An 89385-nucleotide genomic window follows, 5' to 3' on the forward strand; every position below is an offset into this window, starting at 1 on the left:
TGTGACGCGTATCACCTCTCCGTGATCCGGTGGGCCCCGCCTCCGGCCGGGCGCGGGCCCCCCCCCGGGGCGGCGGGCCCCGGGGCCGGCCCCGGGGCCGGCCCTGCGGCGGCCGGCCCCGTCGCGAGGTGGGAGGCCGAGGCGGCCGAGGCGGCCGAGGCGGCCGTCCGGGAGGGGCCCGTCACGGCCGCGTCAGCTGGGCCGGGTGAGCGCCCAGGCCGCCGGGTGCAGGGTCCACGTACGGCGGCGGACCGGGCCCGCCACGGCCGCGTCGGCGCGGTAGCGGAAGTCGGGGCCCGACACCGTCACCGTCTTGGCCCGGGCCCGCACCACCGCGGCCGGGCCCGCCCCCGCGAGGCCGCCGGCCGTGCGGACCACGACCTCCGCGAGCCCGCCGTCGTCCCGCGTGCCCACCGAGACCTCCGCCACAGGGCGGTCCACGTCCACCAGCACCACCCCGTCTGCCTCCACCCGCAGCCGGCGCGGCGCCGGGCCCCCGCCGCCCACCGGGCGGACCAGCGACCGCACCAGCGACCGGTACGCGCTCCACACCGACGGCTCGGACCCCGGCCCCCCGGCCGAGCCGGAGCCGCCCCCGGGCCCCGCGCCGGACGCGCCCGCCCGCAGCGGCGGGATCCGCAGCGCGCCCAGCACCACCCCGTCGCTGTCGTCGACCAGCAGATCGCACATGCGCACCGAACCGTCGAGCACCGCCCGCGCCGCCGTGACGGCCGACTGGGGCACGCCGAGCGACCGGGCCAGCCCCAGCGAGGTCGCCTGGCCCACCGGGATCAGCGACACGGCCCCTCCGGCCAGCGCCCGCTCGCGGTGCAGCAGCCCGACGGCACGCACCAGCGCCCGGTCGTCACCCACGATCACCGGCTGCCGATGACCCCGGCGGGCGAGGGCCCGCGCAAATTCCTCCTGCGAATCCGGGAGGCAGATTTTCGCCGCCGCTCCCGCTGACAACACATCTTTCGCGATCCGCACGGACTCGCCGTCAAGACGGCGGGCGACCGGGTCGACGAGCACCAGCAGGCCGCCTACCGGCGCGCCCGCATGGCTCATGGTGGGCTCTGGAGCCGACACCTCGGTCCTTCCTCGGGTAGCATCTTTGTGCAAGAGGCCCTTGCGCTATTGCGCCAGGGCCTTCGTCTATTCCGGGGTACCGGTCCGACGGCTCAGCCTGCGGTGTACATCGTCGTACGCCCCCTGACCTTGGACATGCCCCATCCGGAAGAGGTGTACGCCTGTGCCCGCTCTTGTGCTGCTCGGAGCTCAGTGGGGTGACGAGGGCAAGGGAAAGGCCACCGACCTGCTCGGTGGATCCGTTGACTATGTAGTGCGCTACCAGGGTGGCAACAATGCCGGCCACACGGTCGTCGTGGGCGACCAGAAGTACGCACTGCACCTTCTCCCCTCCGGCATCCTCTCCCCCGGATGCACCCCTGTCATCGGCAACGGCGTCGTCGTCGACCCGGCCGTCCTGCTCTCCGAGCTGCGCGGCCTGAACGAGCGCGGCATCGATACCTCCAAACTGCTGATCAGCGGCAACGCGCACCTGATCACGCCGTACAACGTAACCCTCGACAAGGTCGGCGAGCGCTTCCTCGGCAAGCGCAAGATCGGTACGACCGGCCGCGGCATCGGGCCGACGTACGCGGACAAGATCAACCGCGTCGGCATCCGCGTCCAGGACCTGTACGACGAGTCCATCCTCACCCAGAAGGTCGAGGCGGCGCTGGAGGGCAAGAACCAGCTCCTCGCGAAGCTGTACAACCGCCGCGCGATCGAGGCGGAGGCCATCGTCGAGGAGATGCTCCAGTACGCGGAGCAGATCAAGGGCTACGTCGCCGACACCACCCTGATCCTCAACAACGCGCTCGACGAGAACAAGGTCGTGCTCTTCGAGGGCGGCCAGGGCACCCTGCTCGACGTCGACCACGGCACGTACCCCTTCGTGACCTCCTCGAACCCGACCGCCGGCGGCGCCTGCACCGGCACCGGCGTGGGCCCGACGAAGATCAGCCGCGTCATCGGCATCCTCAAGGCCTACACGACCCGCGTCGGCGCCGGCCCGTTCCCGACCGAGCTGTTCGACAAGGACGGCGAGGACCTGCGCCGCATCGGCGGCGAGCGCGGTGTGACCACCGGCCGCGACCGTCGCTGCGGCTGGTTCGACGCGCCGATCGCGCGCTACGCCACCCGCGTGAACGGCCTGACGGACTTCTTCCTCACCAAGCTGGACGTGCTGACCGGCTGGGAGCAGATCCCGGTGTGCGTCGCGTACGAGATCGACGGCAAGCGCGTCGAGGAGCTCCCGTACTCGCAGACCGACTTCCACCACGCGAAGCCGATCTACGAATACCTCCCCGGCTGGTCCGAGGACATCACCAAGGCCAAGACCTTCGAGGACCTCCCGGCGAACGCCCGGGCGTACGTCAAGGCCCTGGAGGAGATGTCGGGCGCCCCGATCTCCGCGATCGGCGTCGGCCCCGGCCGGACCGAGACGATCGAGATCAACTCGTTCCTCTAGCCGCCCCGGGCCCACGGGCCCACCGGCCGACCGGCCCACCCGGAGGGGCGGGACGCGCACCACGCGTCCCGCCCCTCCGTCGTGCCCGGGCACCGGTCCGGCCGGGGAACTCGCCGGGGTGCGGGCGGCCGCCCGCAGCCGGCCGGGCTCTACCAGGCCAGTTGTGAGATCTCCTCCGCGACCACCGCGCACGCGTCCGCCGCCGGGTCGATCAGCGGAAAGTGACCGACGCCGTCCAGCAGCGTCAGCCCGACCAGCTCACCCGCGCGCGCCGCCGCGGCCACGTACGACTCCGCCACCCGCTCCGGGACCACGATGTCGTCCCGGCCCTGGACCACCGCCGTGGCGATCCCCGTCGGCAGCAGCGCCGAGGGGTCCGCGTACGGCAGCCGCTCCTCGAAGTGGTCCTTGCCGCCCAGGAGCTGGCCGGAAGCACCCCCGCACACCCCGAGCTCCTGCGCCAGCGCGAAGTCCGCGATGGGAGCCAGCGCCACCACGCCGCGCAGCACCGGCGCGGAAGGCAGCCTCCACGGCGACCCCGCCGGCAGGACGTGCCGGGCCGCGGCCCACAGCGCGAGGTGGCCGCCGGCCGAGTGGCCGGTGACGACCGTACGGCGGACGTCGGCGTCCGGCAGGGCGGCCGCGGCGAGCGCCGGGAGGGCGTCCAGCGCGGCGGCGACGTCGTCGAAGGTCTCGGGCCAGCGCCCCGCGACGGGGCCGTCCGCGTCCTGGTGCGGTACCGGACTGCCGCGCCGGTACTCGACGTTGGCCACGGCGAAGCCGCGCCGGGCCAGGAAGTCGGCGAAGGGGGTGACGTGCTGCCGGTCGTACGGGGCCCGCCAGGCGCCGCCGTGCAAGAGCACCACCAGCGGGACCGGGCCGCGGGCCGCGCCGCGCGGGGCGTAGAAGTCGACGACCTGGTCGGGGTGGTCCCCGTACGCGGCGGTCGTGTCCGGCACGACGGGCGGGTGGGCGAAGGCCGAGGCGGCCTCGGCGGCGTCCCGTTCCACAGCGGCGGGGTCCGTCATCGGCTCAACCTCTCGGTAACGCGTGGGGCAGCGGGGGCAGGTGTTCCGGTGTTCCGGCAGAGCGGGACCGTATCAGTCTGGAACGGCGCGTTCCGTGCGGGGGCGGGGACGTACGACGGCGGGCGGAGCCGTAGCCCCGCCCGCCGCGTGAGGTGACGTTTCGCTACCGGGTCACCCGAAAATGTGACCCAGGGTGCGCGCGGCACGCTCGACGTCGGCGAATCCGACGTAGAGCGGGGTGAAGCCGAAGCGCAGGAGGTCGGGACCGCGGAAGTCCCCGATGACGTCGCGGGAGATGAGCTCCGCCATGATCGCGCGGGCGTTCTCGGCGCGCAGGGACACCTGGCTGCCGCGGTGGGCGTGCCGGACCGGGGTGACCGACTCGACGCACCCGTTCGGGACGTACGCCGCCACGCATTCGAGGAAGAAGTCGCTCAGCGCGAGGGACTTGGCCCGCACCGCCTCGACGGAGACCCCGTCCCAGACGTCGAGCGCCGACTCCAGGGCCAGCATGGACAGGATGTCCGGGGTACCGACCCGACCGCGCCGCGCGCCGGCGGCCGGGGTGTACCCCGGGGTCATGGCGAAGGGGTCGGCGTGCCCGGTCCAGCCGGGGAGCGGGGAGTCGAAGGCGGCCTGGTGGCGTTCGGCGATGTAGAGGTACGCGGGGGAACCGGGGCCCCCGTTCAGGTATTTGTACGTACAGCCGACCGCCAGGTCCACGGCGTTCTCGTCGAGGCCGACGGGCAGGGCGCCCGCGGAGTGGCACAGGTCCCAGACGACGACGGCCCCGGCGGCACGGGCCGCCGCGGTCAGTGCGGCCAGGTCGTGGAGCCGTCCGGTGCGGTAGTCGACGTGGTTGAGGAGGACGACGGCGGTGTCCGCGTCCATCGCCTCCGCCGCGTGCGTGGGGTCCACCGGGGTGACCGTGAGGCCGGTCATCCGGGCCGCCGAGGCGGCGATGTAGCCGTCGGTGGGGAAGGTGGCGGCGTCGACCAGCAGGGTGGTGCGGCCGGGGACGGCGAGGCGGGCCGCCCCGACGAGGGCCTTGAAGAGGTTGACGCTGGTGGAGTCGCCGACCACCACCTGGCCGGGGCCCGCACCGATGAGCGGGGCGAGCTTGTCGCCGATCCGTTCGGGCGCGGTCCACCAGTCGGAGTCGTCCCAGGAGCGGATGAGGAGCTCGCCCCACTGCCGCCGGGCGACGTCCGCCAACGTCCCCGGCACCGCGGACGGCAGGGCTCCGAGGGAGTTGCCGTCCAGGTACACGAGGCCGTCGGGGAGGGTGAAGCGGTCCCGGAGCTTGCCGAGCTCGTCGGCGGTGTCCAGGAGCGCGGCGCGGGCCGCCAGGTCCCCCGGGAGGGGGGCCGGAGCGGGTGCGGTGGGTGCGGGGGCGCTACGGGCGGGGGCCTTCGCGGGCGCCGGCCCGGACACGGTCGGCTCAGACACGGTCGGCTCGGACACGGTCGGCTCAGACACGGTCGGCTCAGACACGGTCGGCTCAGACATAGCTGCGCGCCGTCCAGAGTTCCGGGAAGACGTTCTTCGTCGCGCGCTTCTCCAGCCAGGTCACCCCGGCGGAGCCGCCCGTGCCGGTCTTCGCGCCCATCGCGCGGCGGGTCGCCACCAGGTGGTCGTTGCGCCAGCGCCAGACCAGTTCGGCGACGTCCGTCATGACCTCGCCGAGGCGGTGCAGGTCGGGGTGGGCGTCGGGGTCGGCGTACAGGGCCGTCCAGACGGCCTCGACCTCGGCCGAGGGCTCGTAGCGCTGCGAGAGGTCGCGGTCCAGGACGGCGGACGGGACCGGGAGGCCGCGGCGGGCCAGGAGGCGCAGGACCTCGTCGTACAGGCTGGGCTCGTGCAGGGCCTTCTCCAGCTCCGCGTGGACGCGCGGGGCGCCGCGGTGCGGGACCAGCATGGAGGCGGACTTGTCGCCGAGCAGGAACTCCATCCGGCGGTACATCGCCGACTGGAAACCGGAGCCCTCGCCGAGGGCGGAGCGGTAGGCGTTGAACTGCCCGGGGGTGAGCTGGGCGAGCGGACGCCAGGAGGCGTTGAGCGCCTCCAGCTCGCGGAGGGATCGTTTCAGCGCGTCCATCGCGACCGGCAGCCGGTCCTCGCGGACGGCCTTCGCGGCGGTCTCCCACTCGTGGACGATGACCGTGAACCACAGCTCCATGACCTGGGTGGTGACCAGGAAGACCATCTCGCCGGGGTCGTCCGAGCGGAGGTGCTGGAGGTGGGTGAGGACGTCCGCCTGGACGTAGTCCTCGTACGGGGTGGTGCCGTCGAAGTCGAGGTTCGGGGTGTCCGAACCGGCTCCGGAGGCATCAAGGGTTTTCGACATCGCTGTCTCCTCGACACGTGCTTCCGGGTAGCGGTCCGCTCCTTCCGTTGGGTGAGTGGAGCCCCGGTCCCCTGCCCGCATCATAGGACGCGTCCGTGGCGGCGCTCCAGCGGGGAGTGACGCAGGTCACATGAACGTGCCCGCGCCACCCGCTGTCACCGCTGCCGGACGTCGCCGGACGTCGCCGGACGTCGCCGGACGTCGCCGGATGTCGCCGGCCTTCGCCGGCTTCGCCTGTCTGCGCCGGCGCGCTGTCGGACGCTCAGGCGCCCAGCGCGTCCGCCGCCGTCGGGGAGGAGTCGCGCAGGAAGGTCGAGCAGCGCTCGTACTCCTCCTTCTCGCCGATCGCCTCGGCCGCGCGGGACAGGGCGCCCAGGGCGCGCAGGAAGCCGCGGTTCGGCTCGTGCTCCCACGGGACCGGGCCGTGGCCCTTCCAGCCGGCGCGGCGCAGGGCGTCGAGGCCGCGGTGGTAGCCGGTACGGGCGTAGGCGTACGACTCGACGGTGTTGCCCGCGGCGAACGCCTCGTCGGCGAGGACCGCCCAGGCGAGCGAGGAGGTGGGGTGCGCGGCCGCCACCTCGACGGCGGGGGTCCCGGCGGCGATGGCCTCGCGGCCGGGCTCGTCGGGGAGGTGGGTGGGGGCGGGGCCCCCGAGGAGGTTCTGGTGAATGGACATGCGCACAGTCTGGCGGACCGCGTACGGGGACGTACCGCCGACCGGGTCGGTCAGCGGGGCGCGCGGGGGGCCGGGCGGCGGCGGGCGCCCGCGGCGACCAGCGTGGCCACCGCACGGCGGGGGGCGCGGGCGGTCACCAGCGCCTCGCCGACCAGGACGGCGTCCGCGCCCTCGGCGGCGTACGCGGCCACGTCCCGGGCGTCGCGGATCCCCGACTCGGCGACCCGCACGACGTCGTCGGGGATCGCGGCGGCGAGCTTCGCGAAGGTCCGGCGGTCCACCTCCAGGGTGTGCGGGTCACGGGCGTTGACCACGGTCAGGCGGGCCCCGGCGGCGACCGCGCGGGCCACCTCCTCCTCGGTGCGGACCTCGACCAGCGGGGTCAGCCCGATGTCCTCGGCGAGCCGGACCAGCACGGCCAGGTCGTTCCGGGGCAGCGCCGCCACGATCAGCAGCACGAGGTCGGCCTGGTGGGCGCGGGCCTCCCACAACTGGTACGGGGTGACGACGAAGTCCTTGCGCAGGACCGGTACGCGGACCCGCGCGCGGACCGCGTCGAGGTCGGCCAGGCAGCCGCGGAAACGTCGCTCCTCGGTGAGGACGCTGACCATCGCCGCGCCGCCCGCCTCGTACTCGGCGGCCAGCGCGGCCGGGTCGGGGACGCCGGCGAGCGGTCCCGCGGACGGGCTGGCGCGCTTGATCTCGGCGATGACCTGGACGCCTGCGGGCCGCCGCAGGGCGGCCACCGCGTCGATGGGCGGCGGGCCGACGGCGGCCAGGCTCTTCAGGTCGCCGAGCGGCACGCGCAGTTGACGTACGGTCAGGTCGGCGCGGACTCCCTCGATGATGGCCGCGAGCGCCCGATGCGCGCTGCCGTGGGCGCCCGTGGCGCCCCGGCTGCCGGAGCTGCCGCTTCCGGCCGAGCTGCCGTTTACGGCCGAGGCGGCCGTGGCGGCCGAGCCGGCCGTGGCGGCCGTGCCACCGGGACCGCGCGCACCGCCCGCGCCGCCGTTGCCGCCCGCGCCCCGCGCGCTCATCGCACCGGCCCGCGTCGAGGGCACCGCTCCTGCCGAGGGCCGCGCTCCCGGGTCGTGCTCAAGGAAAGTCGTCCTCCCGCGTTCCGTGCACGGCAGGGCGATCGGCCGACGTGTCACGTACCGCGATCCTCGGCCTTCCGCTCCCCGCGGACAACGCCCGAACCCCCCGTATGTCACCTTCGCGGTGGTCCCGCCACCGCGGAGGCGGCGCACCGGGCCGTCCCCCCCCGGCGGACGCCCCCGGCCCCCGGGGGGGGTGGTGGCCGGACACCACCCCCCGGCCCGAGCCAGGTGGCCGGAACACCTCCCCCGCCACCGGGCCGCCGGTGGACGGTGGGACCGCAGCAGACTCAGCCAAGGGGGGGCAAAGTCGTGACCACCGTCATGAACACCATCGTCCGGAAGGAAGGAACCGCCGCGGGGGCGCAGGGGGGCCGCGCCGGCGCGGGCCGCACCGGGCGCGACGCGCGCGACGCGCTCGACGCGGTGACCGAGGACCTGTGCACCACGGTGTTCGCCTCGCTCCGCCGCCGCGACCAGCGGGAGAAGGGCCTCCAGTACGTACGGGGCCTGCTCACCACCAGCGGACGCAAGTCCATCCGCGGCATCGCCGCGCAGGTCGGGGGGCCCGCCGCGGAGCAGAGCCTGCACCACTTCATCTCCAGCTCCACCTGGGACTGGGAGCCCATCCGCACGGCGCTGATCCACCGGCTCGCGGCCGACGGCCCGCTCGCGGCCTGGGTCGCCCAGCCGATGGCCATCCCCAAGGGCGGCGAGCACTCGGTGGGTGCGGGTCACCGCTTCGACCCGCACCAGGGGCAGATGTTCCGCGGACAGCAGGCCTTCGGCACCTGGTTCACCTCGCCCGGGGTGGCCACCCCCGTCGGCTGGCGGCTGTTCCTGCCCGACGCCGAGGGCCCCGCGGGGGTACGGGCCAACACCGCCCGGCCCACCGGCGCCGAGGACGCGCCCGCGCACCCCGTCCCGTACGAGGAGTGCGCCGCCCTCGGCGTCATCGAGACCGTCCGCGGCAGCGGCCTGCCCGTCCGCCCCGTGGTCCTCGACATCCGGGACATCGGCACCCGGCTGACCATGAACCGTTTCGCCGAGGCCCGCGTGCCCGTCATCGCCCGGATCAGCCCGGCCGCCAGGCTCCTGGTCACCGACCCCTCGCTGCCCGGCTACGGCTCCGGCGCCCTCGGTGCCGTGGACCTCCTCCAGTCCGTCAAGAGCCTGCGGATGCCCGTCGAATGGCCCGACCCGGCCGGTTCTCCGGCGCACCGCAGCACGCTGGCCGCGGCGGTCCGCGTGATGATGCCGGACCCGTCGCCAGCCCGCCGCCGGCAGCTGCTGCTCATCGGCGAGTGGACCGATCCGCGCAGGCTGCCGTCCCAGCTGTGGATCACCGACCTGACCCGGCCGCCGGTGGGACCACTGCTGCGGATGACCAAGCAGGCCCGCCGCGTCGCGCACTGCGTCCAGAACTCCGGCCGGGAGGTGGGCCTGCGCGACTACGCCGGCCGCTCCCTCCACGGCTGGCACCGCCACGTCACCCTGGCCTCCGTCGCCCACGCCGCCCACGCGCTGGCCGGGCAGGGGCGGCAGCAGCCGTACCCGGTGCGGCCGCTGCGCTGACCGGCCCGCCCCGGCGGTGTCCGTACGCCCGGGACCGTATGCCGGGACCCGCTGCGCCGCGGTCCGGCCCGCGTCCTACGCCGTGCCCGTCCGCTGCCGGTCCGCCTCCGTACGCCGGTCGTGCAGCACCCCGCGGGCCTTGCGCAGCCGCAGCGCCATCTGGATCTCCAGGGCGCGGTCCGGCTTCTGCCACAGGGGGCCGAGCAGTTCGGCGATGCGGTCCAGGCGGCGGGAGACGGTGTTGGCGTGGACGTGCAGGGCCTCGGCGGCGCGGGTGGGGCTGCCGCCCGCGTCGAAGTACGCCTCCAGGGTGCGGGTCAGCTCCGTGAGGCGGATCGCGTCGTACGCGAGGACCGGCCCGACGGTCGACTCGATGAACGCGTCCACGTCGTGGTCGGTGGACAACAGCATTCCGAGGAAGCCGAGTTCGCTGAGCGAGGCGGTGCCCCCGGCACCGTCCAGCGCGGTCAGGGCGTCCAGGCAGCGCACGGCCTCCGCGTACACCCGGGCCACCTCGCCCGCGCCCGCCGACGGCCCGGCCGCCCCGGTGGACACCGGGTGCCCGAGCATCGGCGACAGCTCGGCCGAGACCTGCCGGGCGGCGGCCGAGGCGTCGGAGCCGGGCAGCACCAGCACGATGCAGCCGCGGCGCACCCCCTTGAGGCCGTTCATCCGGTACGCGTACGAGGACGCCCAGGCCACGGCCTTGCCCAGCTCCCCGCCCTCGGGCCGGGCCACCACGACCACGTGGGGCTGCTCCAGTTCCACGCCCAGGCGCCGCGTGCGCTCCAGCAGGTGCCGGTCGGAGCGGTCGGACCGGTCGGCGCGGCCGGTCCGGTCCAGCAGGTCCTGGAGGAGCTCCTCGTGGACCGGGCCCTCGGCGGCCGCCGTACCGCGCTGGATCAGGACCAGCGCGGCCACCGTCTGCGCGGCCATCTGCAGCAGCCGTACGTCCTCGGCCGTGAGCGGAGCCGAGGCGTGCAGCACCAGGACCCCGAGGTCCTCGGCGCCGGCGAGCACCGGGGCCAGCCACACGTCACCGGGCAGTTCCACCGGGCGCCGGTCGGTGTGCACCACCAGCGCCGCCTTGGCCACGGCCTCCTCGTCGAGGGCCGCGGGCAGCGGCCCGGTGGAGACCAGCGGGCGGCCACCGGGGTCGCGTACCTGCAGGACGCCGTCGAGCGCGTCCGCGGTGGCCCGGGCCAGCGTCGACAGGCCCGCCCCGTCCAGGACCAGCCCGGCCAGCCGGGCGTGGCACTCCCACAGGTAACGCACCCGGGTCAGCGCGGTGTTGGTGCGGGACCCGAACCGCTCCAGCTCGGCGATCTCCGCACGGGCCCGCTCCAGCCGCCCGGCCCGGTCGGCGGCGACGGCCGCCAGGTCCGCGAGGGACAGCAGCAGCCCGGTCTCGTCCGGGGTGAAACGGCGCACGGTGCGGGCGGCCCCGTACAGGGCGCCCAGGGTCGCGTCCCCGGCCCGCAGCGGTACCGCGACCACCGCGCGCAGCCCCTCGGCCCGGACCGCCGCGTCGACGGCGGGCCCGCGCGGGACGGCCGCGTCGGCCGGGTAGTCGGCGGTCCACACCGGGGCGCGCCGGACCTGCGCCATCCCGCCCAGACCGGTCCGGGCGCCCAGGTCCAGGCCGGCGCTGAGCGCGGTGGTCCCGCCCTCGGAGATCCGTACGTACGCCGTGCCGTCCGGGCGGTCCAGGGACACCCAGGCCACGTCGAGCCCGAGCAGCCGGCTCGCCCGGCGGACGACGACCCGCAGCAGGGCGTCGAGGTCGTACGGGACGGTGAGGTCGTGCGCGGTGTCCGCCAACGCGGTGTGCGCCGCCTCCCGCTGACGGCCGGGCTCCCGCTGCGCGCCGCCGGTGCCCGCGCCGCCGCCGGTGCCCGCGCCGCCGCCGGTGCCCGCGCCGCCGCCGGTGCCCGTGCCGCCGCCGGTCCGTACCGCACGCGCCAGCTCCAGCGCCCGGGTCAGACCGGCGAGTTCCGCCCCGTTCGCGCCCGACCTGCGGGCCTCGTCCAGCAGCGCGTCGAACCGGGCCTGCGGGGCGTCCCGCGCGAGCAGTTCCAGCACGGCCAGCGGCCCGCCGCCCCCCGGCCCGACAGCGGCGCCTATGTCCCGATCCATCTCTGTCTCCCCCCGGCTGACCAGTGCTTTCAGGCCAGATGACCCCGAACCTAGGTTCCGGGTGGCGAGGGGTCAAGCGGATCCTGCGCGGCCGCGCGGCGACCCCCGGCGGCCGCGGGACGGCCGCGGGACGGCCGCGGGGTGGTCCCGCAACCGCCGCGGCCGCCAGGAGTGTCGCCGGGTCACCTTCTCGCCGTCCGGGGGCGGCCGCGAGGCTGGCCCCGGTACGGGACGAGGGGCGCGAGACGCCACGGGGGTAGGGAGCGTCATGACAGGCACCGGGGAGTACGGGCGTTCACCGGCGCACGGTCGTCCGTCGTGGGACCCGACCGGCGGTCGTCCTTCGTGGGACCCGACCGGCGGTCGTCCTTCGTGGGACCCGACCGGCGGTCGCGCGTCGTGGGACCCGATCGGCGGTCGCGCGTCGTGGGAGGCCGTCGACGGCCCGTCACCGGACCCGGCCGCCGCGCCCGGGGGGCCGGACGCGGCCGTGACGGGCAGGCCCGGCACCTTCACGCTGCGCGGCCGTACGTGGGACCTGCTGCCCGGCGTGCCCGCGCCGCCGCACTCCCGCTCCACCGACGTGGCGATGCGGATGCTCGGCTTCGGCGACCCCCTGACGGCCCCGCGCTCCGGCTCGTTCCTGGAGATCGGCAGTGGTACGGGCGTCATCGCCGTCTCCGCGGCCCTCGCCGGATGCGACCGCGTCGTCGGTACGGACACCAGCCCGCGGGCCGTGCGCAACACCGCCCTCAATGCCGCCCGGCACGGGGTGGCGGGCCTGGTGCGTGCCGTCGAGGGGGACTTCTTCTCCGGGCTCGGCGCCGACGAGCGGTTCTCCACCGTGTACTGGCACTCCGTCTCCGTGCCGGGGCCGGCCGGCTATCGGCAGGCCCACGGCCACACCGCCGACCCGGGGTACGCCGCGCACCGCCGCTACCTGACCGAGGCGCCCCGGTGGACCGCGCCCGGCGGGGTGGCGCTGCTGCACTTCAGCGACCGCGGGGACGTGCCGGGGCTGTGGAACCTCGCCGAATCGTGCGGCCGGGACCTGCGGGTGCTGCGCAGCCGCCGGGTCCGGGACGGCGTCGGGATGGTGGAGCACCTGCTGTTCGAGATCACCGTGGCCGCGGCGCCGGTTCCGCGCCGGGACGCGGCTCCGCGTACGGCCGCCCTGCCGCGGCCCTGAGCCGGGAGGCGGCCAGCACACGGGCCCGCGACCACACGGCGGCCCGCCGCCGCTCGTCGCGGGCCGCCGCCCCGGCATCCCCGGCCGCGGCCACGGGGCCCCGGGCCAGGGCCGGTTCGCGGGGCGCGTCCGGGCCCGCGCCGCCCATCGTCTCGCCGCGCAGCACCGCGTCCCGTACGACGGCGGCCGGGGCGGCGCCGGACAGCGCCACACCGGTGCCCCGGCCGACGAGGCCCGGTACGACGGCGGCCGCCGTCGCCGGGTCGAACCCCGTCCGCAGCAGCCGGTGCGGGCGGGCGCCCGCCGCGACCAGGGCGGACCAGCGCGGGTCGTCGCACCGCAGGTCGGCGCGGCGTACAGCAGCCGGGCCGTGTCGGCGGCGGCCCCCGGCGGTCCGGTGAGCCGCGGCCCCGACACGAAGGCGATCCGGGCCAGGTCCAGGACCGCCCGGTGCGCCCGGCCGAGACCGGTCAGCCGGCCTCCCGTACGGCCTCGTACGCCGCGGCCCCGAACACCGGCCCGCAGCAGACCCCCAGGCCCTCCCCGAGGCAGCGCACGACCGCGGCCAAGCCGTCCGGGGTGGCCCGTACGCCCATCAGGACGTTGGGCCGCCCGACGCGGCGCATCAGCCCTCAGGCGGCCGCCACCTGCGCGTCGGCGCCCCGGTGCCAGGGCGCGAGCGGCACCGCGACCAGCCCGTCCGCCCCGCGGCCGGCGGCGTACCGGCCCTGCGTCCGGACAGGCCGCCCGGCCGGTGCCGTCCAGCCAGGCGTGCACATCCTCGGCCGCGAGGCGGTCCAGGACGCCGCCGCCCGGCACCGGGCCGGGGTCTCCCACCGCGCTCAGCCAGCCGGGACGACGGTGAACGGCTCTTGCCGCGGGTTCCGTTGCCCACCACCGGGGCCGGGGAGGGCGCCGCCCGGCGACCCGCCGTGCGGTGCGGCCACCACGGTGCCGGACCGGTCGACGGGGGGAGTGCGCAGGTCCGGATGGTGCGACGGGCCGGGCCGGCCGGCACTCCGGGGCGGGCGAGTCCGCGACCTCTCCCGGTAACCCGCGGTAAGCGCGGACCTGACGGACCATCGGACGCGCCTTTGACGGTACCCCGTACGGAAAAGCACCCTTCCGGCGACGATGCCGCACGCGGCCCCACTGCCCCTCCGCGGAACGGAGCCCCCGCATGACCCCTCCCTCCCCCACCGAGCTGTGCCTGGTCGGAGCGGGCTCCCGCGGCCTCCGGGTCCTGGTGCGGCTGCTCGCCCGGGAGCACGGCCCCGCGCGCCGCCGCTCCCTCGTCGTCCACGTGGTCGACCCGGCCGTCCCCGGCGGGGACCCGGTCCGGCCCGCCGTGCGGTCCGGCAGCGCACCGCGTACGGCCGCCGCCGCCTCGCAGATCACCGTCTACGCGGAAGCGGAAGCGGAAGCGGGCCCGGAGGCGGAGCCCGGTGCCTGCGCGGACACCGCCGCGGCACCCGGCGGCCGGGCCGGGTGCGGTCCGAGCCTTTACGCGTGGGCCCGGTCCCTGGCCGCCTCGGCCGAAGAGGGCGAGCACGACGCGTGGACGCTCGACGAGGCCCGCCGCCTCGGCCCCGGCACCCGCCCCACGGCCGCCCTGCACGGCGCGTACCTGCGCGACGCGTTCGAGCGGCTGATGCGGGACGCCCCCGCCCACGTCACGGTCGAGGTGCACCGCGCCCGCGCCGTGGCGGTCACCGGGGGCCCCGGCCCGTCCGGCGGCCCCCGGAGCGTCCGCCTCGACGACGGGACCCGTCTCGACGGGCTCGACGGGGTCGTCCTGGCCCTCGGCCCGTCAGGCGCCGAAGCCGCGGCGGGCGGCCTCGATGTGGCCGAGGTACCGATGGGTCCAGTCGCACATCCTGTGGACGGTCTCGCGCAGGGCGCGGCCCGGCTCGGTGAGGGTGTACTCGACCCGCGGCGGCACGGTGGGGTGGACCTTGCGCACCGCCAGACCGTTGCGCTCCAGCATGCGCAGGTTCTGGGTGAGCATCTTGTGGCTGATGCCCTCGATCTCGTCCCGCACCTCGCTGAAGCGCAGTGTCCGCTCGCCCAGCACGTCGATGATCAGGAACGCCCATTTGTTGGCGACGTCCGAGAAGATCTCCCGCGCCAGCGAGTCCGCGCGCGTCAGGTCCGCGTCGTCCGGCGAGCCGCTGAACTGCTTGGTCACCACGAGGTTCCCCCGTCACCGAAAAGTGCGTTCTTCCATGTCAGCGGGCACTCTCCTACGGTTCCCGAGTAACCACAAGTGACCACGACAGTGATCACGACGGCGACCACGACGGTCACCACGACAGTGATCACGACGAGGAGGCGGGCAGCATGGCCATCACCCTGGTGAACCCCGAGGGACTGCCGGAGATCGGCGCCTACCGGCAGGTGTCGGTCGCGACCGGCTCCAGGCTGGTCTTCATCGCCGGGCAGGTCGCCTGGGACGCCCGCGGGGCGACGGTCGGCGAGGGCGACCTCGCCGCCCAGGTCGAGCAGTGCTACCTCAACATCGGTACCGCCCTGGCCGGCGTCGGCGGCTCCTTCGACGACGTGGCGAAGCTGACCCTCCACGTAGTCGACTGGACCCCCGACAAGATGCCCCTCGTCCTGGAGGGGATCGCGCGCGCGGGCGCGAAGCTCGGCGGCACCCCGGTGCCTCCGGGCACGCTGCTCGGCGTAGCGGCGCTGGACGTCCCCGAGCACCTGGTGGAGGTCGAGGCCACCGCGGTCCTCGACTGAGCCCCGGGCCGGTACGGGCGGTGCTCCGGCCCTCAGGCCCTCAGGCGCACTGGGCGCCCGCCGGGCCCATCAGCACGGCCCGGCGCAGGGCTCGTACGGCCGCCGCGGGCCCGCGGTCGTGGTCCGAGTCGAGCGCGGCCGCCAGGGAGTGCAGGTGGCGCAGGGACCCGACCCGCCGGCCGGACCGGCGCAGGGCCGCCCGGTACGGCTCGTCCGGCGCCTCGCGGCCACTGTGCCGGGCGAGCAGCGCGGAGAGCTCGGTGTGCAGCTCGCGGTGGCGCCCCAGGGCCAGACCGGCCTCCACCCACTGCCCGAGGACGGCGAGCCGGGACTCCTCCAGGGCCGCGATGCGGGCGCCGAGCCAGCCGCCCGCCTCGATCCCCGCGAAGGCCGGGCCGGTCCACAGGTCCAGCGCGCCGCGCAGCCGGCGGACCGCGGTCTCGAAGTCGCCCCGGGCCATGGCCCGGTAGCCGGCGCCCGCGCCGCGCTCGAACTCGTCGAGGTCGCAGCGGCCGCCGCCGGTGTCGAGAAGATACCCGCCGGGCACCGACGGAAGGACGCCGTCGGCGGTCCGCACCGCGCGGGGCCCGGCGTTCAGGGCGGCGGCCAGCCCGTCGCGCAGGACGCGCACCGCGGAGTGCGCGACGGCCCGGGCGTGTTCGGGCGGCACCCGGCCGGCCAGCTCGTCGGCCAGTACCGACACGGGAACCACCTGGTTGGCGTGGGCGGCGAGGACGGCGAGCACGTGCCGGGCCGCCGGAGTGGGTGCCACGACGAGCACCCCGTTCTCGCTGACGCGGAGCCCTCCGAGTACGTCGATGTCCACAGTTCTCTCCCCCAGAGCAGACCGGACGCGGCGGCGTTGGCGACGCCGTGCCAGTGAAAAATAATACCGGGGAGGATTTTTTGGCAACCTATGCCTGTCCGAGTTCTCCCGAACCGCCCCGAACGGCCTTCCCTCCCGCCCCGAATCCTCACCGGAGTGACCCCGGCCCGTCCCCCAACCGCCCCCGTCCGGGACCGGCGGACGAGGTGTCCGGCCGAGCCGTGCGGCCCCGGACACGCGGCCTCCGGGCACGCGGAAGCCCCGGACGGGACACCCCCTCGCGCGGGGCCCCCTCGTCCGGGGCTTCCGCCCGGCCCTCAGGCGCGGGCGCGGGCGGCCGGGCCGGCCGCCGCCGGTCCGTCAGGCTCCGGCGACGGCTCCGGCACCGGCCTCCGCGATCACCCGCGGGCCGGGTTCCCCTCCCCCCGTCGCGAGGACGGGAACTCCCGAGGCGCAGCCGTACGTACAGGGGTGCGTGCCCTGCGGGCCGTAGAGCGCCCGTGCCCCCCGGCCCGGCGCCGTGTCCAGCCGGATCGCCAGCGACGGCACCACGACGTTGGGCATCACGTGCGTGTAGAGCGCCGACACCTGCTCGTCCAGGTCCAGGTCCAGCATCTGCGACATCATGTTGAGACCCGCGTAGGACCCGACGATCAGCTGCGACGGCACGACCGGGTCGACCGTCGGCATCAGCTCGCCACGGGCCTTCGCCTCGGTCATCAGGGACACGTGCAGCTCGATCCACGCCGCGTACGGCGACGCCCGGTCCAGGCTCAGCGTGGTCTGGTCGAGGGTGAGCCGCGCGCTGGCCCGCATCAGCGAGTCGTGCCGCAGCCGGTGCGAGAAGATCATGCCGATGTCGACGAACTCCTGCACCTTGTACTCCTGGGGCGCCGCGTTCGGGGCGGACGCCACCTGCGCGTCGATCACCGCCTGCGCGAGGTGCTCCTTGGAGTCGAAGTGGAAGTAGAGCGCGCCCTTGGTCACCCGGGCGATGTTGACGATGTCGGAGAGCTTCGCCGCCTCGTACCCGCGCTCCTCGAACACCACCGCGGCCGCCTCGAGGATCGCCTGTCGGGTACGCACCGCGCGATCCTGCTTGACCTGGGGTCGTTCTGTCCTCATGTGCCGAGCCCTCTCCTGCCCCCGTCGGTCATGCCGCTGCGCTCGGAGTTCCCCCGGCAGCCAGCGGGTGAACCGTCCTCACCCACCCTCCCCAGCACCCGGTATCTTTTCATGCCCCCGGGTACGTTCCTGTCCGTGCAGTTTCACACCATCACGAAGCCGCCGTCCACAGGCATCGTGACTCCTGTGACGAACGACGCCCTGTCACTGCACAACCAGGCGGCCGCCTCGGCGATCTCGGCGGGCTCCGCCGTCCGCGGCTGGGGCGTACCGGCGTGCAGCTGGGCCTCGATCCCGGGCACCGCCGCGAACCACTCCTCGACCACCTCGGTCCGCGTGGTGCCCGGCGCCACCGCGTTGACCCGGATGCCCCGGGCCGCGTACTCGGCCGCCGCCGCCTTGGTGAGGCCGATGACCGCGTGCTTGGCCGCGACGTACGGCGCCGCCACCGGCGTGGCCAGCAGGCCCCCGACGCTGCTGTTGTTGACGATCGACCCGCCGCCGGCCTCCAGCATCGCGGCGATCTCCGGGCGCAGGAAGTTCCACACCCCGTCCACGTTGACCCGCATGATCCGCTCGTACAGCTCGTCGTCCATCTCGTGCAGCGGCGTCCGTCCGGCCCCCCAACCGGCGTTGTTGAACGCGCAGTCGAGCCGGCCGAAGGACTCGACCGCCAGGGCGACGGCCGCCTCGGCGTCGGCGCGCACGGTCACGTCCGCCACCGCGTAGCGCGCCCGCGCGCCCTGCTCCGTCAGCTCCGCGACGAGGTCCCGCAGCAGTTCCTCGCGCCGGGCGACGAGCACGACGCTCGCGCCCTCCCGCGCGAAGACCCGGGCGGCGGCGGCGCCGATGCCGCTGCTCGCCCCGGTGATCAGCGCGACCTTCCCCTCCAGCAGCCCCTGCCGCCGGCCGTGTTCCCGCCCCAGCCCCTGCATGCCGCGTCCCTTCGTCCGTACGTCCTCGACCCGTGCGCTGCGCCCGTGCCCTGTTCCCGTGCTTCCCGTGCTTCCCGTCGCGGTCGCCGACCGCGCGCGCCGGCCGCCGTTCCCGTCGCGCGCCGCATCACGGCGCTCGCGCACCGCGCACCGCGCACCGCGCGGCGCCCGGTTCAGGCCCGACCCGCGGCGCCCACGGCATCCACCACGACGCCCGCCGGGCCGACCGTGCCGGCCGCGCCCGCGGCCTCGGCGGCCTCCGCGTCCACCGTCCGCAGCAGCCGCTCGTCGATCGCGCCGAGCGAACCGACCAGGTGGCGCACGCCCGCCTCGCGCATCTGCCGCCCCTGGAAGCCGTGGGCGAAGGGGCTCGGGTGCCCGATGAACGACGCCCCGAGGCCCAGCGCCGCCTCGGCGACCCGTGCCACGTCGTCCACGAACAGTGCCTGCCCGTGGTCGAGGCCGAACACGTCGACGGCGATCTCGTGCACCCCCGGGCGGAAGGAGTCCGTACTGACGTACCCGGGCCCGTCGAAGAGGTGCGCGAGGTGGCCGAGGTACCGGTCGAAGTGCTCCTTGTCGAGGCCTCCGTAGCAAACGGTGCGCAGCCCCAGGCACCGCAGCCGGTGCAGCAGCTCCTCGGCGCCGGGCAGCACGTGCACCGGATGCCGGGCCACGTGGGCGGCCCGCTCCTCGAAGTAGACCTCCAGCACCTTCTCCGGCGCCCAGTCCACCCCGGCCGCACGGCCCATGGCCAGCGCCGCGACCGCGCGGGGCTGGGAGAAGATCCCGCGTTCCACCTCGGCGTCGTAGGTCCCGCCGCGCCGGGTGACGAAGCCGTGGATGACCGGGCTGAAGGTGTCGTTGAGGAGGACGCCGTCGATGTTCAGGGCGGCGAGCCGCAGGTGCCGCAGGGGCTGCATGGCGCTCCGATCGTGCGGGGGAGGCCGACACCGGCTGTTTTCGGGCAGATGTGGCCCGCACACCTGGCGGGCCCCCCGAAAAATACCTACCAGTACGCGGGCTGCCGCGCGTTGAGAAAGATACCGGATGCCGGTTCCGCCGCACGGCCCGGGATCCTCCGGATCCTATGGCGTAGACCACATCATGAACTAGGTCTGACCTGGGCAATCTTCGTAATTCAGCCGCCTGGGGCCCGGATTGGGCTATGGCCTGCGTCACTCTGTACGGACGGGCGAGTGTTCCTCGGGTAATCATCTGAGAGTTAATCAAACCCTGAAGTACGTACTTTGCTGGCAGTAGAAGTTTGTTGTATCCGGCCATGATGACGAGGGACTTCATGATCACGACTCTGGAACCGATGGACTTCATCAACTCGGCCTCGACCGCGAGCTGTATCTGCCCGACCAGGTCGGACGACGGGCGGGCCACCACGGTTCCGAGAGCGCTCGTCCACCGTGCGGCCTTCGCCGAGGTCTTCCTCACCGGCATGTGCCGCCCCGCGGAGAACCTCTTCCACATCACGGCACAATGGCCGCGCGGGCACTGCTTCTTCACCCCCATCGGGGGCACGCACTACGACCCGATGCTGATCGCGGAGACCATCCGGCAGGTCGGTTCCTACCTCGCCCACGAGGCGTTCGGCGTGCCCCTCGGACACCAGTTCCTGCTCTGGTCGCTGGAGTACTCCACCGTGCCCGAGAACCTCGTGATCGGCAGCGCCCCCGCCGACCTCGACCTGACGGTCACCTGCCCCGAGATACGCCTGCGCGGAAGCCGGCTCACCGCGCTCTGCTACGAGGTGGTGGTCCGTCAGCACGGCCGCGTCGTCGCCACCGGCCGGGTCGGCTACACCGTCACCTCCCCCGCCGTCTACCGGCGGCTGCGCGCCGAGCAGTTGGCCCAGGAGCCCGTGGCCTCGCTGCCGCCGACCCCGCTCCCGCCCGCCGCCGTCGGCCGGCTCTCCCCGTTCGACGTGGTGCTCGCCGACGCCCCCCGCCCGGGCGTCTGGCAGCTGCGCTACGACACCCGCCACCCGGTGCTCTTCGACCACACCGGCGACCACCTGCCCGGCATGGTCCTCCTGGAGGCCGCCCGGCAGGCCGCGGTGACCCTCGGCGGCGGGGGCGACGTGCTGCCCGTCTCCGTCATGAGCAGCTACCAGCGCTACGCCGAGTTCGGCAGCCCCCTGTGGATCCACGCGGAGCCCGCCCCGACCGAGCTGGGCGACGCGGGGACCCGGTCGGTCCGGGTGACGGGCCTCCAGGACGGCGAGCAGGTCTTCGAGGCCTTCGTGGGCACCGAGCCCGTCGACACCGTACCGCCGATGCGCTGAGGCGACCCGCGCCCCGCACGCGACCGCCGTCCACGGGGCGGGGGAGCCCGGCGGGGCGGACGAGCGGGCGGGGCGGTTCCGTGCGGCGCGACGCACGCGTCGGGGGGCCGGGCCCCGTCAACGACCCAAGGGTCTGCCGGTCCGGGGGGACCGGCAGACCCTTGGTGTGTCCTGCCCGGCGGAGCGGTGGCGCTACTTCAGCCGGGTACCCGTGGAGCGCAGGTTCGCGCACGCCTCGGTGACGCGCACGGCCATGCCCGCCTCGGCGGCCTTGCCCCAGGTGCGGGGGTCGTACTTGGACTTCGTGCCGACCTCGCCGTCGACCTTCAGCACCGCGTCGTAGTTGCGGAACATGTGGTCCACGACCGGGCGGGTGAAGGCGTACTGGGTGTCGGTGTCGAGGTTCATCTTCACGACGCCGTTCTCCAGCGCGGTGGCGATCTCCTCGGCCGTGGAGCCCGAGCCGCCGTGGAAGACGAAGTCGAACGGCGAGGACGTGCCGTACTTCTCGCCGACACCGGCCTGGAGGTCCTTGAGGAGCTCGGGACGCAGGACGACGTTGCCCGGCTTGTAGACACCGTGCACGTTGCCGAAGGAGGCGGCCAGCAGGTAGCGGCCCTTCTCGCCCAGGCCCAGGGCCTCGGCGGTGCGCAGCGCGTCGTCGACGGTGGTGTACAGCTCGTCGTTGATCTCGTGGCTGACGCCGTCCTCCTCGCCGCCGGTCGGGGTGATCTCGACCTCAAGGATGATCTTCGCGGCGGCGGCCTTGGCGAGCAGCTCCTGGCCGATCGCCAGGTTGTCGGCCAGGGTCTCGGCGGATCCGTCCCACATGTGCGACTGGAAGAGCGGGTTCAGACCGCGGGCCACGCGCTCGGCGGAGACCTCGATGAGCGGACGTACGTAGCCGTCCAGCTTGTCCTTGGGGCAGTGGTCCGTGTGCAGCGCGACCGTGATGTCGTACTTCGCGGCCACGATGTGCGCGAACTCGGCCAGGGCGACGGCGCCCGTGACCATGTCCTTGTTGTACTGGCCACCCAGGAACTCCGCACCACCGGTGGAGATCTGGATGATGCCGTCGCTCTCGGCCTCCGCGAAGCCGCGCAGCGCGGCGTGCAGGGTCTGGGAGGAGGTCACGTTGATGGCCGGGTAGGCGAACTTGCCTGCCTTCGCCCGGTCGAGCATCTCGTTGTAGACCTCGGGGGTTGCGATGGGCATCTGTCCGCTCCTTGGATGTGCGGGGAGTGTGCTTATTGCGGGCCCTGACCTGGGGGCGACGTCATCGTCGCGCCTATCTTTCCAGACTCCGCGCGACACTCCACCCCGCCGGTCTCACCGGGTGGGCAGAACGTGCCGGGGTGTTTCACGTGAAACACCCCGGCGGCTCGCAAAACAGCAGGTCAGAGCCTGCTCAGGGACTTCCGGGGACCTTCGTCACCAGTTGTGACCGCGGCCCCGCAGGCCGGAACGCCCCGGTCCGCGGCGCCCCGGCCGCAGCGACGACGCCCCCCTGGCGACGGCCTACGACAGGCCGAGGTCACCGAGGCGGTAGCCGGTGAGGTACGGCAGGCCCGCGGCCGCGATGGCGTCGGCCGCGCCGCGGTCGACGATCGTGGCGACGGCGACGACCTCCCCGCCGGCCTCGCGGACCGCTTCGACGGCGGTCAGCGGGGACCCGCCGGTCGTCGAGGTGTCCTCGACGACCAGGCAGCGCTTGCCCTTCACGTCGGTGCCCTCGATGCGGCGCTGCATGCCGTGGGCCTTCTGCGCCTTGCGGACGACGAAGGCGTCCAGGCGCTCGCCGCGCGCGGCGGAGGCGTGCAGCATCGAGGTCGCGACCGGGTCGGCGCCCAGGGTCAGGCCGCCGACGCAGTCGAAGTCGAGCTCGGCGGTCAGGTCGAGCATGACCTGACCGACCAGGGGGGCCGCCTCGCCGTCGAGGGTGATCCGGCGGAGGTCGATGTAGTAGTCGGCCTCCCGGCCGGAGGAGAGGGTCACCTTGCCGTGCACGACGGCCTTGTCCTTGATCTGCTGCAGAAGCGCATCGTGTACGTCAGTCATGGCCCTGAGCTTAGACGGCCCCGTTCGGCTCTAGCCGAGCCGCCGCCAGGCCCACGTGGTGGAGATTTCCAGCGGGTCCACCGGGGTGACCAGGCGGGGCAGGCTGTTCAGCCCGTTCGGCGGACCGGACTGCGGCTCCACGCAGACGGCCTCGGGCTCCTCGTCGTAGACGACCACCCACTCGGTGCGGCTGGTGACCCTCAGCTCCAGCGCGCCGGGCCAGGTGAGGGTGACGTCGACCCCGTCCGGCATCCCGAAGCAGTCGTCCCACGGTCCGGGCAGCGGGTCGATGCGGTTGCCCGTGGGGAGGTGGTCCTCGCCCCGCTCCTCCTGCCATCCGGCGGTGAAGTCGACGCTCACGTCCTTGCCGGTGCCGAGGTTGCGGTGGAACCAGGGGTGCCAGCCCGCCTGCGCCGGGAAGGAGTCCCCGTACGTCTCGATGCCCAGGGTGAGGGTCATCGCGCTCTCGGACAGCTCGACGATCTGGGTGACGCGGCCGGGGTAGGGCCACGGGTCGGCGAGGTCGTACGTGAACACGGCGTCCGCGGGACCGGAGCGGGCCCGGCTCCAGGCGGCGTCGCGGCCGAAGCCGTGGATGGCGTGCGGGGGGTGGTTGACCGGGAGCTGGTGGACGGTCGCCCCGTCCTGGAAGCGGCCGTTCTCGGTCCGCCCGCACCACGGGACCATCGGGAAGGCACCGTAGTGCGGGCCCTGGCGCAGCAGTTCCGTCCCGTCGATGCGCAGGCTGCTGATCCGGCAGCCGTTCTCCTGGTCGACGGTCACCTCGGCGCCACCGGCGCTCAGTTGCGTACTCATGCCGCCGACCCTAGTGCGGGCCGGTCGTCAGCGTCGGCGGCGCAGCGCCCGGCCGAGCACGACCGCCGACGCCACGGCCAGCGCGGCGGCCGGGGCGAGCCAGCGCAGGCTCTCACCGGCCGTGTTGGCGGTGGGGGCGGGAACGGGGGCGTAGCGGCCCCGCGGCGGCGCGTGGTCCACTTCCTCGGCACTGCGGCCGATCATGGTCCGGCGGGCGTGGGCGGCCTCGGCCGGGGGTCGCGGGGCCCCGTCCAGCTCGGCCGGACCGCCGGCCAGGAAGGGGTCCGGGGACGGCGTCGGCACCTCGGTCTCGAACACGGACGCCGTCACCTCGGTGACCTCCTCACCGGTCTCGGCGGCGTCCTCGCCGGCCTCCGCCTCCCCCTCGGCGACGGGATCGGCGTCGTCGGCGGCCCGTACCGGCCCGGGACCATCGGCAGGCCCGCGACGGGCGTCAGGCCCGGCCTCGCCGGCCGGCCCCGCCCCGTCCGCCGGCTCGGCCGCGACCGCGGCCAGCTGCTCGGCGGTCCGGTCCAGCAGCCGCCGCACGGCGGTGGCGGTGGCCTCGGGGGTGAACGCGGCCGCGCGCCCGCCGGCGGTGCCCCCGACGCTGAACTCCAGCCGGGTCCCGCCGTCCGCCGGGGCCAGCCGCAGCTCCACCCCGACCGTGACGGTGCCGTGGCCGCGGACCTCGGTGCCCTCGCCGTCCGCGGTGAAGCGGCCGGGGGTCCGCTCGGTGACGACCAGGGCGCCGCGGTAGGTCACGGTGTGCCCGCCGACCCGGACCCTGAGGCGGCCCGAGAGCGGCCCCGACGCGGCGTCGGCGTCCTGCTGGAGTCCCGGTACGCACCGGGCGACCCGGACGGGATCGCGCAGTACGGCACGGAGGTCGTCGGGCGGTACCGGAACGAACACCTGATGCTCCATGCGGCCGAGCCTACCGACGAGACCCGGCCCGGTCACGAATACCGCGGGTGCGGCAGCGTCGACGGCGGCAGTCCGGGCACCCGGGTCCGCTCCGTGTCGCGCGCGGCGTCCTGGAGGGAGCGCGTCGACAGCGAGCGCAGGCCCGGCGTGTCGCGGTCCACGCGCAGTGCGGGCACCTGCTCGCGGGCGGCGAGGACGAAGCCCCAGTCCTGCGGCGGTGCGGTGCCCAGGATCCGCGGGGTGCGGTCGGGTCCCGCGGCGGAGCCGGACAGGCGCCCGCCCGCGCTGTACGGGGCGGTCCGCAGACCGGCCGCGCGCAGGGTGGACTCGACGGTCCAGTACGAGCGCGGCCGCGCGGCCATCGGCCCGGCGTGCACGGCGAGCCGCCCGCCGGGGCGCAGGGCCCGCGCGGCCAGCCCGTAGAACTCCTGCGAGTACAGCTTCGTGCTGGGGGTGATCCCCGGGTCGGGGAGGTCGGAGACGATGACGTCGAACCCGTCCCGGGCGGCCTGCTGCCGCAGCCAGCCGAAGGCGTCCTGGTGCACGACGCCGAGGCGCGGGTCCCCGTAGACCCCGGCGTTGAGCGCGGAGAGCATCGGATCGGTGCGGGCGAGGCTGACCACGCCGGGGTCGAGCTCGACGACGGTGACGGAGTCGACGTCGGGGTAGCGCAGCACCTCGCGGGCGGCCAGACCGTCGCCTCCGCCGAGCACCAGGACCCGGCCGTGCGGGCCGGTCATCGCGGGGTGGACGAGCGCCTCGTGATAGCGGTACTCGTCGTAGCCGCTGACCCCCAGCCGCCCGTCGAGGTACAGGTCGAGGGAGCGCGGCGAGCCGGTCGGCGGCCCGGTGAGCACGAGTTCCTGCACCCCGGTCTGGACGGCGACGCGGACCTCCGCGCCGTACACGGCCCGCCGGGCCACCCGCTCGAAGTCGTCGGCGAGGACGGTCGCGCAGCCGAGGACGGCCAGGACGGTCGCGTTCACCGCGATCAGGATCCAGCGGGAGCGCCGGCTCAGGTCTCGGCGGAACAGCCACAGCACGAGCCCGCCGCCCGCGACCACGTTCACGGTGCCGGTGAGCAGGGCGCCGGTGAGCTGGCCGAACAGCGGCAGCAGCAGGAACGGGAAGGCGAGGCCGCCGACCAGGGCCCCGACGTAGTCGGCGGCGAAGAGGTCGGCGACGGCGCCGCCCGCGTCCTGTCTGCGAATGCGCTGGATCAGGACCATCAGCAGCGGGATCTCCGCGCCGATGAGCACCCCGATGGCGAAGGAGAAGGCGACGAGGGCGGGCCGGGACTCTCCCAGCCAGGCGAAGCTCGCGTACAGCGCCATGGCGGAGAGCCCGCCGAGGAGCGCGAGCGCGGCCTCGATGGCCCCGAATCCGAACGCGGGCCGGTGGCGGAACCGCTTGGCGAGCAGGGAGCCGACGCCCATCGCGAACACCATCACGGACAGGACGACCGAGGCCTGGGTGACGGAGTCGCCGATGAGGTAGGTCCCCAGGGCGAGCAGCTCCAGTTCGTACACGAGCCCGCAGGCGGCGCAGACGAACACCGTGGCCAGGACGAGGAGCCGGCCGGTCCGGGGCCCCACCGGCAGGGCTGCCTGGACGGTCGCCGCGCCCCGCGGCTCCGGGGCCGGGAGCACCCGGCGCGGGACGGAACGGTCGATCATGAAGCGAACCGTACGGTACGGCCCACCCGCATCCTGTCACCCACATGGGTGTAAGTGGCGTACCGAATAGACCAGTTGGCGTAACCGTGCCGCACCGCCCGCGCCCCACGAGCGCCGGACCGCCGCAGCCCGCGCACGGCGCACGGCAGCGGACCGCGCCGGACCGCCGCGGTGCGGCGGCAGCCCGCCTCGCTACCGCGGGAGCGGGCTCTCCAGTGCGGCGGCGGCCGCCGCAGCCGCCGCAGCCGCCGCACCCATCCGTACGCCGACCCGGGTCCGGGTGGCCACCAGCTGGCCCTCCTGGGGGTAGGCGTGCCAGGTCCGCCACCGCACCTGCCCTTGGTGGCGCTGCGCGAGCAGGGCCGTGAAGGCGTGCGGACTGCCCGGGAAGGTGCCCGCTAGCCCGTTCGGGTGGTCGGCGACCAGCGCGAGCAGCTCCTGCGCCCGCCCCGCGAAGGACCCCTGGGACAGGGTCTCGACGCGCGCGGCGAACTCGTACTCCCAGTCGCCCACCCGTTTGGCCACGCCGAGCGGCAGCGGCGTGCTGCTGCCCGGCATGCAGGCGACCGTCTCCGAGCAGAGCACCTCGCCCTCCTCCAGAAGCACCTGATGGGAGGCCCCCAGCAGGCGCAACTCAACCTTTGCGCCATCCAGTTCGAGGTTCAGTACGGCCAGGGCGGGCAGCCGGTCCCGACCCAGGGCCCAGGCGAGGTCGGCGGCACGCGTGTCGGTGTATGAGGTCTGGAGGGTCGTGAGCATGAGTCGGCTCCGCAAACGCGCGAGGGGAGAGGGGCCGGGGCCCGCCAGCGGTAGTCAACGGGTGGGGGGACACCGGCACGGGTCCACAGGAAGTCCAGGGAGGTCCGAGGACTGGGCTACTCAACCGAGGGAATCATGAAAGGCACGGCACTCACAGCGGTTTTACCCAACTTGAAGGGGTTTACATCCCCCCGGGGGCTCCACAGTTCACGTGTTCAACGAGTTGCGTCCCGCGCGTCGCCGTGCGGGACGAGCGGAAGGGCGCCCGGGTGGACGAGAACGCCCCGGACGCCCGCGCCCGCGCGATCTCCGCCGCCCCGCCTCAGCTGGAACCGCATCCCCCGCCGCCGCACGAGGAGGACGATCCTCCGCAGGACGACGAGGACCCGCACGAGGACGATCCGCTCGCGCACGAGTGGGACGAGCCGCTCCCCGCCCACCAGCTGCCGCCGCTGCTCCCCCCGCTGCCGGAGCCCCCTCCGGAGGCGGAGGTGACGGCGCGGTTGACGGCCCGGATCGCCAGGGTCACGGCGACGACGATGACGATGACGATGACAAGAAAGATCATTCCGAAGACGAACATGATGCCCGCCCCTCTCTCACGCCCCGGTCTTCCCGGGGGAACGGGATCCCCGCGTCCCGCGTGACAGGGGGATTCCCATCGGCCCCGCGCCCCAAAGCGCACTTGAGCAAGTCCAGAGGTTGCCCTCAGGATGGCGCCCATGACCGCACCCGTGAGCAGCAACCGCCCCTTCCTGAACCGCCGCCTGGCGGCCTTCGGGACCACGATCTTCGCGGAGATGTCGGCGCTCGCCGCCCGCACCGGGTCGATCAACCTCGGCCAGGGCTTCCCCGACACCGACGGCCCCGCGCAGATCGCCGAGGCGGCCTCCCGCGCGGTCCTCACCGGCCTCGGCAACCAGTACCCGCCCGGCCCCGGCGTCCCCGAGCTGCGCACCGCGATCGCCGCCCACCAACAGCGCTTCTACGGGCTCGACTACGACCCCGACAGCGAGGTCCTGGTCACGGCGGGCGCCACCGAGGCCATCGCCGCCACCCTCCTGGCCCTCCTCGAACCGGGCGACGAGGTCATCGCCCTGGAGCCGTACTACGACTCGTACGCCGCCTGCATCGCGATGGCCGGCGCGACGCGCGTCCCCGTCACCCTGCGCCCCCACGCGGGAGCCTTCACACTGGATCTGGACGAGCTGCGCGCGGCCGTGACTCCGCGCACCCGCCTGATCCTGCTCAACACCCCGCACAATCCGACGGGCACGGTCCTCACCCCCGCCGAACTGGCGGCGGTCGCCGAACTGGCCGTCGAACGCGACCTCCTGGTCGTCACCGACGAGGTGTACGAGCACCTGGTCTTCGAGGGCGCCCACGTCCCGCTGGCGGGCCTTCCCGGCATGCGCGGGCGCACCGTCTCCCTCTCCTCCGCGGGCAAGACGTTCTCGTTCACCGGCTGGAAGGTCGGCTGGGTCACGGCCGCGCCGGAGCTGGTCGCGGCGGTCCGCTCGGCGAAGCAGTTCCTCACGTACGTCGCGTCGGGCCCCTTCCAGTACGCCATCGCCGAGGCCCTCGCCCTGCCGGACGCGTACTACGACGGGTTCCGTGCCGACCTGGCCGCCAAGCGGGACATCCTCGCCAACGGCCTGAGCGCGGCTGGGTTCGAGGTCTTCCGCCCGCAGGGGACGTACTTCATCACCACCGACATCACCCCCCTCGGCGAGAAGGACGGCCTGGCGTTCTGCCGCGCCCTGCCCGAGCGCTGCGGGCTCGTCGCCATCCCCAACCAGGTCTTCTACGACGACCGGCAGGCCGGCCGCACCCAGGTCCGCTGGGCCTTCTGCAAGCGGACGGATGTCTTGGAGGAGGCGGTGGACCGCCTCGGTCGGCTGGCTCGCTGAGAGCCAGCCAGATGGACGTGCGGGCATGGGGCCCGGCCTTTCAGCCGGAGCCCGTGCCGCACGGGAACTACGAGTTACTCGGTGTCCCTGGGGTGCCTCGTGGACGCGTAGTAGCGGATCCCTTCCACTCCTTGGTGGCGGGCCTCCCGCGTAGCTGGTGCTGACGGTTCCAGTTGTCACGCGACAGCGGGTCGGTACGCAGCGCCTCAAGGCAGCAGTGGGCACTGGACAGCGCCGCGCGGCACAGCTCCTCCCACCCCGTCAACGCCTCCGTCGTCCCGAAGACCACGTTCCACCCGTTCAGGGGTGGGACGCTGACACGATCGCCCTTCTGCAAGCGGACCGAGGTGCTCCGGGAGGCGGCGCGCGCCTGCGTCGGCTCTGAGCGGCGCGGGCGCAGCGGCGGCGCGGGGACTCCCGCGGCGCGGGCGCAGCGGTCCGCGCCGGTTTCAGGGGGTGGGCGCCAGCGGGAGGGCGAAGTCGAACCAGATGCGGTGCGTGCCGTCCGCCTCGACGCGCAGACCGCCGCCGCCCGTGATGCCCGCGAGGGCGCCCGTGCCGCTGCCCGGGACGATGGCGAAATGCTCGGCCGCCCGGGCCGGGCCGCCGTCGGTCGCCGCCGAGTGGACGAAGTTGAAGGCGCCCTCGCGGCCGTCGAGGGAGCCCTCGAAGGACTCCATCGCGACGTAGCTGCCGACTCCCGCCTCCTGGTCGAACGCGGCCGTGAAGACCGTCGCCGAGCGGCCCTCCAGGGTGTCCCCCCGGTAGCGCTTCTCCATCGTGGCCACGCCCACCGGGAGGCCGGTTTCCACGGGTGGTTGCGGCGTGAGCGAGGCCGGTGTGAAGCTGACGACCTTGAAGGTGCCCGAAGCTCTCATCATCGGATGAGCGTACGCACGACGAGCCGGAAAGTCGGGACACATGGCAACGGGCCGAGCCGCGGTGTCCGCGTCTCCGTTGGAGATCCGCGCGCTGCGCGCCGTCCGGGCCGCCGCCCCGGCGTCCGTGCTCGCGCTCGGGGTGTTCGCCGCCGTCCGCGGGGCCGGGGTGCTCGTGGTCGCCCTCGGCTCCTGGTGGGCCGGGCGCGACCCGCTCGCGGTGCTCGGCAGGTCCTGGGACTCCGGCTGGTACCTCGCAATAGCCGCCCGCGGCTACGGCCGCACCCTGATGTGGCCCGACACCGTCACCGGCACCGGGCCCGTCCAGAGCGACACCGCCTTCTTCCCGCTCTACCCGGCGCTGATCCGGCTCGTCTCGGGCGTCCTGCCCGGCGGGCCCGCGACCGCCGGGCTCCTCGTCGCCTGGGTCGCCGCCGCCGCGGCCGCCGTCGGGGTCTACCGGGTCGGCGAGCGTCTCCTCGGTGCCCGCGCCGGGCTGCTCCTCGTGGGGCTGTGGGCGGCCCTCCCGCACGCCGTGGTGCTGACCCTCGCCTACACCGAGGCCCTGCTCGCGGCGCTCGCCGCATGGGCGCTGTACGCCCTCCTGCGCGACCGCTGGCTGTGGGCCGCGGGCCTCGCCGCACTGGCCGGGCTGACCCGGCCCACGGGGCTGGCCGTCGCGGCCGCCGTGTGCGCCGCCGCGCTGTACGCGGTCGCCGTACGCGGGTCCCGTGCGCCCGCGGTGTGGGCGGCCGCGCTGCTGGCGCCCGCGGGCTGGGCGGCGTACGTCCTCGCCGTCGGGGCCCGCAGGGGCGACCCGCTCGGCGGCTACTTCGCGGTGCAGCGGCACTGGGGCTCGCGCTTCGACTTCGGCGCCGGGGCGCTGCGGTCCGCGGAGCGGGTGCTGACCGGCGGGCACGTGCCGCTCGCGACCACCGTGACCGTGGTGCTGCTGGCCGCGGCGGGCCTGCTGGCGGTGCTCCTGCTGCTGGACCGCGTCCCGCTGCCGCTGCTCGCGTACACGGGGGTGCTGCTGCTGATGGCCTTCGGCGGGGCCGGCTTCTTCGAGTCGAAGCCCCGCTTCCTGCTCCCGGCGTTCCCGCTGCTGCTGCCGGTGGCCGCCGCGATGGCGAGAGCCCGGCCGCGCACCTCGGTCCTGGTGACCGCGGGGCTGGCCGGGCTCTCCTACGGCTACGGGCTGTACCTGCTGCTCGTCGCGCGCATACCGCTGTGACGGGCGACGGCTAGCTGCCGGCGTCGCCGTTCTTGCCCTCGTCGCCCTCGTCGCCCTCGGCGGAGTCGACGTCCTTCTCCAGGCCGAGCTGCTCGACGAGCCACTTGTCGAACTCGATGGACGCGCGGACCCAGCTGACCGTGGAGGACACGAAGTGCTCCAGGCTCACGCCGGTGCCGATCAGCATCTGCGCCTCACCGATCAGACGGACGGAGCCGTCGTCGTGGGTGTGGCTGTAGACCTTCGGCCACAGGGTGCGGCGGTTCCAGTCGTCGATCGACTCGAGCAGCTGCGGCTTCTCGTCGATCTTGTGCGGGCGGTCGTAGAAGGTCCGCACGGAGAAGACCTGCTGCTCGTCCTCGCCGCGGAACATGAAGTACGTGCGGAACTCCTCCCACGGCGCCGCGAGGTCGCCCTCGTCGTCGACGACGTACTTGAGCTCCATCTGTTCCAGCAGCTGCTTGACGAGATCCTGGTCGGGGACGACGGGGCCCGCCGGTCCTGTGGCCTGCGGATCGGGCTGCTGCCCTCCGAAGTTCGGAATCGAGGCCGGGTCGATGCTCACCGTGATTTTCCCTTCGTGCGGATACCTGCATCCTCCCCCATCGCGCCCACTCCGTGTCCACCCCCGGGCCCCCGATCCGCTCCGGGCGGACACGGGAACCCCGGGGGCGGGAGCGGGCCTCAGAGGACCTTGCCCACCAGCAGGCCCTCGCCGGCCACGTCGACCCGTACGGTGTCGCCGTCGCGGACCTCGCCGGAGAGGATCTCCTTCGCGAGGCGGTCGCCGATCGCCGTCTGGATCAGACGGCGCAGCGGCCGCGCCCCGTACGCCGGGTCGTTGCCCTTCTCGGCCAGCCAGGCCAAGGCCTCGGGCGAGACGTCGAGGGTGAGGCGCCGGTCGGCGAGCCGCTTGGCCAGGCGGCCGATCTGCAGCCGGGCGATGTGCGCCAGCTCGTCGCCGCTGAGCGCGGAGAAGACCACCAGGTCGTCGAGGCGGTTGAGGAACTCCGGCTTGAAGGAGCTCCGGACCACCGTCAGGACCTGTTCCTTCTTCTGCTCCACCGGGGTGACCGGGTCCATCAGGAACTGGCTGCCCAGGTTGGAGGTCAGGATCAGGATGGTGTTGCGGAAGTCCACGGTCCGGCCCTGGCCGTCCGTGAGGCGGCCGTCGTCCAGGACCTGGAGCAGGACGTCGAAGACCTCCGGGTGGGCCTTCTCGACCTCGTCCAGCAGCACCACGCTGTACGGGCGGCGGCGGACGGCCTCGGTGAGCTGGCCGCCCTCCTCGTAGCCGACGTAGCCGGGCGGGGCACCGACGAGGCGGGCCACGCTGTGCTTCTCGCCGTACTCCGACATGTCGATGCGGATCATGGCCCGCTCGTCGTCGAAGAGGAAGTCCGCGAGCGCCTTGGCCAGCTCCGTCTTGCCCACGCCGGTCGGTCCCAGGAAGAGGAACGAGCCGGTCGGGCGGTCGGGGTCGGCGATCCCGGCCCGGGTGCGGCGCACGGCGTCGGAGACGGCCCGTACGGCCTCGCCCTGGCCGATCAGGCGGCGGCCCAGTCCGTCCTCCATGCGGAGCAGCTTCTGCGTCTCGCCCTCCAGCAGGCGGCCGGCCGGGATGCCGGTCCAGGCACCGACCACGTCGGCGATGTCGTCGGGCCCCACCTCGTCCTTGACCATGCTGTCCTTGGCGGTGCCGGTCTTGGACGCCTCGGCCTCCTCCTCGGTGGCCTCTGCCAGCTCGCGCTCCAGGCCGGGGATCTCGCCGTAGAGCAGCTTGGAGGCGGAGTCGAAGTCGCCGTCGCGCTGGGCGCGCTCGGCCTGGCCGCGCAGGTCGTCCAAGCGCTCCTTGAGCTCGCCGACCAGGTTGAGGGACTGCTTCTCCTTCTCCCAGCGGGCGGTCAGGCCGCGCAGGTCCTCCTCCTTGTCCGCCAGGTCCTTGCGGAGCCGCTCCAGGCGCTCGCGGGAGGCGGGGTCGGACTCGTTCTTCAGCGCCAGCTCCTCCATCCGCAGGCGGTCCACGGAGCGCTGGAGCTCGTCGATCTCCAGCGGCGAGGAGTCGATCTCCATGCGCAGCCGGGAAGCGGCCTCGTCGACGAGGTCGATGGCCTTGTCGGGCAGGAAGCGGGAGGTGATGTACCGGTCGGACAGGGTGGCGGCCGCGACCAGGGCGCTGTCGTTGATGACGACCTTGTGGTGGGCCTCATAGCGGCCCTTGAGCCCGCGCAGGATGGCGATGGTGTCCTCGACGGACGGCTCGGCGACCAGCACCTGCTGGAAGCGCCGCTCCAGCGCCGGGTCCTTCTCGATCCGCTCGCGGTACTCGTCGAGGGTGGTCGCGCCGACCATGCGCAGCTCGCCGCGGGCCAGCATGGGCTTGAGCATGTTGCCCGCGTCCATGGCGGAGTCCCCGCCGGCGCCCGCGCCGACGACGGTGTGCAGCTCGTCGATGAAGGTGATGATCTGGCCGTCGCTCGACTTGATCTCGGCGAGGACGGTCTTGAGCCGCTCCTCGAACTCGCCGCGGTACTTGGCGCCCGCGACCATCGCGCCGAGGTCGAGGGAGACCAGCCGCTTGTTCTTCAGCGACTCCGGGACGTCGCCCTTGACGATGCGCTGGGCCAGGCCCTCGACGACGGCCGTCTTGCCGACGCCGGGCTCGCCGATGAGCACCGGGTTGTTCTTCGTACGGCGCGAGAGCACCTGGACGACGCGTCGGATCTCCTGGTCCCGGCCGATGACCGGGTCGAGCTTGCCCTCGCGCGCGGCCGCCGTGAAGTCGGTGCCGAACTTCTCCAGGGCCTTGTACTGACCCTCGGGATCGGGGGTGGTCACCCGCCGTCCTCCTCGTGCGTTCTCGAAGGCCGCCAGCAGCTTCTCCGCGCTCGCGCCCTGGCTGGAAAGTGCCTCACCGGCGGCGCCGCCCTTGGCGGCCGTGCCGATGAGGAGGTGTTCGGTGGAGAGGTACTCGTCGCCAAGCTTCCCGGCCCGCGCGTCGGCCTCGGCCAGTACGGCGAGCAGCTCGCGGGTGGGCTGCGGCGGGGCGACCGTGGAGCCGGTGACGCTGGGCAGGGCGGCGAGCAGCCGCTCGGCCTCGGCCCGTACGGCCACCTGGTCGGCGTCGGTGGCCACGAGCAGGTCGATGACGTTCTCGTTGTCCTCGCCGGCGAGCAGGGCCAGCAGCAGGTGCGCCGGGGTCAGGTCGGCGTGGCCGTCCTTGACGGCCCGGCCGGTGGCCGCGTTCAGCGCGTCACGGCTCTTGTTGGTCAGCTCGGCTTCCACTGCGTCCTCTCCTCTCCCCCAAGGGGTAACCCACTCACTCTGACAGAGTCAGCGTATGCAAAGTTGAGTCTATTCCACTCAAGGCGAAGAACGGTACGCCTCCGGGCACTCCTTCGGCCGGCCCCCGGACCTCCGCGACGCCGGGCCCACCGCGGCCGCGGCAGTGCGGGAACGTACCCTCGGGCCATGTCCCACGACGTACTCAACCCGACGCCCGAGTACCTCGCCTTCTGGCGGGAACGGCACGTCTGCACGCTGACCACCCACCGCCCCGACGGATCCCCCCACGTGGTCCCGGTGGGCGTGACGTACGACCCGGAGGCCGGCCTGGCCCGGGTGATCAGCAACCGGCACAGCAGGAAGGTCCGCAACATCCTGGTGGCCACCGCCGCGGAACCGGGCGGGGCGAGGGTGGCGGTCTGCCAGATGGAGGGGCGCCGCTGGGCCACCCTGGAGGGGCGCGCACTGGTCCGTACGGACGAGGCGTCGGTCGCCGACGCGGTGGCGCGCTACGCGGTGCGCTACGGGCGGGTCCCCTCGCCCAATCCGGACCGCGTGGTCGTCGAGATCACCCTGGACCGGGCCATGGGACGGGCCTGAGCCGCACAACGTTCAACTTGTCCGGTCGAGCACTGGACGCGGACATCACAACGGCGCCATCGTGGTCAGGTCCACGATGGCGCCGTTGTGTGGGGGTAGCGCCTGAGCGATCTGCAACGACGGGGGAATCGCTTCAGGCACTGCGGGGGGTGGCGGTGGTGATGTCGGGTTCGAAGAGCTGGTGATCGCGCTGATCAAGATTGACGAAGACCATTCCGTAGCGCACCTCGCAGCGGACCGGCTGCGGCGCGCCCCTCGGGCGGCGCAGGCAACGGTAGGCACGTACGTCCTCGTCCTCCTCGCGCACGACGACGATCGGCTGACCGAACAGGGTGACCATCAGCGAGTCCCCGGAGTACGGGATCGCGGTGGCGAGGTCGATGAACTGCCATCCGGAACGGTAGGCAGAGGCCATTTCGCGGCGGAACCCGCGGTCGTCGGGGGTCATGCGTCCGACGACTTCCCACCCACACCCCAGCCGCTGTCGGACTGCGCGCCGGTCGGCGCGCTGCCCCAGCCGCTGTCGTCCTTGGGCGACGACGGTCCCCAACCGCTGTCGGCCCGGACGCTTCCCCAGCCGCTGTCGCTCTTGCCGGGTGTTCCCCAGCCGCTGTCATCACTGGTGACACCGGCCCCCCAGCCGCTGTCGGCGGGCGCGCTGCCCCAGCCGCTGTCCGCGAGCGAGATTCCACCGACAGCAGCAGCCGTAGAGAGAGCAATGGCAGCCACCGAGCGAAGCAATTTCTTGTACATGGTCGACGTTGTCCTCACTTGATGGATTCCTCTCCCCCGCATCTCAGACGATGACTGATCGAGCCACGCCATTGCCACCGTGGCGATGCATCATGTTCCTGTACATGCAGGACCCTGGGGGTGGGAGATTTGCCGATTATGCGCATGAACCAGACACATCCCCATGCGGTGACGGACCTGTGCGACGTGGGGGCAGAGCTGTACGCGAGCGCGCTCAGCTCCGGCCGAATCGCCCGCGAGGAGGTCGAGCAGGTGCCCTGCCTGCTGGAATTCGCGCTGCTGCACCCTGATCCGGACGACGACAACTGGCTCCGCCCGGTTCCACCGTCGGTCGCATTGGCACAACGCCTCCACCCGCTGGAACGGGAGATCCTGCACCGCAGGCGCTCCTCCATCGAGCTCACCGAAGCGTTTGAGCCATTCATGGCCATCAGCGCGCTCACGCCGGCGCCGACGCACGCGATCACCGTGCTGGAGGGATTCAACAGGATCAACGCGGCGCTCAACGTCGCCACCGCCGAGTGCCAGGCGGAGATGCTCACCATCCAGCCGGGCGGCGGGCGTTCCGAGAACATACTCAACCAGGCGATCGAGCGCGACCAGCCGCTGATCCGGCGCGGCGTGAGCATGCGCACCCTGTACCAGCACACCGTCCGGCACAGCCGGGGCACCATGGCCTACGTCGACCGGATGGCCAGCGGCAAGGTCGAGATCCGGACACTCGAAGAGCTGGTCGAGCGGTTGATCATCTGCGACGAATCGGTCGCTTTCATACCGGCCAGCGACGACCAGCAGATCGCCCTGGAACTGCGCCACCCGGCCCTCGTGCGCTACCTGGTCCGCGTCTTCGAGCAGCTGTGGCGGCGGGCCACCCCCCTCAACGAGCAGATCCCGTACGACCCGACGCCCTCGGGGATCTCCGGCGTGCAGCGCTCCATCGCCCAGCTCCTCGTCGAGGGACACGTGGACGAGGCCATCGCCCGCCGCCTCGGCATGAACGTCCGCACCTGCCGCGCGCACATCGCCAAACTGGCCACCGCCCTCGGCAGCGGCAGTCGCGCCCAGCTGGGCTACCTGATCGCCCAGTCGGGCATCCTCGGCCGCGTCTCGGGCCCCGCCGGCCGGCCCCCGCTGTGACGCGTGCGGCAAGGGCCGCCGCGGCCCGTACCGGCACGCACGACGGCCCCGCCCGGAGCGTTCCGGGCGGGGCCTTCGTACGTGCGGCGGACGTCAGTCCAGCGGGCGCTTCGGCGTCGGGCGCCAGACCACCAGGGCGCTGCCCGACTGCGGAGCCTGGTACGGGACCAGGTCGCGCCGGTACGAGGCGTGCACCTGGGCCTCGCGGGCCTGCAGCGCGGCGGCCGCGCCGTCCACCGCGGTGGCGAGTTCGGCCACGCGCTGCTGGAGGGCGGTGACCTGGTTCTCCAGCTCGATGATCCGCTTGATGCCCGCCAGGTTGATGCCCTCGTCCTGGGACAGCGCCTGCACCGTGCGGAGCAGTTCGATGTCCCGGGCCGAATAGCGCCGGCCGCGGCCCGCCGTGCGGTCCGGGGAGACCAGGCCGAGCCGGTCGTACTGCCGCAGGGTCTGCGGATGCAGACCCGAGAGCTGGGCGGCCACCGAGATCACGTAGACCGGGGTCTCGTCGGTCAGTTGATAGGGATTCCTGCGACGGCCGTCCATGTCATGCTCCCTTCGCGGACTCGAACAGCGCGGAGCGCGGGTCCTCCGACCCGGTCGCCTCGCGGTACTTCTCCAGTGCCTCGCGCGCCTCGTCCGACAGCTCCGCGGGGACGGCCACCTCGACCGTCACCAGCAGGTCGCCGCGGGTGCCGTCCTTGCGGACCGCCCCCTTGCCGCGTGCCCGCATGGTGCGGCCGCCCGGCGTACCCGGCGGGAGCTTCAGCGTCACCGAGGGACCGTTCAAGGTCGGGACCTTGATGTCGGCGCCCAGGGCCGCCTCGGCGAAGGTCACCGGGACGGTCACCGTCAGGTTGTCGTCCCTGCGGCCGAACACCGGGTGCGCGTCGACGTGCACGACGACGTAGAGATCGCCGCCGGGACCGCCGCGCTCGCCCGGCGCGCCCTTGCCCCGCAGCCGGATCCGCTGGCCGTCGGAGACGCCCGCCGGGATCCGCACCTGCATGGTGCGGGAGCTGCGGGCGCGCCCGCTGCCCTTGCAGATGTCGCACGGGTGTTCCGCGATCAGGCCGCGGCCCTTGCAGTCCGCGCAGGGGTCGGTCAGGGAGAAGCCGCCGCCGCTGCCCCGCGAGACCTGGCCGGTGCCGACGCAGGTCGGGCACACCCGGGGGGTGCCGTTCTTGTCGCCGGTGCCCGAACAGGCCTTGCAGGGCGCCTGCGAGGACATCCGGAGCGGGACCGTGGCCCCGTCCACCGCCTCCGTGAAGGAGAGGGTGACCTCCGACTCGATGTCCTGGCCCCGGCGCGGCTGGGTACGGGTGCCCGCACCGGCGCCGGCGCCGCCGCGGTTGAACAGACCGCCGAAGACATCGCCCAGACCGCCGCCGAAGCCGCCGCCCGGACCGCCCGGCTGCGGCTGCTGCCCGCCGAAGAGGTCGCCGAGGTCGAAGTTGAACGAACCGCCCCCGCCCGGACCCGGGCGGCCGCCACGGTCGAAGAGGGCGCCGTTGCCGAACAGGGCGCGGGCCTCGTCGTACTCCTTGCGCTTCTTCGGGTCGCCGAGGACGTCGTTCGCCTCGGAGATCTCCTTGAAGCGCCCCTCGGCCGAGGCGTCGCCCTTGTTGGCGTCCGGGTGGAACTCGCGGGCGAGCTTGCGGTACGCCTTCTTGATCTCGGCCTCGGTGGCGTCCTTCGGGACACCGAGGACCTTGTAGTAGTCCTTCTCGACGAAGTCCTTCGTGTTCATCCCCGGTGTCCCTCCTCCCGTGCCTCTACGTGTGGTGCATCAGCCCTTGTCGGGGGCATCCGCGTCCTTGTCCGACGGCGCCTCGCCCTCCGCGTCCGCGGAGTCGGAGCCCGCGGACTTCGGGGCCGCGCCCGGCTGGGGCTCGGCCACCGCGACCCGTGCGGGACGGATCGTGCGCTCGCCGATCCGGTAGCCCGGCTGCAGGATCGCCACGCAGGTCGTCTCGGTGACGTCCGGCGCGTACGAGTGCATCAGGGCCTCGTGGATCGTCGGGTCGAAGGGCTCGCCCTCCTTGCCGAACTGCTGGAGGCCCATCTTGGCGGCCACGGTCTCCAGCGATTCGGCCACGGACTTGAAGCCGCCGACCAGCTCGCCATGCTCCCGCGCCCGGCCGACGTCGTCCAGAGTCGGGAGCAGTTCGCTCAGGAGGGACGCGACCGCGACCTCCTTGACGGTGATCCGGTCCCGGTCCACCCGGCGCCGGTAGTTCTGGTACTCGGCCTGGAGCCGCTGGAGGTCCGCGGTGCGCTCGGAGAGCGCCGTACGGGCCTGGTCCAGCTGCGCCAGCAGCGCGGTCTCCTGACCGGCGGCGGCCTGTGCGTCGTCCCCGTCCGGGCCCGGGGCCGCCTCCTCCTGGGAGGAGTCGGCGGCCTTCGGCTCGTCGGGCGTGCCGTCGACGGGGACTTCGGGCTTCTCGTCGAACCCCGGGGTCTCCTCCGACATCAGGCAGCACCACCCTTCGGCTTCTCGTCGTCGACGATCTCGGCGTCGACGACGTCGTCGTCCGCCTTGGCCTGGCCCGCGTCACCGGCGGCGCCGGCCGCACCCTGGGCGGCCTGGGCGTCGGCGTAGATCGCCTGGCCCAGCTTCTGGCTGACCGCGGCGAGCTTCTCCGTCGCGGTGCGGATCTCGGCCGTGTCCTCGCCCTTGAGGGTCTCCTTGAGCTCGGAGACGGCCGTCTCGACCTCGGTCTTGACGTCGGCCGGGACCTTGTCCTCGTTGTCCTTGACGAACTTCTCCGTCTGGTAGACGAGCTGCTCGCCCTGGTTGCGGGACTCGGCGGCCTCCTTGCGGCGCAGGTCCTCGTCCGCGTACTGCTCCGCCTCCTGGCGCATGCGGTCGACCTCGTCCTTGCCGAGCGAAGAGCCGCCGGTGACGGTCATCTTCTGCTCCTTGCCCGTGCCGAGGTCCTTGGCCGTGACGTGCATGATGCCGTTCGCGTCGATGTCGAAGGAGACCTCGATCTGCGGGACGCCACGCGGGGCCGGCGGCAGGCCGGTCAGCTCGAACATGCCGAGCTTCTTGTTGTACGCCGCGATCTCGCGCTCGCCCTGGTAGACCTGGATCTGCACGGACGGCTGGTTGTCCTCGGCCGTCGTGAAGATCTCGGACCGCTTGGTCGGGATCGTGGTGTTGCGCTCGATGAGCTTGGTCATGATGCCGCCCTTGGTTTCGATACCGAGGGACAGCGGGGTCACGTCGAGGAGCAGGACGTCCTTGACCTCACCCTTGAGCACGCCCGCCTGGAGGGTCGCGCCGATGGCGACGACCTCGTCCGGGTTGACGCCCTTGTTGGCGTCCTGACCGCCGGTGAGCTCCTTGACGAGCTCGGCGACGGCCGGCATGCGGGTGGAGCCGCCGACCAGGACCACGTGGTCGATCTCGGACAGCTGGATGCCGGCGTCCTTGATGACGTTGTGGAACGGGGTCTTGCAGCGGTCCAGGAGGTCCGAGGTGAGCTGCTGGAACTGGGCGCGCGTGAGCTTCTCGTCCAGGTGCAGCGGGCCCTCGGCGGAGGCCGTGATGTAGGGCAGGTTGATCGAGGTCTCCGTGGAGGAGGACAGCTCGATCTTCGCCTTCTCGGCGGCCTCGCGCAGGCGCTGGAGCGCCATCTTGTCCTTGGACAGGTCGACGCCGTGGCCGTTCTGGAACTGCTTCACGAGGTAGTCGACGACGCGCTGGTCCCAGTCGTCGCCACCGAGGTGGTTGTCGCCGTTGGTCGCCTTGACCTCGACGACGCCGTCGCCGATCTCGAGGAGCGATACGTCGAAGGTGCCGCCACCGAGGTCGAAGACGAGGATGGTCTGGTCGTCCTTGTCGAGACCGTAGGCCAGGGCGGCGGCCGTCGGCTCGTTGACGATGCGCAGGACGTTCAGGCCCGCGATCTCGCCGGCTTCCTTCGTCGCCTGACGCTCGGAGTCGTTGAAGTAGGCCGGGACGGTGATGACCGCGTCCGTGACCTTCTCACCCAGGTAGGCCTCGGCGTCCCGCTTCAGCTTCTGCAGGATGAAGGCGCTCATCTGCTGCGGGTTGAAGTCCTTGCCATCCAGGTTGATCTTCCAGTCAGTGCCCATGTGGCGCTTGACGGAGCGGATGGTCCGGTCCACGTTCGTGACCGCCTGGCGCTTCGCGACCTCGCCGACGAGCACCTCGCCGTTCTTGGCGAAGGCGACGACGGACGGCGTGGTCCTGGCGCCCTCGGCGTTGGTGATGACGGTGGGCTCGCCGCCTTCCAGAACGCTGACGACGGAGTTAGTGGTGCCCAGGTCGATGCCGACCGCACGTGCCATTTCGATTCCTCCAGCTGACTTGAGTGGAACAGACTCAACCATGCACGATCGTCGCGCGTGCGTCAACAGACCTGAGTCGAGTCGGCTCAACCTTTAGGCCTTCCTTACGCGCAACCAGCGGGCGGCTCCACTCGGCCGGAGCCCGCAGCCCGCAGCCCGCAGCCCGCAGCCCGCAGCCCGCCGAAGCCTGCGCCGCCGGGGCGCGCAGGGAGCCCCGCTGGGCGGCGCCCCACCCGAACGGCCCAGTCCGGGCACCCGTCCGGCCCCCGCCCGCCGCGCGGCGCGCCGGGCACGACGCCACCGTGCGGCACGGTTCCCGCATGCCTCTGACGCTCGCCGCCCTCCCCCTCCCGCGGCCGGCCCGGCCGCCGGCGAAACGGGTGCTCGACCTCATCGGGGCCGCGATCCTGCTGATCCTCTGCGCGGCGCCGCTCGCCCTGGCCGCCGCCGCGCTCGCCACCGCGCACGGCCGGCGGGTCCTCGTACGGGAGCCCGCGGCGGGGCTCGCCGGCCGCCCGTTCCTGACGTACCGGCTGCGCACGGCCGGCGCGGGCCGGGCCGGAGCGGCGGTGGAACGGTGCGCCCTCGACGGGCTCCCGCAGCTGCTCAACGTGTTCCGTGGCGAGATGTCGCTCGTCGGCCCGCGCCCCGAACCCGGTACGGATCGGCCCGACCGGCTTCTCGTTCGCCCCGGAATGACCGGATTGTGGCAGGTGAGCGCGCGCTCCGACCTGCCCTGGGAGGAGATGGCCCTGCTCGACCGGCACTATGTGGAGAGCCATTGGCTGGGGATGGATCTCGCGATCCTCGCCCGGACCCCTCGCGCGGCCTACCGACAGAGGTATGCCTGAGCGACACAGATCACCGCACGCTCGCCTACATTGCGGCGCGGAGAATGGGTAACCTCAAGCCTTGACTCAATAAGTTACCGCTTAGTAAGTCCCCGCCCGAGGAGCCCTTCCATGCAACTCGCCGCGATCATCGTGTCGCTGGTCCTGACCGTGGTCGGCGTCGCGCTGCTCGCACGAGCCGTGGCGCAGATCTACCGGTTCGTGAAGATCGGCCAGCCCGTACCGGCGGGCAGCCGTACGAACGACCCGAAGGCACGAACGCTCACCCTGGCCCGGGAGTTCCTCGGCCACAGCCGGATGAACCGCTGGGGCATCGTCGGCTTCGCGCACTGGTTCGTCGCGATCGGCTTCCTGACGCTGCCGCCGACGCTGGCCCAGGCGTACGGCCAGCTCTTCCAGGCCGACTGGACGCTGCCGGTCATCGGCGGCTTCCTGCCGTTCGAGATGTACATCGAGTTCATCGGCCTGATGACGGTCGTGGGCATCGTCGTGCTGATCGCGATCCGGCTGCTGAACCTGCCCTCGCGGGCCGGCCGCAAGTCGCGCTTCACCGGCTCGAAGGCCTGGCAGGCCTACTTCGTCGAGTACATCATCCTGACGATCGGCCTGGCGATCCTGGCCCTGCGCGGCCTCGAGGGCGCGATCCACCACGTGGACTCGTACGACCCGGCGTACTTCGTGTCGTACCCGCTGGTGCTGGCCTTCAAGGGACTCTCGCTCGGCACCCTGCAGAACGCCATCTACTTCACCGCGATGATCAAGATCGGCACGTCGCTGGTCTGGATGATCGTCGTTTCGCTCAACACCAACATGGGTGTCGCCTGGCACCGTTTCCTCGGCTTCCCGAACATCTGGTTCAAGAGGAACGCCGACGGCGCGGTCGCGCTCGGCGAGCTCAAGCCGATGACGAGCGGCGGCAAGGAGATCGACTTCGAGGACCCGGGCGAGGACGACGTCTTCGGCGTCTCCCAGGTCGAGCAGTTCTCCTGGAAGGGCATCCTCGACTTCTCCACCTGCACGGAGTGCGGCCGCTGCCAGTCGCAGTGCCCCGCCTGGAACACCGGCAAGCCGCTGTCCCCGAAGCTCCTGATCATGTCGCTGCGCGACCACGCGCACGCCAAGGCCCCGTACCTGCTCGCGGGCGGCGGCAAGGACATGGAGGGCAACGAGAAGGCCACGGCGGAGCAGCTGAAGGACGTCCCCGCGGCCGCCCTCGCCGAGGCCGAGCGCCCGCTGATCGGGACGGCCGAGGAGAACGGCGTCATCGACCCGGACGTGCTGTGGTCCTGCACGACCTGCGGTGCGTGCGTCGAGCAGTGCCCGGTCGACATCGAGCACATCGACCACATCGTCGACATGCGGCGTTACCAGGTGATGATCGAGAGCGCGTTCCCGTCGGAGGCGGGCACGATGCTCAAGAACCTGGAGAAGAAGGGCAACCCCTGGGGCCTGGCCAAGAAGCAGCGCGTCGAGTGGACCAAGGAGGTCGACTTCGAGGTCCCGATCATCGGGAAGGACGCGGAGGACCTCTCGGAGTTCGACTACCTGTACTGGGTCGGCTGCGCGGGCGCGCTGGAGGACCGGGCCAAGAAGACGACGAAGGCCTTCGCGGAGCTGCTGAACATCGCGGGCGTCAAGTTCGCGATCATGGGCGGCGACGAGAAGTGCACCGGCGACTCGCCGCGCCGCCTGGGCAACGAGCCGCTGTTCCAGCAGCTGGGCCAGGAGAACGTGGCCATGCTGAACATGGCCTTCGGCGAGGACGACGAGGACCCGTCGACGAAGAAGCCGAAGTCGGCGAAGCGGATCGTCTCGACCTGCCCGCACTGCTTCAACACCATCGCGAACGAGTACCCGCAGCTGGGTGGCGAGTACGAGGTCATCCACCACACGCAGTTGCTCCAGCACCTGATCGACGAGGGCCGGCTGACGCCGGTCACGCCGGTCGAGGGCCTGATCACGTACCACGACCCGTGCTACCTGGGCCGGCACAACAAGATCTACACGCCGCCGCGCGAGATCATGTCGTCCGTGCCGGGCCTGCGCCAGCAGGAGATGCACCGCCACAAGGAGCGGGGCTTCTGCTGCGGCGCCGGTGGCGCGCGGATGTGGATGGAGGAGCGGATCGGCAAGCGCATCAACAACGAGCGCGTCGACGAGGCCCTGTCCCTCAACCCGGACATCGTCTCGACCGCGTGCCCGTTCTGCCTGGTGATGCTGACGGACTCGGTCAACGGCAAGAAGAACGACGGCCAGGCCAAGGAGTCCGTGCAGGTCGTGGACGTGGCGCAGCTGCTGCTGGAGTCGGTGAAGACCCCGGAGCCGGAGCCGGAGCCGGAGCCGGAGCCTGTGGTCGAGCCCGAGCCGGTCCCCGCCGCGAAGGCGACGGCCACGGCCACGGCGACAGCCGCCGTCAAAGCCGAGCCGAAGGCCCCGGCGGCGACGCCCGCGGCCGCACCGAAGGCGGAGCCGGCCGCGGAGCCGGCCCCGGTGGCCCCGGTGGCCGGGGCGGAGCCGGTGACCACCGAGGCGGAGCCGAAGGCGGATGCGGCCCCCGCCGCCGAGGCCGAGCCGAAGGCGGAGCCGGCGGCCGAAGCCGAGGAGCCCGAGGCGGAGCCTGAGGCGAAGCCCGAGGCGGACGGCAAGCCCCAGACGGCGGAGAGCGGCAAGTAACGCCCCGCAGCCGCCCGCACCGCGACGGCCGGTCCCCCCACCGGGGGGACCGGCCGTCGCACGTTCCGCGGTTCAGCCGGTTCGGCGGCGACGACCGGCACAGCCCGCACAGCCCACACAGCCCGTAAGACCCGCACGGCCAGCACGGTGATTTCACCCCATACCGGACATCACACGGGGGTGGGGGCAACCCCCCGGGGTTCCCCTAGGGGATGTCACAGGTCAGCCGCAAAGGCCGCGTGTTCCGGCCGCCCGGCCACCGGGACCCGCGGGACCAGGTACGTTCGATCACGTGGCTGGATTCAGGATCGGACGCGGCCGGGACAACAACCGCACCCCGCAACAACCCCCGCAGCAGCAGCCGTACGGTCAGCAGCAACCGCCGCCGCCGTACGGCCAGCAGCCCTACCCCCCGCAGCAGCAGTGGCCCTCACAGGCCCCGGGGGACCAAGGCGAGCCCGAGTACTTCGACCCGTACGGTCAGCACCCGCAGGGGCGCCCCCCGTACGGCCACGGAGCTCCCGGCTCGCCCGGCGCCCCCGCGCCCGGTCCGGCGTACGGGAACGACAACCCGGGGCACACCCGCGCGTTCTCCATCGGCGAGGACCCGTACAACCAGGGCGCGACCTACCAGGCGGGCGCGGCCGCGGCGGCGCCGTCCGGGCCGCGGCTGCCGTGGAAGGAACTGCTCCGCGGCATCGTGACCCGCCCGGGGCAGACGTTCCTCCAGATGCGCGACTTCGCCGTCTGGGGCCCTGCGCTGACCGTGACCTTCCTCTACGGGATGCTCGCGGTGTTCGGCTTCGACAGCGCCCGTGAGGACGCCATCAAGGCGCCCCTCGGCTCGGCCATCCCGATCGTCCTCAGCACCGGCGTGGCCTTCGTCATCTGCGGGCTGATCCTGGGCGCGGTGACGCACACCCTGGCCCGCCAGATGGGCGGCGACGGCTCCTGGCAGCCCACCGTGGGCCTGTCGATGCTGGTCATGTCCGTCACCGACGCGCCGCGCCTGCTGTTCGCCGTGTTCCTCGGCGGCGACAACATGGTGGTGCAGGTCCTCGGCTGGGCCACCTGGGTCGCGGCCGGCGCCCTGTTCACGTCGCTGATCAGCAAGTCCCACGACCTGCCGTGGCCGAAGGCGCTGGGCGCGTCCGCGATCCAGCTCATCGCACTGCTGTCGATCATCAAGCTCGGCACGCTGTAACGGCCGACCACCACCCCGCCGAACACGCCGAAGGGCCCGCCGCGCAGTCACCTGCGTGGCGGGCCCTTCGTCCGTACGGCGTCGTCGCGCGTCCGGATCAGGCGTCGAGGACCTGGCCCTCGCGCTTGACCACGGGCGGCTCGACCGACCAGGGGAAGTTGATCCACTCGTCGGTCTTCTTCCACACGTACTCGCACTTCACGAGGGAGTGGGACTTCTCGTAGACGACCGCGGAGCGGACCTCGGCGACGTGCCCCAGGCAGAAGTCGTGCACCAGCTTGAGCGTCTTGCCGGTGTCGGCGACGTCGTCGGCGATCAGGACCTTCTTGTTCGTGAAGTCGATCGCCTCGGGCACGGGCGACAACATGACCGGCATCTCCAGCGTGGTCCCGACGCCGGTGTAGAACTCCACGTTCACGAGGTGGATGTTCTTGCAGTCGAGCGCGTACGCAAGGCCGCCGGCGACGAACACCCCGCCGCGCGCGATGCTCAGGATGATGTCGGGCTCGTAACCGTCGTCGGCGATGGTCTGCGCCAGTTCGCGGACGGCGCGGCCGAACCCCTCGTAGTTGAGGTTCTCGCGTACTTCGCTCATGCCTCGTGCCTCACCTGGGTGCGGTGGAAGTTCTGGAAGGAGCGCGAGGCGGTCGGCCCGCGCTGCCCCTGGTACCTGGACCCGTATCGGTCGCTGCCGTACGGGAACTCCGCGGACGAGCTGAGCTGGAACAGGCACAGCTGCCCGATCTTCATACCCGGCCAGAGCTTGATCGGCAGGGTCGCCAGGTTCGACAGCTCCAGGGTCACGTGACCCGAGAAGCCCGGGTCGATGAACCCCGCGGTCGAGTGCGTCACCAGGCCGAGGCGGCCCAGGCTGGACTTCCCCTCCAGGCGGGAGGCGATGTCGTCGGGCAGCGAGATGACCTCGTACGTCGAGGCGAGGACGAACTCGCCCGGATGCAGGATGAACGCCTCGTCGCCCTCGGGCTCGACCAGCCGGGTCAGGTCGGACTGCTCGACGGCGGGGTCGATGTGGGCGTAACGGTGGTTCTCGAAGACCCGGAAGAACCGGTCGAGACGTACATCGATGCTGGAGGGCTGCACCATCGACTCGTCGAACGGGTCGATGCGGACCCGTCCGCTGTCGATCTCGGCCCGGATGTCTTTGTCAGAGAGAAGCACGTCCCGAGGATACGCAGAGCGCGCGGACCTGCCCCAATCGGAGCGGCACCCGCGCGCCCGGCCGTACGTCCCGCACGGCTACCGCTTGGCGGCGCCCCCGCCCACGGGCACGGACTGCCTCAGCCGCGCGCACCGCGGACACCGCAGAAGCCGCCCCGGCCCGATCCGGCCGGCACCGAGGTGCTGCAGCGGAAACGAGGCGGTACTGAAAACGTGCCCTTCGGCACAACGGACGACGGTGTGCTCCATCGAGTCCCTTTCCCCAACGAGCCGTACTGCGTACTGCGACGAATCGCCACATTAGGGGATGAACGCGACCCGCTCCAGCCGCCGCTCCGCCCCCACACGGTACGCCCCAACTCCCGCCCCCACACGCCCCCGTACCCACCCGACACGACAACGACCCCGCGGCAAATTCACCGGGGGTCGACGATGGGGTAGAGTGACGAACGAGACGGATCCAGGCAACTGGCCCGTTATGCGGATGTAGTTTAATGGTAGAACATGAGCTTCCCAAGCTTATAGCGCGGGTTCGATTCCCGTCATCCGCTCTTACAAGAAGGCCCAGGTCAGCGACCTGGGCCTTCTTCGTTGTCAAGACCTCTCATGCGCCGACGGCATCCGCTCGATAAAGGTCCAAGCCGCCCTCCAGGGCATGCGCGTCCGCCTGCGCCGGTACAGCAGAGTGCCGGAAACCCAGGAACTCCGAGAACGCGCGGCTCGCGTTTCGGGGTGACCAGGAGGGACCCGGGCGAACCCCACGTTCACTGAGGTGCTTGGCAGCCGGGGCCTCGAAGGCCCTGCCGTTTGAGCGCTGCAAGGACAACGCGCGGGCGGATGAGTGTGGTGGGCGGATCGCTCAGGCCCGCCACGCGGATCAGGGCGTCCGTGGCAGCTGAGTCGTGTGGTGCCGCACCGTGCAGCCGGGTCACGTATGCGTTGCCCAGACGGGCAGCGAGAGCGCGCACTCCCTTACCTCCGGTGTGCTGCAAATCTCTCGTAGTCGACAGGAACCACGGGCGGTTGATGATCCTGCCGACGTCGCGCACGAAAGCCTGCGAGCTCGGGTCGGTGCCGCGGCCGAGATGGGCTCGCAGGGCCATGACTTCCATCGCGGCCACGGTCATGCCCTGGCTGTAGCTGGGGTTGAGGCTGCACATGGCGTCGCCGAGCACGAGCAGCCGCTCGGGGAAACGGGAAAGCCGCTCGTAGCGTCTGCGTACGCTCGCCGGAACGTGGAAGGCGATCGGATCCGTCAGCGGCGTAGCACCGCGAATGCGTTCGTACACCGCGGCGGTGGGCAGAGACCTGCAGAACTCGAGGTATCCGTCCGGGTCCACGGGCGGATGATCACCGAGGATCCCCGTGAGAGACAGGTAGTAGGTGTCGTCGCCGGCGCGGCCGAAGACCGCCCCCCGCGGGTTGGTGCGTGAGGCCAGACACGTAAGGAACTGGGCGCCGTTGAGGGACTTCGAGCTGCGGTACAGGCGCGTGACGTAGGCGAGGCCGATGGCCATGCGGTCCTCGGGCGGCCGTTCGTAGCCCAACTGCTCCAGCCACACGGGCGTGCGCGACCCACGGCCGCAGGTGTCGACGACGAGGTCGGCGCCGAGGCTGAATTCGTCAACGGCCTCTGCGGCTGCTGACCGCAGTCGGACACCGGTCACGCGACCTCGGCACGGGGTGGCCTCCAGTCCGGTCAGCTCGGTCCGCTCCAGGAAGGTGACGCCCGGCCGCGCGACCACCTTGCCGCGGATGTAGTCCTCGAGCACGGGGCGCTGCGTGGTCACCGTCGGCAGACCGGTGCGGGCGGCGCGGAACCGTTCGCCGTTGAAGTACCAGTGCTGCTCGCCCAGGTCTCCCATCGGGAACCGCGCACGTCGCATCTCGTCGAGGATGCCGGGAAACAGTTCCTCGAGGATCATGCAGCCGCGGGCGTGCAGGCCATGGGCGTGACCCGCATGAGGGGTTCCGCGCCGCGAGTCCCGTACGCCGACGACCTTGTCGCGTTCGACGACGATGACCTCGCGGTAGAAGTCGGACAGCACTCTGGCCGCGAGCGTGCCGCTAATGCTGCCGCCGACCACGACGGCCCGGTCACCGACCGGGCCGTTCATGACGGGTGTCCGACGATCAGCGCGGCGGCGAGGCCTACGAAGCCGAGGTCGATGGAGAGCAGCACCAGGAACCGGGCCGTACGCAATCTCCGCCCGTACACCCCGTACCAGAGTTGGATCAGGTGCAGGACGACGACCGGAGCGGCGAACACGAGCGTGCCGGGCCTCAGCCGCGTCGCGCCGAACAGCACTGCCAGCAGCACCGCGTGCACTGCCACCAGCATGTGGAGAGCGACGGCGAACCACAGCGGGGGCAGTATGACGGCGAGGGTTTTGCGGCCCACGGCTGCGTCGCCGGACCTGTCGGAGGCGTTGCCGTACGACACGACCAGGAGCAGCCACAGTCCGAACAGCGCGCCCACCAGCAGGGCCTCGCGACTGACCGTGCCGGCGACGATCCAGTAGGGCATGATCACCGTCCAGGCACCGGTGACCAGGATCGCCGATTCAAGCCCCACCGGCCGGTAGCTGAGCTTGATGCCGCACGAGTACTGGACGCCCAAGACCTGTACGGCGAACGCGACCGCGATCGCCAGCGCGGGTACCCGCCAGCCCAGAATGCCCGCCCCCACCGGGATGGCGAGGACGCCGACGGTCCCGGTGACGAGGGCGAATCCAACGGCCTGGGGCAGGGACAGCTCACCGGTAATCAGAGGTTTCCTGACCCTCGTCACCCGAGGTCTGCCCCGGTAGTTGTGCTCGTCGCTGCCGTTCAAGTACCCGGTGACGTCGTCAGCGGCCGCCGCACTCCACTGCACTGCCAGGGTGCCGACCAGCACACAGGCCAGGGCGAGCACGTCCTCTCGGCTGGCGTCGCTGAGGAAGCCCTCCGAGCGCAGGAGCAGCAGCCCCAGGGCCCAGCCGTAGGTGTAGTGGTACATCCGTGCCTTGCCGAGCCTGAGGTAGCTGACGATCCCCGGCCGGGCACGGATCGACGTGGCGACCGGTGGTGCGTACACGGGGATCACGCGGCCTTCGAGCCGCTGGACCGCGTCACCTCGAGCAGCTGGAACGTGACGGGGGCACCTCCCGCGTGGCGGGTCGCCCGCCGACGTTCGGTGATCCGCACACCGGATGCAGCGACCAGCTCGGTCAGCCGGTCCGCGTCGCCGAGGCTGTTGAAACCCAGGAACATCCGGCCCCCGGACGTCAGTCGCCCCAGCCCCTCACGGAGATACCGGTCGTGCGCGGCGTAGCTGCGGTCAAAGATCGCGCGCTGTACCCCGCGGGTGTAGACGAAATCGTCCGGAGCGAAGATGACATTGGAGTTCCAGAACACCAGGTCGAACTTCTCGTCGGCGGCCACAGCACTGTAGAGGTCGCTTCGCAGGACCCGCAGGCGATCGAGCACTCCATGGCGGGCCGCGTTGAGCTCGGTGTTTCGCACCGCTGTCGGATCGATGTCAACGGCTGTGACCCGTGAGCACCCCTGCAACGCGGCCACCACAGCCGTCACCCCGGCACCGCAGCCCACTTCCAGGAAGGTTCCACCCACGGGAAACGGCAGCCATTCGGTGAACAGCACAGTTGACGCGGTGTGGGTCGGAGCGAATACCTGGGGAAGAAGCTGCCACTGAAGCCCCGCCATCTCGAACTGCCGGGGCCGCGTTTCTTCGCCGTGCAGCTCCACCAGTTGCAGGCCGATCCGAAATGCATTGTCACTGGCCGTCGGCAGGACGGCAGAATCGATTAGAGAATGCGACACCAAATATCCTTCTCATGTGATCACGCAGCGAAGCCTGCCGTAAGAGGCTGGCCGTGACCCTACGCGCCGACGGAGCGGCGGTCCGCAGCACTGCCGCTCCGCACGCCGGGCGCCACTCATGGCAACTTCCGCCGACCGGGTGATCATCGACCCTTGTCGGACCCCTCCGCCCGTCGACACGGGACACGCCGCCGACCGGCTGCGTCACACCCGAACGAATGACACGACCGCGCGTCGCCCCCCACCAACGAGCCCGCCCATCATCACGTCACGTGAACAGCCGGCAGTAGTACCGGACGGCGCCCCCCGACGGGCACCCCGTTACCGAGAGGGTTCGAGCAGGCCGATCCGGAAACAGATGTCCCGATGACCCGAATGTTGAATACCGGTCCCCTCGGAACCAATTCACCCATTCGACCCCCCAGATTGAAGCTTCGATCTCCTATGGTGATCACCACCCCCATTCAACGATCGGAGTCCCCTTGCGTCGCCGTTATGCAATTTCTTTGGCCTGCGCCCTACTCACGGTGAGTGCGGCCTCATATGCCCTTGCCGCCGACGTACGGGCCGGCAGCGTCACGGGCGGGACCGTCGACTGCTTCCCCACCGAGGCCCTGACCGCCGTACTCAACGAGCGGGGCATGAGCGTCGAGGCCGCGGCCCCCGCCGACGCCCTTCCCGGCGGTGGCGTCCGCTTCGACAAGGTGTCCGGTTCGATGAGCTCGACCTTCCAAGGCAAGCTGGACATGGAGGGCGGCATCTCCCTGGTCGGCAAGGACGGGACTCGGCTCGACGTACTGAAGCCGTCCGGCGAAACCCCGCTAGGTGCTCTGAGCGCGACACCGCAAACGACACGGCCAGGGCAGGCGCCGCAGACGGGAGCACGAGCCGAGGTCGCATACCCCCTGGTTCCCGGAAGCGTCAGTGGCCGTCCCACGAGCCTGACCACTTTCGAGGTCACGGTGGGATCCACGAACTTTGCGCTGAAGGAGGCCGGTGCCGCGCATATCAACGATGCCTTCGGTACCACCCTCACGAAGGATGCCACGTTCATGAAGTGCACAGCCGTCCTCCAGGGCCGCTTGGGCTGACGCATAACCCATCGAGAACGCCCTGGAGCGGGATTCGTCCACGCACGATGACACCCGCAAGGGCACCCGGACCGACGGACGAACGCTCCCGAGGCTCCCACGGCGCGCCGCCGCTCCTCTTTCACCGGATGCCCATGCCTCGGTGTACTGGTGGCGCGCCGATCGCCGTACAAGCGCGGACGGCAGCACACCCCCGCTACAACCCCTGGCCTGGGCCGTCCTCCTCCGCCACGCTGAGCAGCAGAACAAGTCGCCACCCTCTCGCCCGCAATAGCGGACCCCATGCCCCCGCCCGTTTGCCGACCCTGCCGAAGTCCCGTTGCGACGCGCACGTGCCGCACCCGGACTCCGACAGCGCCGGAGCCGTGGAAGCCGTCCTGACCACATGGCTCTACGGCCGCCTGGCCGACGCGGAATCCCTCGACCCGGTGTTCTGCGACGAGGTGGCCCGTCCCCCGGCCGCCTTCGTACGGCGTGGCGGCAAGCGTCTGCGCGCCTTCATTCGCCTGGTGGGGATGGCGCGCCGCGGGCCGACCCGCCGAATACCCGGGCGCCCGGTCCGCCCGTAAGCCGGCTGGGGACGACGTCCGCGAGGGCAAGCCCGCCTACCTCGCCGCGATCGCCCTGCAACTCGCCGAACGCACCGGGAGCCACCATGCGCTACGCGTTCTCCGACGTTCACTCGGCGACCCGCATCTCACCGCAGACGGGCTGGACGAGTACCGGCAGGCGGTGATCCAAGTCGGCGCACGCAGCGCGGTGACCGAATACATCGAAACGCTGGTGATACACAGCGTGATCGACCTTTCCCGGTTCGACTGGACCCTCGCTCCGAAGACCGGCTCGCCCTCCTCTTCCATGGGGCCACGTCCGACTGTTCGAGGTGATGCCGGACGCGCCGGACGAGGCGTCCTGGCCAGCACCGGGCACACCTGTTGGCCTTGCAGGAGCAATCCCGCACGTCAGCGGCCTACCAGAGTGAGCTGCACACGAGTGATCCGGGTAGCTCACACCAGCCTTCGGGCCACCACCAAGAAGGGCGTGCCCCCCGCCGTGCCCTTAGAGGCGGTCAACAGCGGTCAGAAACAGACTCTGGAGGGCGTCCGAGAGAGGCCGACTGGGTCTGTTTGCCCAGGTCAGATGTGATGTGGACGTGCTCCGCGCAGTAGATTCCCAAGCTTATAGCGCGGGTTCGATTCCCGTCATCCGCACTTCCACGAAGCCCCAGGTCAGCGACCTGGGGCTTCGTCGCCCAGACCGGCTCAGGAGTCCCGCACCACGTGCGCACCACTTGACTCCTTAGCGGCCTGCTCGGCGGCCTTCTCCCGGGCGGCGTACGCCATCCCGTCCAGACCGCCGACCACTTCCTTCTGCCGCTCGTGGTCCGAGGGTTACCGTCAGGCCCGCAGGAAGGCGAGGACCGCCAGCACCCGCCGGTGGCCGTCGGTGTCGACCGGCAGGTCCAGCTTGGCGAAGATGTTGCCGATGTGCTTGTTCACGGCGGCTTCGCTGATGAACAGGTGCGTGGCAAGACTGGCGTTGCTACGCCCCTCCGCGATCAGTCCGAGCACCTCGCGCTCCCGGGGGCTGAGACGTTCCAAGGGGTCCTTCTGCAGCCTCACGAGCTGGTGGACGACCTCCGGGTCCACTACCGTCCCGCCGACGGCGACGCGCTCGATCGCGGCGGTGAAATCGGCCACCGCGCTCACCCGCTCTTTGAGCAGGTAGCCCACCCCGGCCCCGCCGCCCGAGTCCAACAGCCCCAGCGCGTAGGAGCGTTCGACGTACTGACTGAGGACGAGCACGGGCAGCCCCGGGAATTCCTCGCGCAGGCCGACCGCCGCCCGCAGGCCGTCGTCGCCCATCGACGGCGGCATCCGTACGTCGGTGACGATCAGGTCAGGCCGGTCGGCGCGCACGGACGCGACCAAGGCCTCCGCATCGCCGACCGCCGCCACCACCTCGTGGCCGACCCGTTGCAACAGCCCGACCAGGCCCTCCCGCAACAGGACGGCGTCTTCCGCCACGATCAGGCGAAGCGGCACGGAACCTCCACATGCAGCAGGGTGGGACCACCGACCGGGCTCGACACCTGCATCCGGCCGTCGAGCGCCGTGACCCGGTCGGCGAGCCCGGTCACCCCGCTGCCCGCTTCCGGATCGACACCCCCGCGGCCGTCGTCCGTGATGTCGAATATCAACAGATCGGAATGGTAGCGACCCCGCACCTCCGCCATCGTGGCGCCGCTGTGCTTGGCGATGTTCGTCATGGCCTCGTTGATCAGGTAGTACATGGTCGTCTCCAGCTTCCTGGGCAGCCGCTCGGGCAGCCGCAGGTCCACCGTGACCGGGATCGGGAACCGGCCGGCGTAGTCCTCGACCGCCGCGACCAGCCCGTGATCGGCCAGCACCGGTGGGTTGAGGCCCCGGATCAGGGCCCGCAACTCCTGGTGGGCATGGGAGAGATGGCCCTCCGCCTCGGTGAGCAACTCTGCCTGGGGAGAGCCGTCCGGGGTGTCCAGCCGCAGCATCGCGAGGGTCATCCCCAGGGAGACCAGCCGCTGCTGCGCCCCGTCGTGCAGATCGCGCTCGATCCGCACCCGCTCGGCGTCGAAGGAGTCCAGCAGGCGGGACTGCGAGGCACGCACCTCGCGCAGCTCCTCCCCGAGCTCCCGGTCGCGCGGGGCCAGGAAGGTACGTGCCATGGCGGCCCGCGCCCCCGCCCACGAGGTCACGGTGTAGGGGGACGCGAGCAGCACGATCCCGCCGAAGACCGTCCAGGGCCACGTCTCGCCGTCCACGGAGGCGATGGTGAGGGCGGGCACTCCGAAGGAGAAGCCCAGCACCAGCAGGTCCAGCCACCACAGCGCGGCCGCCGAGACCAGCGTGAACATCAGCTCGCGCCAGGTCACCCGCTCCTTGAGACGGGTGGTCACCCAGTTCCTGAGCCCGGGTTCGTCCGGCCTGCGGTGTGGATCGGGCAGGTGGTCGAGGTCCACCAGCCGCAGCCGCCGGCGCTCCACCGACGCCACCCCGGTGGAGGCCAGTACCAGCCCCACCAGGGGTGCGACGCCGATCAGCACCACCAGCAGCACGAGCCCCGCCGCCAGACCGGCGGCGAAGACCAGGACGGCCGCCGCGCCGACCACGACGCCCCCGGCCAGATAGGTCAGGGACCGCCACGGCCAGCTGGAGGTCAGGAAGCTCAAGGGGCTCTGAGCCATGGCCTGCCAAGCCGTTGTGGGACGCATTGGCTCACCGTAACCCGGGCCTTCGGACCGGCGCGGTAGAGCTACCTCTACCTCTGGAGTAGAGGAGGGACCAGTGCTCCGCCCACCCCCCGTCCCGTCACATCGTTCCATGACGACAACGAGGCAAACCCCCTTGCAGGACGCGGTGGAGCTCCACGGAGTACGTAAGGTCCACGGCACCGGCGACCGCTCCGTGACCGCCCTGGACGACGTCTCCATCGGCTTTCCCCGCGGCACCTTCACCGCGATCATGGGCCCCTCCGGCTCCGGGAAGTCCACCCTGCTGCAGTGCGCGGCGGGACTGGAGCAGCCGACCGCCGGGCGGATCGTCCTCGCGGGGGTGGACATCGGCCGGCAGAACGAGAAGGAGCGCACCAAGCTCCGCCGCGACCACATCGGCTTCGTCTTCCAGGCCTTCAACCTCGTCGAATCCCTGACGGCAGCCCAGAACGTGGAGCTTCCCTCCCGGTTCGCCGGCCGCCGGGTCGGCCGCGAGCAGGTCGTGAACGCGCTCACCGCGGTCGGTCTCGCCGACCGCGCCGGCCACCGCCCCAGCGAGCTCTCCGGCGGCCAGCAGCAGCGCGTCGCCCTTGCCCGCGCCCTGGTCACCCGGCCCGACGTGCTCTTCGCGGACGAGCCCACCGGCGCCCTGGACACCGTCACCTCCAAAGAGGTCCTGCGGATGATGCGGATGCTGGTCGACCAGGAGGGCCAGACCACCCTGATGGTCACCCACGACCCGGTGGCGGCAGCCGTGGCCGACGTCGTCGTCTTCCTCAACGACGGTCGCATCGCCGACCGCGTCCCGCTCAGCCGGGACCCGGGCAGCGGCAACGCCGCCACGATCGCCGCCCACATGGCCGGACTGGAGGCGTGATGCTGATCCTCGCGAACGTCCGCGAACGCTGGTCCGGATTCCTCGGTGCCTTCGTCGCCGTCCTGGTCGGCGTGGCCCTCATCACCACCACCCTGGTCGTCTACGACTCCTCCCGCCCCACCGTCCAGCCCCGGTACGCAGGCGCAGCCGCTCTGTCCCTGCCCCGGCAGGCCCTCGACGCGGACGGCAGCCCCGAGGACCGGATCCCGTGGAACGAGGAGGAGGCCGCGCCCCTCCTGACCGGACTCGACGCGGTTCCCGGAGTGGCCTCCGTCGTGGTGGACCGCTCGTTCTACGCCCAGGCGATCATCGGCGGCAAGCCCGTCACCGACGAGGGAGCCATCGAATCCGGGCACGGCTGGGACAGCGCCCGGATGGCGCCCTACCGGCTGCTCTCCGGCCGGGCCCCGAGCGGCGACCGTGAGGTCGTGGTCGACCGGGCCCTGAACGCGGCCGTCGGCAGCGAACTCACCGTCAACATCACCCGGGGCCGGGAGCGGTTCACCGTCGTCGGCACCGTGGACGGCCCCGGCTACTACTTCAGCGAGGCGTTCGCCGCCGAGCAGCAGCCCGGCGTGCGCGCCATCGCCCTCATCGCCGACGAGGGCGCCTCCGCCTCCGCGATCGCCTCCGGCGCCCAGAAGGTCCTGGCCGGCAAGGGCACCGTGGTCTCCGGTGACGGCCGCTCCGAACTCCAGCCCGCGTACATCGAGCACAAGCGCTTCCTCGGCGTCCAGCTCATCAGCGCCATGACGATCCTCGGCCTGTTCACCACGGTCTTCGTCGTAGCCTCCATGCTGGTCCTGGCGACCGGCATGCGCCGTCGGGAGATCGGCCTGCTGCGGACCATCGGCGCCGGACCCGACCAGGTCCGCCGCATGATCCTCGGTGAAGCCGCCGTGGTCGGCGCACTCGGTTCGATCGCCGGCTGCCTGGCCGGCGTCGCCGCCACGCCACTCTTGCGGGGCATCCTGAACGACCTCGACGTGACCCCGCCGAACATGGAGATCACCGTCTCCGCCTGGCCGCTGCTCACCGCCACCGTGATCGGTGTCGGCGTCAGCGTCATCGGCGCCTGGGCCGCCGGCCGCAAGGCCGCGAAGGTGGCCCCGATCGAGGCCCTGCTCGACAGCCGATCCGTCAACAACGGTATGGGCCGAGGCCGTTGGATCGCAGGCCTGGCATGCCTGGGCACCGGTGCGGTCCTCGCCATCGGCACCGCCACCACCGCCGCCGACAACCGGATCAACATGGCGATCTTCGCCACCATGACGCTCATCGTCGCGGCGGCCCTGCTCGCACCCGTCGTCGTGGGCCCCATCGGCCGCGCCCTGACCGCGCCGTTCCAGCGCGGCGGATCGGCCGCTCCGGTTCTGATCCGGGCCGAACTCGTCGCGAGCTCCCGCCGTGCCGCCTCCCTGGTGGCCCCCGTGATCGCAGCCGTCGGGTTCGCGGTCCTGCTCAGCGGCATCGTGGAGACGATGCGGGTGGCCTACCCGGCGGGCGAGGCCCTCAAAGTCGCGGGCCAGACGATCGTCACCCCGGCCGGCACCCCCGGCAACACCGACGAAGTCGTCGCCGCCAACCCGGTGGGCAAGGCCGCCCTGCCGACCCGCGCGTTCGTCTCGACGGCCGCCGACCGACACACCGTCCTGGACGTCCTGGGCACCCGCGACCAGCGGTGGAACAGGCAGGGCGAGGCCGTCCTCGGCGAGCGGACCGCCAAGGTACTGGGCCTGACGCAGGGCGGACACGTCCCGGTCCGGTTCGCCGACGGCGCGAGCGTCACCCTGAAGGTCGGCGCGGTCCTGCCCGACGACCCGGCCCGGGGCGACTTCGTGGTCGCCCGTGACCTGGTCCGTGCCCACGACCCGGCCGCGCTCACCGACGACATCTTCGTCCCGGCCGGGGCCAAGGCGTCCGACGCCGTCCCCGGCACCGCCCTGCACGACGCCACGGAGTACGCCCTCGCGGACTACACCACCGACTCCAAGCTCACCGACAGCCTGGCCGACATGCTCATCTTCATCGCCGTCGGCTACAGCGTGATCGCCGTCGCCAACAGCATGGCCATGGCAGCCCACGGCCGGCGCCGCGACTTCGCGGTCATGAAGTCCGCCGGCGGCACCGTCCGCCAGCTGCTCCTCCTGTCGGTCGGCGAGACCACGATGGTCGTCATCGTCGGCGCCACCCTCGGCGTCCTGGTGACGCTGCCGCCGCTGGCCGGCATGGCCTCCGGGCTCTCGCAGGCCACCTCGTCCGACGTGGGCCTGCACCTGAACACGGGAGCCATCACCCTGGCGATCGTCGGCACCCTGCTGACGGCCGTCACCGCCGGGGCCGCCGTGACCTGGAAGACCATGCGGAAACAGACGGCATAGCACCGGACCACCGCTTGAGAGCGACGCGGCCCCTCCCCCCCTTGCCGCGGCTGACGCCCCCGGCCCACCATCGCTGTATTCGGGGTGAATCAATATCTGCTCCGGCGGTCTAAGAATTCAACGGACCCCGCCAGGAGAGTTTCTTCTACAACACCCCCGGCAGAAATCTTTTACGTACGCAGGCCACTGCAGCGTGCTACTGTCGATCTCGGTTGCAGTTTTGGTACCCAAAAACTTCAAGCGCCTCGAACCGGCCTCAGCGCCGCATCAAGGCGCTTCGTATTTCCCGGTCATTTTCCGGGCGGGGCATCATCGCGGCGACACGGTGTCCGCACAGTGCAGGCGCTGGTGTACTGCCCCAAAGGAGATACGACATGACTGTTGGCACCGTGAAGTGGTTCAACGCGGCAAAGGGTTTCGGCTTCATCGAGCAGGACGGTGGCGGCGACGACGTCTTCGCCCACTTCTCGAACATCGCCGCCCAGGGCTTCCGCGAGCTGATCGAAGGCCAGAAGGTCACCTTCGACATCGCGCAGGGTCAGAAGGGCCCGACGGCCGAGAACATCGTCCCCGCCTGACGCTGACGCGCATGGTGTAGCTGGGGCCCGCATCCCTCGGGGTGCGGGCCCCAGCTGCACCCATTCCCCCGCAGTGCGTCCACCTGCGGGACAAGGCACTGAAGGATGCATCCTCCGTGAGGCCGCATCCGAGTGATTTCTCTGGATTTCTCGCGTCCGTATGACGCCCTCCCATTCCAGCACCTGTGCCCCTGCGGATTCCCTGTGGGCCAGATGTGCTTTCGCATTCCATTCGGCCCGTTCCTGTGGTTCCCGCGCTGCTCTTACCGCTGCCGGAATTCCTTGATTGGTGCCGCAATCAAGGAAGGTTCCACATGAACCCCACACGCACGAACAACCGCTCCTCCCGCAGCCGCACCGGCGGCCCCGCTTTCGGCACTGACGCCGGTTCGGGCCGGGGCAGCCGCTTCGGCTCGTCGGCTCCGAGTCGTTCCGGAGGTCCGAGTCGTTCGGGAACTCCGAGCCGTTCGGGCGGCTACGGCCGCCGGCCCGCCGCGGTCCAGGGCGAGTTCGCCCTGCCGAAGACGATCACGCCTCCCCTGCCCGCCGTCGAGGCGTTCGCCGACCTCGACATGCCGGCCGAGCTGCTCGCGGCGCTGAGCGCGCAGGGAGTGACCATGCCCTTCCCGATCCAGGGCGCCACCCTGCCCAACACCCTCGCGGGCCGTGACGTCCTCGGCCGAGGCCGCACCGGCTCCGGCAAGACCCTCGCCTTCGGCCTCGCCCTGCTGACCCGCACCGCCGGGCAGCGCGCCGAGCCCCAACAGCCGCTCGCACTGATCCTCGTACCGACCCGCGAGCTGGCCCAGCAGGTCACCGACGCCCTCACCCCGTACGCCCGTTCCGTGAAGCTGCGCCTGGCCACCGTCGTCGGCGGCATGTCGATCGGCAAGCAGATCGGTGCGCTCCGCGGAGGCGCGGAAGTCGTCGTGGCCACGCCCGGCCGGTTGAAGGACCTCATCGACCGCGGTGACTGCCGCCTGAACCAGGTCGCAATCACCGTCCTGGACGAGGCCGACCAGATGGCCGACATGGGCTTCATGCCCCAGGTCACCGCGCTCCTGGACCAGGTCCGCCCCGAGGGCCAGCGGATGCTGTTCTCCGCGACCCTGGACCGCAACGTCGACCTGCTGGTCCGGCGCTACCTGACCGACCCGGTCGTGCACTCCGTCGACCCGTCCGCCGGTGCGGTGACCACGATGGAGCACCACGTCCTGCACGTCCACGGCGCCGACAAGCAGCGGATGACGACGGAGATCGCGGCGCGCGACGGCCGGGTGATGATGTTCCTGGACACCAAGCACGCCGTCGACCGGCTGACAGAGCACCTGCTCAACAGCGGTGTCCGGGCCGCGGCGCTGCACGGCGGGAAGTCCCAGCCCCAGCGGACCCGCACCCTGGCCCAGTTCAAGACCGGCCACGTCACCGTCCTGGTCGCGACCAACGTCGCCGCCCGCGGCATCCACGTCGACAACCTCGACCTCGTCGTCAACGTCGACCCGCCGACCGACCACAAGGACTACCTCCACCGCGGCGGCCGCACCGCCCGCGCCGGCGAGTCCGGCAGCGTCGTCACCCTGGTCACCCCCAACCAGCGTCGCGACATGACCCGACTGATGACGGCCGCGGGCATCACCCCGCAGTCCACCCAGGTCCGCTCCGGCGAAGAGGCACTCAACCGCATCACCGGAGCCCAGACCCCCTCCGGCATCCCGGTCACCATCACCGCACCGGTGTCCGAGCGGCCCAAGCGCAGCTCTGCCTCCCGCGGACGGCGCGGGCCCGTGTCGGCCGCCCGGCGCGCGAGCGCGCGGCAGTCCGCCTTCGACGCGGCGGCCTGACGACCACGTGCTCCGGAAACTGACCCATCTCTGCAGGAGGCACCTTTTGACGCTGGTCCAGATGGAGCCCCGCTCCGCGAACGCCGAACTCACGCACCGGACGGTGGACGACGCGATGGAAGCGGCCGGTCCGCAGGTCTGCGACGACATGACCGTCGAGGTGGCCCTCGCCGTCATGGCCGGTTCCCGCGCGGACCATCTGCTCATCTGCGACGAGGACGGCCTCTGCATCGGGCTGATCACCCGGGGCCGGCTCGCCGCTGTCCGCGACAGCGCCGCGTACACGGACCGGGTCCGGCTGCGCGATGTCCGCGGCGACCGCGGGCCGTTCGCCTCACCCCTGACCGACATGGCCGAGGCCGAACACGCGATGCGCTACCGCAAGCTCACCGCTCTGCCCGTCGTAGACGACCAGGGCTGCGCCTTGGGCGTCCTCGCCCTCGCCCGCTGAACCACCTCACCGTGGCCGGACCGTTCCCCTCTTCACCCTGTGAGGCATCATGCGCTGTGTCATCGCCCGCTTCCCGTTCGACCTGACCAAGAGCGGTGTCCTGGAGTCCATGAAGGGCGTCAAGCCCGAGCAGGTCATCGGCGAGTCCGTGATCATCGGGCGCCGTCACTACCCCGTCAAGCAGGTCGGCCAGGTCATCACACGCCAGGACCGCCGCGACTTCAGTGCCGGCGAAGTCCTCCGGGCCATGACCCAGCTCGGCTTCACCTGCCGCGGCAGCATTCCCCCGACCGCCGTGGCCACGCGCGTGCTCAGCCCCCTCCAGCGGGCCTCCGCGATGCTCGGCACCCCCGTGACCGCCTGACCGGTGGGCCCGGCGCACGCCGCCGACCGAACGACGAAGAGGGCCCGACCGGCACGCGCCGCTCGGGCCCTTTCGCGTGCCCGCAGTCGGCCGAGGGCACGTGTGAAGGCGCGAATGGGGCGTGACATGGTCAGGGGGCACGCGGGGTAGGCGAGTGACTCTGGGGAAGTAGCGGTACATGGATATCGAGCGCAGGAACAACGTGACCGTGACCGGCAATCCGCACGGCCCCACGGTGGTGCTGGCCCACGGGTTCGGCTGCGACCAGAACATGTGGCGGCTGACCGTGCCCGCGCTGGCCGATGACTACCGGGTGGTGCTGTTCGACTACGTGGGCTCGGGCCGCTCGGATCTCTCGGCGTTCTCAGAACGCCGATACAGATCCCTGGACGGCTACGCCCAAGACGTGGTGGAGGTGTGCGAAGCCCTCGACCTGCGCGACGCGGTGTTCGTGGGGCATTCGGTCAGCGCGATGGTCGGTGTACTGGCGGCCGAGGCGGCTCCGGCGCGCATCGCGGCGCTGGCGATGATCGCCCCCTCCCCCCGGTACATCGATGACGACGGATATCGGGGCGGTTTCAGCGCGCAGGACATCGACGAGCTCCTGGAGTCGCTGGAAGCGAACTATCTGGGCTGGTCGGCGGCGATGGCGCCGGTGATCATGGGGAATCCGGATCGGCCCGCGCTCGGTGAGGAGCTGGCGAACAGCTTCTGCGCCACCGACCCGGACATGGCACGCGTCTTCGCCCGGACCACCTTCCTGTCCGATTCGAGGGACGAACTGAAGAACGTGAACGTGCCGACGCTGGTCCTGGAATGCACCCAGGACGCCATCGCACCCCGGGAGGTCGGCGCCTTCGTCCACAAGGCGATCCCCGGATCGACGCTCATCACCCTGGACACGAGCGGGCATTGCCCGCACCTGTCCGCTCCCGAGGCCACCAACGAGGCGCTCACCGGGTTCCTGGCAGGCCTGCGGTGATGTGCCGCACCGGGCAGCAGCCCGACCCGCACGGCGCGGGCGAGGAGGAGACGTCGGACGCGGCGTTCGCCGGCCTGCTGGAGGACAGCGCCGAGGAGCTGTACGAGAGCGCACCGTGCGGGTATCTGTCCACGCTGATGGACGGCACCATCGCCAAGATCAACGCCACGTTGCTGGACTGGCTCGGCCTCCACCGGGACGCGGTGGTGGGCCGCATGCGGTTCACCGACCTGCTGACCGTGGGCGGCAGGATCTACCACGAAACCCACTTCGCGCCGCTGCTGCGCATGCAGGGCGAGATCGGCAGCGTCGCCCTCGAGATCCGACAAGCCGACGGCGGCCGGCTTCCCGTGCTGGTCTCCTCCGTGGTCAAGCGCGGAGCCACGGGCGAGCCGCTGCTGATCCGCACCACCGTCTTCAACGCCCGCGACCGCCGCGCTTACGAGGAGGAACTCCTGCGGGCCCGCAAGGCGGCCGAGGACGCACGGAGGCAAGCGGAGATCGACCGTGCCCGGCTGCAGGACGCCCTCGTGGTACTCCAGCAGTCGCTGCTGCCCGACGTCCTTCCGGCCATCCCCGGAGTGGAGGCGGCCGCCCACTACCGCACCGCGTCCCCCGACCGGCTCGGCGGCGACTTCTACGACGTCTTCCCCATCGACGGCCGGCGCTTCGCCTTCTTCCTCGGCGACGTGTGCGGCAAGGGCCCCCAGGCCGCCGCGGTCACTTCACTGACCCGCTACACCCTGCGCGCCGCGGCCCTGCACGACCCTGACCCCGTGTCCGCCCTGTCCACCCTCAACAAAGTCCTCCACGAGCGCTACAGCAGCGGCGACCCCCGCTACTGCACCGCCGTCTTCGGCATCCTCGAACCCGCCCCCACGCCGGGGCACGTCGCCGTCGTCCTCGCCTCGGGCGGACACCCGCCGGCCCTCCTCCTGCGCGCCGACGGCACAGCCGACTTCCTGGCGACCCCGGGCGGCCTCCTCGTCGGCATCCTGCCGAACGCGCACTTCACCAGCGCCGCCACCACGCTCGCCCCCGGCGACACCCTCCTGCTCTACACCGACGGCCTCACCGAAGCCCGCACCGGCGCAGGGCGCACCTCCCTGTACGGGGACGAGGCCCTGCACGCCTTCGCCACCGGCCACGCCGGCAGGTCGCCGGACGAGATCATCGAGGCGCTGACCGGTCTGCTGGACGGCTTCGGCGACGGCCTCGACGACGACACCGCCCTTCTCGCCCTCGGCGTCCCCGTGAAGAACCCACGATGACCCCGCTGCGGACGACCACCCGAGACTCCCCGACCGGCCCCGTCCTGCACATCATCGGCGAACTCGACTACACCACCGCCCCCGACCTGCGCGACCTCATCGCCACGCTCACCGTCCAACCGGGTGCGCTCCTCGTCCTGGACCTCGCCCGCATGGAGTTCTGCGACTCCAGCGGCATCAGCGTCCTGATCGCCGCCCGCAACCAGGTGCAGGCCGCCCGAGCCGACATCGCACTCGCCGCCGTCCCCGCACACACTCTGCGCATCCTGCGGATCATCGGCCTGGACCAGGTCTTCCGCCTCCTGCCGGGCACCGAGCCCGGATCGCCGGGTATCTGTACGGAAGTGCCCTGAACCGGCTGTCCGCCCGCGGGCCGCGGCTCTCAGCGGATCCGTCGGGGGAGGAGCGCGCGTACGGTTTTGCCGCCTTCGGGCGTGGTCGTGACAACGGTGGCGCGGGCGAGGTCGTTGACCATGTGCCAGCCGAATCCGCCGGTGCCGTCGACGAGGTCGGGTGTGCGCATGCGCGGCGGGTGGGGGCTGGAGTCCTCTACGGCGACCTCGATGGTCCCGGGGTGGGTGGCCAGGCGGAGGGTGTAGGCGCCGCCGCCGTGACGCAGGGCGTTGGTGACGAGTTCGGAGACGACCAGGATCACGGTGTCGGCGCATTCCGGGTCGACGGCCGGCTGCCCGAGGGCTCCGAGGAAGGACCGGGCCGCCTGGCGCGCCTCGGCGACGGCGGCCGGAGAACGAAGGGCTGTGCGCTCGGCGCTCAGGGTGGTCATCGCGCGCTCCGGGTCTGTTGTCGGTGTCCGGCCTTGCCTGCCCGGTCGTTGTGCCCTGACCCACAGCCGTTCAACCCGACGGAGCTCAGATTACCTCGGCGACACGCACCCAAAAATCTACCTTGGCCGGAGTAGACATTGAGCGGTGGCGTGGCTATGGTTTCTCTCGTAACCCAGAAAGTCAGCAGGGCCTGGCAGAGACGAACTGCCGGGCAGCAGTACAGGCAGTACCCGTAAGCGCAGTACCCAGCAGTGAAGTCAGTGAGCAGCACCTTGGTGAAGGCGTCGGCTGCGGGCGCGCGCACCAGGAGGTCCGGCAGTGGGGTTCCAAGCCAGAGCAGACGCACGATGGGCGACGGGGCTGGCTGCCGGAACGTGGCGCTCGGCCAGGCCACGAGCAGTACGAGCGGTTGGCAGTACAGCAGTGAGAGAAGTACCGGCAGTACGCAGTTCCCGCTTGGCACGTAGGTGACACCGAGGGAAGAACGGAGGAGTTGAAGCGCCATCAGGATCGCCCGGACCGAGTCTGCGTCCGGGTACCGCAGGACATCGATAGTGAGGTGGTCTCCGGTCAGGCAAACGCGATCCCCGCACTCCCGGCAGCATCCAGGCCGGGTCGGCGGAAACAGAAGGCCGGCGCAGTATCAGGGCCGGCAGATGGTGTAGCAGTTCCTTCGGGGCCCTGGTGCCGTACGCACCAGGGCCCCTCCTCGCGTTCCGCCCCGTGCCGGGAACCGCCTCTCAGCGCCCGAAGGGCGCCCGCGCACGGCGGCGGGGCGGGTGCGCCCGCCGGTCCCGGCGGGGTACCCCCACCCGTGTGCGCGGGACCGTGACGCGCCTCATTCCCTCTGGTGACGAGCCGTTGGAGGCGTGTAGCGTCTGCGTCAGCTGTCGTGGTTCGGAAGTCCCTTTGCCCACGCCTTGGTGTGGGTGTTTTGCTGTGCTGTGCCGCAGGAACCAGGACGATCACCTCCGCCTCCCGCATGGAGCGGGAGGCGTTCATCGACTGGAAGGCATCAGACATGGCTACGGGAACTGTCAAGTGGTTCAACGCTGAAAAGGGCTTCGGCTTCATCGCCCAGGACGGCGGCGGCCCGGACGTCTTCGCCCACTACTCCGCGATCAACTCCTCGGGCTTCCGAGAGCTGCAGGAGGGCCAGGTCGTGACGTTCGACGTCACCCAGGGCCAGAAGGGCCCCCAGGCCGAGAACATCACCCCGGCCTGACCCTCCCCACCCCGCCCGCGCTGCCACAGCGATCGGTGCCCACGACTGTCCATACAGTTCACGGGCGTCCGACCAGCAGACATGTGCGATGACGGTGGGATCCCAGGAATACCGGCTCAGGGCCGCGCGGCGTGTGCCGCGCGGCCCTGAGCCGCGTCTGGACCCGGACCGACCGACCCTCACCCTCGTCACCCTCCGGGTGACATCTCACTTGTCATCGTTTCGATGACATGTTACAACGGATGCACGTTGAAGCGCATTGGCAGTTTCTGCCCGAACCAACTGGAGGTGTTTCGCGATGTTGATGCGCACTGACCCGTTCCGCGAGATGGACCGGATCGTCCAGCAGCTGTCGGGTACGTCCGGAACCTGGTCGAAGCCGTCCGCCATGCCCATGGACGCCTACCGCGAGGGCGACGAGTACGTCATCGCCTTCGACCTCCCCGGCGTGAGCACCGATGCGATCGACATCGACGTCGAGCGGAACATGCTGCGGGTGAAGGCCGAGCGCCGTCCCGCCGCGAAGGCCGACACCGTGCAGATGGAGCTCTCCGAGCGGCCCCTCGGTGTCTTCTCCCGCCAGGTCGTCCTCGCGGACACCCTGGACACCGAGCGCATCCAGGCCGACTACGACGCGGGTGTCCTGACCCTGCGCATCCCGATCGCCGAGCGCGCCAAGCCGCGGAAGGTCAGCATCAGCCGTACGGACGGGCACCAGCAGATCTCCGGCTGAGCCGGCCCCCACCCGCCGACGGAGGACGGGGGACCGCCCCCTCCGGCATCCCGTCCTCCGCGCCCCGCACTCCGCTCCTCGCTCCGTTCCGGAGGTGACGTGATGCCGATGCGACACGAAGTATTTCTGGCCCGGGTCCAGGAGCAGGGCCGGTACGCGACCGTCCCGGAGGCCGAGCGGGTGGCCCGCGTCGTCCTGGCTCTGCTGGGTGCCCACCTCGTCGGCACCGTACGGGCCGAGCTCGCGGCCCGGCTCCCCGAGGCGTACGCGCTGATCCTGCTCAACCCCCTGCAGGCCGCGGAGCCGCTCCCGCCCGAGCGCTTCGTCCGCGCGACCGCGGCCTGGATCGAAGGCGCCACCGAGAAGACGGCCCTGTGGGACATCGGCGCCGTGCTCGCCACCGTGGCCGCCGCCGCGGGCGAGGGCCTCACCCGGGAGGTCCTGCTCCAGCTCCCGCCCGGCTACGACCTCCTCTTCGGCCGCCCCAGTTCCCCTGACCCGGCCCCGGCCTCGATTACCTCCTGACCGGCCACGAGCAAATCTATCCCGGCCGGAGTAGACATTGGACGGTGACGTGGCTATGGTTTCTCTCGTAGCCCAGAGAGACAGCAGGGCCTGGCAGAGACGAACTGCCGGGCAGCAGTACAGGCAGTACCCGTAAGTGCAGTACGCAGGACGGTGCGGTGGTGGAGTTCCGAAGCCAGGGTTGTCGCAGGACGGCGACGGGACTGACGACCGGACCGGGCGGCCCGCAGTGATCAGGGGCCACCACGAGCAGTACCCAGCAGTGAAGTCAGTGAGCAGCACCTTGGTGAAGGCGTCGACTGCGGGCGCGCGCACCAGGAGGTTCGGCAGTGGGGTTCCAAGCCAGAGCAGACGCAGGACGGGCAACGGGGCTGGCTGCCGAAACGTGGCGCTCGGTCAGGCCACGAGCAGTACGCAGGACGGTGCGGTGGTGGAGTTCCGAAGCCAGGGCTGTTGCAGGACGGCGACGGGACTGACGACCGGACCGGGCGGCCCGCAGTGATCAGGGGCCACCACCAGCAGGACAAGCGGTTAGCAGTGCGCAGTACAACAGAAGCATCACCAGCAGTACACAGTCCACCGCTTGGTAAGCAGTTGATCACCGAGGGAAGAACGGAGGAGCTTAGCGCCATCAGGATCGCCCGGGCCGGCAGTTGGAAGCCCGGGTACCGCAGGACATCGATAGTGAGGTGGTCTCCGGTCAAGCAACCGCGATCCCCGCACTCCCGGCAGCATCCAGGCCGGGTCGGCGGAAACAGAAGGCCGGCGCAGTATCAGGGCCGGCAGATGGTGTAGCAGTTCCTTCGGGGCCCTGGTGCCATAGGCACCAGGGCCCCTCCACGCGTTCCGGAAAGATGTTCGATGACAGCAGACGATTCGTTCAACCGTCTCGACGACGACGACTACCCCGCCTACACCATGGGCCGGGCCGCCGCGATGCTCGGCACCACCCAAGGCTTCCTCCGCGCCCTGGGCGAGGCCCGCCTCATCACCCCGCTCCGCTCGGACGGCGGCCACCGCCGCTACTCGCGCTACCAGCTGCGCATCGCCGCCCGCGCCCGCGAACTCGTCGACCAGGGAACCCCCATCGAGGCCGCCTGCCGCATCATCATCCTCGAAGACCAGCTCGAAGAAGCCCAGCGCATCAACGCCGAGTACCGACGAGGTGACGGGGGCGCGCAGACGCACGGCCTCGGCGGACCCTCCTGAGGGCGACGTTCGCACCACCGCGACGCGTAGGCCTTCTCGCCGCGGCCTGCGCGCTGAACGGAGCGCCGCGCGGTCGCCGCGTCGTCGACGAGGTCCACCCCTCCATCAGTCCCAGCACGCACGGCCGGAATCCTCCGGGGACTCGGTTGCCCGCCGAGCAGAGGGGCATGCGGTCGGCGGGTGCGAAGGAGTGGTGCACCGAGCCACCACGCCGTTCGCCGCCGAGGACGAGGACGAGGACGAGGAGACAGTCGGTGAGCGGAGTGTGGATGTACGCGCAGGACAGCGGTTACGCGTCCGGGCAGTCACTGGTGGGATTCACCGTGGAAGCCGCTGACGGTGTCATCGGGCACGCGGACCGGCAGCAGGACCAGCCCGGCATGCAGCACCTGGTGGTGGACACCGGCGTGTGGGTGTTCGGCAGGAGCGTCCTGATCCCGGCCGGCGCCATCACCCGCATCGATACCGAGGAGCAGACGGTGAAGGTCTCGGCCACGCAGGACGAGATCAAGGCCGCGCCCCGGTTCACCACCGACAGCGAGACAGCCGACCACGACTACCTGTCCGCGGTCGGCGGCTACTACGTCTCCCTCCGCCGCCCGCTCGCGCCCTGACCCCCAAGCCGGTCGGCCACGTACCGGCCCCGCGCAACGAGGCGGGCAGGCAGGCGGGCAGCGCGTCGTCGTGTGCTCAGAGGGCAGCGCGGAAGACGGCGACGCAGTGCGCGGTGAAGGCCGCCACCGTCAGGGCGTGGAACACCTCGTGGTACCCGAACCAGCGGGGTGAGGGGTCGGGGCGCTGGAGGGCGTACACGACCGCGCCCGCACTGTAGAGCAGCCCGCCCGTCACCACCAGGGTGAGTACGGCCGCGCCGCCGTTGTGCAGGAAGTCGGGCAGGTAGCGCACCGGTGCCCAGCCCAGGGCCAGATAGCAGGGTGTGTACAGCCAGCGGGGCGCTCCGATCCACAGGACGCGGAAGGCGATGCCGGCCAGAGCGCCCGTCCACACGATCCACAGGAGGACGGACCGCTGGTCAGGGGCGAGGAGGAGCACGGCGAGAGGGGTGCAGGTGCCGGCGATGATCAGGAAGATGTTGGCGTGGTCGAGGCGGCGCAGGACGGCCTCGCCGAGCGGTCCCCAGGTGCCGAGGTGGTAGACGGCGCTCGTTCCGAACAGCAGCCAGGCAGTGACGGCGTACACGGTGCAGGCCACAGTGGCCTGCGGTGTTCCGGCCAGGCAGATGAGGACGATGCCCGCGGCCAGCGACGCGGGGACCATGCCGGCGTGAAGCCAGCCCCGTAGCTTCGGCTTGACCGGCTCCACCAGATCGGCCGCTCGCTCGAGCAGGTCGGCGGCCGGCGGGGAGCCCTCGCGCCCTCCATCCGTGGGTACGGAGAGCACACTGCCGGCTTCGGCGTCGTCCCGGGACACCGCGTCCCGTCCTGACTCGGACTGCTGGGCATCGCTGGCAACCATGGGTTCATGCTAGAAGCCGGCCCTGAGCGGCATCGGGTGAGGTGTGCCGCAGTCGGCCGGCGGCACGGATCGCCGGGCGCGGCCGGTTCATTCGGCCGCCTCCTGGTTGCGGTCCTCGCGGTCTTCCGCCAACCGGGGTCGCGGAACCCGTGTAATCGGGCGGGCCAGGGGAACGATCTGGGCTTCCGAACGGGCCTCTCCGCTCTCCTACGTCCAAGGACCGCCGATGCTTCCCGAGTTTCGCTCCCCCGCGTCCGCCCCCGTCTCCCATCAGCTGGAACAGCGGCTGGGACTGGACCCACGCCTCGAAGCCGGCCGCATCGACGTGGAGCGCGTCGCGGACATCGCCGTCGTCGCATCGGCCCACTCCGACGGGTACGCGGCCACCGCACACCTCCTCGGGCTGCTGGCGGCGCTACCCGCCCCCACCGAGTCCGGGGAGCGCTTCTGGTCGGACCTGTGGAGGTCCTCGGGCTCGCTCTACCTGTTGCCCGCCCACATCAAGGCGTACGTGCTGAGCTCGCTGGCAGGAGAGGGCACCGGCCTGGCCGGGCAAATCCTCTCGGCCTGCGACGAGATGACCCCGCCCCAGCGCATCGCGGCCGGAGAGGTCATCGGCCAGGCACTCGCCGAGTCCGACCACCTCCCCGACCTCAAAACCCAGGTCATCGGCGAGCTGTGGCTCCGGGACCTCGAACTCACCGCCTGGCGCGTCCTGCACGCGGACCACAAATCCGCCGATCCGACCCGGCGGGAAGCCTTCTTCGACGCATGGACGAGTATCTGAACCGCATGCCTTGCGGGGCCCTGGAGCCGGCCCCGGACGGCACGTACGCCCGGCCCTTCCGGCTCCGGGCCCGACTGCACCCCGTCTGCCGTTCTCGTACGGGGGCCTCTAGGATCCGGGCATGGCGCTGATCATGAGTGACGTGGACCGGTTCGAGGCGGCGAGGCCCCGGCTGGAGGCCATCGCCTACCGGATGCTCGGCTCGTCGAGCGAGGCCGAGGACGCCGTACAGGAGACGTTCCTGCGGTGGCAGGCGGCCGACGTGGGGCGGATCGCGGTGCCCGAGGCCTGGATGACGAAGGTCCTCACCAACTGGTGCCTGAACGTGCTCACTTCGGCCCGTGCCCGGCGCGAGACGTACGTGGGGCAGTGGCTGCCCGAGCCGCTGCTCGCCGGGGACCCGATGCTCGGCCCGGCCGACAGCGCCGAGCAGCGCGAGTCGGTGTCGTACGCCGTCCTCGTGCTCCTGGAGCGTCTGTCGCCGGGCGAGCGGGCGGTGTACGTGCTGCGCGAGGCCTTCGACCACCCGCACCGGGAGATCGCCGAGATCCTGGACATCACCGAGGCCGCCTCCCAGCAGATCTACCACCGGGCCAAGAAGCACATCGCGGACGGCAGGGCGCGCGCCGAGATCGACGGGGCCGCTGCCCGGAGGATCGTCGAGGAGTTCCTGTCCGCGGCGGCCAGTGGCCGAACCGAACCCCTCGTACGCCTGCTGACCCAGGACGCCTTCTCGGTCGGCGACGGCGGCGGGAAGGTCCCGGCCCGCGCGAAGGCGTTCGAGGGCGCGCTCGCGGTCGCCACGTTCCTGCGCGGCATGTTCAAGCCCAGCGCGGCCAAGCGGGCCCACGTCGGCGGCGCGGCCGAGATCTACCCCGCGACCGCGAACGGCGGGCCCGCCCTCGTGGCCGTCGTGGACGGCCGGGTCGTCGGGATCATCTCCCTGGAGGTCACCGCGGAGGGCATCTCCGCGGTACGCGCCCAGGTCAACCCCGACAAACTCGTCCGCGCGACCGGGCTCTGGGCCGCCGCGGACCACCCGGAGGGCCCGCTCCACACCCTCTGAGGAGGTGTGGCGCAGGTCACGTTCCGATCCTGTCAGGGAATGGGGGGCTGTCCGGTTCAAGGGGCGACACACGCCGGACACCGGCGGCCCCCGCCCAGACAGGAGCACGGACATGCAGCACCGCATCGTCGTCCTCGGAGCCGGCTACACCGGAGCCACCGCCGCCGGCCGTCTCGCCAAGCGGCTGCACCGCTCGGACGTCGCCATCACCCTCGTCACCCCCGAGCCCGACTTCGTCGAGCGGGTACGGCTGCACCAGGTCGCGGCCGGCCAGGACCTCGCGCTCCGGCCGTTCGCCGAGATGTTCGCGGGCACCGGCGTGGAGGTGAAGCTCGGAGAGGTCACCGCCGTGGACGTGGACCGGAAGGCCGTGACGCTCGCCGCCGCCGACGGCCCCGGGCCGCAGGCGCGACAGCAGCTGGAGCAGCTGGAGTACGACACGCTCGTGTACGCCCTCGGCAGCGGATGGAACGACGGGGGCGTCCCCGGCACCGCCGAACACGCGGACGAGGTCTCCAGCCGTCCCGGCGCCCTCCGCCTCCGCGGCCGCCTGGCCGCCCTGGACGCCGGCCGGCCCGTGGTCGTGGTCGGCGGCGGCCTGACCGGCCTGGAGGCCGCGACCGAGATCGCCGAAGCCCGCCCGGACCTCGACGTCGCCCTGGCCGCCCGCGGCGCCCTCGGCGACTGGCTCTCGGCGAAGGGCCGCGCCCACCTGTGGAAGGTGGTGGACGCGCTCGGCATCACCGTCCACGAGCACACCGAGGTGGGCGCCGTGGCGGCGGACGCCGTGACGACCGCCGACGGCCGGACCATCCCCGCCGGGATCACCGTCTGGACCACCGGGTTCGCCGTCCACCCGATCGCCGCGGCCACCGCCCTGGAGGTCGCCGACGACGGCCGGATCGTGGTCGACACCACGATGCGCTCGGTGTCCCACCCGGACGTGTACGCCGTGGGCGACGCGGCGGCGGCGACCGGCCCGGGCGGCAAGCCCCTGCGCATGTCCTGCGCCTCGGGCGTCCCCATGGCCTGGCAGGCGGCCGACGCCATCGCCGCCCGGCTCGCCGGCACCAAGGTCCCCGACTCCTCGATCCGCTACTTCCAGCAGTGCGTCTCCCTCGGGCGCAAGGAGGGGCTGATCCAGTTCGTCAGCGCCGATGACCGGGCGGTCGACAGCGCGCTCACGGGCCGCGTGGCCGCTGTCTACAAGGAGCTGATCTGCAAGGGCGCGGCCTGGGGCGTGGCCCACCCGACGGTGGGCGTGCCGTCCCGGCGCCGTCGCGTCGTACGGCAGCAGCCCCGGAACCGCACCCAGGCGGAGGCGACGGCTTAGAGGGGGTCGCCGGAGCGCTGTGCGCGGCGGCGGGGGGTCAGCGCCCGGGCCAAGTCCAGCACGCTCAGGCCGAACATCAGGATGCCCAGGGGGACATGGAGGGAGGCCACGTGCGTGATGCCCAGCACCACCTGTACCGAGGCGAGGACGAGGAAGCCGGAGGCGTACAGGACGGGAAGGGGCGAGCCGCCGCCCGGGCGCCATGCCAGGATCGCGGCGAGCACGTACAACATCGACGCGCCGTACATCACGCGCGAGCCGACGTCGTGGAGGGCGGCGCCGGACGACGAGGACAGCAGCAGTCCGGCGGTCGCCGCCTGGAAGAACAGGGCCGCGGTCTGCAGGACTATCGCGACCTGCGGGAACGTGATGCGGCCCGGTACTGCCGTCGTCTGCGTGGCCATGGCGCGGCCCCCTCTTCTGCCTCGCGGCGGTGGATCGTCGGATCTTCGGTGTCTCGCCGGTCCGACGACGCGGGCCCGCGAAAGGTGAGGTGGAGGGCGGAACTCACGATCCGGTGCGGTGTTTCGTCGGAGTACCGGAAGCCGAAGCGGACGAGCAGAACCAGGGAGCGGTCGCGACCATGAGCACCCCATCCGAGGCAGTGCGGGGCCGGCCCGAGCCGGCCCTGAGCGTGATCGTCGCCGAGCGGCGCCAGCTGATCAACCTCGCCTACCGGCTGCTCGGTTCGCTGGCCGAGGCCGAGGACGCCGTGCAGGAGACCTACACCCGCTGGTACGCGATGTCGCCGCAGCGGCGGGAGGCCGTCGCGTCGCCCGGTGCCTGGCTGACGACGGTGGCCGGGCGCATCTGCCTGGACGTGCTCGGCTCGGCGCGGGTCCGGCGCGAGCGCTACGTCGGCGCGTGGATACCCGAGCCGGTCCCCGACCGTACGGAGTGGGTCGGCGGACGGGCGGGCGGGGGAAGCGCCGAACCGGGCGACCCCGCCGACCGGATCACCCTGGACGAGTCGGTGAACATGGCCTTCCTCGTCGTGCTGGAAGCGATGACGCCGGCGGAACGCGTGGCGTTCATCCTGCACGACGTCTTCCGCTACCCCTTCGCGGAGGTCGCCGAGATCGTCGGCCGGACTCCCGCCGCCTGCCGGCAGCTCGCCTCCTCGGCCCGCCGGCGCGTCCACGCCGCACGCCCCCCGTCGGCGGCGACGGCCTCGACGGCCGGACAGGCGGGACTCGTACGGGACTTCAAGGAGGCGTGGGAGGCCAAGGACATCAAGGCCCTCGTCGGCCTCCTCGACCCCGACGCGACGATGACCGCCGACGGCGGCGGGCTGGTCGGCACCGTCCTGCGCCCCGTCGAGGGCAGTGCGCGCATCGCCCTGTACCTGGCCCACATCGCCGACAAGGCGCCGGGACTGGTCCTCCTGGAACGCACGGTCAACGGCCTGCCCGGCCTGGTCGCCCAGCACGCCGGCGTCACCGTGACCGTGGCGGCGTTCGGTCTCGCCGGTGGCCGCATCACCCGGATCTGGGCCGTGCGCAACCCGGAGAAGCTCCGTTCGTGGACCGATGCGAACGGACAGGGCTGACCGGCCGTACGGACCGGCCTGGCCGCTCGTGACGCGCCGAAGGGTGCGATGGCGACCGCGCGGCCGGCTCGACGTTGTTGCCGGCCGCGGGCGCGCGCCGTGCGGCGGGGTCATACGCTGTCGCCCGTGACGCAAGAAGACGGCGGGCTGGACGAACTGGTGCGCCGGCGGATCCGGGCCCTGCGCGTGGCACAGGGCTGGTCCCTGGCGGAGCTGGCCTCCCGCGCCCACATCAGCCAGTCCACGCTCAGCCGCATCGAGAACGGCGGGCGCCGCCTGGCCCTGGACCAGCTCGTGACCCTCGCCCGAGCCCTGGACACGTCCCTGGACCAGCTCGTGGAGACCGCCGCCGACGACATCGTCACCAACCCGTTGATCGACGCGGCCCACGGGGTCATGCGCTGGCCCATGAAGGCGGAGCCCGGCATGACCGTCGTACGCCGGCGCATGACCGACCCGCCGCCCGACAGTCCCGCGCGGATGCGGGCCCATCCGGGCCGCGAGTGGCTCGTCGTGCTGTCCGGCACCGCGGTCCTGCTGCTGGGGAACCGCCGCCTGCGCGTGGAGACGAACCAGGCGGTGGAGTTCCCCACGATGCTGCCGCACGCCATCGGCGCCGAGGGCGGGCCCTGCGAGATCCTGGGCGTCTTCGACCGCGACGCCCGCCGCGGCCACCAGAGCGACGACGCCTGACGCCGGAACGGCGCCGGCGGCGCGGGAGCGGGCGGCAGCCTCCGGCCTTGCGCGTTCGGCAGCGGAACAGGCCGTCGTCTTGCGTACTCCGGGAAGCATGCTGCCGAAACGGCATGACCCTCCTACCGTGGGCGTCATGACCCACGCCTCTCCGCACGCGCCCCACGACGGTGCGCACCCCGCTCCCCGACCAGCCCCCGGCTCCGTCCCCGGCTCCGACGACCAGGCCGAGATCCTCGACCTGGACGCGGAAGTGCTCGCCGGGCACACCGCCGACATCACCGCACGGTTGCCCGTCCTGACCCGCCCCCGCCACATCGTGGACCTGGGATGCGGCACCGGCACCGGCACCTTTGCCCTGCTCGCCCGCTTCCCCGACGCCGAGGTGACCGCCGTCGACGCGTCGGCCCCCCATCTGCACCGGCTGCGGGAGCGGGCCCTGGAGCTCGGCCTGACCGACCGGGTGCACACCGTACGGGCCGATCTCGACGCGGACTGGCCCGACCTCGCCCGCCCCGGCGCCGGCCGTCCCGAGCTGGTGTGGGCGTCGGCCTCGCTGCACCACATGGCGGAGCCCGACCGCACCCTGCGCGCGGTCCACGGACTGCTCGCGCCCGGCGGCCTCTTCGCCGTCGTCGAGCTGGCCGGCTTCCCCCGCTTCCTGCCCGCCGACGCCCCCGAGGACCGGCCCGGACTGGAGGAGCGCTGCCACGCCGCGCTCGCGCACCACCACGCCGCGCACGTGCCGCACCGCGGCGCCGACTGGGGACCGAAGCTGGCCGCCGCCGGGTTCACCGTCGAGGACGAGCGCACCCTCACCGTGCACGTCGACGGTTCCGGCAGCGAGGCGGTCGGCCGCTACGCCCTCAGCGGCCTGGAGCGCCTGCGCGCCACCGCCGCACCCGCCCTGGCCGCCGAGGACCTCGCCTCCCTCGACCGGCTCCTCGACACCGGCGGCCCCGGCAGCCTCCTGCGCCGCGACGACCTCGCGGTCCGCACCGAGCGCACCGTGTGGTGCGCCCGCCGCCCCTGACCCGCGGGCGCGGGCACGGGCACGGTCCGGGGCCCGGCTAGCGGGGTCCGAGCAGGGCTTCGAAGCCCGCCGTCAGGTCCTGCTTCAGGTCGTCCAGGCCCTCGAAGCCGACGTGCACCCGGATCAGCGGGCCGCGGCCCGCCCAGGTGCCCGGCAGCCGGTGGGAGACCGGGTCGGCCGGCACGACCAGGCTCTCGTAGCCGCCATAGCTGTGCCCCAGACCGAACACCCGCAGCCGGTCGAGCAGCGCGTCCACGTCCGGTTTGCCGAAGCGCGGCTCCAGTTCCACCCCGAACAGCCCGGCCGCGCCGGTGAAGTCGCGGCGCCACAGGTCGTGGCCGGGGTCCTCGGGCAGCCCCGGGTGCAGGACGGCGGCCACGCCCTCCTGCTTGGCGGTCCAGCGGGCCAGCTCCAGCCCCTGGTCCTGGTGCCAGCCCATCCGTACGCCGAGGGTGCGCAGACCGCGCAGGCCCAGGTACACGTCGTCGGCGCTCGCGCACTGGCCGAGCCGGATCGCCGCGCCGCGGATGACCGGGTAGCTCTCCTCGGTGCAGACGATCGCGCCGAGGATGCTGTCCGCGTGGCCCGTCAGGTACTTCGTCGCGGAGTGCACCACCGCGTCCACGCCCGCGCCCAGCGCCATCGGGCGGCAGAAGGCGGGCGTGGCCCAGGTGTTGTCCGCGACGGTGGCCACGCCCCGGGCCCGGCAGACGGCGGTGAGCGCCGGTACGTCCTGCACCTCGAAGGTGGTGGAGCCCGGGGACTCCAGGTACAGCAGCCGGGTCGCGGGGCGCATCAGCCCCTCGACCGCGGCGCCGCCCGCGGCCGGGTCGTAGTACTCGGTCTCCACGCCCAGCGCGGCGAGCGAGTCGCAGAACTTACGGGTCGGCAGGTAGACCGAGTCGCTGACGAGGATGTGGTCGCCGGAACGGACGTACGCGAGGATCGCCGTCGTGATCGCCGCGAGGCCGGAACAGGTCGCGACCGCCGCGTGGCCGCCCTCCAGCTCGGTCAGCGCCTCCTCGAAGGCGCGGCCGGTGGGGGTGCCGAAGCGGCCGTACACCTGGGGGCCGCGCTTGAGCGGGTCCGCCTGGGAGGCGTCCATCTCGGCGGTGTCCTGGTAGAGGACGGTGGAGGCGCGGTGCACGGGCGGGTTGACGTACCCGCCCTGGCGGCGCGGATCGGAGGCGGCGTGCACGAACCGCGTCTCCCGCGAGGGAGCGGACGCGTGCACCGCCTCCCGCGCCGGGGCGGCGTCACCGACCGGCTCCCGCGCCGGGGCGGGCCCGTTCACCGGGCCACCGCCGGTTCGGCCGGTGCCGGGTCGGGCAGCGGCGGTTCGGGGGCGGCCGGCCGGCGGCGGCCGCCGGCCAGCAGCAGGGCGAGCAGGGCCGCGCCCGCGCACTGCGCGGCCACCACCAGCCAGAACGCGCCCAGGTTCCCGGCGGCCTCGTAGTGGGCGAAGACGAACCCGCCGACGACGCCCGCCAGGAGCCCGCCGATGCCCGCGGTCAGCCGCTGCACGCCGAACGCGAAGGCCGGATCGTCCGGTACCCGGTCGACGAGTTCCAGGTCGCAGCGCAGGAAGAGGAAGACCTCGCCGAGGGTGAACAGGGCCGTACCGGCCAGCAGGGCCGGGGTGCCGCCGAGGGCCATCGCCGCCATGCCGAGGCCCATCAGGACGAACGAGCCGACCACCAGCAGGCGGTAGTCGGCGCGCGCGATGCGGTCGGCGAGCACCGGCTGGAGCAGCACCACCATGGCGCAGTTGAGCAGCATCACCCAGCCCAGGACCTGGACGTGGGAGATGCGAGCCGCGTACAGGCCGATGAAGCTCTGGAAGAAGAAGAAGAGGTAGAAGGCGAGACCGGTGAAGAGGACCGGGCGCAGCGCGCCGCGCAGCGCCGCCCGCTTCCCGGTCCGCCCCCCGGCGCCGGCCGCGGCCGTGGCCGGGACCGCCGCCGTGCCGGGTGCCGCGGCCGGCCGGCGCGCGAGCGGCTTCAGGGCGGCCTGGTGGGCCGCGGTGATCAGCGCGAAGAGGCCGGCGAGGCCGACGAGCAGCACGACCGGGTCGGCGTCGATCAGCAGCGCGGCGAGCAGCGGCCCCAGCCCCATGCCCGCGTTCAGGGCGGCGCTGCTCACCCCGAGGAAGAGCGGGCGCAGGTCGTCGGAGACGCTGGTGACGATGTACGCCTTGTTCGCCGGGAGGTACAGCGCCGGACCGGCCGCGACGAGGACGACGGCCGGGTACGCGACCCAGGGCACCTTCACGGCCACCCCGAGCAGCACCAGCCCGGCCGTGCGCAGGGCGAGCGCGCCCACCATGGTCCGCTTGAGCCCGAGCCGGTTCACGACCGCGCCGCCGAGGATGCTGCCGCCGAACTGGATGAAGGTGGCCACGGCCACCAGCACCCCGGCGACCCGGATGTCCATGCCGACGGCTTCGACCATGAGCACCCCGATGAACGGGGTGACCATGTAGCTGCCGAGGGCGACGACGAAGGACAGGCCGATCAGGGCCTTGAGGCCGGCGGGCAGGCCGGTGAAGATCCGCCACTTCGCGGTGAGCCCGGCACCGCGCCGTCCCGCGGTCACGGCGAGCCGCCCCCGCCCGCGGCCCTGCCGGCCGCCCCACCGCCCGGCAGGGCGGCGGGTCCGCCGACGGCCGCGCCGGTGACCACCGGACGGTCCGAGGGCAGGCCCCACTCGCTCCACGAGCCGTCGTACACGGCGAGGTCGCGGTAGCCGGCCAGCGTCGCCCCGAGCGCCAGGACGCAGGCGGTGACCCCGGAGCCGCAGCTGAAGTACAGCCGCTCGCGGTCCCCGGCCGCCGCCTCGAACGCCGTGCGCAGCTCCGGCACCGGCCGCATCAGGCCGCCGTCCCGCTGGAGCTCCCCGAACGGGAGGCTGGCGGCGCCCGGCATGTGCCCGCCGCGCAGGCCCTGGCGCGGTTCGGGCGCGGTGCCCGCGTACCGCCCGCCGGTCCGCGCGTCGAGGACGGCGGCGGCCGGGTCGGCGAGGGCTTCCGCGACGGTGTCGGCGTCCACGACCAGGCCCGGCCGGGGCCGGGCGGTGAAGGTGCCGCGCGGGCCGTCGTACGCCGCGGGCACCGCCTCGACCGGGTGGCCGGCGGCGGTCCAGGCGGGCAGGCCGCCGTCGAGGACGGCGACCCGGTCGAAGCCCACGGCGCGCAGCATCCACCAGGCGCGGGCGCTGGAGTAGACGCCCTGCGCGTCGTAGACCACGACCGTGTCGGTGTCGTGCAGGCCGAGCGCGCGCAGGGCCTCGGTGAGCGCCCCCGCGCCGGGCATGGTGTGCGGCACCGCCGAGGCGTGGTCCGACAGCTCGCCGTCCAGGTCGAAGGGCCGGGCCCCGGGGATCCGCGCGGCGGCGCCCCGGTGGGCGCCGACGGAGGCGTCGAAGAGGACCACGCCCTCCCCGAGGCGTGCGGCCAGCTCCCCGGCCCCGACGAGCGGGCCGGCGAGCGGGCCGGCCGGTCCGGCGGCGGTGTCGTGGGGTGTCGTCGCGCTCATGCGGTACCTCCGGAGGAATCGGCGGGCCGCCACCGGGTGTTGTCGGAGAACCAGCCCGCCACGCGTTCGAGATTGGCTGCCACATCCTCCTCCGTGTCCCCGTCGACCACGTAGCCGGCCAGGAACAGCCCGGACTTCACCCCGCCGTGGAACTCCTGGCCGGGCGCCCCGGTCAGCGTCACCTCCCGTACGCAGTCGGGCAGTTCGGCGCCTGCATCGGCCCCGGTGGCGGCACCGGACCCCTGGCCGCTCCCGTCCGCCGGCAGCCGCTCCAGCACCCCGTTCCGCGGCGGGATGCACAGGGCCCCGGCCGGCCGGTACGCGGGGGCGCCCAGGGTGGACGGCAGGCCGCACTCCGCGTACAGCCATTCCTTGTCCAGGTCGATCCCGAACGCGTGCCGGACCATCGCGCTGATCATGCCGCCGCCGGTGCGGCTGGCGATCTCGCAGAACACCAGCCGGTCGTCGGGCGTGATCCAGAACTCGGCGTGGAAGGCGGTCTGCGGCGGGGTCGGCAGCTCGGCGAGCACCGCCCGCGCCCCCTTGACCAGCCGGTCGTACGAGGGGTCCTGAGGGGTGAGCGGAAGGTTGGCCACCCAGTCGTCGTCCCGGAAGGACAGGCAGTCGTTGAGGTAGCGGAAGGGGTGGACGAAGACGACTTCACCACCCGCCACCAGCCCGTCCACGTGGTACATCTGGCCGGGCACGAACGCCTCGATCTCGCTGGCGCCCCGCCACGGGCTGGCCAGGTAGGCGTCCAGGTCCGCCTCGTCGCGGATGATCGCCGCGCCCAGCGAGCCCGACTCCGACACCGGCTTGACCACGACCGGATAGCCGTGTTCGGAGACGAAGGCGAGGGCCGTGTACGCCGAGTCGAGCCGCCGGTAGGCGGGCACGTCGACGGGGCCGCCCGCGAGGTGGTCCTTCATGACCACCTTGTCGCGGAAGGCGACCGCGCTCGCGGTGTGCTGGCCCGGCAGGCCGAGCAGCTCGCGCAGCTGGGCCGCGCGCACGACGTCGGCCTCCGCGCGGGCGAAGACCGCCTCGACCGCGAATTCGCGGGCCAGGCGCAGCGCGGTCTTCTCGACCAGCTGGTTCGTGTCGTACGCGGGGAAGGCGTGCACGTGCGGGAGGTGGGAGTAGCCCGCCGCGTACTCGGCCGCGGTCACGATGACCGGGACGATCCCCGAACCGGCCAGCCACTGGTCGTACGGGGTCTTGGCGTAGGGCGTCTTGGCGAAGACGAGGACGTGGCGCATCGCGGCGGGCTCCTCTCGGGGTCAGGACTGGGAGTCGACGAGGAGCGGCAGGCGGCGCCGCTCGGGGACGCGGGAGATCAGGCCGAGCTCCTCGGACAGCTCGGTGGCGAAGCAGCCGTCCTTGTACGTGCCGGAGAGCCGCTTGGCGGTGAACGCCTCGATCTCGTCGTGGTCGAACTCCACGTCGTACGTGTGGCGCTCACCCGACCCGCCCGACTCGCCCGGCTCACTCGCGGTGACCGTGCGGACCAGGATCCCCAGGTGCGGCTCGAAGGTGTTGACGCAGCCGACGACGTCGCCGATCTTCTCGCGGCGGCCCTCGGGGCCGTCGGAGAGGACCTCCTCCTGCGCGGGGATGGCGGCGAACAGCTGACGGCCGGCCCGGCACCAGCCGACGTGGCTCGGGAAGCCCATGGCCTTGATGCCGAAGGTTCCGAAGTCCTCGCTGACACCGAGCTGGAAGCCGAGCGGGACGGACTCGTGGATCCACTTGAAGTCGCGGTACGCCTGCTCGATCTCCTCGCGGGAGAGGCGCAGTTCGGGGTGGCGGCCGCCGTGGTCGGTGAAGTTGTTGAACCGGACGGTGGCCACGCCCAGCTTGTTGAAGTAGTGGGCGTAGCGCTCCAGGGAGGTGCGGCCGTGGTTGTGGCGCCCGACGGTGACGCCGATGTTGACGCGGAAGGCGTTCTCGGGGTCGACTCCCTCGTTGTACGCGGCGATGCGGCGCAGCACCTCCTCGGTGTCCGCGCCGGAGAAGACGCCCTTGATGGGGTACGTCTTGTGGTCGGTGACCTGGAGGTTCTCGTCGATCACGCCGTGGTAGGTGATCGAGATGGTGCCGTAGCCGTTCTCCGACGCCAGGTCGAGCAGTTCGGTCCAGTTGTCGGCGAGCAGCGGGCGGCCGCTGGTCCAGGCGTCGCCCTTCTCCATGGTCTCGGTGGGCTTGTGGTCGGACTCCTGGCGGAACTCGCGGTTGTTGGCCGGTCCGTAGATCCGCATGAACTCGCCGTCGTAGGCGAAGCTGTCCACGTAGCGGGGGTAGACGTGGTAGCCGTGCGACTGGAGGCCCTCCAGGATCCGGGGACCCTCCTCCATGGCGAAGGACTTGTCGTAGACCTTCTCGTAGTTGACGAACCAACAGTGGGTGCACTTCTGACCGCAGGTGTTCTTCCCGACCTTGGTGTCGAGGTCGAGGTAGATGTGGATCTCCTCAGGCTTGATGTCCTTGAAGGGCATCGAGAACGGAGCATCACCGTGGAAATCGTAAGAAATAGGATCGTTCTGAACAGACATGTGTCCCCCGTGTGGTGAGTGTCGTCGTCGAAGAGAACGCGTGCGGTGCGTGCGGAGCGGTACGGATGGCCGGAGGCGGAGCGGGCCGGGGCGGTCCGGCCCGGCGCGCTCAGAGGGACGGACCGGGGGCGGTGGTGACCACCGGGTGGGCGATCAGTTCCGCGACGGCCGCCGCGCAGGCGTCGGTGCCGGCCGCCGTGAGGACGGCCATGCCGAGGCGGTCCGACGAGGAGCGCAGCGGGTGGACCGTGTCGCCGGGGAGCACGGAGAGGTCCCAGGCGTGTACGTCCCCGTGGGCGAGGCCGGGCGGCGGCGCGACGGCCGTGACCCGTCCCGGCGGGGCGGTGAGGAAGACGGTGGCGGCCGCGGCCGCGGCGACGGGACCCCGGCCGACGCCCGCGCCGACCGCCCAGCCGAGGGCGGCGCGGCGCCATTCGACGCCGGTGGTGAGACGGACCAGGTCGGCGATGCCGTCGCCGCCGAGCCGGGTGTGGGTCTCGATCACGACGATCTTGTCCCCGTCGACCATGACCTCGGTGTGGCTGGGCCCGTCGGTGAGGCCGATGGCGTCGAGCAGCTCGCCGACCGCCCGGGCCACGAGCTCCTGCCGGCGCGGCTCCAGGGAGGGCGGCGGCATCATGTGGCTGACTTCGACGAACCCGTCCGTGGTGCCCTTCTCGGCGATGCCGAGAACGGTGTGCCGACCGCCGGCCGAGAGCGCCTCGACGCTGAACTCGCGCCCCTCGGCGAACTGTTCCAGCAGGGTCGCCGCCGTACGCCGCTCCGCGGGGAGGGCGTCCGGGCCCTCCACCAGGGCGATGGCGGTGCTGCCGACGCCGTCGACGGGCTTGGCCACCGCCCGGCCGTAGGCGGCGAACAGGCGCGCCACCGCCTCGGGGTCGTCCCCCGCGGCGAAAGCCGGGTTCAGGTGCGGGGCCCGGCGCTCCAGGATGCGCCGCATCTCCAGCTTGTGGCGGGTCGCCCGTACGACGGCCGGATCGACACCGGCGACGCCGAGCCGACGGGCGGCCAGCGCGGCCGGCTCCAGGCCGAGTTCGGTGAGGGAGACGACGGCGGCCGGGGCCAGGGGCCGCAGGACCTCGTCGGTGAACGCGCGGAAGGCGACCGGGTCCAGGAAGTCGGTGGTGAGGACGCGGTCCTCGGGACCGAGGGCGGGTGCGCCGGGCAGCTGTACGTGGACCACCTCGGCGGGCAGGGTCGCCGCCTCCCAGGCGACGGTCGGATTGGCTCCGACGACCACGAGGATCGCCGCGCTGTCCGCGCCCCGCGGGCGGTCTGCCCGCGGTCCGTCGACCGCCCCCACTGCGCCCACTTTCCCTCCCCGTCCCCCTCGCCGACCACTCGTTCGAGCGGCGCGGCGAGCAAAACATCGCAAGGGCGATCGGCGACTGTCAATAGCTTTACAAACGGCCGCACTTCTGTCCCGAAACCGGCTCTGACCTGCATCGGGCCCTTGATCTCCAGGCGGGCTCAAGGAATCCGCCGGCCGGGAGACCAGCCGCACCCGAGCGGTACGAAGGCATGCCTTGCCGCGCCGTTCCGGCCAATCTGACGGACGCGGCGACACACTCCGTTCACAAAACCGCAGACCGTGTACCAGCCAGTAGCAGGGTTTCGGCCAACGAAGCGCCCAGGGGGCCCGCGCGCCGAAATTCGACCGGTCACGGTCTGGGCGGCGGCCGGCAACCGCGGGCACCGCTCGCCGCGCGGCCTTCATCGCCACCGGACGCGGCCGGGAACGCCCGGACCGCATCCGCGCGCCCGGACCGCATCCGCACGCCCGCACCGGACGCCCCCGGCCACCGTGCGGCCCCGGTCCGACGACCGTTCGACACCGGCCCGAGAGCGGTCAGGAATCGAGAAGCACCCTCCACCGGGCGGGACTAGCGTGAGGGCCATGGACCTCACCATTCACGCCACCTTCCTCCCGCACGACGACCCGGACGCCTCCGTCGCGTTCTACCGCGACGCCCTCGGCTTCGAAGTCCGCAGCGACGTCGGCCAGGGCACGATGCGCTGGATCACCGTCGGCCCCGCCGGGCAGCCCGGCACGTCCATCCTCCTCGCGCCGCCGGCCGCCGACCCCGGCATCACCGACGACGAGCGCCGGACCATCACCGAGATGATGGCCAAGGGCACGTACGGCTGGATCCTGCTGGCCACCCCGGACCTCGACGCGACCTTCGAGAAGGTCCAGGCCGCCGACGCCGAGGTGGTCCAGGAGCCGACGGAGCAGCCGTACGGGATCCGCGACTGCGCGTTCCGCGACCCCGCGGGCAATCTGATCCGCATCCAAGAGCTCCGCTGAGCCGTCCGGCAGCCGCCACCGAACCCCACCGGAGGAGTTCCCCCATGTGCCATCCTGCGTGGATGAGCGCACTGACCGCGGCGCAGCGCCGGAGCGACCTCGTGCGGCTGCGCCGCGTACGCGACCGGATCGACCGGGAGTACGCGCAGCCGCTCGACGTCGAGGCGCTCGCCCGCGGCGCGAACATGTCGGCCGGACACCTCAGCCGGCAGTTCCGCCAGGCCTACGGCGAGTCCCCGTACTCCTACCTCATGACGCGGCGCATCGAGCGCGCGATGGCGCTGCTGCGCCGCGGCGACCTGAGCGTCACCGAGGTCTGCTTCGAGGTCGGGTGCTCGTCGCTCGGCACCTTCAGCACCCGCTTCACCGAGCTCGTCGGCATGCCGCCCAGCGTCTACCGGCGCCAGGCGGCGGACGGAGTGGAGGGCATCCCCTCGTGCGTGGCGAAGCAGGTGACTCGACCGGTCAGGAACCGGGAGGCGCCGGCGACGGACGCGCCCCCGCACGGGCCGACCCCCACCCCCGTTCCGAAAGGAAGCCCGCGATGACGCACGAGAAGGCTCCCGCCGAGCGCACCGGCGCGGCCGGCGAAACGTACGACGGCTTCACCGAGGAGGAGCGCGGCGCGATGAAGGACCGCGCCAAGGAGCTGAAGACCGCCGCGCGCCGCGGCCCGCGCGCGGCCAAGGCGGACGGGGAGGGCGAGGTGCTCGCGAAGATCGCCGAGATGCCGGAGGCGGACCGCGTCCTCGCCGAACGCCTCCACGCCATCGTCAGGGCGAGCGCGCCGGGCCTCGCCCCGAAGCTCTGGTACGGGATGCCCGCGTACGCCGACAACGGCAAGGTCGTGTGCTTCTTCCAGAGCGCGCAGAAGTTCAAGACGCGGTACGCCACGCTCGGCTTCAGCGACCTGGCCCGGCTCGACGAGGGCACCCTGTGGCCGACCGCCTTCGCCCTCACGGAGCTCACCGCCGCCGACGAGGAGCGGATCGGCGCGCTCATCGCGAAGGCGGTGGGCTGAGCCGGGCCCGGAGCGGGAGGCCCCGGGCGGCCGGACCCCGCGGGATCACACCGTCGCGGGAACGAACGATGTGAAATAGGGTGGATTGATCCGTTGTGGTAGCTCCGGCCCGCCGCTCGCCCCCCTGCCGCGGTGCCGGGCCGCCGAGCACGAGGGCTGTGATGCGGGCATGAGGGATTCCCGAGCCGACGCCACGCCCACTCCGGACCGCGCGCCCCGCCGTCCGGCCGCCCGCATACGGGCCTCCCGCGCCGCCCGGCGCGTGACCGTGCCGGCATCGTGCGCGGCGCTCCTCATCACGGTCTGCGCCCTGCCTCCCGGGGCGGCCGCCGCGGCGTTCCCCCACCCGCCGGCCACCCCCGCGGCGACGGCGGGCGCCTCCGCACCGGCCCCGACACCCGCCCCGGCGCCCGCCCCCACGCCGTCGGCGCTCAGGCCCATCGATCCGGCCGCCTTCCAGTCCGCCGTCGAGAAGGCGGCGGCGGAGCTCATGGTGCCCGGCGCGGTGGTCCTGCTCCGTACGCCGCAGGGAACCTTCCGGGCGATCACCGGCACGGCCGAACGCGGCACGTCCCGGCCGCCCACCATCGCCGACCACTTCCGGATCGCCTCGAACACCAAGACCATGACGGCGGCGCTCGTCACCCTCCTCGCCCAGGACGGCAGGCTGAAGCTGAGCGACCCGGTGTCCGCGTACGTCGACGGCGTGCCGAACGGCGACCGGATCACCCTCGCCCAACTGCTGACGATGCGCAGCGGGCTCTACAACTACACCAACGCCCCCGAGCTCTCACAGGCGTTGGACGCCGATCCCGGGAAGGCCGTGACGCCGCGCCAGATGCTGGACATCGCGTTCCGGCACCCGCCGAACTTCGCGCCCGACACCTCCTACGAGTACAGCAACACCAACTACCTGCTGCTGGGCCTGGTCGCGGAGAAGGCGGGCGGCAGCTCCCTGACGCGCCAGTTCCAGGACCGGCTGTTCGCCCCGCTCGGGCTCGAGGGGTCCTCGCTGCCCGCCCCCGACGAGCTGTCCCCGCCCGCCCCGTACTCCCACGGCTACATGTACGGCGGCACGGCCTACGCCCTGGTCGACCAGCCCTACCCGGCCTCCCTGCAGGCCGAAGCCCGGTCCGGGAAGCTCGCGCCCGTGGACTACACCCGCCAGAACCCCTCGTACGCCTTCGGGGCCGGCAACGCCGTCTCCACCGCCGACGACCTGGCCGCGTGGATCCGGGCCCTGGTGACGGGCCGGGTCCTGGACGCGGGGTCCCAGAAGCAGTGGCTCGACAGCCCTCGGGCCGAGGACCCGGCCGCGCCCGACGGTCAGAAGTACGGGTACGGCATCGCCTACCAGCGCTTCGCCCCCGCCGCCGCGATGTACTACCACGGCGGTGAACTCCCCGGCTTCAACTCGTTCATCGGCCACGACCCGGACAACGACGTGACCCTCGTCATCTGGACGAACCTGACCCTGTCGCCCGACGGCCGGACCACGGCCCAGGCCCTGCTGCCCACCGCCCTCAACCAGATCTACGCCGGCCTCTCCCTCCCCACCGGGCCCGGCCCCGCGCCCACTCCGTGAAGGGGTGCCGTAGAGGGGTACTAGCACCCCTGAGATCCCCCGCTCCGATCGTCATGCTGGAACCACGCCGAACCGGCGCCCGACATGGAGCGAGGCAGCAGATGAGCGCACGCACGAGTGGGATCGAGCAGACCGGCCGGAACCCCGGCGGACCGGTGACCATGCTGGTGCGGGGCGTGGCGCTGACGGGACTGGCGCTGTACGAGGCCCTGCTGCTGGTGTGGCTGTCCCTGGTCGCCTGCCTCTGCTGCGTCGGGGTCGGCATCCCCCTCCTGCCGGGCGCGTTGAACGCGGTCCGGCGGCAGGCCCGCACCCAGCGCGCCCTCGCCGGACGGTGGTCCGGGGTCCGCGTCGAGTCCCCGTACGCCGCCGACCCGGGCGGCGGCCCGGGCGGGGCGCTGCGGCGGGCCCGCCGGACGCTCGGTGACGGCGCCACGCGGCGGGACCTGCTGTGGACCCTGGTCAACCCGCTGGTCGGCCCGCTGCTGGCGTTCCTTCCCGCGGCGGCCGTCCTCGGCGGGCTCTGGGGCCTGAGCCTGCCGTTCGTGTGGGACGGCCTGCCCGAGTCCTGGGACAGCGTCTGGTTCACGTTCGTCCCCGTCGACAGCCAGACCACGGCGTTCCTGGCCGCGGCGCTCGGCCTCGTGGAGATCGCGGCCGGAATCGCGCTGCTGCCCCGCCTGACGCTGCCGCTGCACGGCCGCTGGGTCCGGCTGGTGCTGGGCTCTACCCGCGGCGCCCCGGCCCACCGCGCCGAGCATTTCGCCCCCTCCCGCACCGACGCCGAAACGGCCCCGGCCCCGGCCCCGGCCCACTGAGACCGCCGGCCCGGCACGCCTGTCGCTCACGCCGCAGACCGCGCTCGCGGGCCGGCCGGACGGAGCCCGGTGGCCCTCCGCGGACGAGAGCTGAACACCCCGGATTGCCGGCGGCGGTCCGAGGGCGCGAAATGCGGGCGGTCCGGCGGAAAAAAGCAATGCAGTGGGGCAAGAACTCCGCGCGTGCCTCCGGGAGAAAAGCTGTCATGGTCGGAGTAGACATGCCTGCGCATCGGCGTTAGCGTCTCTCGTGTGACCTCTGAGAAGTCCCCGATCGCCGACAGCCTCGACGACGACGACTACCCCGCCTACACGATGGGCCGGGCGGCGGAGATGCTCGGCACCACCCCCGCCTTTCTCCGCTCCATCGGCGAGGCCCGCCTCATCACCCCGCTGCGCTCCTCGGGCGGCCACCGCCGTTACTCCCGCTACCAGTTGCGCATCGCCGCCCGGGCCAGGGAGCTGGTCGACGGCGGTACGCCCGTGGACGCGGCCTGCCGGATCATCGTGCTGGAGGACCAGCTGGAGGAGGCCCTCCGCCTGAACGAGCAGGTGCACCGGCGCCCCGGGGTTTCCTGAGCCGGCCGACACGCGTTTATATGACTTTGAGCCACGGATATCTGCACTTGCAGATGCAGAATTTCGTCGGAGCCCCCGGAACATTCCTCGATCCGACATGCCGGGGAGCCGAACATTTCCCGGCCTGCCCGACCCCCCTGTGCTACTGTGATCTCAGTTGCAGTTGTGGTTCCCAAAAACTTACAAGTGCTCTCACCGGGATCTTTCCGGCGGGTGCACTTTTTCTTTAACCGGTTTTATTTCCGGTCGGGGCAATCATCGCGGCGACTCCGGCAATCGCACAGTGCGGTTCCGGGTATTGCCCCAAAGGAGAATTCATATGGCATCTGGCACCGTGAAGTGGTTCAACGCGGAAAAGGGCTTCGGCTTCATCGAGCAGGAGGGCGGCGGCGCTGACGTCTTCGCTCACTACTCGAACATCGCCTCCTCTGGCTTCCGTGAGCTTCAGGAAGGCCAGAAGGTTACCTTCGACGTCACCCAGGGCCAGAAGGGCCCGCAGGCCGAGAACATCGTTCCCGCCTGACGCTGACGCGTAAACGCAGCTGGGGCCCGCACCTTGGGGTGCGGGCCCCAGCTCGTTGCATTTCCCCTCCCCGTGCCCCGTCGGTTCCCACCGGCCCGCACGGGCGGCGGGTGGCGGCACGCCTCCGGCAGCCGGCCCGCCTCTTCGTCCGGCCGTGCGGCAGCGTCCACCACGCGCCGCCCCGGCCCCCCTGCCCCGCACCCCGTCCGCCGGTCACCCGGCATGCCGGTGCGCAGCGCGGCACGCACTCCACGCAGACCGGCTCGCTTTCCGCGGCACGGCTCTGCCCCGCTTTTCATTCGGCTCGTTCTCGCGAATCTCCCTTCGGGATTCCTCGATACGTGCCGCA

86 protein-coding genes, 1 tRNA gene and 1 pseudogene are annotated in these 89385 nt (G+C 72.2%); 44 read left to right on the forward strand and 44 right to left on the reverse strand.

Annotated elements, in window-relative coordinates:
- Window positions 1-192 precede the first annotated feature (192 nt).
- Window positions 193-1068, reverse strand: coding sequence for a diacylglycerol kinase (locus ACFWW8_RS26380; protein ID WP_386532051.1), 876 nt, complete (start codon window positions 1066-1068; stop codon window positions 193-195).
- 184 nt (window positions 1069-1252) lie between these two features.
- Between ACFWW8_RS26380 and ACFWW8_RS26385 the strand changes: the two genes are divergently transcribed.
- Window positions 1253-2536, forward strand: a complete 1284-nt coding sequence (locus ACFWW8_RS26385) for an adenylosuccinate synthase (RefSeq protein ID WP_386531906.1) — start codon at window positions 1253-1255, stop codon at window positions 2534-2536.
- 149 nt (window positions 2537-2685) lie between these two features.
- Here ACFWW8_RS26385 and ACFWW8_RS26390 read toward each other — a convergent pair whose 3' ends face one another.
- The 5 genes from ACFWW8_RS26390 to trpC all read right to left on the reverse strand — a co-directional run bounded on the left by ACFWW8_RS26390 (window position 2686) and on the right by trpC (window position 7648).
- Entirely contained in the window at window positions 2686-3564 is an 879-nt protein-coding gene (locus tag ACFWW8_RS26390; protein WP_386531908.1) for an alpha/beta hydrolase, read from the reverse strand.
- A gap of 171 nt (window positions 3565-3735) precedes the next feature.
- On the reverse strand, window positions 3736-4914 hold the full coding sequence (kynU, locus tag ACFWW8_RS26395; RefSeq protein WP_386532053.1) for a kynureninase: 1179 nt from the start codon (window positions 4912-4914) through the stop codon (window positions 3736-3738).
- A 151-nt stretch (window positions 4915-5065) separates the two neighbouring features.
- The gene (locus ACFWW8_RS26400; RefSeq protein ID WP_386531910.1) at window positions 5066-5911 is read right to left on the reverse strand and encodes a tryptophan 2,3-dioxygenase family protein; all 846 of its coding nucleotides are present in this window, start codon (window positions 5909-5911) and stop codon (window positions 5066-5068) included.
- Window positions 5912-6173: 262 nt separating this feature from the next.
- Window positions 6174-6587, reverse strand: coding sequence for a DUF3151 domain-containing protein (locus ACFWW8_RS26405; RefSeq protein WP_386531912.1), 414 nt, complete (start codon window positions 6585-6587; stop codon window positions 6174-6176).
- Between the two features lie 50 nt (window positions 6588-6637).
- Entirely contained in the window at window positions 6638-7648 is a 1011-nt protein-coding gene (gene trpC, locus ACFWW8_RS26410) for an indole-3-glycerol phosphate synthase TrpC (protein ID WP_386531914.1), read from the reverse strand.
- Between the two features lie 348 nt (window positions 7649-7996).
- Between trpC and ACFWW8_RS26415 the strand changes: the two genes are divergently transcribed.
- Complete coding sequence (locus ACFWW8_RS26415) at window positions 7997-9259, forward strand: IS701 family transposase (RefSeq protein ID WP_386531916.1); 1263 nt, start codon at window positions 7997-7999, stop codon at window positions 9257-9259.
- 75 nt (window positions 9260-9334) lie between these two features.
- Here ACFWW8_RS26415 and ACFWW8_RS26420 read toward each other — a convergent pair whose 3' ends face one another.
- Window positions 9335-11395, reverse strand: a complete 2061-nt coding sequence (locus ACFWW8_RS26420) for a helix-turn-helix domain-containing protein (RefSeq protein WP_386531918.1) — start codon at window positions 11393-11395, stop codon at window positions 9335-9337.
- A gap of 490 nt (window positions 11396-11885) precedes the next feature.
- Between ACFWW8_RS26420 and ACFWW8_RS26425 the strand changes: the two genes are divergently transcribed.
- The gene (locus tag ACFWW8_RS26425) at window positions 11886-12584 is read left to right on the forward strand and encodes a methyltransferase domain-containing protein (protein WP_386531920.1); all 699 of its coding nucleotides are present in this window, start codon (window positions 11886-11888) and stop codon (window positions 12582-12584) included.
- 470 nt (window positions 12585-13054) lie between these two features.
- Here ACFWW8_RS26425 and ACFWW8_RS26430 read toward each other — a convergent pair whose 3' ends face one another.
- A complete protein-coding gene (locus ACFWW8_RS26430; protein WP_386531922.1) occupies window positions 13055-13210 on the reverse strand; it encodes a hypothetical protein in 156 nt (51 codons plus the stop codon).
- Window positions 13211-13764: 554 nt separating this feature from the next.
- On the opposite strand from ACFWW8_RS26430, the pseudogene ACFWW8_RS26435 reads away from it, so the two are divergent.
- Window positions 13765-14379 (forward strand): annotated as a pseudogene (locus ACFWW8_RS26435) (FAD/NAD(P)-binding protein); the annotation flags it as partial.
- Window positions 14380-14394: 15 nt separating this feature from the next.
- Here the strand turns inward: ACFWW8_RS26435 and ACFWW8_RS26440 are convergent.
- Complete coding sequence (locus ACFWW8_RS26440; protein WP_386531924.1) at window positions 14395-14775, reverse strand: winged helix-turn-helix transcriptional regulator; 381 nt, start codon at window positions 14773-14775, stop codon at window positions 14395-14397.
- A gap of 149 nt (window positions 14776-14924) precedes the next feature.
- Between ACFWW8_RS26440 and ACFWW8_RS26445 the strand changes: the two genes are divergently transcribed.
- The gene (locus tag ACFWW8_RS26445) at window positions 14925-15332 is read left to right on the forward strand and encodes a RidA family protein (RefSeq protein WP_386531926.1); all 408 of its coding nucleotides are present in this window, start codon (window positions 14925-14927) and stop codon (window positions 15330-15332) included.
- Window positions 15333-15372: 40 nt separating this feature from the next.
- Here ACFWW8_RS26445 and ACFWW8_RS26450 read toward each other — a convergent pair whose 3' ends face one another.
- The 4 genes from ACFWW8_RS26450 to ACFWW8_RS26465 all read right to left on the reverse strand — a co-directional run bounded on the left by ACFWW8_RS26450 (window position 15373) and on the right by ACFWW8_RS26465 (window position 19141).
- Window positions 15373-16158: a BTAD domain-containing putative transcriptional regulator gene (locus ACFWW8_RS26450; protein WP_386531928.1), complete on the reverse strand. Its 786-nt coding sequence runs from the start codon at window positions 16156-16158 to the stop codon at window positions 15373-15375.
- A 360-nt stretch (window positions 16159-16518) separates the two neighbouring features.
- Window positions 16519-17244 (reverse strand): ScbR family autoregulator-binding transcription factor, encoded by a 726-nt coding sequence (locus ACFWW8_RS26455; protein ID WP_386531930.1) that lies wholly within the window; start codon window positions 17242-17244, stop codon window positions 16519-16521.
- 182 nt (window positions 17245-17426) lie between these two features.
- A complete protein-coding gene (locus ACFWW8_RS26460; RefSeq protein ID WP_386531931.1) occupies window positions 17427-18218 on the reverse strand; it encodes an SDR family NAD(P)-dependent oxidoreductase in 792 nt (263 codons plus the stop codon).
- 173 nt (window positions 18219-18391) lie between these two features.
- Entirely contained in the window at window positions 18392-19141 is a 750-nt protein-coding gene (locus tag ACFWW8_RS26465) for an HAD family hydrolase (protein ID WP_386531933.1), read from the reverse strand.
- A gap of 377 nt (window positions 19142-19518) precedes the next feature.
- Here ACFWW8_RS26465 and ACFWW8_RS26470 point away from each other — a divergent pair, with 377 nt between their 5' ends.
- On the forward strand, window positions 19519-20514 hold the full coding sequence (locus ACFWW8_RS26470; protein ID WP_386531935.1) for a ScbA/BarX family gamma-butyrolactone biosynthesis protein: 996 nt from the start codon (window positions 19519-19521) through the stop codon (window positions 20512-20514).
- A gap of 192 nt (window positions 20515-20706) precedes the next feature.
- Here the strand turns inward: ACFWW8_RS26470 and fbaA are convergent, their stop codons facing one another.
- The 6 genes from fbaA to ACFWW8_RS26500 all read right to left on the reverse strand — a co-directional run bounded on the left by fbaA (window position 20707) and on the right by ACFWW8_RS26500 (window position 26750).
- The gene (gene fbaA / locus ACFWW8_RS26475) at window positions 20707-21729 is read right to left on the reverse strand and encodes a class II fructose-bisphosphate aldolase (RefSeq protein ID WP_386531937.1); all 1023 of its coding nucleotides are present in this window, start codon (window positions 21727-21729) and stop codon (window positions 20707-20709) included.
- A 303-nt stretch (window positions 21730-22032) separates the two neighbouring features.
- Window positions 22033-22572, reverse strand: coding sequence for an orotate phosphoribosyltransferase (gene pyrE / locus ACFWW8_RS26480; protein WP_386531939.1), 540 nt, complete (start codon window positions 22570-22572; stop codon window positions 22033-22035).
- A gap of 30 nt (window positions 22573-22602) precedes the next feature.
- Complete coding sequence (locus tag ACFWW8_RS26485; protein WP_386531941.1) at window positions 22603-23388, reverse strand: aldose 1-epimerase; 786 nt, start codon at window positions 23386-23388, stop codon at window positions 22603-22605.
- 27 nt (window positions 23389-23415) lie between these two features.
- Entirely contained in the window at window positions 23416-24315 is a 900-nt protein-coding gene (locus ACFWW8_RS26490; protein ID WP_386531943.1) for an SRPBCC domain-containing protein, read from the reverse strand.
- Between the two features lie 32 nt (window positions 24316-24347).
- A complete protein-coding gene (locus ACFWW8_RS26495) occupies window positions 24348-25991 on the reverse strand; it encodes a polyamine aminopropyltransferase (protein WP_386531945.1) in 1644 nt (547 codons plus the stop codon).
- A gap of 192 nt (window positions 25992-26183) precedes the next feature.
- Complete coding sequence (locus ACFWW8_RS26500; protein WP_386531947.1) at window positions 26184-26750, reverse strand: DUF2617 family protein; 567 nt, start codon at window positions 26748-26750, stop codon at window positions 26184-26186.
- A gap of 269 nt (window positions 26751-27019) precedes the next feature.
- Here ACFWW8_RS26500 and ACFWW8_RS26505 point away from each other — a divergent pair, with 269 nt between their 5' ends.
- Window positions 27020-27397 (forward strand): hypothetical protein, encoded by a 378-nt coding sequence (locus ACFWW8_RS26505; RefSeq protein WP_386531948.1) that lies wholly within the window; start codon window positions 27020-27022, stop codon window positions 27395-27397.
- A 75-nt stretch (window positions 27398-27472) separates the two neighbouring features.
- A complete protein-coding gene (locus ACFWW8_RS26510) occupies window positions 27473-28660 on the forward strand; it encodes a pyridoxal phosphate-dependent aminotransferase (protein WP_386531950.1) in 1188 nt (395 codons plus the stop codon).
- Between the two features lie 449 nt (window positions 28661-29109).
- Here the strand turns inward: ACFWW8_RS26510 and ACFWW8_RS26515 are convergent, their stop codons facing one another.
- Complete coding sequence (locus tag ACFWW8_RS26515; protein ID WP_386532055.1) at window positions 29110-29538, reverse strand: DUF3224 domain-containing protein; 429 nt, start codon at window positions 29536-29538, stop codon at window positions 29110-29112.
- A gap of 43 nt (window positions 29539-29581) precedes the next feature.
- Here ACFWW8_RS26515 and ACFWW8_RS26520 point away from each other — a divergent pair, with 43 nt between their 5' ends.
- Window positions 29582-30772: a glycosyltransferase family 39 protein gene (locus tag ACFWW8_RS26520; RefSeq protein WP_386531952.1), complete on the forward strand. Its 1191-nt coding sequence runs from the start codon at window positions 29582-29584 to the stop codon at window positions 30770-30772.
- Between the two features lie 10 nt (window positions 30773-30782).
- On the opposite strand, the gene ACFWW8_RS26525 is transcribed toward ACFWW8_RS26520, so the two are convergent.
- Both ACFWW8_RS26525 and clpB read right to left on the reverse strand, forming a co-directional pair.
- Window positions 30783-31337, reverse strand: coding sequence for a YbjN domain-containing protein (locus ACFWW8_RS26525; RefSeq protein ID WP_386531953.1), 555 nt, complete (start codon window positions 31335-31337; stop codon window positions 30783-30785).
- Between the two features lie 119 nt (window positions 31338-31456).
- Window positions 31457-34057, reverse strand: a complete 2601-nt coding sequence (gene clpB, locus ACFWW8_RS26530) for an ATP-dependent chaperone ClpB (protein WP_386531955.1) — start codon at window positions 34055-34057, stop codon at window positions 31457-31459.
- 186 nt (window positions 34058-34243) lie between these two features.
- Between clpB and ACFWW8_RS26535 the strand changes: the two genes are divergently transcribed.
- Entirely contained in the window at window positions 34244-34657 is a 414-nt protein-coding gene (locus ACFWW8_RS26535; RefSeq protein WP_386531957.1) for a pyridoxamine 5'-phosphate oxidase family protein, read from the forward strand.
- Window positions 34658-34790: 133 nt separating this feature from the next.
- On the opposite strand, the gene ACFWW8_RS26540 is transcribed toward ACFWW8_RS26535, so the two are convergent.
- Together ACFWW8_RS26540 and ACFWW8_RS26545 are read right to left on the reverse strand one after the other, a co-directional pair.
- Window positions 34791-35105, reverse strand: coding sequence for a (2Fe-2S)-binding protein (locus tag ACFWW8_RS26540; protein ID WP_351275361.1), 315 nt, complete (start codon window positions 35103-35105; stop codon window positions 34791-34793).
- Entirely contained in the window at window positions 35102-35410 is a 309-nt protein-coding gene (locus ACFWW8_RS26545) for a 5'-nucleotidase (protein ID WP_383916381.1), read from the reverse strand. The genes ACFWW8_RS26540 and ACFWW8_RS26545 overlap by 4 nt, the downstream gene beginning before the upstream one ends.
- Before the next feature lie 144 nt (window positions 35411-35554).
- On the opposite strand from ACFWW8_RS26545, the gene ACFWW8_RS26550 reads away from it, so the two are divergent.
- The gene (locus tag ACFWW8_RS26550) at window positions 35555-36547 is read left to right on the forward strand and encodes a helix-turn-helix transcriptional regulator (protein WP_386531959.1); all 993 of its coding nucleotides are present in this window, start codon (window positions 35555-35557) and stop codon (window positions 36545-36547) included.
- Between the two features lie 93 nt (window positions 36548-36640).
- On the opposite strand, the gene ACFWW8_RS26555 is transcribed toward ACFWW8_RS26550, so the two are convergent.
- The 4 genes from ACFWW8_RS26555 to dnaK are packed head-to-tail and all read right to left on the reverse strand — an operon-like array spanning window position 36641 to window position 40867.
- Window positions 36641-37093: a heat shock protein transcriptional repressor HspR gene (locus ACFWW8_RS26555; RefSeq protein ID WP_386531961.1), complete on the reverse strand. Its 453-nt coding sequence runs from the start codon at window positions 37091-37093 to the stop codon at window positions 36641-36643.
- Window position 37094: 1 nt separating this feature from the next.
- A complete protein-coding gene (gene dnaJ / locus ACFWW8_RS26560; RefSeq protein WP_386531963.1) occupies window positions 37095-38297 on the reverse strand; it encodes a molecular chaperone DnaJ in 1203 nt (400 codons plus the stop codon).
- A gap of 39 nt (window positions 38298-38336) precedes the next feature.
- Window positions 38337-39020: a nucleotide exchange factor GrpE gene (gene grpE / locus ACFWW8_RS26565; protein ID WP_386531965.1), complete on the reverse strand. Its 684-nt coding sequence runs from the start codon at window positions 39018-39020 to the stop codon at window positions 38337-38339.
- The gene (gene dnaK, locus ACFWW8_RS26570) at window positions 39020-40867 is read right to left on the reverse strand and encodes a molecular chaperone DnaK (protein WP_386531967.1); all 1848 of its coding nucleotides are present in this window, start codon (window positions 40865-40867) and stop codon (window positions 39020-39022) included. Before dnaK ends, grpE begins: the two co-directional genes overlap by 1 nt.
- Before the next feature lie 320 nt (window positions 40868-41187).
- Here dnaK and ACFWW8_RS26575 point away from each other — a divergent pair, with 320 nt between their 5' ends.
- The 3 genes from ACFWW8_RS26575 (at window position 41188) to ACFWW8_RS26585 (ending at window position 45595) form a co-directional block, all read left to right on the forward strand.
- Entirely contained in the window at window positions 41188-41718 is a 531-nt protein-coding gene (locus ACFWW8_RS26575) for a sugar transferase (RefSeq protein ID WP_386531969.1), read from the forward strand.
- Between the two features lie 111 nt (window positions 41719-41829).
- Entirely contained in the window at window positions 41830-44391 is a 2562-nt protein-coding gene (locus tag ACFWW8_RS26580; protein WP_386531971.1) for a heterodisulfide reductase-related iron-sulfur binding cluster, read from the forward strand.
- Window positions 44392-44683: 292 nt separating this feature from the next.
- On the forward strand, window positions 44684-45595 hold the full coding sequence (locus ACFWW8_RS26585; RefSeq protein ID WP_386531973.1) for a YIP1 family protein: 912 nt from the start codon (window positions 44684-44686) through the stop codon (window positions 45593-45595).
- 97 nt (window positions 45596-45692) lie between these two features.
- Here the strand turns inward: ACFWW8_RS26585 and ACFWW8_RS26590 are convergent, their stop codons facing one another.
- Together ACFWW8_RS26590 and dcd are read right to left on the reverse strand one after the other, a co-directional pair.
- Complete coding sequence (locus ACFWW8_RS26590; RefSeq protein WP_383916354.1) at window positions 45693-46190, reverse strand: phosphoribosyltransferase; 498 nt, start codon at window positions 46188-46190, stop codon at window positions 45693-45695.
- On the reverse strand, window positions 46187-46774 hold the full coding sequence (gene dcd, locus ACFWW8_RS26595; protein ID WP_386531976.1) for a dCTP deaminase: 588 nt from the start codon (window positions 46772-46774) through the stop codon (window positions 46187-46189). Before dcd ends, ACFWW8_RS26590 begins: the two co-directional genes overlap by 4 nt.
- A gap of 480 nt (window positions 46775-47254) precedes the next feature.
- Here dcd and ACFWW8_RS26600 point away from each other — a divergent pair.
- Window positions 47255-47325 (forward strand) — tRNA-Gly (locus ACFWW8_RS26600).
- A gap of 213 nt (window positions 47326-47538) precedes the next feature.
- Here the strand turns inward: ACFWW8_RS26600 and ACFWW8_RS26605 are convergent.
- The 3 genes from ACFWW8_RS26605 to ACFWW8_RS26615 are packed head-to-tail and all read right to left on the reverse strand — an operon-like array spanning window position 47539 to window position 50596.
- Complete coding sequence (locus ACFWW8_RS26605; RefSeq protein ID WP_386531978.1) at window positions 47539-48891, reverse strand: FAD-dependent oxidoreductase; 1353 nt, start codon at window positions 48889-48891, stop codon at window positions 47539-47541.
- Window positions 48888-49850 carry a prenyltransferase gene (locus ACFWW8_RS26610; RefSeq protein WP_386531980.1) on the reverse strand — a complete coding sequence of 321 codons (963 nt, stop codon included), beginning with the start codon at window positions 49848-49850 and terminating at the stop codon, window positions 48888-48890. Before ACFWW8_RS26610 ends, ACFWW8_RS26605 begins: the two co-directional genes overlap by 4 nt.
- 5 nt (window positions 49851-49855) lie before the next feature.
- A complete protein-coding gene (locus ACFWW8_RS26615) occupies window positions 49856-50596 on the reverse strand; it encodes a 50S ribosomal protein L11 methyltransferase (RefSeq protein WP_386531982.1) in 741 nt (246 codons plus the stop codon).
- Between the two features lie 641 nt (window positions 50597-51237).
- On the opposite strand from ACFWW8_RS26615, the gene ACFWW8_RS26620 reads away from it, so the two are divergent.
- Window positions 51238-51687: a hypothetical protein gene (locus ACFWW8_RS26620; protein WP_386531984.1), complete on the forward strand. Its 450-nt coding sequence runs from the start codon at window positions 51238-51240 to the stop codon at window positions 51685-51687.
- Between the two features lie 296 nt (window positions 51688-51983).
- The gene (locus ACFWW8_RS26625) at window positions 51984-52256 is read left to right on the forward strand and encodes a hypothetical protein (protein WP_386531986.1); all 273 of its coding nucleotides are present in this window, start codon (window positions 51984-51986) and stop codon (window positions 52254-52256) included.
- Window positions 52257-53084: 828 nt separating this feature from the next.
- Here the strand turns inward: ACFWW8_RS26625 and ACFWW8_RS26630 are convergent.
- Window positions 53085-53732 carry a response regulator gene (locus ACFWW8_RS26630; protein ID WP_386531988.1) on the reverse strand — a complete coding sequence of 216 codons (648 nt, stop codon included), beginning with the start codon at window positions 53730-53732 and terminating at the stop codon, window positions 53085-53087.
- The gene (locus ACFWW8_RS26635) at window positions 53717-54937 is read right to left on the reverse strand and encodes a sensor histidine kinase (RefSeq protein ID WP_386531990.1); all 1221 of its coding nucleotides are present in this window, start codon (window positions 54935-54937) and stop codon (window positions 53717-53719) included. The genes ACFWW8_RS26630 and ACFWW8_RS26635 overlap by 16 nt, the downstream gene beginning before the upstream one ends.
- A 109-nt stretch (window positions 54938-55046) precedes the next feature.
- On the opposite strand from ACFWW8_RS26635, the gene ACFWW8_RS26640 reads away from it, so the two are divergent.
- From ACFWW8_RS26640 to ACFWW8_RS26680, 9 genes are all read left to right on the forward strand, one after another.
- A complete protein-coding gene (locus tag ACFWW8_RS26640; protein WP_386531992.1) occupies window positions 55047-55814 on the forward strand; it encodes an ABC transporter ATP-binding protein in 768 nt (255 codons plus the stop codon).
- On the forward strand, window positions 55814-58195 hold the full coding sequence (locus tag ACFWW8_RS26645) for an FtsX-like permease family protein (RefSeq protein ID WP_386531994.1): 2382 nt from the start codon (window positions 55814-55816) through the stop codon (window positions 58193-58195). Before ACFWW8_RS26640 ends, ACFWW8_RS26645 begins: the two co-directional genes overlap by 1 nt.
- A gap of 374 nt (window positions 58196-58569) precedes the next feature.
- Window positions 58570-58773: a cold-shock protein gene (locus tag ACFWW8_RS26650; RefSeq protein ID WP_386531996.1), complete on the forward strand. Its 204-nt coding sequence runs from the start codon at window positions 58570-58572 to the stop codon at window positions 58771-58773.
- A gap of 314 nt (window positions 58774-59087) precedes the next feature.
- Window positions 59088-60614: a DEAD/DEAH box helicase gene (locus tag ACFWW8_RS26655; protein ID WP_386531997.1), complete on the forward strand. Its 1527-nt coding sequence runs from the start codon at window positions 59088-59090 to the stop codon at window positions 60612-60614.
- A 46-nt stretch (window positions 60615-60660) separates the two neighbouring features.
- A complete protein-coding gene (locus ACFWW8_RS26660) occupies window positions 60661-61065 on the forward strand; it encodes a CBS domain-containing protein (RefSeq protein WP_386531999.1) in 405 nt (134 codons plus the stop codon).
- Between the two features lie 49 nt (window positions 61066-61114).
- Complete coding sequence (locus ACFWW8_RS26665) at window positions 61115-61429, forward strand: SCO5918 family protein (RefSeq protein WP_386532001.1); 315 nt, start codon at window positions 61115-61117, stop codon at window positions 61427-61429.
- A 178-nt stretch (window positions 61430-61607) separates the two neighbouring features.
- The gene (locus ACFWW8_RS26670) at window positions 61608-62411 is read left to right on the forward strand and encodes an alpha/beta fold hydrolase (RefSeq protein ID WP_386532002.1); all 804 of its coding nucleotides are present in this window, start codon (window positions 61608-61610) and stop codon (window positions 62409-62411) included.
- Window positions 62411-63682 (forward strand): PP2C family protein-serine/threonine phosphatase, encoded by a 1272-nt coding sequence (locus ACFWW8_RS26675; RefSeq protein WP_386532004.1) that lies wholly within the window; start codon window positions 62411-62413, stop codon window positions 63680-63682. Before ACFWW8_RS26670 ends, ACFWW8_RS26675 begins: the two co-directional genes overlap by 1 nt.
- Window positions 63679-64035, forward strand: coding sequence for an STAS domain-containing protein (locus ACFWW8_RS26680; RefSeq protein ID WP_386532006.1), 357 nt, complete (start codon window positions 63679-63681; stop codon window positions 64033-64035). The genes ACFWW8_RS26675 and ACFWW8_RS26680 overlap by 4 nt, the downstream gene beginning before the upstream one ends.
- Before the next feature lie 29 nt (window positions 64036-64064).
- Here ACFWW8_RS26680 and ACFWW8_RS26685 read toward each other — a convergent pair whose 3' ends face one another.
- Window positions 64065-64466 (reverse strand): ATP-binding protein, encoded by a 402-nt coding sequence (locus tag ACFWW8_RS26685; RefSeq protein ID WP_386532008.1) that lies wholly within the window; start codon window positions 64464-64466, stop codon window positions 64065-64067.
- Window positions 64467-65488: 1022 nt separating this feature from the next.
- On the opposite strand from ACFWW8_RS26685, the gene ACFWW8_RS26690 reads away from it, so the two are divergent.
- From ACFWW8_RS26690 to ACFWW8_RS26710, 5 genes are all read left to right on the forward strand, one after another.
- On the forward strand, window positions 65489-65692 hold the full coding sequence (locus tag ACFWW8_RS26690; RefSeq protein ID WP_030303412.1) for a cold-shock protein: 204 nt from the start codon (window positions 65489-65491) through the stop codon (window positions 65690-65692).
- Window positions 65693-65990: 298 nt separating this feature from the next.
- On the forward strand, window positions 65991-66425 hold the full coding sequence (locus tag ACFWW8_RS26695; protein WP_386532010.1) for an Hsp20/alpha crystallin family protein: 435 nt from the start codon (window positions 65991-65993) through the stop codon (window positions 66423-66425).
- 102 nt (window positions 66426-66527) lie between these two features.
- On the forward strand, window positions 66528-66950 hold the full coding sequence (locus ACFWW8_RS26700; RefSeq protein ID WP_386532012.1) for a DUF2267 domain-containing protein: 423 nt from the start codon (window positions 66528-66530) through the stop codon (window positions 66948-66950).
- An 861-nt stretch (window positions 66951-67811) separates the two neighbouring features.
- Window positions 67812-68159 (forward strand): MerR family transcriptional regulator, encoded by a 348-nt coding sequence (locus tag ACFWW8_RS26705; RefSeq protein ID WP_386532013.1) that lies wholly within the window; start codon window positions 67812-67814, stop codon window positions 68157-68159.
- 254 nt (window positions 68160-68413) lie between these two features.
- Window positions 68414-68773: a PRC-barrel domain containing protein gene (locus ACFWW8_RS26710; protein WP_386532015.1), complete on the forward strand. Its 360-nt coding sequence runs from the start codon at window positions 68414-68416 to the stop codon at window positions 68771-68773.
- Window positions 68774-68849: 76 nt separating this feature from the next.
- Here the strand turns inward: ACFWW8_RS26710 and ACFWW8_RS26715 are convergent, their stop codons facing one another.
- Window positions 68850-69635 (reverse strand): hemolysin III family protein, encoded by a 786-nt coding sequence (locus tag ACFWW8_RS26715; RefSeq protein WP_386532017.1) that lies wholly within the window; start codon window positions 69633-69635, stop codon window positions 68850-68852.
- A gap of 226 nt (window positions 69636-69861) precedes the next feature.
- On the opposite strand from ACFWW8_RS26715, the gene ACFWW8_RS26720 reads away from it, so the two are divergent.
- The 3 genes from ACFWW8_RS26720 (at window position 69862) to ACFWW8_RS26730 (ending at window position 72821) form a co-directional block, all read left to right on the forward strand.
- The gene (locus ACFWW8_RS26720) at window positions 69862-70422 is read left to right on the forward strand and encodes a hypothetical protein (RefSeq protein WP_386532018.1); all 561 of its coding nucleotides are present in this window, start codon (window positions 69862-69864) and stop codon (window positions 70420-70422) included.
- Between the two features lie 121 nt (window positions 70423-70543).
- Window positions 70544-71488 (forward strand): RNA polymerase sigma factor SigJ, encoded by a 945-nt coding sequence (gene sigJ, locus ACFWW8_RS26725; protein WP_386532020.1) that lies wholly within the window; start codon window positions 70544-70546, stop codon window positions 71486-71488.
- Between the two features lie 112 nt (window positions 71489-71600).
- The gene (locus ACFWW8_RS26730; protein WP_386532022.1) at window positions 71601-72821 is read left to right on the forward strand and encodes an NAD(P)/FAD-dependent oxidoreductase; all 1221 of its coding nucleotides are present in this window, start codon (window positions 71601-71603) and stop codon (window positions 72819-72821) included.
- Here the strand turns inward: ACFWW8_RS26730 and ACFWW8_RS26735 are convergent.
- Window positions 72818-73225 carry a hypothetical protein gene (locus ACFWW8_RS26735; RefSeq protein WP_386532024.1) on the reverse strand — a complete coding sequence of 136 codons (408 nt, stop codon included), beginning with the start codon at window positions 73223-73225 and terminating at the stop codon, window positions 72818-72820. The two genes, ACFWW8_RS26730 and ACFWW8_RS26735, sit on opposite strands and share 4 nt — an antisense overlap.
- 179 nt (window positions 73226-73404) lie before the next feature.
- On the opposite strand from ACFWW8_RS26735, the gene sigJ (ACFWW8_RS26740) reads away from it, so the two are divergent.
- From sigJ (ACFWW8_RS26740) to ACFWW8_RS26750, 3 genes are all read left to right on the forward strand, one after another.
- Window positions 73405-74370: an RNA polymerase sigma factor SigJ gene (sigJ, locus tag ACFWW8_RS26740; protein WP_386532025.1), complete on the forward strand. Its 966-nt coding sequence runs from the start codon at window positions 73405-73407 to the stop codon at window positions 74368-74370.
- A gap of 126 nt (window positions 74371-74496) precedes the next feature.
- Complete coding sequence (locus ACFWW8_RS26745) at window positions 74497-75063, forward strand: helix-turn-helix domain-containing protein (protein WP_386532027.1); 567 nt, start codon at window positions 74497-74499, stop codon at window positions 75061-75063.
- 136 nt (window positions 75064-75199) lie between these two features.
- Window positions 75200-76096, forward strand: a complete 897-nt coding sequence (locus ACFWW8_RS26750; protein WP_386532029.1) for a class I SAM-dependent methyltransferase — start codon at window positions 75200-75202, stop codon at window positions 76094-76096.
- Between the two features lie 37 nt (window positions 76097-76133).
- Here ACFWW8_RS26750 and metC read toward each other — a convergent pair whose 3' ends face one another.
- The 6 genes from metC to ACFWW8_RS26780 form a co-directional block, all read right to left on the reverse strand.
- Window positions 76134-77390, reverse strand: a complete 1257-nt coding sequence (gene metC, locus ACFWW8_RS26755) for a cystathionine beta-lyase (protein WP_386532031.1) — start codon at window positions 77388-77390, stop codon at window positions 76134-76136.
- Window positions 77387-78691, reverse strand: a complete 1305-nt coding sequence (locus ACFWW8_RS26760) for an MFS transporter (protein WP_386532033.1) — start codon at window positions 78689-78691, stop codon at window positions 77387-77389. Before ACFWW8_RS26760 ends, metC begins: the two co-directional genes overlap by 4 nt.
- Entirely contained in the window at window positions 78688-79629 is a 942-nt protein-coding gene (locus tag ACFWW8_RS26765; RefSeq protein ID WP_386532034.1) for a sulfurtransferase, read from the reverse strand. Before ACFWW8_RS26765 ends, ACFWW8_RS26760 begins: the two co-directional genes overlap by 4 nt.
- A complete protein-coding gene (locus ACFWW8_RS26770; RefSeq protein WP_386532036.1) occupies window positions 79626-80888 on the reverse strand; it encodes an acetyl-CoA carboxylase biotin carboxylase subunit family protein in 1263 nt (420 codons plus the stop codon). The genes ACFWW8_RS26765 and ACFWW8_RS26770 overlap by 4 nt, the downstream gene beginning before the upstream one ends.
- A gap of 21 nt (window positions 80889-80909) precedes the next feature.
- Window positions 80910-82124, reverse strand: coding sequence for a radical SAM protein (locus tag ACFWW8_RS26775; protein WP_386532037.1), 1215 nt, complete (start codon window positions 82122-82124; stop codon window positions 80910-80912).
- A gap of 166 nt (window positions 82125-82290) precedes the next feature.
- Window positions 82291-83514 (reverse strand): ATP-grasp domain-containing protein, encoded by a 1224-nt coding sequence (locus ACFWW8_RS26780; protein ID WP_386532039.1) that lies wholly within the window; start codon window positions 83512-83514, stop codon window positions 82291-82293.
- A 585-nt stretch (window positions 83515-84099) separates the two neighbouring features.
- On the opposite strand from ACFWW8_RS26780, the gene ACFWW8_RS26785 reads away from it, so the two are divergent.
- The 7 genes from ACFWW8_RS26785 to ACFWW8_RS26815 all read left to right on the forward strand — a co-directional run bounded on the left by ACFWW8_RS26785 (window position 84100) and on the right by ACFWW8_RS26815 (window position 89036).
- The gene (locus ACFWW8_RS26785) at window positions 84100-84510 is read left to right on the forward strand and encodes a VOC family protein (RefSeq protein ID WP_386532041.1); all 411 of its coding nucleotides are present in this window, start codon (window positions 84100-84102) and stop codon (window positions 84508-84510) included.
- Window positions 84511-84572: 62 nt separating this feature from the next.
- Window positions 84573-85058 carry a helix-turn-helix transcriptional regulator gene (locus tag ACFWW8_RS26790; RefSeq protein ID WP_386532043.1) on the forward strand — a complete coding sequence of 162 codons (486 nt, stop codon included), beginning with the start codon at window positions 84573-84575 and terminating at the stop codon, window positions 85056-85058.
- Window positions 85055-85531 (forward strand): iron chaperone, encoded by a 477-nt coding sequence (locus tag ACFWW8_RS26795; protein WP_386532045.1) that lies wholly within the window; start codon window positions 85055-85057, stop codon window positions 85529-85531. The genes ACFWW8_RS26790 and ACFWW8_RS26795 overlap by 4 nt, the downstream gene beginning before the upstream one ends.
- Before the next feature lie 169 nt (window positions 85532-85700).
- Window positions 85701-87116 carry a serine hydrolase domain-containing protein gene (locus ACFWW8_RS26800; protein WP_386532047.1) on the forward strand — a complete coding sequence of 472 codons (1416 nt, stop codon included), beginning with the start codon at window positions 85701-85703 and terminating at the stop codon, window positions 87114-87116.
- 101 nt (window positions 87117-87217) lie between these two features.
- Window positions 87218-87934, forward strand: coding sequence for a sensor domain-containing protein (locus tag ACFWW8_RS26805; RefSeq protein ID WP_386532049.1), 717 nt, complete (start codon window positions 87218-87220; stop codon window positions 87932-87934).
- Between the two features lie 315 nt (window positions 87935-88249).
- A complete protein-coding gene (locus tag ACFWW8_RS26810) occupies window positions 88250-88513 on the forward strand; it encodes a MerR family transcriptional regulator (RefSeq protein ID WP_386532056.1) in 264 nt (87 codons plus the stop codon).
- Window positions 88514-88832: 319 nt separating this feature from the next.
- On the forward strand, window positions 88833-89036 hold the full coding sequence (locus ACFWW8_RS26815) for a cold-shock protein (RefSeq protein ID WP_030011983.1): 204 nt from the start codon (window positions 88833-88835) through the stop codon (window positions 89034-89036).
- Window positions 89037-89385: the final 349 nt, after the last annotated feature.

It is taken from the genome of Streptomyces sp. NPDC058701 (assembly GCF_042715295.1).
Classification (GTDB): Bacteria; Actinomycetota; Actinomycetes; order Streptomycetales; family Streptomycetaceae; genus Streptomyces.

What these genes read in the sequence shown, in the direction of transcription:
- ACFWW8_RS26380 (WP_386532051.1), bottom strand. Translation starts at nt 1,068, where the DNA reads ATGAGCCATGCGGGCGCGCCGGTAGGCGGCCTGCTGGTGCTCGTCGAC.
- ACFWW8_RS26390 (WP_386531908.1), bottom strand. Translation starts at nt 3,564, where the DNA reads ATGACGGACCCCGCCGCTGTGGAACGGGACGCCGCCGAGGCCGCCTCG.
- ACFWW8_RS26400 (WP_386531910.1), bottom strand. Translation starts at nt 5,911, where the DNA reads ATGTCGAAAACCCTTGATGCCTCCGGAGCCGGTTCGGACACCCCGAAC.
- ACFWW8_RS26405 (WP_386531912.1), bottom strand. Translation starts at nt 6,587, where the DNA reads ATGTCCATTCACCAGAACCTCCTCGGGGGCCCCGCCCCCACCCACCTC.
- ACFWW8_RS26420 (WP_386531918.1), bottom strand. Translation starts at nt 11,395, where the DNA reads ATGGATCGGGACATAGGCGCCGCTGTCGGGCCGGGGGGCGGCGGGCCG.
- ACFWW8_RS26430 (WP_386531922.1), bottom strand. Translation starts at nt 13,210, where the DNA reads ATGCGCCGCGTCGGGCGGCCCAACGTCCTGATGGGCGTACGGGCCACC.
- ACFWW8_RS26445 (WP_386531926.1), top strand. Translation starts at nt 14,925, where the DNA reads ATGGCCATCACCCTGGTGAACCCCGAGGGACTGCCGGAGATCGGCGCC.
- ACFWW8_RS26460 (WP_386531931.1), bottom strand. Translation starts at nt 18,218, where the DNA reads ATGCAGGGGCTGGGGCGGGAACACGGCCGGCGGCAGGGGCTGCTGGAG.
- ACFWW8_RS26465 (WP_386531933.1), bottom strand. Translation starts at nt 19,141, where the DNA reads ATGCAGCCCCTGCGGCACCTGCGGCTCGCCGCCCTGAACATCGACGGC.
- ACFWW8_RS26470 (WP_386531935.1), top strand. Translation starts at nt 19,519, where the DNA reads ATGATCACGACTCTGGAACCGATGGACTTCATCAACTCGGCCTCGACC.
- fbaA (WP_386531937.1), bottom strand. Translation starts at nt 21,729, where the DNA reads ATGCCCATCGCAACCCCCGAGGTCTACAACGAGATGCTCGACCGGGCG.
- pyrE (WP_386531939.1), bottom strand. Translation starts at nt 22,572, where the DNA reads ATGACTGACGTACACGATGCGCTTCTGCAGCAGATCAAGGACAAGGCC.
- ACFWW8_RS26485 (WP_386531941.1), bottom strand. Translation starts at nt 23,388, where the DNA reads ATGAGTACGCAACTGAGCGCCGGTGGCGCCGAGGTGACCGTCGACCAG.
- ACFWW8_RS26490 (WP_386531943.1), bottom strand. Translation starts at nt 24,315, where the DNA reads ATGGAGCATCAGGTGTTCGTTCCGGTACCGCCCGACGACCTCCGTGCC.
- ACFWW8_RS26495 (WP_386531945.1), bottom strand. Translation starts at nt 25,991, where the DNA reads ATGATCGACCGTTCCGTCCCGCGCCGGGTGCTCCCGGCCCCGGAGCCG.
- ACFWW8_RS26500 (WP_386531947.1), bottom strand. Translation starts at nt 26,750, where the DNA reads ATGCTCACGACCCTCCAGACCTCATACACCGACACGCGTGCCGCCGAC.
- ACFWW8_RS26510 (WP_386531950.1), top strand. Translation starts at nt 27,473, where the DNA reads ATGACCGCACCCGTGAGCAGCAACCGCCCCTTCCTGAACCGCCGCCTG.
- ACFWW8_RS26515 (WP_386532055.1), bottom strand. Translation starts at nt 29,538, where the DNA reads ATGAGAGCTTCGGGCACCTTCAAGGTCGTCAGCTTCACACCGGCCTCG.
- ACFWW8_RS26520 (WP_386531952.1), top strand. Translation starts at nt 29,582, where the DNA reads ATGGCAACGGGCCGAGCCGCGGTGTCCGCGTCTCCGTTGGAGATCCGC.
- ACFWW8_RS26535 (WP_386531957.1), top strand. Translation starts at nt 34,244, where the DNA reads ATGTCCCACGACGTACTCAACCCGACGCCCGAGTACCTCGCCTTCTGG.
- ACFWW8_RS26540 (WP_351275361.1), bottom strand. Translation starts at nt 35,105, where the DNA reads ATGACCCCCGACGACCGCGGGTTCCGCCGCGAAATGGCCTCTGCCTAC.
- ACFWW8_RS26545 (WP_383916381.1), bottom strand. Translation starts at nt 35,410, where the DNA reads ATGTACAAGAAATTGCTTCGCTCGGTGGCTGCCATTGCTCTCTCTACG.
- ACFWW8_RS26550 (WP_386531959.1), top strand. Translation starts at nt 35,555, where the DNA reads ATGAACCAGACACATCCCCATGCGGTGACGGACCTGTGCGACGTGGGG.
- ACFWW8_RS26555 (WP_386531961.1), bottom strand. Translation starts at nt 37,093, where the DNA reads ATGGACGGCCGTCGCAGGAATCCCTATCAACTGACCGACGAGACCCCG.
- dnaJ (WP_386531963.1), bottom strand. Translation starts at nt 38,297, where the DNA reads ATGAACACGAAGGACTTCGTCGAGAAGGACTACTACAAGGTCCTCGGT.
- grpE (WP_386531965.1), bottom strand. Translation starts at nt 39,020, where the DNA reads ATGTCGGAGGAGACCCCGGGGTTCGACGAGAAGCCCGAAGTCCCCGTC.
- dnaK (WP_386531967.1), bottom strand. Translation starts at nt 40,867, where the DNA reads ATGGCACGTGCGGTCGGCATCGACCTGGGCACCACTAACTCCGTCGTC.
- ACFWW8_RS26575 (WP_386531969.1), top strand. Translation starts at nt 41,188, where the DNA reads ATGCCTCTGACGCTCGCCGCCCTCCCCCTCCCGCGGCCGGCCCGGCCG.
- ACFWW8_RS26580 (WP_386531971.1), top strand. Translation starts at nt 41,830, where the DNA reads ATGCAACTCGCCGCGATCATCGTGTCGCTGGTCCTGACCGTGGTCGGC.
- ACFWW8_RS26590 (WP_383916354.1), bottom strand. Translation starts at nt 46,190, where the DNA reads ATGAGCGAAGTACGCGAGAACCTCAACTACGAGGGGTTCGGCCGCGCC.
- ACFWW8_RS26605 (WP_386531978.1), bottom strand. Translation starts at nt 48,891, where the DNA reads ATGAACGGCCCGGTCGGTGACCGGGCCGTCGTGGTCGGCGGCAGCATT.
- ACFWW8_RS26620 (WP_386531984.1), top strand. Translation starts at nt 51,238, where the DNA reads ATGAGCGTCGAGGCCGCGGCCCCCGCCGACGCCCTTCCCGGCGGTGGC.
- ACFWW8_RS26635 (WP_386531990.1), bottom strand. Translation starts at nt 54,937, where the DNA reads ATGCGTCCCACAACGGCTTGGCAGGCCATGGCTCAGAGCCCCTTGAGC.
- ACFWW8_RS26640 (WP_386531992.1), top strand. Translation starts at nt 55,047, where the DNA reads ATGACGACAACGAGGCAAACCCCCTTGCAGGACGCGGTGGAGCTCCAC.
- ACFWW8_RS26645 (WP_386531994.1), top strand. Translation starts at nt 55,814, where the DNA reads ATGCTGATCCTCGCGAACGTCCGCGAACGCTGGTCCGGATTCCTCGGT.
- ACFWW8_RS26650 (WP_386531996.1), top strand. Translation starts at nt 58,570, where the DNA reads ATGACTGTTGGCACCGTGAAGTGGTTCAACGCGGCAAAGGGTTTCGGC.
- ACFWW8_RS26655 (WP_386531997.1), top strand. Translation starts at nt 59,088, where the DNA reads ATGAACCCCACACGCACGAACAACCGCTCCTCCCGCAGCCGCACCGGC.
- ACFWW8_RS26665 (WP_386532001.1), top strand. Translation starts at nt 61,115, where the DNA reads ATGCGCTGTGTCATCGCCCGCTTCCCGTTCGACCTGACCAAGAGCGGT.
- ACFWW8_RS26670 (WP_386532002.1), top strand. Translation starts at nt 61,608, where the DNA reads ATGGATATCGAGCGCAGGAACAACGTGACCGTGACCGGCAATCCGCAC.
- ACFWW8_RS26675 (WP_386532004.1), top strand. Translation starts at nt 62,411, where the DNA reads ATGTGCCGCACCGGGCAGCAGCCCGACCCGCACGGCGCGGGCGAGGAG.
- ACFWW8_RS26680 (WP_386532006.1), top strand. Translation starts at nt 63,679, where the DNA reads ATGACCCCGCTGCGGACGACCACCCGAGACTCCCCGACCGGCCCCGTC.
- ACFWW8_RS26685 (WP_386532008.1), bottom strand. Translation starts at nt 64,466, where the DNA reads ATGACCACCCTGAGCGCCGAGCGCACAGCCCTTCGTTCTCCGGCCGCC.
- ACFWW8_RS26690 (WP_030303412.1), top strand. Translation starts at nt 65,489, where the DNA reads ATGGCTACGGGAACTGTCAAGTGGTTCAACGCTGAAAAGGGCTTCGGC.
- ACFWW8_RS26695 (WP_386532010.1), top strand. Translation starts at nt 65,991, where the DNA reads ATGTTGATGCGCACTGACCCGTTCCGCGAGATGGACCGGATCGTCCAG.
- ACFWW8_RS26700 (WP_386532012.1), top strand. Translation starts at nt 66,528, where the DNA reads ATGCCGATGCGACACGAAGTATTTCTGGCCCGGGTCCAGGAGCAGGGC.
- ACFWW8_RS26705 (WP_386532013.1), top strand. Translation starts at nt 67,812, where the DNA reads ATGACAGCAGACGATTCGTTCAACCGTCTCGACGACGACGACTACCCC.
- ACFWW8_RS26715 (WP_386532017.1), bottom strand. Translation starts at nt 69,635, where the DNA reads ATGGTTGCCAGCGATGCCCAGCAGTCCGAGTCAGGACGGGACGCGGTG.
- ACFWW8_RS26720 (WP_386532018.1), top strand. Translation starts at nt 69,862, where the DNA reads ATGCTTCCCGAGTTTCGCTCCCCCGCGTCCGCCCCCGTCTCCCATCAG.
- sigJ (WP_386532020.1), top strand. Translation starts at nt 70,544, where the DNA reads ATGGCGCTGATCATGAGTGACGTGGACCGGTTCGAGGCGGCGAGGCCC.
- ACFWW8_RS26730 (WP_386532022.1), top strand. Translation starts at nt 71,601, where the DNA reads ATGCAGCACCGCATCGTCGTCCTCGGAGCCGGCTACACCGGAGCCACC.
- ACFWW8_RS26735 (WP_386532024.1), bottom strand. Translation starts at nt 73,225, where the DNA reads ATGGCCACGCAGACGACGGCAGTACCGGGCCGCATCACGTTCCCGCAG.
- sigJ (WP_386532025.1), top strand. Translation starts at nt 73,405, where the DNA reads ATGAGCACCCCATCCGAGGCAGTGCGGGGCCGGCCCGAGCCGGCCCTG.
- ACFWW8_RS26750 (WP_386532029.1), top strand. Translation starts at nt 75,200, where the DNA reads ATGACCCACGCCTCTCCGCACGCGCCCCACGACGGTGCGCACCCCGCT.
- ACFWW8_RS26765 (WP_386532034.1), bottom strand. Translation starts at nt 79,629, where the DNA reads ATGAGCGCGACGACACCCCACGACACCGCCGCCGGACCGGCCGGCCCG.
- ACFWW8_RS26770 (WP_386532036.1), bottom strand. Translation starts at nt 80,888, where the DNA reads ATGCGCCACGTCCTCGTCTTCGCCAAGACGCCCTACGCCAAGACCCCG.
- ACFWW8_RS26775 (WP_386532037.1), bottom strand. Translation starts at nt 82,124, where the DNA reads ATGCCCTTCAAGGACATCAAGCCTGAGGAGATCCACATCTACCTCGAC.
- ACFWW8_RS26785 (WP_386532041.1), top strand. Translation starts at nt 84,100, where the DNA reads ATGGACCTCACCATTCACGCCACCTTCCTCCCGCACGACGACCCGGAC.
- ACFWW8_RS26790 (WP_386532043.1), top strand. Translation starts at nt 84,573, where the DNA reads ATGAGCGCACTGACCGCGGCGCAGCGCCGGAGCGACCTCGTGCGGCTG.
- ACFWW8_RS26795 (WP_386532045.1), top strand. Translation starts at nt 85,055, where the DNA reads ATGACGCACGAGAAGGCTCCCGCCGAGCGCACCGGCGCGGCCGGCGAA.
- ACFWW8_RS26800 (WP_386532047.1), top strand. Translation starts at nt 85,701, where the DNA reads ATGAGGGATTCCCGAGCCGACGCCACGCCCACTCCGGACCGCGCGCCC.
- ACFWW8_RS26805 (WP_386532049.1), top strand. Translation starts at nt 87,218, where the DNA reads ATGAGCGCACGCACGAGTGGGATCGAGCAGACCGGCCGGAACCCCGGC.
- ACFWW8_RS26810 (WP_386532056.1), top strand. Translation starts at nt 88,250, where the DNA reads ATGGGCCGGGCGGCGGAGATGCTCGGCACCACCCCCGCCTTTCTCCGC.
- ACFWW8_RS26815 (WP_030011983.1), top strand. Translation starts at nt 88,833, where the DNA reads ATGGCATCTGGCACCGTGAAGTGGTTCAACGCGGAAAAGGGCTTCGGC.